Origin of the sequence: Micromonospora sp. WMMD736 (assembly GCF_049179015.1) — a bacterium.
In the GTDB taxonomy this organism is placed as follows: domain Bacteria; phylum Actinomycetota; class Actinomycetes; order Mycobacteriales; family Micromonosporaceae; genus Micromonospora.
The window spans coordinates 3344092-3456718 of record NZ_JBMHMI010000001.1 but is presented as its reverse complement, the minus strand read 5'-3'; the positions used below and the strand labels follow the sequence as shown (position 1 = coordinate 3456718).

At 72.2% G+C, this 112627-nt stretch carries 108 protein-coding genes, 2 tRNA genes and 1 pseudogene (2 of these 111 running past the window's edge); 61 read left to right on the top strand and 50 right to left on the bottom strand.

The window, feature by feature from the left end; translation table 11 throughout:
* A protein-coding gene (dapC, locus tag ACN269_RS15175) for a succinyldiaminopimelate transaminase (RefSeq protein ID WP_421476358.1) crosses the window boundary here: on the top strand, nt 1-250 show its 3' portion. Its footprint begins 860 nt before the window's first position; only the last 250 of its 1110 coding nucleotides appear in the window; its start codon lies off the left edge, out of view; it ends in the stop codon at nt 248-250.
* A 47-nt stretch (nt 251-297) separates the two neighbouring features.
* Here dapC and ACN269_RS15170 read toward each other — a convergent pair whose 3' ends face one another.
* A complete protein-coding gene (locus ACN269_RS15170; RefSeq protein WP_421473061.1) occupies nt 298-2139 on the bottom strand; it encodes a M48 family metallopeptidase in 1842 nt (613 codons plus the stop codon).
* 151 nt (nt 2140-2290) lie between these two features.
* Between ACN269_RS15170 and ACN269_RS15165 the strand changes: the two genes are divergently transcribed.
* The 4 genes from ACN269_RS15165 (at nt 2291) to ACN269_RS15150 (ending at nt 5717) form a co-directional block, all read left to right on the top strand.
* On the top strand, nt 2291-3262 hold the full coding sequence (locus tag ACN269_RS15165) for a DUF4034 domain-containing protein (RefSeq protein ID WP_421473060.1): 972 nt from the start codon (nt 2291-2293) through the stop codon (nt 3260-3262).
* 93 nt (nt 3263-3355) lie between these two features.
* Nucleotides 3356-4375 carry a prephenate dehydrogenase gene (locus ACN269_RS15160; protein ID WP_421473059.1) on the top strand — a complete coding sequence of 340 codons (1020 nt, stop codon included), beginning with the start codon at nt 3356-3358 and terminating at the stop codon, nt 4373-4375.
* 59 nt (nt 4376-4434) lie between these two features.
* Nucleotides 4435-5082 carry an SIMPL domain-containing protein gene (locus tag ACN269_RS15155; protein ID WP_421473058.1) on the top strand — a complete coding sequence of 216 codons (648 nt, stop codon included), beginning with the start codon at nt 4435-4437 and terminating at the stop codon, nt 5080-5082.
* Nucleotides 5082-5717 (top strand): nucleoside/nucleotide kinase family protein, encoded by a 636-nt coding sequence (locus ACN269_RS15150; protein WP_421473057.1) that lies wholly within the window; start codon nt 5082-5084, stop codon nt 5715-5717. The genes ACN269_RS15155 and ACN269_RS15150 overlap by 1 nt, the downstream gene beginning before the upstream one ends.
* Here ACN269_RS15150 and ACN269_RS15145 read toward each other — a convergent pair.
* Nucleotides 5714-6271, bottom strand: a complete 558-nt coding sequence (locus tag ACN269_RS15145; RefSeq protein WP_421473056.1) for a sugar O-acetyltransferase — start codon at nt 6269-6271, stop codon at nt 5714-5716. The two genes, ACN269_RS15150 and ACN269_RS15145, sit on opposite strands and share 4 nt — an antisense overlap.
* A 174-nt stretch (nt 6272-6445) precedes the next feature.
* Here ACN269_RS15145 and ACN269_RS15140 point away from each other — a divergent pair, with 174 nt between their 5' ends.
* Nucleotides 6446-9772, top strand: a complete 3327-nt coding sequence (locus ACN269_RS15140) for a S8 family serine peptidase (protein WP_421473055.1) — start codon at nt 6446-6448, stop codon at nt 9770-9772.
* Nucleotides 9773-9823: 51 nt separating this feature from the next.
* Here ACN269_RS15140 and dapD read toward each other — a convergent pair whose 3' ends face one another.
* On the bottom strand, nt 9824-10783 hold the full coding sequence (dapD, locus tag ACN269_RS15135) for a 2,3,4,5-tetrahydropyridine-2,6-dicarboxylate N-succinyltransferase (RefSeq protein ID WP_421473054.1): 960 nt from the start codon (nt 10781-10783) through the stop codon (nt 9824-9826).
* 78 nt (nt 10784-10861) lie between these two features.
* On the opposite strand from dapD, the gene dapE reads away from it, so the two are divergent.
* A complete protein-coding gene (dapE, locus tag ACN269_RS15130) occupies nt 10862-11935 on the top strand; it encodes a succinyl-diaminopimelate desuccinylase (protein WP_421473053.1) in 1074 nt (357 codons plus the stop codon).
* Between the two features lie 39 nt (nt 11936-11974).
* On the opposite strand, the gene ACN269_RS15125 is transcribed toward dapE, so the two are convergent.
* Complete coding sequence (locus tag ACN269_RS15125) at nt 11975-12145, bottom strand: hypothetical protein (protein ID WP_421473052.1); 171 nt, start codon at nt 12143-12145, stop codon at nt 11975-11977.
* A 154-nt stretch (nt 12146-12299) separates the two neighbouring features.
* On the opposite strand from ACN269_RS15125, the gene ACN269_RS15120 reads away from it, so the two are divergent.
* The 7 genes from ACN269_RS15120 to ACN269_RS15090 all read left to right on the top strand — a co-directional run bounded on the left by ACN269_RS15120 (nt 12300) and on the right by ACN269_RS15090 (nt 23154).
* The gene (locus tag ACN269_RS15120) at nt 12300-13163 is read left to right on the top strand and encodes a TIGR00730 family Rossman fold protein (RefSeq protein WP_421473051.1); all 864 of its coding nucleotides are present in this window, start codon (nt 12300-12302) and stop codon (nt 13161-13163) included.
* Nucleotides 13163-13708 carry a TIGR00730 family Rossman fold protein gene (locus ACN269_RS15115; protein WP_421473050.1) on the top strand — a complete coding sequence of 182 codons (546 nt, stop codon included), beginning with the start codon at nt 13163-13165 and terminating at the stop codon, nt 13706-13708. Before ACN269_RS15120 ends, ACN269_RS15115 begins: the two co-directional genes overlap by 1 nt.
* 126 nt (nt 13709-13834) lie before the next feature.
* Nucleotides 13835-17332 carry an ATP-dependent helicase gene (locus tag ACN269_RS15110; RefSeq protein WP_421473049.1) on the top strand — a complete coding sequence of 1166 codons (3498 nt, stop codon included), beginning with the start codon at nt 13835-13837 and terminating at the stop codon, nt 17330-17332.
* A complete protein-coding gene (locus ACN269_RS15105; protein WP_421473048.1) occupies nt 17329-20784 on the top strand; it encodes an ATP-dependent helicase in 3456 nt (1151 codons plus the stop codon). The genes ACN269_RS15110 and ACN269_RS15105 overlap by 4 nt, the downstream gene beginning before the upstream one ends.
* A 226-nt stretch (nt 20785-21010) precedes the next feature.
* On the top strand, nt 21011-21214 hold the full coding sequence (gene cspE, locus ACN269_RS15100) for a transcription antiterminator/RNA stability regulator CspE (RefSeq protein WP_007464836.1): 204 nt from the start codon (nt 21011-21013) through the stop codon (nt 21212-21214).
* Nucleotides 21215-21436: 222 nt separating this feature from the next.
* Entirely contained in the window at nt 21437-22750 is a 1314-nt protein-coding gene (locus ACN269_RS15095) for a DEAD/DEAH box helicase (protein WP_421473047.1), read from the top strand.
* Nucleotides 22751-22953: 203 nt separating this feature from the next.
* Entirely contained in the window at nt 22954-23154 is a 201-nt protein-coding gene (locus ACN269_RS15090; RefSeq protein ID WP_421473046.1) for a hypothetical protein, read from the top strand.
* Nucleotides 23155-23356: 202 nt separating this feature from the next.
* Here the strand turns inward: ACN269_RS15090 and ACN269_RS15085 are convergent, their stop codons facing one another.
* The 4 genes from ACN269_RS15085 to ACN269_RS15070 are packed head-to-tail and all read right to left on the bottom strand — an operon-like array spanning nt 23357 to nt 26516.
* Nucleotides 23357-23797, bottom strand: coding sequence for an RrF2 family transcriptional regulator (locus ACN269_RS15085; RefSeq protein ID WP_421473045.1), 441 nt, complete (start codon nt 23795-23797; stop codon nt 23357-23359).
* A 4-nt stretch (nt 23798-23801) separates the two neighbouring features.
* A complete protein-coding gene (locus ACN269_RS15080) occupies nt 23802-24686 on the bottom strand; it encodes an ABC transporter permease (protein ID WP_421473044.1) in 885 nt (294 codons plus the stop codon).
* Nucleotides 24676-25455: an ABC transporter ATP-binding protein gene (locus ACN269_RS15075; protein ID WP_421473043.1), complete on the bottom strand. Its 780-nt coding sequence runs from the start codon at nt 25453-25455 to the stop codon at nt 24676-24678. The genes ACN269_RS15080 and ACN269_RS15075 overlap by 11 nt, the downstream gene beginning before the upstream one ends.
* A complete protein-coding gene (locus ACN269_RS15070; protein WP_421473042.1) occupies nt 25452-26516 on the bottom strand; it encodes an ABC transporter substrate-binding protein in 1065 nt (354 codons plus the stop codon). Before ACN269_RS15070 ends, ACN269_RS15075 begins: the two co-directional genes overlap by 4 nt.
* 218 nt (nt 26517-26734) lie before the next feature.
* Here ACN269_RS15070 and ACN269_RS15065 point away from each other — a divergent pair, with 218 nt between their 5' ends.
* Genes ACN269_RS15065 through nudC form a run of 3 tightly spaced genes read left to right on the top strand, consistent with a single transcriptional unit; the run spans nt 26735 to nt 30353 of the window.
* The gene (locus ACN269_RS15065) at nt 26735-28045 is read left to right on the top strand and encodes a M16 family metallopeptidase (RefSeq protein WP_421473041.1); all 1311 of its coding nucleotides are present in this window, start codon (nt 26735-26737) and stop codon (nt 28043-28045) included.
* The gene (locus tag ACN269_RS15060) at nt 28042-29397 is read left to right on the top strand and encodes a M16 family metallopeptidase (protein WP_421473040.1); all 1356 of its coding nucleotides are present in this window, start codon (nt 28042-28044) and stop codon (nt 29395-29397) included. Before ACN269_RS15065 ends, ACN269_RS15060 begins: the two co-directional genes overlap by 4 nt.
* Complete coding sequence (gene nudC / locus ACN269_RS15055) at nt 29394-30353, top strand: NAD(+) diphosphatase (RefSeq protein WP_421473039.1); 960 nt, start codon at nt 29394-29396, stop codon at nt 30351-30353. Before ACN269_RS15060 ends, nudC begins: the two co-directional genes overlap by 4 nt.
* 127 nt (nt 30354-30480) lie before the next feature.
* Here nudC and ACN269_RS15050 read toward each other — a convergent pair whose 3' ends face one another.
* The 3 genes from ACN269_RS15050 to ACN269_RS15040 all read right to left on the bottom strand — a co-directional run bounded on the left by ACN269_RS15050 (nt 30481) and on the right by ACN269_RS15040 (nt 32267).
* A complete protein-coding gene (locus tag ACN269_RS15050; RefSeq protein WP_421476356.1) occupies nt 30481-30756 on the bottom strand; it encodes a hypothetical protein in 276 nt (91 codons plus the stop codon).
* A gap of 216 nt (nt 30757-30972) precedes the next feature.
* The gene (locus ACN269_RS15045; RefSeq protein ID WP_357125981.1) at nt 30973-31212 is read right to left on the bottom strand and encodes a DUF397 domain-containing protein; all 240 of its coding nucleotides are present in this window, start codon (nt 31210-31212) and stop codon (nt 30973-30975) included.
* A 74-nt stretch (nt 31213-31286) separates the two neighbouring features.
* Complete coding sequence (locus ACN269_RS15040) at nt 31287-32267, bottom strand: helix-turn-helix domain-containing protein (RefSeq protein ID WP_421473038.1); 981 nt, start codon at nt 32265-32267, stop codon at nt 31287-31289.
* A gap of 215 nt (nt 32268-32482) precedes the next feature.
* Here ACN269_RS15040 and ACN269_RS15035 point away from each other — a divergent pair, with 215 nt between their 5' ends.
* Complete coding sequence (locus ACN269_RS15035; RefSeq protein ID WP_421473037.1) at nt 32483-33772, top strand: MFS transporter; 1290 nt, start codon at nt 32483-32485, stop codon at nt 33770-33772.
* A 70-nt stretch (nt 33773-33842) separates the two neighbouring features.
* Here ACN269_RS15035 and ACN269_RS15030 read toward each other — a convergent pair whose 3' ends face one another.
* The gene (locus ACN269_RS15030) at nt 33843-34085 is read right to left on the bottom strand and encodes a mycoredoxin (protein ID WP_357125972.1); all 243 of its coding nucleotides are present in this window, start codon (nt 34083-34085) and stop codon (nt 33843-33845) included.
* Nucleotides 34086-34178: 93 nt separating this feature from the next.
* Here ACN269_RS15030 and ACN269_RS15025 point away from each other — a divergent pair, with 93 nt between their 5' ends.
* The 3 genes from ACN269_RS15025 (at nt 34179) to ACN269_RS15015 (ending at nt 37214) form a co-directional block, all read left to right on the top strand.
* The gene (locus ACN269_RS15025) at nt 34179-36344 is read left to right on the top strand and encodes an ATP-dependent DNA helicase UvrD2 (RefSeq protein ID WP_421473036.1); all 2166 of its coding nucleotides are present in this window, start codon (nt 34179-34181) and stop codon (nt 36342-36344) included.
* A 122-nt stretch (nt 36345-36466) separates the two neighbouring features.
* Entirely contained in the window at nt 36467-36718 is a 252-nt protein-coding gene (locus ACN269_RS15020; RefSeq protein WP_421473035.1) for a hypothetical protein, read from the top strand.
* 130 nt (nt 36719-36848) lie between these two features.
* Nucleotides 36849-37214: a WhiB family transcriptional regulator gene (locus ACN269_RS15015; RefSeq protein WP_139582271.1), complete on the top strand. Its 366-nt coding sequence runs from the start codon at nt 36849-36851 to the stop codon at nt 37212-37214.
* Between the two features lie 293 nt (nt 37215-37507).
* On the opposite strand, the gene ACN269_RS15010 is transcribed toward ACN269_RS15015, so the two are convergent.
* The 3 genes from ACN269_RS15010 to ACN269_RS15000 form a co-directional block, all read right to left on the bottom strand.
* Nucleotides 37508-38854 carry an ABC1 kinase family protein gene (locus ACN269_RS15010; protein WP_421473034.1) on the bottom strand — a complete coding sequence of 449 codons (1347 nt, stop codon included), beginning with the start codon at nt 38852-38854 and terminating at the stop codon, nt 37508-37510.
* The gene (locus ACN269_RS15005) at nt 38851-39963 is read right to left on the bottom strand and encodes a hypothetical protein (protein ID WP_421473033.1); all 1113 of its coding nucleotides are present in this window, start codon (nt 39961-39963) and stop codon (nt 38851-38853) included. The genes ACN269_RS15010 and ACN269_RS15005 overlap by 4 nt, the downstream gene beginning before the upstream one ends.
* A gap of 208 nt (nt 39964-40171) precedes the next feature.
* The gene (locus tag ACN269_RS15000) at nt 40172-40339 is read right to left on the bottom strand and encodes a DUF5679 domain-containing protein (protein WP_007464795.1); all 168 of its coding nucleotides are present in this window, start codon (nt 40337-40339) and stop codon (nt 40172-40174) included.
* A gap of 525 nt (nt 40340-40864) precedes the next feature.
* Here ACN269_RS15000 and ACN269_RS14995 point away from each other — a divergent pair.
* Nucleotides 40865-41395, top strand: coding sequence for a M48 family metallopeptidase (locus ACN269_RS14995; RefSeq protein ID WP_421473032.1), 531 nt, complete (start codon nt 40865-40867; stop codon nt 41393-41395).
* 466 nt (nt 41396-41861) lie between these two features.
* Entirely contained in the window at nt 41862-42470 is a 609-nt protein-coding gene (locus ACN269_RS14990; protein ID WP_421473031.1) for a hypothetical protein, read from the top strand.
* Between the two features lie 434 nt (nt 42471-42904).
* Here ACN269_RS14990 and ACN269_RS14985 read toward each other — a convergent pair whose 3' ends face one another.
* Nucleotides 42905-44233: a zinc-dependent metalloprotease gene (locus ACN269_RS14985; RefSeq protein ID WP_421473030.1), complete on the bottom strand. Its 1329-nt coding sequence runs from the start codon at nt 44231-44233 to the stop codon at nt 42905-42907.
* A gap of 115 nt (nt 44234-44348) precedes the next feature.
* On the opposite strand from ACN269_RS14985, the gene ACN269_RS14980 reads away from it, so the two are divergent.
* The 6 genes from ACN269_RS14980 (at nt 44349) to ACN269_RS14955 (ending at nt 50402) form a co-directional block, all read left to right on the top strand.
* A complete protein-coding gene (locus tag ACN269_RS14980; RefSeq protein WP_421473029.1) occupies nt 44349-45362 on the top strand; it encodes a PDZ domain-containing protein in 1014 nt (337 codons plus the stop codon).
* Between the two features lie 96 nt (nt 45363-45458).
* Complete coding sequence (locus tag ACN269_RS14975; RefSeq protein ID WP_421473028.1) at nt 45459-48446, top strand: UPF0182 family protein; 2988 nt, start codon at nt 45459-45461, stop codon at nt 48444-48446.
* Nucleotides 48447-48635: 189 nt separating this feature from the next.
* A complete protein-coding gene (locus tag ACN269_RS14970; protein ID WP_421473027.1) occupies nt 48636-49145 on the top strand; it encodes a SigE family RNA polymerase sigma factor in 510 nt (169 codons plus the stop codon).
* Complete coding sequence (locus tag ACN269_RS14965; protein ID WP_421473026.1) at nt 49135-50067, top strand: hypothetical protein; 933 nt, start codon at nt 49135-49137, stop codon at nt 50065-50067. Before ACN269_RS14970 ends, ACN269_RS14965 begins: the two co-directional genes overlap by 11 nt.
* A 59-nt stretch (nt 50068-50126) precedes the next feature.
* A tRNA-Met gene (locus ACN269_RS14960) sits at nt 50127-50200 on the top strand.
* Nucleotides 50201-50325: 125 nt separating this feature from the next.
* A tRNA-Met gene (locus ACN269_RS14955) sits at nt 50326-50402 on the top strand.
* Between the two features lie 101 nt (nt 50403-50503).
* On the opposite strand, the gene ACN269_RS14950 is transcribed toward ACN269_RS14955, so the two are convergent.
* Complete coding sequence (locus tag ACN269_RS14950) at nt 50504-54289, bottom strand: S8 family serine peptidase (RefSeq protein WP_421473025.1); 3786 nt, start codon at nt 54287-54289, stop codon at nt 50504-50506.
* A 172-nt stretch (nt 54290-54461) separates the two neighbouring features.
* On the opposite strand from ACN269_RS14950, the gene ACN269_RS14945 reads away from it, so the two are divergent.
* The gene (locus ACN269_RS14945) at nt 54462-54710 is read left to right on the top strand and encodes a hypothetical protein (RefSeq protein ID WP_421473024.1); all 249 of its coding nucleotides are present in this window, start codon (nt 54462-54464) and stop codon (nt 54708-54710) included.
* A 36-nt stretch (nt 54711-54746) separates the two neighbouring features.
* On the opposite strand, the gene ACN269_RS14940 is transcribed toward ACN269_RS14945, so the two are convergent.
* Nucleotides 54747-56078: an ABC transporter substrate-binding protein gene (locus tag ACN269_RS14940; RefSeq protein WP_421473023.1), complete on the bottom strand. Its 1332-nt coding sequence runs from the start codon at nt 56076-56078 to the stop codon at nt 54747-54749.
* 149 nt (nt 56079-56227) lie between these two features.
* On the opposite strand from ACN269_RS14940, the gene ACN269_RS14935 reads away from it, so the two are divergent.
* A complete protein-coding gene (locus tag ACN269_RS14935) occupies nt 56228-57061 on the top strand; it encodes a phosphoribosylaminoimidazolesuccinocarboxamide synthase (RefSeq protein WP_421473022.1) in 834 nt (277 codons plus the stop codon).
* 19 nt (nt 57062-57080) lie between these two features.
* Here the strand turns inward: ACN269_RS14935 and ACN269_RS14930 are convergent, their stop codons facing one another.
* Nucleotides 57081-57977, bottom strand: coding sequence for a hypothetical protein (locus tag ACN269_RS14930; RefSeq protein WP_421473021.1), 897 nt, complete (start codon nt 57975-57977; stop codon nt 57081-57083).
* A gap of 17 nt (nt 57978-57994) precedes the next feature.
* Nucleotides 57995-58288 (bottom strand): hypothetical protein, encoded by a 294-nt coding sequence (locus tag ACN269_RS14925; protein ID WP_421473020.1) that lies wholly within the window; start codon nt 58286-58288, stop codon nt 57995-57997.
* A gap of 104 nt (nt 58289-58392) precedes the next feature.
* On the opposite strand from ACN269_RS14925, the gene ACN269_RS14920 reads away from it, so the two are divergent.
* On the top strand, nt 58393-58842 hold the full coding sequence (locus ACN269_RS14920) for a hypothetical protein (protein ID WP_421473019.1): 450 nt from the start codon (nt 58393-58395) through the stop codon (nt 58840-58842).
* A gap of 22 nt (nt 58843-58864) precedes the next feature.
* On the opposite strand, the gene ACN269_RS14915 is transcribed toward ACN269_RS14920, so the two are convergent.
* The 3 genes from ACN269_RS14915 to glpK form a co-directional block, all read right to left on the bottom strand.
* The gene (locus ACN269_RS14915; RefSeq protein ID WP_421473018.1) at nt 58865-59314 is read right to left on the bottom strand and encodes a YbaB/EbfC family nucleoid-associated protein; all 450 of its coding nucleotides are present in this window, start codon (nt 59312-59314) and stop codon (nt 58865-58867) included.
* Nucleotides 59315-59402: 88 nt separating this feature from the next.
* Nucleotides 59403-59825 (bottom strand): DUF3592 domain-containing protein, encoded by a 423-nt coding sequence (locus ACN269_RS14910; RefSeq protein ID WP_421473017.1) that lies wholly within the window; start codon nt 59823-59825, stop codon nt 59403-59405.
* A gap of 3 nt (nt 59826-59828) precedes the next feature.
* The gene (gene glpK / locus ACN269_RS14905; protein ID WP_421473016.1) at nt 59829-61313 is read right to left on the bottom strand and encodes a glycerol kinase GlpK; all 1485 of its coding nucleotides are present in this window, start codon (nt 61311-61313) and stop codon (nt 59829-59831) included.
* Nucleotides 61314-61390: 77 nt separating this feature from the next.
* On the opposite strand from glpK, the gene ACN269_RS14900 reads away from it, so the two are divergent.
* Nucleotides 61391-62329 carry a ribose-phosphate diphosphokinase gene (locus tag ACN269_RS14900; protein WP_421473015.1) on the top strand — a complete coding sequence of 313 codons (939 nt, stop codon included), beginning with the start codon at nt 61391-61393 and terminating at the stop codon, nt 62327-62329.
* A gap of 404 nt (nt 62330-62733) precedes the next feature.
* Complete coding sequence (locus ACN269_RS14895; protein ID WP_421472077.1) at nt 62734-63708, top strand: IS110 family transposase; 975 nt, start codon at nt 62734-62736, stop codon at nt 63706-63708.
* Nucleotides 63709-63841: 133 nt separating this feature from the next.
* Here the strand turns inward: ACN269_RS14895 and ACN269_RS14890 are convergent, their stop codons facing one another.
* Complete coding sequence (locus ACN269_RS14890) at nt 63842-64282, bottom strand: ATP-binding protein (protein ID WP_421473014.1); 441 nt, start codon at nt 64280-64282, stop codon at nt 63842-63844.
* 119 nt (nt 64283-64401) lie between these two features.
* Here ACN269_RS14890 and macS point away from each other — a divergent pair, with 119 nt between their 5' ends.
* Both macS and ACN269_RS14880 read left to right on the top strand, forming a co-directional pair.
* A complete protein-coding gene (macS, locus tag ACN269_RS14885; protein ID WP_421473013.1) occupies nt 64402-65526 on the top strand; it encodes a MacS family sensor histidine kinase in 1125 nt (374 codons plus the stop codon).
* A gap of 14 nt (nt 65527-65540) precedes the next feature.
* Nucleotides 65541-66188: a response regulator gene (locus ACN269_RS14880; protein WP_421476354.1), complete on the top strand. Its 648-nt coding sequence runs from the start codon at nt 65541-65543 to the stop codon at nt 66186-66188.
* Between the two features lie 5 nt (nt 66189-66193).
* On the opposite strand, the gene ACN269_RS14875 is transcribed toward ACN269_RS14880, so the two are convergent.
* Nucleotides 66194-66766: a DUF5709 domain-containing protein gene (locus ACN269_RS14875; RefSeq protein WP_421473012.1), complete on the bottom strand. Its 573-nt coding sequence runs from the start codon at nt 66764-66766 to the stop codon at nt 66194-66196.
* Between the two features lie 51 nt (nt 66767-66817).
* Nucleotides 66818-67816: an SDR family oxidoreductase gene (locus ACN269_RS14870; protein ID WP_421473011.1), complete on the bottom strand. Its 999-nt coding sequence runs from the start codon at nt 67814-67816 to the stop codon at nt 66818-66820.
* Nucleotides 67817-68019: 203 nt separating this feature from the next.
* Here ACN269_RS14870 and ACN269_RS14865 point away from each other — a divergent pair, with 203 nt between their 5' ends.
* Entirely contained in the window at nt 68020-69219 is a 1200-nt protein-coding gene (locus tag ACN269_RS14865; RefSeq protein WP_421473010.1) for a glycosyltransferase, read from the top strand.
* Here the strand turns inward: ACN269_RS14865 and ACN269_RS14860 are convergent.
* From ACN269_RS14860 to aroA, 4 genes and pseudogenes are all read right to left on the bottom strand, one after another.
* Nucleotides 69177-70124: pseudogene (locus ACN269_RS14860) on the bottom strand (hypothetical protein). The gene ACN269_RS14865 and the pseudogene ACN269_RS14860 overlap by 43 nt on opposite strands.
* 59 nt (nt 70125-70183) lie before the next feature.
* A complete protein-coding gene (gene hisN / locus ACN269_RS14855; protein ID WP_421473009.1) occupies nt 70184-71002 on the bottom strand; it encodes a histidinol-phosphatase in 819 nt (272 codons plus the stop codon).
* Nucleotides 71003-71030: 28 nt separating this feature from the next.
* A complete protein-coding gene (rsgA, locus tag ACN269_RS14850; protein ID WP_421473008.1) occupies nt 71031-72041 on the bottom strand; it encodes a ribosome small subunit-dependent GTPase A in 1011 nt (336 codons plus the stop codon).
* A 149-nt stretch (nt 72042-72190) separates the two neighbouring features.
* Nucleotides 72191-73489, bottom strand: a complete 1299-nt coding sequence (aroA, locus tag ACN269_RS14845) for a 3-phosphoshikimate 1-carboxyvinyltransferase (RefSeq protein ID WP_421473007.1) — start codon at nt 73487-73489, stop codon at nt 72191-72193.
* Nucleotides 73490-73591: 102 nt separating this feature from the next.
* Between aroA and ACN269_RS14840 the strand changes: the two genes are divergently transcribed.
* The 5 genes from ACN269_RS14840 (at nt 73592) to rsrA (ending at nt 76960) form a co-directional block, all read left to right on the top strand.
* Nucleotides 73592-74302: an SOS response-associated peptidase gene (locus ACN269_RS14840; RefSeq protein ID WP_421473006.1), complete on the top strand. Its 711-nt coding sequence runs from the start codon at nt 73592-73594 to the stop codon at nt 74300-74302.
* 195 nt (nt 74303-74497) lie between these two features.
* A complete protein-coding gene (locus tag ACN269_RS14835; protein WP_421473005.1) occupies nt 74498-74890 on the top strand; it encodes a WhiB family transcriptional regulator in 393 nt (130 codons plus the stop codon).
* A 75-nt stretch (nt 74891-74965) separates the two neighbouring features.
* Nucleotides 74966-75628, top strand: coding sequence for an alpha/beta family hydrolase (locus tag ACN269_RS14830; protein ID WP_421473004.1), 663 nt, complete (start codon nt 74966-74968; stop codon nt 75626-75628).
* 215 nt (nt 75629-75843) lie between these two features.
* Nucleotides 75844-76671 (top strand): sigma-70 family RNA polymerase sigma factor, encoded by an 828-nt coding sequence (locus ACN269_RS14825; RefSeq protein ID WP_421473003.1) that lies wholly within the window; start codon nt 75844-75846, stop codon nt 76669-76671.
* Nucleotide 76672: 1 nt separating this feature from the next.
* The gene (rsrA, locus tag ACN269_RS14820) at nt 76673-76960 is read left to right on the top strand and encodes a mycothiol system anti-sigma-R factor (RefSeq protein ID WP_355050536.1); all 288 of its coding nucleotides are present in this window, start codon (nt 76673-76675) and stop codon (nt 76958-76960) included.
* 122 nt (nt 76961-77082) lie between these two features.
* On the opposite strand, the gene ACN269_RS14815 is transcribed toward rsrA, so the two are convergent.
* A complete protein-coding gene (locus ACN269_RS14815; RefSeq protein WP_369752275.1) occupies nt 77083-77157 on the bottom strand; it encodes a 50S ribosomal protein bL37 in 75 nt (24 codons plus the stop codon).
* A gap of 211 nt (nt 77158-77368) precedes the next feature.
* Here ACN269_RS14815 and ACN269_RS14810 point away from each other — a divergent pair, with 211 nt between their 5' ends.
* Entirely contained in the window at nt 77369-77590 is a 222-nt protein-coding gene (locus ACN269_RS14810; protein ID WP_421473002.1) for a biotin/lipoyl-binding carrier protein, read from the top strand.
* Nucleotides 77587-78096, top strand: a complete 510-nt coding sequence (locus ACN269_RS14805; RefSeq protein ID WP_421473001.1) for a GNAT family N-acetyltransferase — start codon at nt 77587-77589, stop codon at nt 78094-78096. The genes ACN269_RS14810 and ACN269_RS14805 overlap by 4 nt, the downstream gene beginning before the upstream one ends.
* Nucleotides 78097-78107: 11 nt before the next feature.
* Here ACN269_RS14805 and ACN269_RS14800 read toward each other — a convergent pair whose 3' ends face one another.
* On the bottom strand, nt 78108-78719 hold the full coding sequence (locus ACN269_RS14800) for a TetR/AcrR family transcriptional regulator (protein WP_421473000.1): 612 nt from the start codon (nt 78717-78719) through the stop codon (nt 78108-78110).
* Nucleotides 78720-78831: 112 nt separating this feature from the next.
* Between ACN269_RS14800 and ACN269_RS14795 the strand changes: the two genes are divergently transcribed.
* The gene (locus ACN269_RS14795) at nt 78832-80415 is read left to right on the top strand and encodes an MDR family MFS transporter (RefSeq protein ID WP_421472999.1); all 1584 of its coding nucleotides are present in this window, start codon (nt 78832-78834) and stop codon (nt 80413-80415) included.
* 63 nt (nt 80416-80478) lie between these two features.
* Here ACN269_RS14795 and ACN269_RS14790 read toward each other — a convergent pair whose 3' ends face one another.
* Nucleotides 80479-82308 carry a tetratricopeptide repeat protein gene (locus ACN269_RS14790; protein ID WP_421472998.1) on the bottom strand — a complete coding sequence of 610 codons (1830 nt, stop codon included), beginning with the start codon at nt 82306-82308 and terminating at the stop codon, nt 80479-80481.
* Between the two features lie 182 nt (nt 82309-82490).
* Between ACN269_RS14790 and ACN269_RS14785 the strand changes: the two genes are divergently transcribed.
* Both ACN269_RS14785 and ACN269_RS14780 read left to right on the top strand, forming a co-directional pair.
* Entirely contained in the window at nt 82491-83522 is a 1032-nt protein-coding gene (locus ACN269_RS14785; RefSeq protein WP_421476352.1) for an SIS domain-containing protein, read from the top strand.
* A 30-nt stretch (nt 83523-83552) separates the two neighbouring features.
* The gene (locus ACN269_RS14780) at nt 83553-85148 is read left to right on the top strand and encodes a histidine kinase N-terminal domain-containing protein (RefSeq protein ID WP_421472997.1); all 1596 of its coding nucleotides are present in this window, start codon (nt 83553-83555) and stop codon (nt 85146-85148) included.
* Between the two features lie 212 nt (nt 85149-85360).
* Here ACN269_RS14780 and ACN269_RS14775 read toward each other — a convergent pair whose 3' ends face one another.
* On the bottom strand, nt 85361-86836 hold the full coding sequence (locus ACN269_RS14775) for a glycosyltransferase family 39 protein (protein ID WP_421472996.1): 1476 nt from the start codon (nt 86834-86836) through the stop codon (nt 85361-85363).
* 353 nt (nt 86837-87189) lie between these two features.
* Here ACN269_RS14775 and ACN269_RS14770 point away from each other — a divergent pair, with 353 nt between their 5' ends.
* The 4 genes from ACN269_RS14770 to ACN269_RS14755 are packed head-to-tail and all read left to right on the top strand — an operon-like array spanning nt 87190 to nt 90576.
* Entirely contained in the window at nt 87190-88902 is a 1713-nt protein-coding gene (locus tag ACN269_RS14770; protein ID WP_421472995.1) for a nitrite/sulfite reductase, read from the top strand.
* On the top strand, nt 88899-89060 hold the full coding sequence (locus ACN269_RS14765) for a hypothetical protein (protein ID WP_167517323.1): 162 nt from the start codon (nt 88899-88901) through the stop codon (nt 89058-89060). Before ACN269_RS14770 ends, ACN269_RS14765 begins: the two co-directional genes overlap by 4 nt.
* Nucleotides 89057-89818 carry a phosphoadenylyl-sulfate reductase gene (locus ACN269_RS14760; RefSeq protein WP_421472994.1) on the top strand — a complete coding sequence of 254 codons (762 nt, stop codon included), beginning with the start codon at nt 89057-89059 and terminating at the stop codon, nt 89816-89818. The genes ACN269_RS14765 and ACN269_RS14760 overlap by 4 nt, the downstream gene beginning before the upstream one ends.
* Nucleotides 89800-90576 (top strand): sirohydrochlorin chelatase, encoded by a 777-nt coding sequence (locus tag ACN269_RS14755; protein ID WP_421472993.1) that lies wholly within the window; start codon nt 89800-89802, stop codon nt 90574-90576. The genes ACN269_RS14760 and ACN269_RS14755 overlap by 19 nt, the downstream gene beginning before the upstream one ends.
* 83 nt (nt 90577-90659) lie before the next feature.
* Here ACN269_RS14755 and ACN269_RS14750 read toward each other — a convergent pair whose 3' ends face one another.
* Nucleotides 90660-90917: a WhiB family transcriptional regulator gene (locus ACN269_RS14750; RefSeq protein ID WP_007072794.1), complete on the bottom strand. Its 258-nt coding sequence runs from the start codon at nt 90915-90917 to the stop codon at nt 90660-90662.
* 447 nt (nt 90918-91364) lie between these two features.
* Nucleotides 91365-92315 carry a diacylglycerol/lipid kinase family protein gene (locus tag ACN269_RS14745; protein ID WP_421472992.1) on the bottom strand — a complete coding sequence of 317 codons (951 nt, stop codon included), beginning with the start codon at nt 92313-92315 and terminating at the stop codon, nt 91365-91367.
* A 43-nt stretch (nt 92316-92358) separates the two neighbouring features.
* Between ACN269_RS14745 and ACN269_RS14740 the strand changes: the two genes are divergently transcribed.
* Entirely contained in the window at nt 92359-92748 is a 390-nt protein-coding gene (locus ACN269_RS14740; protein ID WP_421472991.1) for a hypothetical protein, read from the top strand.
* Between the two features lie 87 nt (nt 92749-92835).
* Here the strand turns inward: ACN269_RS14740 and ACN269_RS14735 are convergent, their stop codons facing one another.
* From ACN269_RS14735 to sodN, 3 genes are read right to left on the bottom strand one after another with little or no spacing between them, the layout of a single operon-like run.
* Nucleotides 92836-93243: an ATP-binding protein gene (locus tag ACN269_RS14735; protein WP_421472990.1), complete on the bottom strand. Its 408-nt coding sequence runs from the start codon at nt 93241-93243 to the stop codon at nt 92836-92838.
* Between the two features lie 31 nt (nt 93244-93274).
* Nucleotides 93275-93796: a GNAT family N-acetyltransferase gene (locus ACN269_RS14730; RefSeq protein ID WP_421472989.1), complete on the bottom strand. Its 522-nt coding sequence runs from the start codon at nt 93794-93796 to the stop codon at nt 93275-93277.
* Nucleotides 93793-94197, bottom strand: a complete 405-nt coding sequence (gene sodN / locus ACN269_RS14725) for a superoxide dismutase, Ni (protein WP_355050524.1) — start codon at nt 94195-94197, stop codon at nt 93793-93795. Before sodN ends, ACN269_RS14730 begins: the two co-directional genes overlap by 4 nt.
* Before the next feature lie 84 nt (nt 94198-94281).
* Between sodN and ACN269_RS14720 the strand changes: the two genes are divergently transcribed.
* From ACN269_RS14720 to ACN269_RS14710, 3 genes are all read left to right on the top strand, one after another.
* On the top strand, nt 94282-94632 hold the full coding sequence (locus ACN269_RS14720; RefSeq protein WP_421472988.1) for a S24/S26 family peptidase: 351 nt from the start codon (nt 94282-94284) through the stop codon (nt 94630-94632).
* Nucleotides 94633-94776: 144 nt separating this feature from the next.
* Entirely contained in the window at nt 94777-95955 is a 1179-nt protein-coding gene (locus ACN269_RS14715) for an NAD(P)-dependent malic enzyme (RefSeq protein ID WP_421472987.1), read from the top strand.
* Nucleotides 95956-96027: 72 nt separating this feature from the next.
* On the top strand, nt 96028-96990 hold the full coding sequence (locus ACN269_RS14710) for a zinc-binding dehydrogenase (RefSeq protein ID WP_421472986.1): 963 nt from the start codon (nt 96028-96030) through the stop codon (nt 96988-96990).
* 119 nt (nt 96991-97109) lie between these two features.
* Here ACN269_RS14710 and ACN269_RS14705 read toward each other — a convergent pair whose 3' ends face one another.
* Complete coding sequence (locus ACN269_RS14705; protein WP_421472985.1) at nt 97110-98078, bottom strand: alpha/beta hydrolase family protein; 969 nt, start codon at nt 98076-98078, stop codon at nt 97110-97112.
* 75 nt (nt 98079-98153) lie between these two features.
* Nucleotides 98154-99203, bottom strand: coding sequence for an aldo/keto reductase (locus tag ACN269_RS14700; RefSeq protein WP_421472984.1), 1050 nt, complete (start codon nt 99201-99203; stop codon nt 98154-98156).
* 89 nt (nt 99204-99292) lie between these two features.
* Here ACN269_RS14700 and ACN269_RS14695 point away from each other — a divergent pair, with 89 nt between their 5' ends.
* Nucleotides 99293-99754, top strand: coding sequence for a MerR family transcriptional regulator (locus ACN269_RS14695; RefSeq protein WP_421472983.1), 462 nt, complete (start codon nt 99293-99295; stop codon nt 99752-99754).
* Here the strand turns inward: ACN269_RS14695 and ACN269_RS14690 are convergent.
* Complete coding sequence (locus ACN269_RS14690; RefSeq protein WP_421472982.1) at nt 99636-100274, bottom strand: nucleotidyltransferase domain-containing protein; 639 nt, start codon at nt 100272-100274, stop codon at nt 99636-99638. The genes ACN269_RS14695 and ACN269_RS14690 overlap by 119 nt on opposite strands.
* Nucleotides 100275-100298: 24 nt before the next feature.
* Here ACN269_RS14690 and ACN269_RS14685 point away from each other — a divergent pair, with 24 nt between their 5' ends.
* Nucleotides 100299-100553 carry a type II toxin-antitoxin system Phd/YefM family antitoxin gene (locus ACN269_RS14685; protein WP_421472981.1) on the top strand — a complete coding sequence of 85 codons (255 nt, stop codon included), beginning with the start codon at nt 100299-100301 and terminating at the stop codon, nt 100551-100553.
* Complete coding sequence (locus ACN269_RS14680) at nt 100550-100924, top strand: type II toxin-antitoxin system VapC family toxin (RefSeq protein ID WP_421472980.1); 375 nt, start codon at nt 100550-100552, stop codon at nt 100922-100924. Before ACN269_RS14685 ends, ACN269_RS14680 begins: the two co-directional genes overlap by 4 nt.
* 28 nt (nt 100925-100952) lie before the next feature.
* Here ACN269_RS14680 and ACN269_RS14675 read toward each other — a convergent pair whose 3' ends face one another.
* Complete coding sequence (locus ACN269_RS14675; RefSeq protein ID WP_421472979.1) at nt 100953-101849, bottom strand: alpha/beta hydrolase family protein; 897 nt, start codon at nt 101847-101849, stop codon at nt 100953-100955.
* Between the two features lie 158 nt (nt 101850-102007).
* Between ACN269_RS14675 and ACN269_RS14670 the strand changes: the two genes are divergently transcribed.
* Complete coding sequence (locus ACN269_RS14670; RefSeq protein ID WP_355050513.1) at nt 102008-102175, top strand: hypothetical protein; 168 nt, start codon at nt 102008-102010, stop codon at nt 102173-102175.
* On the opposite strand, the gene ACN269_RS14665 is transcribed toward ACN269_RS14670, so the two are convergent.
* The 4 genes from ACN269_RS14665 to ACN269_RS14650 all read right to left on the bottom strand — a co-directional run bounded on the left by ACN269_RS14665 (nt 102172) and on the right by ACN269_RS14650 (nt 109562).
* Nucleotides 102172-103287: an acetate/propionate family kinase gene (locus ACN269_RS14665; protein WP_421472978.1), complete on the bottom strand. Its 1116-nt coding sequence runs from the start codon at nt 103285-103287 to the stop codon at nt 102172-102174. The genes ACN269_RS14670 and ACN269_RS14665 overlap by 4 nt on opposite strands.
* Nucleotides 103284-105353: a phosphate acetyltransferase gene (gene pta, locus ACN269_RS14660; protein WP_421472977.1), complete on the bottom strand. Its 2070-nt coding sequence runs from the start codon at nt 105351-105353 to the stop codon at nt 103284-103286. The genes ACN269_RS14665 and pta overlap by 4 nt, the downstream gene beginning before the upstream one ends.
* Before the next feature lie 167 nt (nt 105354-105520).
* Nucleotides 105521-105706 (bottom strand): DUF6104 family protein, encoded by a 186-nt coding sequence (locus ACN269_RS14655; protein WP_139582193.1) that lies wholly within the window; start codon nt 105704-105706, stop codon nt 105521-105523.
* Nucleotides 105707-105827: 121 nt separating this feature from the next.
* Nucleotides 105828-109562, bottom strand: coding sequence for a multifunctional oxoglutarate decarboxylase/oxoglutarate dehydrogenase thiamine pyrophosphate-binding subunit/dihydrolipoyllysine-residue succinyltransferase subunit (locus ACN269_RS14650; RefSeq protein ID WP_421472976.1), 3735 nt, complete (start codon nt 109560-109562; stop codon nt 105828-105830).
* Between the two features lie 403 nt (nt 109563-109965).
* Here ACN269_RS14650 and ACN269_RS14645 point away from each other — a divergent pair, with 403 nt between their 5' ends.
* Nucleotides 109966-110157 carry a hypothetical protein gene (locus ACN269_RS14645; RefSeq protein WP_421472975.1) on the top strand — a complete coding sequence of 64 codons (192 nt, stop codon included), beginning with the start codon at nt 109966-109968 and terminating at the stop codon, nt 110155-110157.
* Nucleotides 110154-110561 carry a hypothetical protein gene (locus ACN269_RS14640; RefSeq protein ID WP_421472974.1) on the top strand — a complete coding sequence of 136 codons (408 nt, stop codon included), beginning with the start codon at nt 110154-110156 and terminating at the stop codon, nt 110559-110561. Before ACN269_RS14645 ends, ACN269_RS14640 begins: the two co-directional genes overlap by 4 nt.
* 95 nt (nt 110562-110656) lie before the next feature.
* On the opposite strand, the gene ACN269_RS14635 is transcribed toward ACN269_RS14640, so the two are convergent.
* From ACN269_RS14635 to ACN269_RS14625, 3 genes are all read right to left on the bottom strand, one after another.
* A complete protein-coding gene (locus ACN269_RS14635) occupies nt 110657-111478 on the bottom strand; it encodes an ABC transporter permease (protein ID WP_421472973.1) in 822 nt (273 codons plus the stop codon).
* Nucleotides 111475-112410: an ABC transporter ATP-binding protein gene (locus tag ACN269_RS14630; protein ID WP_421472972.1), complete on the bottom strand. Its 936-nt coding sequence runs from the start codon at nt 112408-112410 to the stop codon at nt 111475-111477. Before ACN269_RS14630 ends, ACN269_RS14635 begins: the two co-directional genes overlap by 4 nt.
* A 130-nt stretch (nt 112411-112540) precedes the next feature.
* Nucleotides 112541-112627 carry the 3' end of a hypothetical protein gene (locus ACN269_RS14625; RefSeq protein WP_421472971.1) on the bottom strand. 558 nt of this gene lie beyond the right edge of the window, so the window shows 87 of its 645 coding nt (coding positions 559-645); the start codon falls outside the window, past its right edge — the gene reads right to left on this strand; the stop codon is at nt 112541-112543.

Sequence of the window (112627 nt, the reverse complement as noted above, 5' to 3'; positions counted from 1 at the left end):
CCGGCGCGAGGTGCTCAGCGCCGCGTTCACCGAGGCCGGTTTCACGATCGAGCACTCGGAGGCGGGCCTCTACCTCTGGCTCACCCGGGACGAGGACTGTTGGCAGACCGTCGACTGGCTGGCCCGGCGCGGCATCCTGGTCGCGGCCGGCGCCTTCTACGGCCCCGCCGCCCAGCGGTACGTGCGGGCGGCGCTCACCGAGTCCGACGAGCACGTCGCCGCCGTCGCGGCACGCCTCGCCGAAGCCTGACCGCGCTCCGGGCGGCCGACCCCGTGCGGTCGACCGCCCGGCGGGCGTCAGTCGCTGATCCGGTCGAAGACCCGCAGCAGGGTGTCCCGGCTCTGCTTCTCCAGCAGTTCGCTGCTCATCAGCTCCTGCATGGCGACCACCCGGCCGTCGTGCAGGGTCAGCTCCGCCTTCAGCGGCACCTTCCGCTTGACGTCCACGGAGGCGATCTCCTCGTACGGCAGGAACGTGTGCCGGGTCGCCAGCTCCGCGATCGGCACCGACTCGACCAGCGCGCGTAGCCGCGTCTCGCCCTGGCTGGCCTTGCCGGGGTCGGCGACCAGGACCAGCCCACGGTCGAGGATGAGCACATCGTGCTCGGTGCCGTCGATCTTGATGTTGGCGAGCGCGCCGATCAGGTCGGCGTCCCGCCCGGAGAGCCGCTCCTCCACCACTGTCGCGTCGGACGGGTCGACCCCCAACTCCGCCAGCCGGGCCAGCGCCACGTCCAGGGTCTGCGGCGCGACGGCCAGCTTGGCGATCTCGGCGAGGTCCCAGGGTTGCCCGTCCGGGCCGACGAGCCGCGCCGGACCGGACCAGGAGAGCTGCCAGTGGGCCCCACCGGAGCGGACGGCCGCGTTGTCCAGCAGCGTCTCCATCGGCCCGGCGAACCGGGCGGCCGCCTCCTTGCGGGTCGCGTCGCCGAAGAACTGCTCGGCGAACTCACCCAGCCGGCCGGACTTGACCAGCTCCAGCACGGTCGTGAGGCCCGGCGTGGTGACACCGGTGAACCGCCCCGCGGCCCGGTAGATGCCGTCCGCCCGCTGTTGCACCATGGCCGCCACCGACGCGGCGGTGAACTGCGTCCAGGGCAGCACCTGACGGCTGCCGTGGTCGACCACGAGACCCTGCAACTGCCGGCCGGCGTCGCCGATGTCGGCGAGCAGCAGCGCGGCCGGCCGTTCGTCCGGCGTGACCGCCCCGGCCGGCAGGTCCGCCATCGCGGCAACCCGGACGCCGATCGGCGGGTGGGTGTCCCACGGCGACGGCTTGCGGTCGGGGGCGTTCTCCCGCAACTCGGCCAGCTCATCTCGGCGGGCATCGAGCAGCTTGCCGAAGCCGCCGAAGAGGTCGTCCGGCGCGAGCCCGGCGGACCAGCCCCCCTCGACGTACCCGCGCATGAAGAAGCTCCAGGCGGCGCCCAGCGCCGGCAGCGTACGCAGTGCGGAGGCCGCGGCGTCGTGCCCGGCCAGCAGCACCGAGGAACGGTCGGCCTCCAGCTCCTGCCTCCGTGACGCGGCGTTGTCGACAATCAGGTAGAGCTTCGAGTAACCCTTGAAGACCCAGCCGATCGGGTTGCGCGGACTGATCCGGTCCAGCGTTTCCGCGATGGCCAGCCGACCCCGGTACGCGACACCGCCGAGCCGGGTGTGCTTGCCGGAGTAGTGGCCCAGCTCGTGGGCGAGCACCCCACGTAGCTGGTCCACCCGCATCGCCTGGAGCAACGGCAGGCCGACGTACAGGGTGCGCCGCCCGCCGACCAGGCCGAGCAGTCGGCTCTGCTCGGCGACCGCGGCGTTCACCTCGGGCACCAGCCGGATCTCGTCCGGAGCGCGGGTACCGACCGCGGTGGCCAGCTCCCGCACGGTGGCCCACAGGTCCGGCGCCGCATCCTCGGTGAGGACCAGACCGGGTGCCGGCTCGTTCTTCGTTCGGATCGCGCGCCACAGCCCGGCGGCGACCGCACCCAGCGCGACGACGAGGGGCAGCAGCAGCTTCCCGGTGACGAGCCCGCTGGTGTGGCCGTAGAGCCAGAACCCGAGCGCGACGACGGCGGCGAGCTGTAGGAGCGCGACGACGTAGAAGCCGATCAACATGACCACCGAGGCGAGCGCCCGGTATGTCGCGGACATTTCATTTCCTCCCGCTGTTCGCCCGCAACCAGACGGCGGGCAGCGGAGCGGACCGTACGACGATGATCAGCAGTGGACAACCCCCTTCCGGATCGGCCTTGGCAAGATCTACTATCTGCCGGGTCTTCGACGGGGTGAGAGGAAACACGGCATGTGGCCGTTCCGGCGTAGTGGCAAGCAGGCGGCGGTTCCCACGTTGATCGTGGACCCGGCGGAGGGCGACCCGACCGCGCGAGCGCTGCGGGAGGCGGGTGAACGCCGGGACTGGGGCACCATCCGTGATCTCCTCAGCCCGGTGACCGACCCGGACGAGCACGCCTTCTACGTCTCGGCGCTCGCCGACACCGACGGCCTCCAGGACTGGATCGGCGAGTGGGTCGAGGCTGAACCCCGGTCGACGCTGCCGGTGCTGGTGCGCGGGGCGCACGCGGTCTACTGGGCCTGGGAGGCCCGCAGCGGCGCCCGCGCCTCGCAGGTGAGCCAGGATCAGTTCAAGGAGTTCTGGCGGCGGCTGCGGTTGGCCGAGAACTCCCTGGACGAGGTGACGGACCGCGACCCGGACGACACCACCGCGCGCACGTTCCTGGTCACCTCGGCGCGTGGGCGGCAGGTGGAGCCGGAAGAGGCGGCCCGGCGCTTCGACGAGGTGGTGGCCCGGCACCCGGCGCACCGGATCGCGCACGAGCAGATGCTCCAATACCGCTGCCACAAGTGGTTCGGCAGTCACGAGGAGATGTTCGACTTCGCCCGGGAGGCCGTGGCGAAGTCGCCGGCCGGTTCGCCGCTGGGGCACCTGATCGTCGTCGCGCACCTGGAGAAGTGGCTGGACCTGCCCGTCGGCGAGGACGAGGAGTATCTGGACGACGACGCCGTACGCGCGGAGATGAACGCCGCCGCTGACCACTCCGTACGTCACCCCGACTACCGACGCCGGCCCGGCTGGGCGAGTGTGCACAACACCTTCGCCATGGGTTTCTCGAAGGTGGGGGACCTGCGCTCCGCGGCCGGTCAGTTCGAGGTGATCGGCGACCAGGTGACCAGTTGGCCCTGGCAGTACATCAACAGGAACCCGGTGATCCCGTTCATCGCATGGCGGAACGACGCGATGGCCGCCGAGGACTGACCGGCGTCCGGGTCGCCGAGCGATATCCTCAGCGCCGGACCTGGTCGGGGCCGTGCCGGTCCCGTACCCCAGCAGGAACGTCGAGGTGTGCGGATGGTGGACAGGCCTGGCGCACGGGTACGGGCGGCGGTGGTCGGCACCGGCCTGATCGGTGGTTCGGTGCTGCTCCGGATGCACGCCGCGGGCGTCGACGTGACCGGTTGGGATCCGGACGAGGACACCCGGCGACAGGCCCGCCGGCTGGGCGTACCCGCTCCGGACCTGCTGGCCGAGGCGGTGGCCGACCGGGACGTGGTGTTCCTGTGCGGGCCGCTGCCCACCCTGCCGGCGACGCTTGTCGAGATGGCGGCGATGACCGGCGAGAGTTGCGTGCTGACCGACGTCGGCAGCACCAAGGAGGAGGTGGCGGCGATGGCCGCCGCCTCCGGCCTGACGGACCGGTTCGTGCCGGGGCACCCGATGGCCGGCACCGACCGGTCGGGCCTGACGGCCGCCGGGCCGGATCTGCTCGCCGGCGCCGCCTGGGTGCTGTGCCCGGTGCCGGGCGCGGCGACGCTCGCCTTCCGCTGGCTCACCGGGCTGCTGGTGGAGCTGTTCGGAGCCCGGGTGGTGCCGATGTCCCCGGCGGCGCACGATTCGGTGGCCGCGCTCGCCTCACACGTTCCTCATGTGCTGGCCGGCGCACTGGCCGGGGCGACGCAGCGGTCGCCGCTGCGCGACGCGGTGTTGGCGCTGGCCGCGGGTAGTTTCTCCGACGGCACCCGGGTCGCCGGGACGCCGGCCGAGCGGACGGTCAACATGCTGCTCGGCAACCGGGCGCGGGTGCTGGACGAGTTGGCCGAGGTGCGGGTACTGCTGGACGAGCTGGCGGACGCGCTGCGGTCCGCAGACGCGACGGGGTTGACCGCCCGGTACGCGCAGGCCGGCGCGGCGCGGTCGGCGCTGCGGGACCGACGGTTCGCCCCGGCGGACCGGGAGTTCCCGGCCGACGGCGACCACACCGACGAGGTGGCCTGGCTGTGCGAGCTGGGTGCCGCCGGCGGTCACCTGACGGGCTGCCGGATCGGCGCGGACGTCGTCTCCTATCCGGCGCTGCTGCCGCTGGCTGACTAGCTGCCCGGACTTCGCCTCGGCTCGACCGTCCTTCTGCAACAGGCCCTAGGCTGGCAGGCATGGCGACGGACAGCCCGGTGGTGCAGGTGCGCGGCGAGGCGACCCGCGAGGTGCCGCCCGAGTTGGCCCGGTTCGCGGTCACCGTGACGGCTCGCGGCCGGGATCGGGAGGCGACGCTCACCCAGTTGGCCGAAGGGGCAGCGGCCGTCCGGGTGCTGCTTGACGGTTCCGAGCCGGCGGTGGCCCGGCGGGAGACCGGCGACCTGTGGGTCCGGCCGCAGACCAAGCGCTCGGGCGAACGCGTGGTGGGCTGGCTCGGCAGCGTCACCACCACGGTGACGGTCACCGACTTCACCGCCCTCGGCGAGCTGATGCTCCGACTCGCCGATCAGGACCAGGTCCAGGTGTCCGGCCCCTGGTGGGAGCTGCGCCCGGACAGCCCGGCCCACCGCGAGGCGCGACACGCCGCGATCGGCGACGCGCTGCTGCGTGCCCGGGAGTACGCCGAGGCGCTGGGCGCCCGGGTCACCGCCCTCATCGAACTGGCCGACGCCGGCCCGGCCGACGGGCCGATGTTCGCCCGCGCGGCATTCGCCGGGGGCGGTGCCGGCGGTGGCGTTCCCGAGCTGGAGTTGGACCCGCAACCGCAGACCGTGCAGGCGGCCGTGCAGGCGAGGTTCACGATCAGCGATCCGGTGCTCGGCTGATGCCGCCGGCCCGGGTGTTGGCCATCGACGAGTTGGTGGCGCGGGCGCGGTCACTGGCCGAGGCCGGCCCGCGGCAGCTGCTCGGCATCACCGGTGCGCCCGGTGCGGGGAAGTCCACCCTGGCCGAGCGGATCGTCGCCGAGGTCGGGGCGAGCGCGCGGCTGGTGCCCATGGACGGTTTCCACCTGGCCCAGGCGCAGCTGGAACGGTTGGGCCGCGCCGAGCGCAAGGGCGCGATCGACACCTTCGACGCCAACGGGTACGCCTCGCTGCTGCGCCGGTTGCGTCGGCTGGAGCCGACCTCGGTGTACGCGCCGGAGTTCCGCCGGGAGCTGGAGGAGCCGGTGGCCGGGGCCATCGAGGTGCCGCCGTCGGTTCGCCTCGTGGTGACCGAGGGCAACTACCTGCTGGTGCCGGACCCGCCTTGGGAGGAGGTCCGGACGTTGCTGCACGAGGTGTGGTTCCTCGACCTGGACGCCGAGCTGCGCCAGCGTCGGTTGACCGCCCGGCACGAGGCGTACGGGCGGTCGCCCGAGGAGGCCCGGGCCTGGGCGCTGGGTAGCGACGAGGCCAACGCGGCTCTCATCAGCCCGACGGCGGTGCATGCCGACCTGGTGGTCCGCCTGGGCGACTAGTCCAGCTCGCGGACCGGTCGGGCCGGGTTGCCGACGGCGACGACGTTGGCGGGTAGGTCCCGGGTGACCACGGCACCCGCGCCGACCACGGTGTTCGTGCCGACCGTGACCCCGGCCAGGACGATCGCGCCGCCGCCGAGCCACGCGTTGTCGCCGATGGTGATCGGCTTCGCGGCCTCCCACTTGTCGCGGCGTGGGCCGGGCTGTACGGGGTGGGTCGGGGTGAGCAGTTGCACGTTCGGTCCCACCTGGACGTCCGCGCCGAGGGTGATCGGGGCGACGTCGAGGAAGACCGCGTGGTAGTTGACGAAGGCGCGTGGTCCGATCCGGATGTTCCAGCCGTAGTCGCAGTAGAACGGCGGCCGGATCCAGCTGTCGTCGCCCAGGTCGCCGAGCAGGTCGCGCAGTGCCGCGAGCCGGGCCGCCGGGTCGGCGGCGGAGCTGGTGTTGAAGCGTTCCATCAGGCGGGCGGCCCGGTCCAGGTCGGCGACGAGTTCGGGGTCGTCGGCGAGGTAGGGCTCACCCGCCAGCATCCGGTCCTTCATGGAGGTCACCCGGTCGATGATGCCGGCGGGGGACGCCGCCCCGTGGCAGGTCCGTCGTTTTTACGACTTCTTTCTGCATACTCGGTATGTAATTCTGGGTTGTCGATGCGACTCCTATCAATCAGAACGCACGACCAGGAGGAAACGTTGCGCCAGGGCAGAAGATTGGCCGCTCTCGGCCTCGTGTCAGTGCTGGCGCTCGCCGCGCCGGCTCCCGCCTCAGCCGCGCCCGCCGCGCCCGCCCCACCTGGCGGCGCCGACCGACAGTCCACTGCGCTCGCAACCAGCCCCGAGCGCTCGACCACCGTCACGCTGATCACCGGTGACCGCGTCACCGTCACCGCTGCCGGCGCCTCGGCCCAGCCCGGCCCTGACCGTGGAGCCGTGCAGTTCCTGGTCCAGCGCGAGAGCGGACGCCTCTCGGTGCTGCCGACGGACGCGCTGCCGTTGCTGCGCTCGGGCCGGGTGGACCGGCGACTCTTCGACGTCACCGGGCTGATCGAGGCGGGTTACGACGACGCCCACCGCAAGACGCTGCCGCTGCTGGTGTCGTACGGCTCGACGGACGCCGCCCGGCGGGCCCCGGCCGCGCTGCCCGGCACCCGGGTTATCCGTGACCTGCCGGCGATCGATGGTGCCGCCCTCAGCAGCGACAAGTCCTCCCTCGGCGCGGTCTGGGCGGCGGTCACCACCGGCTCCAGCGCGGCCCGGCTCGGCGCGGCGGGGGGCGTCGAGCGACTCTGGTTGGACGGCCGCCGACGGGTGACCCTCGACCACAGCGTGCCGCAGATCGGCGCCCCGGCGGCGTGGGCGGCCGGGTTCACCGGCAAGGGCGTGTCAGTGGCCGTGCTGGACACCGGTGTCGACGCCACCCACCCGGACCTGGCCGGCAAGGTGGCCGAGGCACGCAACTTCACCGAGGTCGACGACGCCCGGGACATGGTCGGCCACGGCACGCACGTCGCCTCGACCATCGCCGGTTCCGGCGCTGCCTCCGACGGTCGCTACCGGGGTGTGGCGCCGGACGCGACACTGCTGGACGGCAAGGTCTGTGAGGACCAGGGCTGCACCGACTCGGCGATCCTCGCCGGCATGCAGTGGGCCGCGGTGGACAAGAAGGCCGCCGTGGTCAACATGAGCCTCAGCGGCTGGGACACGCCGGAGGTCGACCCGCTGGAGGAGGCGGTGCAGACCTTGACCGCGCAGACCGGCACGCTCTTCGTCCTCGCCGCGGGCAACGACGGCTCGGACGGCTCGGTCGGCTCCCCGGCCAGCGCCGACGCCGGGCTCGCCGTGGGCGCGGTGGATCGCGACGACGAGTTGGCCGACTTCTCCAGCCGGGGTCCCCGGACCGGTGACGACGCGCTGAAGCCGGACATCACCGCGCCCGGCGTCGACATCGTCGCCGCGAAGTCCGCGAACGGCGTCATCGGTGACCCGGTGGGGGACCGCTACGTCACGATCTCCGGCACCTCGATGGCCACCCCGCACGTCGCCGGGTCGGCCGCGTTGCTGGCCCAGCAGCACCCGGGATGGCGGGCCGACCGGCTCAAGGCCACCCTGATGGCCGCCGCCAAGCCGCACCCGGAGCAGACCGCCTACCAGCAGGGCGCCGGGCGCGTCGACGTCGCCCACGCGATCACCCAGCAGCTCACCACCGACCCGGTGAGCGTCTCGTTCGGGCGGGCGCTCTGGCCGCACAACGACGACACCCCGGTCACCCGCACGGTGACCTGGCACAACGATGGTCCGGCCCCGGTCACCGTGGACCTGAGCGTCGAGGGCGCCGGCCCCGGCGGTCGAGCGTTGCCGGCCGGTTTCTTCCAGTTGGGCGCCAGCCAACTCACCGTACCGGCGGGTGGCACGGCCGCCACGACCGTCACCACGGACACCCGGCTCGGTGACGCCGACGGCTACTGGACCGGGCGGGTCGTGGCCCGGGCGGGATCGGCCGTCTCCGTCACGCCGCTGGCCGTGAACCGGGAGGTGGAGAGCTACACGCTGACCGTGGAACACCTGAACCGCGCGGGCGCGCGCACCGCAGACCACTGGACCGCGCTGGTCGGGATGGACTCCTACGCCGCCTGGGACCTCTTCAGTTCCGATGGGGTGGCCACGGTGCGGGTGCCCAAGGGGCACTACGGCCTCAGCGGTCTGGTCTTCGAGCCCGGGCCGGAGGACGAGCAGCGCGGGATGTCGCTGTTGATGCAGCCCGTCGTGACGGTCGAGCGGGACACCCGGATCGTCGTGGATGCCCGCCGGGCCAAACCGGTACGGACGACCGTTCCGGACCGGAACGCGGCCCCGGAACTGATCGACGTCAGCGGCAACTTCTCGGCCGCGGACGGCAGCGGGTACGGCATCGGTCTCTGGGCCGACACCTTCACCGGACTGACAAGCGGTCAGCTCGGCAAGACCGTCTCCGCCGACCAGTTCGTCTCCACCGTCAGCAGTCAGTGGATCAAACCGGGGACGCCCGACAGCCCGTACCTGTACGCGCTGGCCGAAGCGATCCCCGGCCGCATGCCCACGGGCTTCGTCCGCAACTACGCCCGAAGCGACCTGGCCACCGTCGTGCACCGGTTCCTCGGCGCCTACGCGGGCATGGAGGCCGAGCGCACCCTGTACCCCGTGTTGGAGTACAACGTCGGCGGCTCCACGCTGGTCCTGCCCACGAGCGTGCCCGGCCAGCGGGTCGAGTACTACAACACCCGGGGCGTGCGGTGGGAGTCGGAGATCTACTTCGGCACCCGGGACGACGACGAGGGCTGGCTGAACCCGCAGGCCGTGCTCCTCTCCGTCCCGACCGCGTACCGGAACGGGCGGACGGTCCAGGAGATCTGGAACCAGGCGCCGATGGGACCGTCCTTCCCGGAGCCGCGCTGGCCGTACCAGAGCGTCACCCGGGCCGGCGACACCATCCTGGTCAACGTGCCGATCTTCAGCGACGCGGCCGGGCACCCGGGCGGCTCGCTGAGCGACAGCGAGCACACCGGGCTCTGGCGCAACGGCAAGCTGGTGGGCGAGAGCGAGTACGCAGGTTACGGGGAGTTCACCGTGCCACCGGCCGCGGCGGACTACCGGCTCGTCACGTCGTCGAAGCGGAGCTTCACCGACCTCAGCACCGAGGTGGAATCGAGCTGGACCTTCCGGTCCCGGCACGTCGCGGGTGACACGCCGGCCCGCCTGCCGCTGATGGCGGTGCGCTTCGCGCCGCCGCTGCGCGTCGACGGCAGCGCACCGGCCGGGCGGAGCTTCCTCGTACCGGTGCAGGTGCAGCGGCAGCCCGGGGCTCCGGCCGCCGGGGTCCAGGGGCTCACCGTCGACGTCTCGTACGACGGTGGGAAGACCTGGGACAGGGCGAAGCTGATCCGCACCTCGGCCGATGGTTGGTCGGCACTGTTGCGCCATCCGGCCGGCAAGGGCTACGTGTCGCTGCGGGCCACCGCCCACGACACCGCCGGCAACACGGTGACGCAGCGGATCATCCAGGCGTACCGGTTGCGCTGAGGCGTACCCCCGTCGGGTCCGCGGCCTACCGCCGCGGACCCGGCGGGGACGTCAGTCGTTGGCGTGCAGCGCGGCGTTCAGTTCGATGCCACGACCGGTACGCGGGCGGGCCTCCAGCGCGCCCGTCACCGAGTTGCGCCAGAACATCAGGCCGTCGACGCCGGACAGTTCCCGGCCCTTGACCACCCGGCCGTCCGGCAGCGTGATCTTGGAGGCGGCGGTGATGTAACAACCGGCCTCGACCACGCAGTCGTCGCCGAGGGAGATGCCGACGCCGGCGTTCGCGCCGATCAGGCTCCGCTCGCCGATGCTGACCTTCTCGGTGCCGCCGCCGGAGAGGGTGCCCATGATCGAGGCGCCGCCGCCGATGTCGGAGCCGTCGCCGACCAGCACGCCCTGCACGATCCGCCCCTCGACCATCGAGGTGCCCACCGTGCCGGCGTTGAAGTTGACGAAGCCCTCGTGCATCACCGTCGTGCCGGCGGCCAGGTGCGCGCCGAGGCGGACCCGGTCCGCGTCGGCGATCCGCACACCCGAGGGCACCACGTAGTCGGTCATCCGGGGGAACTTGTCCACGCCGTACACCGACAGGTGCCGGCCCGCCGCCCGCTCGATCACCCGCAGCTCGTCCACCCGCTCCGGGGGGCACGGCCCGGCGGACGTCCAGGCCACGTTGGCCAGCTTGCCGAAGATGCCGTCGAGGTTGAGCTGGTTCGGCCGCACCAGGCGGTGGGAGAGCAGGTGCAACCGGAGGTACGCGTCGGAGGCGTCCTTGATGGGGTCGTCCAGCGAGCCGATCACGGTGACCACCTGCATGGTACGCAGACCGGGCAGCGGCCGGTCGCCCAGCGCGCCCGGCGGCAGGTCCAGCACGTCCGACTTGTCCTCGCCGGCGACCAGCGGCAGCTCACCCAGGCCCAGCTTGCCGGTCGGGTACCAGGTGTCGAGCACCTGCCCGTCGGCGATGACGGTGGCCAGGCCGATGCCCCAAGCGGAATCTGCGGACGTCACTGTTAACCCTCTCGGTCGCGGCCACGCCGGCCTCGGCTCGCTCCTCGCGCTGACAGACCTGAAGGTACCGTGCGAACCATGGAGAACCCGCTGACCCCCGAGGTCCTCGCCGATCCGGTGCAGCTGACCCGCGTACTGGTTGACATAGAGTCCGTGTCCCTCAACGAGAAGGCGATCGCCGACTGCGTCGAGGAGGTGCTGCGGGGCGTACCGCACCTGTCCACGCACCGGCACGGCAACACGGTGATGGCGCGTACCGACCTGGGCCGCTCGCAGCGCGTGGTGCTGGCCGGTCACCTCGACACGGTGCCGCTGAACAACAACTTCCCGTCGACCATGCGCGGCGACCTGATGTACGGCTGCGGAACCTCCGACATGAAGTCCGGCGTCGCGTACGCGTTGCACCTGGCGGTGACGCTGCCCGACCCGCGCTACGACATCACGTACTTCTTCTACGAGGCCGAGGAGATCGAGTCCCGGTACAACGGGCTGAACCTGGTCGCCCAGGCGTTCCCGGAGTGGCTGGAGGCGGACTTCGCGGTGCTGCTGGAGCCGACGTACGGCATCGTCGAGGCGGGCTGTCAGGGCACGATGCGCTCGGTGGTCACCACCACCGGCGTACGCGCCCACTCGGCGCGGTCCTGGCACGGGGTCAACGCCATCCACGGCGCCGGGGAGGTGCTGCGCCGCCTCCAGACGTACGAGGCACGCCGCGTCACCATCGACGGCTGCGACTACCGCGAGGGCATGAACGCGGTACGCATCAACGGTGGGGTGGCCGGCAACGTCATCCCGGACCTGTGCGAGGTCGAGGTCAACTACCGGTTCGCCCCCGACCGGACCCCGGCCGAGGCGGAGGCGCACCTGCGTGAGGTGTTCGCCGGTTTCGACGTACGGGTGACCGACTCGATCGCGGGCGCCCCGCCCGGACTCAGCGCCGCTCCGGCGAAGGAGTTCCTGGCGGCGGTCGGGGCCGCCCCGATCGGCAAGCTCGGTTGGACGGACGTGGCCCGGTTCGCGGCCATGGGCATTCCTGCGCTGAACTTCGGCCCGGGCGATCCGAACCTCGCCCACCACCCGGACGAGCACGTCGAGATCAGCAAGATCCGGGACGGCGCGGCGACGCTGCACCGCTGGCTCGCGCCCGCCTGATCCCGGTCACCCCCGTTGCCGGTGACCAAGAGGTTCGCGTCAGCCTGGCCCGTTGTCGGCGGCGCGAACCTCTTGGTCGGCTCCGGACCCGGCGGCGGCGGGGGAGAAGGCGGGATCGAGGGCGCGGGTGCGGCGGCGCTCGGCCACCACGTCTCGGATCCGTCGCTGCATCTGTCGACGGATCCGGATCATCTCGCTGTTGCTGATCACGCTGTCTCCTCCCCCGAAGGCGCGCGCCGGGGCATACCCGGTATGTGAATAGTAAGACGTACGGGACCGCCGAATAGTTGCCCTTGATCGCGAACTATTTCTCCGGCTCCCCGCCCCGGACCCCGACGGTGTGCCGCTCCACTACGGTTGCTGCATGAGCCAGAACAACGGTCGGGAGGCCGGCCGCGGTCCCGGACAGGAGCGGCACCGGGGCGCCGTCACGCTGCGTCGGGGCGCCATTCCGAACAGCACCGCCGACCAGCGGCTGCTGGATTCGCGTGGACGCGGCGACTGGAAGACCAGGGACGCCTGGCGCGCGCTGCGCATCCTCTCCGAGTTCGTCGAGGGCTTCGACACCCTCGCCGACCTGCCGCCGGCCGTCAGCGTCTTCGGTTCGGCGCGCAGTGGTCCGGACACCGCCGAGTGTCGGCTGGCCGAGGAGTTGGGCGGCGCCCTGGCCCGCGCCGGCTACGCGGTGATCACCGGCGGCGGGCCGGGCGTGATGGAGGCCGCCAACCGGGGCGCCACCGAAGCCGGCGGGCTCTCCGTCGGGCTCGGCATCGAGCTTCCGTTCGAGCAGGGCATCAACGACTGGGTCGACCTGGCCATCGACTTCCGGTACTTCTTCGCCCGCAAGACCATGTTCGTCAAGTACGCCCAGGCGTTCGTGGTGCTGCCCGGTGGGTTCGGCACCATGGACGAACTCTTCGAGGCGCTGACCCTGGTGCAGACCGGCAAGGTCACCCGGTTCCCGGTCGTGCTGATGGGGGTGGCGTACTGGCAGGGGCTGCTCGACTGGCTGCGCGACACGATGGCCGCCAGCGGCAAGATCGGCCCGGTGGACCTGGACCTGATCTGCCTCACCGACGACGTCAACGCCGCCGTCCGCCACATCGTCGAGGCCGAGGCGGCGCTCTCGGCCGAGCAGGAGGCGGTCCGCGACGAGGCCGTGGCGCGTACCGGCGCCGACCAGCAGGCCGCCGCCGAGCAGGCCGCCGACCGGCCCCGGGAGGACTGATGGCCGCCGTCTGCGTCTTCTGCGCCTCCTCCCGTACCCTCGACCAACGCTGGCTCGACCTCGCCACCGAGACCGGTGCGGAGCTGGCCCGGCGCGGGCACACGCTGGTCAGCGGCGGTGGCTGCGTCGGCATGATGGGCGCGGTGGTCGACGGCGCCCGGGCCGCCGGTGGGCGCACGGTGGGCGTCATCCCGCAGGCGCTCGTCGACCTGGAGGTCGCCGACCTGGCCTCGGACGAGCTGCTGGTGACCGACTCGATGGCCGACCGCAAGACCCTGATGATCGACAGGTCGGACGCGTTCCTCGCCCTGCCCGGCGGGCTCGGCACGCTGGACGAGCTGTTCGAGGTCTGGACCACCGCCACCCTCGCGCTGCACCGCAAGCCGATGGTGCTGATCGACGCCGACGGCTTCTACCGCCCCCTGCTGGACTGGCTGCACACCATCACCGACCAGCACTTCCTCAAACCGGCCGGCCTCGACCTGCTGACCGTGGTCAGCACGGTCCCCGAGGCCCTGAAGGCGCTGGAGTCCCACCTACCCTGACTCCGGGCCACCCCGTCGATCGTGAGGGTGGCGGCAGGGCCGTCGGCGTGTCGTGCCACCACCCTCACGATCGGCGTGGCGGCGTCGGGTGGGGTTGCTGTCGTAGGGGGGTGATGGGATTTGGTGATGCAGTCGTACCGGTTGGTGCGGCGGCCCGGTGGGCCGGCGCTGGGGGACGGGGACGCGCCGGGTGACGGTGCCGTCGTCGGCACCGGCCAGAGCGGGTCGGCGGGCCCGCGCTGGCACGCCGATCCCGTCCAGGCCGAGATCGTCGGGCACACCGATGGGCCGATGCTTGTCGTCGGCGGCCCCGGCACCGGCAAGACCAGCACCCTCGTCGAGGCGGTCGCCGCCCGGATCGCCGAAGGGGTCGACCCGGAACGGATCCTCGTGCTGACCTTCGGCCGCCGCGGCGCCACCGCACTGCGCCAGCGCATCGAGGCCCGCGTCGCGCAGGACGGCTACCGGGTGCTGCGTGAGCCGCTGGTGCGGACCTTCCCGGCGTACGCCTTCGGGCTGCTGCGCCGCGCCGCCGCCGAACGCGGCGAGCCGTCACCGCGCCTGCTGACCGGCCCCGAGCAGGATCTGATCATCCGCGAGCTGCTCGACGTGGTGGGCGAGGCGCCCGAGGACGACCCGGTCGGCTGGCCCACCGACCTACGCCCGGCCCTGCGGACCCGGGCCTTCGCCGGCCAACTGCGTGACCTGCTCATGCGCGCCGCCGAACGCGGTGTCGGGCCGGGCGACCTGGCCCGGCTGGGCGAGAAGCTCGGCCGCGCCGACTGGCCGGCCGCCGCGCGCTTCCTGCGGGAGTACGTCGAGGTGCTCGCGCTGCGCGACGTCAGCAACCGGGGTTCGATCGCGTACGACCCCGCCGAACTGGTCCGGGCCGCCACCGGTCTGCTGCGCGACGACGAGGAGTTGCTGGCCGCCGAGCGCCACCGCCTCGCCCACGTGTACGTCGACGAGCTGGCCGACACCGACCCCGCCCAACTCGAACTGCTCTCGGTCATCGCCGGCGGTGGCAAGCCGCTCGTCGCGTTCGCCGACCCCGACTCGTCCACGTACGCCTTCCGGGGTGCCGACCCGGCCGGGGTGTCCACCTTCCGGCACCGTTTCCGGACGGCCTCCGGAGCGCCGGCCGCGCACGTGCTGCTGAGCACGTCGTACCGGGCCGGACCGGTCCTGCTCGACGCGATGGCCCGGCTGGGCCGTCGGCTCCGTGGTCCGACGGCACACCGCCGGCTGCACCCGCTGCCGGACGCTCCGAACGGCGTGGTCGAGGTGCACACCTTCCGGTCGGCGACCAGCGAGGCCGCCTGGTTGGCCCACATGCTGCGCTCGGCCCACCTGCTGGACGGCGTGCCATGGTCGCGGATGGCGGTACTGGTGCGGTCCACCGCCCTGCAACTGCCGACCCTGCGACGCGCGCTGCACGCCGCCGGCGTCCCGACCGTGGTGCACGGCGAGGACCTTCCGCTGCACCTGCAACCCGCGGTGGCGCCGCTGCTGCTCCTGCTGCGCTGCGCCCTCGAACCGGACCGGCTCGACGAGGAGGCCGCGGTCGCGCTGCTGCACTCGCCGCTGGGCGGTGCCGACCCGCTGGCCGAACGACGGCTGCGGCAGGGGCTGCGCGCCCTCGCGCTGGCCGGGGGCGACCGCCGCCCGTCCGGCGAGCTGATCGTCGAGGCGTTGCGTGACCCGACGGAGCTGGCCAGCATCGACCGGCGCTGGGCGGAGCCGGCGCAGGCGGTCGCCGGGCTGCTGGCCACCGCCCGGGACGCCGCCGCCCAACCCGGTGCCACCGCCGAGACCGTCCTCTGGGAGGTCTGGGACGCCAGTGGCCTGGCCGAGCGCTGGGCCGGCGCGATCGCCCAGGGGCGGCCGGTGGCCGGCGAGGGTGACCTGGCCCGGCGTCGGCGGGCCGAGGCAGCCGACCGTGACCTGGACGCCGTGCTCGTGCTCTTCGACGCGGCGGCCCGCTTCACCGACCGGCTACCCGGCGCGCGCACCGAGGTCTTCCTCGACCACGTGCTCGCCCAGGACCTGCCGGCGGACACCATCGCGCCGACCGCGGACCGGGGCGCGGCGGTACGACTGCTCACCGCACACGCCGCGAAGGGCCTGGAGTGGGACCTGGTGGCGATCGCCGGCGTGCAGGAGGGCATCTGGCCGGACCTGCGCCTGCGCGGCAGCCTGCTCGGGTCGGAACGGCTGGTCGACGTCCTGGCCGGCCGGTCCGTCGGCGGCGCCCGCGCCGCCAACGTCGTGGGCCAGACCTCGGCGCTGCTCGACGAGGAGCGTCGGCTGTTCCACGTCGCCATCAGCCGGGCCCGGCACCGCCTGCTGGTCAGCGCGGTGGCGTCGGCGGCCGTCGGTGGCGACGATCACGAGGAGCAGCCCAGCCGGTTCCTGCACGAGCTGGGCCCGATCGCTCCGCCGAGTCCGCCCGTCCCGCCCACCGCCCCGCCGGGCCCGCCCGGTCCGCGTACTGGCCCGTCCGGTGGAGGACCCACCACCGACGCCGCCGCCTCCACCGGTAGCGCGGCCGTCGGTGGCGGCGACGATCTGGCCGAAGAGGATGACGGGCCGGTCGAGGCCGGTGCGTTGCCGGTCACCCGGCCGCCACGGGCGCTCACCCTGCCGGCGCTGGTCGCCGAGCTGCGTACCGCCATCATCGACCCGGCCGCGCCGGCGGCCCGGCGGCGCGCGGCGGCGGCCGAGCTGGCGCGGCTCGCCGCCGCCGGAGTGCCCGGCGCACACCCCGACGACTGGTGGGGGCTGCGTGCGCTCTCCGACGACCGGCCGTTGGTCGACGACGGGGAGCCGGTGCGGGTCACGCCGTCGGCGATGGAGAGCGCGCTGCGGTGCAGCCTGCGCTGGCTGCTGGAACGGCACGGCGGCAGCGGCCCGACCAGCACCGCGCAGGGCGTCGGCAACCTGGTGCACGCCGCCGCGATGCTCGCCGAGGACGCCAGCGCCGACCGGGGCGCTCTGCTCGAGTACGTATCCGCCCGGTTCGACGCGATCGAGCTTGCCGCCCGGTGGATGGCCGGCCCGGAGCGGGAACGCGCCGAGGCGATGGTCGACAAGCTGCTGCGTTGGTTGGCCACCAACCCGCGGCGGCTGCTCGCCATCGAACACGAGTTCGCGGTCCGGCTGGACGATCCGCAGCGCCCGGTCGATCTGACCGGGCGGGTCGACCGGCTGGAGGTCGACGAGGCCGGCCGGCTGGTGGTGATCGACCTCAAGACCGGCAAGTCGACCGCGGTCACCGGCAGTGAGTTGGCCGAGCACCCGCAGCTCGGCGCGTACCAGGCAGCGGTGGAGGCGGGGGCCTTCGCCGAGTTCGGCGACGAGTCCGGTGGCGCGGCGCTGGTGCAGCTCGGCACCTCCGCCAAGGACGCCCGGGAGCAGAACCAGCCGGCACCGGGTGAGGGCCCGGCGGCCGGCTGGGCGACGGCGTTGGTACGGCGGACCGCCGATACGATGGCAGCCGCCACGTTCGCCGCGGTGGCCAACTCGAAGTGCCGGGTCTGCCCGGTGCGGACCAGCTGTCCGGTCTCCGGGCAGGGACGCCAGGTGGTCGAGCCGCCGACCGTCCGTCCCCCGGAGAATCCATGACCCAGCCCACCCTGTTCGGCGCGGGTCCCGCGCCGACGCCCCGGCTCGCGGACTCCGGTCCCCGGTACACGCCGGTGGAGCTGGCCAAGCTGCTGCGGCTGCCGGCACCCACCCGGGAACAGGCCGCGATCATCGCCGCCCCGGTGGAGCCGCTGCTCGTCGTCGCGGGGGCCGGTTCCGGCAAGACGGAGACGATGGCCGCGCGGGTGGTCTGGCTGGTGGCCAACTCGTACGTGCGGCCGGAGCAGATCCTGGGGCTGACCTTCACCCGCAAGGCGGCCGGTGAGCTGGCCCACCGGGTCCGGACCCGGCTCGACCAACTGATCCGCCGGGTCGGCCGGCACGGCCGCGACCCGCTCGACGACCCGCTGGCCGGTGAGCCCACCGTCTCCACCTACCACTCGTACGCCGGGCGGATCGTCACCGAGCACGGTCTGCGGGCCGGCTACGAGCCGTCGACCCGGCTGCTCACCGAGGCGTCCCGCTGGCAGTTGGTCGACCTGTTGGTGCGCAACTACGACGGCGACATGTCCGAGGTGGACCGGATGCCGAGCACCATCACCGACGCGGTGCTGGCACTCGCCGGGGAGTTGGACGAGCACCTGGTCGGCCCGGACGAGTTGGCGGCCTGGACGGGTCGGTTCTTCGCCGAGGTGCAGTCGCGACCGGGCCGGGTCTACGCCGACGTGCGCAAGGCGCTCACCCTGCAACAGACCCGGCTGCGCCTGCTGCCGCTGGTGCGGGCGTACGCCCGACGCAAGCTGGACTTCGAGGCCATGGACTTCGCCGACCAGCTCGCCCGGGCGGCCCGGGTGGCCCGGGACCACCCGGCGGTCGGCGAGATCGAGCGGGACCGCTTCCGGGTGGTGCTGCTGGACGAGTACCAGGACACCAGCCACGCGCAGGTGGTGCTGCTCAACGCGCTGTTCGGCGGCGGTCATCCGGTGACCGCGGTGGGCGATCCGTGCCAGTCCATCTACGGCTGGCGGGGAGCCAGCGCCGGCACCCTCGATCGGTTCCCCACCGAGTTCGCGCGGTCCGACGGCGAGCCGGCGCGGGCACTGGGGTTGACCACCAGTTGGCGTAACCGCCCGGAGATCCTGCGGGTGGCGAACGCGCTGTCCACGCCGTTGCGCGCGGCCGGCGCGCGGGTTCCGGAGCTGCGGTCCGCGCTGACCGTCCGGGACCCGATTCCGCACCGCAGCCCCGGTGGGGCGGCCGGGGGCACGGTGCATTGCGCGCTGCTGCACAAGTACGCCGACGAGGCCGCGTGGATCGCCGACAGCGTGCTCGCCGCGTGGCGTGGCGCGGCCCGGATGCCCGGCGCGGCGCCCGAGCACATTCCGGTGGCGCAGCGCCCGACGACGGCCGTGCTGGTCCGCGTCCGCAGCCAGATCCCGGCGATCGAGTCGGCCCTGCGTGAGCGCGGCCTGCCGGTGGAGGTCGTCGGGCTGGGTGGCCTGCTGGACACCCCCGAGGTCCGCGACGTGGTGTGCACCCTGCGGGTGCTGGCCGACCCGACCGACGGGGCCGCCCTGCTGCGGTTGCTCACCGGCGCCCGGTGGCGGATCGGGCCGCGTGACCTGGTGGCGCTGCACCGACGGGCGCGGGGCATCGCGAAGGCCCGCCAACAGGTGGCCGCCGACGAGGACTCGGACATCAGCCCCGACCTGCTGGACGAGGCGACCCTGGTCGAGGCGTTGGCCGATCTCGGGCCGGCGCAGGCGTACTCGGCGGAGGGGTTCGCGCGGCTGCGGGCGTACGGCACCGAGCTGGCGCTGCTGCGCTACCGCCTGGACCAGGCGCTGCCGGATCTGATCGCGGACATCGAACGGACCATCGGGCTGGACGTGGAGGTCGCGGTGCGCGCCGGCCGCGACGGCGCGGGCGACGCCGGCCTGGCGCGGGGTCACCTGGACGCGCTGGCCGACGTGGCGGCCCGCTTCAGCGGTGAGACGCCCGGCGCGACCCTCTCCGGCTTCCTCTCCTACCTGGCCGCCGCCGAGGACGAGGAGCGCGGCCTCGCCCCGGGCGAGGTCGAGGTCGTGGAGGGCGCGGTGCAGGTGGTCACCGCGCACGCCGCCAAGGGCCTGGAGTGGGACGTGGTGGCGGTGGCGGGCCTGTGCCGTGGCTCGTGGCCCGGTCCGGTCCGCAACTCCGACCACTGGCTGGGCGGTCTGGGCGTGCTGCCGTTCCCGTTGCGGGGAGACGCCGACGGGCTGCCCGAGCTAGCGCTCGACGAGGCGGCCGACCAGCGCGCCGTGGCCCGGGCGGTGGCCGACTTCACCGACGCCTGGCGGTCCCACGACGAGCGGGAGGAGCGCCGGCTGACGTACGTCGCGGTCACCCGGCCGCGCCGGCTGCTGTTGTGCTCCGGGTACTGGTGGGGCGAGGGCACCAAGCGACCGCGGGGTCCGTCGGTCTTCCTGCGCGAGGTGTACGACGCCTGTCTGGACGGCGGCCCCGGGCACCTGGTCGACGCGTGGACGCCGGAGCCCACCCCGGACGCCACGAACCCGACGGCCGAGGTGGTGCTCCGCGCGGAGTGGCCGGCCGACCCGTTGGGCGGTCGCCGGCCGGCGTTGGCCGAGGCGGCCGGTCTGGTCCGCCGGCTGATGTCCGACGGTCCGGCGTCGACGCTGTCCGGGCCGGTCGGACCGGCGCTCGCCGGTGCGCTGCCGTCGACCGGGCCGGACGCCGACGCGGCCGGGACGGCAGACGGGTCGGACGTCGAGGCGGCCGAGACGGCAGACCCGGAGGTGGCGCGCTGGCGGCAGGAGGCGGACCTGCTGTTGGCCGAGCGGGCCGAGCTGACCCGTCTCTCCGGCGCGGTGGAGGTGGCCCTGCCGGGGCAGCTCAGCGTCACCCAGTTGGTGGCGTTGCGGCGTGACCCGGCGGCGCTGGCCCGTACGCTGCGTCGCCCGGTGCCCACCGCGCCGAATCCGTACGCCCGCCGGGGCACCGCCTTCCACGCGTGGCTGGAGCAGCGTTTCGGCGCCGACCGGCTGCTCGACGTGGACGAGCTGCCCGGCGCGGCGGACGCGGACGCCGCACCGGACGAGGCTCTGGTCGAGCTTCAGGAGCGCTTCCTGGCCAGCGAGTGGGCCGACCGGGTGCCGGTCGAGGTGGAGGTGCCGTTCGCCACGGTGATCGCGGGTGTGGTGGTCCGGGGGCGGATGGACGCGGTCTTCGCCCGGCCGGGCGGCCGGTTCGACGTGGTCGACTGGAAGACCGGCGCGCGTCCCACCGGTCCGGCGGCCCAGGTGGCGGCGGTCCAGTTGGCCGTGTACCGGCTGGCCTGGGCCGAGCTGGCCGGTGTCGACGTCGAGCGGGTGGGCGCGGCGTTCCACTATGTGCGGGACGGGGCGACCGTCCGTCCGGCCGATCTGTTGGACGTGACCGGGCTCACCGCCATGATCGCTCACCTGCCGATGGATTCCAGCCAGGTTTGACCACCACGGGGAAATCCGTGGTACGTTGACCAGGTTGCAGTTTTGGTTACCAGAGACTCTGTGTGCGCCTGGCGGGATTGTGGCCCCAGGCGCTCTTTGTTGTGTCCGGAGTTCTCCGGGCGGGGCGACCAGAAGCGACAGGCGATTCGCGCATCCCCGCGCGGAGCGCTCCTCTTCGGGCACGCAACACGTGCGTGTCCGACGTTCCGTCAAGGAGACGAAACACATGGCTATTGGCACCGTGAAGTGGTTCAACGCTGACAAGGGCTTCGGCTTCATCACCCCGGACGGCGGCGGCGCTGACGTCTTCGCCCACTTCTCGGCGATCCAGTCCTCCGGCTACCGGAGCCTGGACGAGAACCAGCGGGTCGAGTTCGAGGTGACCCAGGGCCAGAAGGGCCCGCAGGCGGAGAACATCCGCCCGCTCTGATCTTCGGATCGGTCAGCATTACCTGTCGCGCCCTCCGGGTGTGACGGTGACGGGACCGGCCCGCCTCGCCGTCGCCTGCCTACGCAGGCGGCGGCCCGGTGGCGGGCCGGCCCGTACTCCAATCGGTTCGTGCTTGTGAGTCCTGGCGGCCTTCTTCCGCCGGTGACAGCGCCGCCCTCGGCGCCCTCCCTCGACACGTGCCGCGTCGAGGAAGGCTTCCGCATGACCACAGTTGTGCCCTCTTTCGCTCAGACCGGTCTGGCGCCGGCGCTGCTCAGCGCCCTGACCGCGCAGGGCATCACCGAGCCGTTCCCGATCCAGTCGGCCACGCTGCCCGACTCGCTCGCCGGTCGCGACGTGCTCGGTCGGGGTCGTACCGGCTCCGGTAAGACACTCGCCTTCGGGCTTCCTCTGCTTTCGCGTACCGCCGGCCGTAAGGCCCGGCCGGGCCGCCCGCTGGCCCTGGTGCTGGTGCCGACCCGTGAGCTGGCCCAGCAGGTCACCGTCGCGCTGGCCCCGTACGCCCGCGCCGTCGGGCTGCGGTGCGCCACCGTCGTCGGCGGACTGTCGTTGCAGCGCCAGGCGGACACGCTGCGCGCCGGCGCCGAGGTGGTCGTGGCGACCCCCGGTCGTCTGCACGACCTGATCAACCGCGGTGACGTCCGGCTCGACCAGGTGGAGATCACCGTCCTGGACGAGGCCGACCAGATGGCCGACATGGGCTTCCTGCCGCAGGTGACCAAGCTGCTGGAGCAGGTCGCCCCGCGGGGGCAGCGGATGCTCTTCTCCGCCACCCTGGACGGTGGAGTCGACCGGCTCGTCCGGCGGTTCCTCAGCAACCCGGTGACCCACTCGGTCGATCCGGGCACCGCCACGGTCACCGCGATGACGCACCACGTGCTGCACGTCGACGCGCTCGACAAGCCCGACGCGCTGGCCCGGATCGCGGCCCGGGAGGGCCGCACCATCCTGTTCATGGGCACCAAGCACCGCGCCGACCGGCTCGCCCGCCAGTTGCTCTCCAAGGGTGTACGCGCCGCCGCGCTGCACGGCGGCAAGTCCCAGCCGCAGCGCACCCGCATCCTCGAGCAGTTCCGCAACGGTCAGGTGACCGCCCTGGTCGCCACGGACGTGGCGGCGCGGGGCATCCACGTGGACGGCCTCGACATGGTCGTCAACGTGGACCCGCCGACCGAGGCGAAGGACTACCTGCACCGGGGCGGCCGGACGGCCCGCGCCGGCGAGTCCGGCTCGGTGGTGACGCTGGTCCTGCCCGAGCAGCGCCGCGACGTGTCCCGGCTGATGGCCACCGCCGGCATCCGGCCGCAGTCGGTTCAGGTGCGTCCGGGCGACGAGGCGTTGGCCCGGGTCACCGGGGCCCGTGAGCCCTCCGGTGTGCCGGTCACCATCGCCGCCCCGCAGGTAGCGGCCACCCGGGGTCGGGCCGCAGGTGGCTCGGCCACGGACGGGGCGCCCCGCTCCGCGCACCGCGCGTCGGGCCGGTCCCGCCGCCCGCGCCGCCCGCGTACGGTCTGATCCTCTCCGCACGGCACCGACCCGTCCCGCTTCGGCGGGACGGGTCGCTTCGTTCCGTGCGGCTTCCCGCCGGTTGACCGTTCGGTTGAATCGGTAATCAGCCTCCCTTGGGTCGGCTGGCCGACTGTGTCCTGCTTCCGGTTGGTCGAAGCTGACCAGCGGGGGAGAGCCGGGCGGGGGTCCGGCGCGGGGGAGGAGCGGCAATGGTGGGCGAAGCCGGCTCGGGGGCGCTGCGGGAGCTGATCCTGGTGGTTGCGGTCGGGCTCGCCGGGTTGCTCCTCGCCATGCTCGCGGCCTTCGGCCCCTGGCACGCCACCACGGCGGGCAACGCTCCCGCCGGTCTGGTGGAGCTGCGCAGTCCCGGCGACCCGGGCTCCGGCCCGACGGTCGGGCACCGGGGCTGAGCAGCGACCGGCCGACCGGCGCCGGCGGAGGGGCAGGCCCGGTCAGGATCGGTACGAGGTGTGGTCGGGCCGGCGGGGCACCGGCCCGACCACACCGCCACCGTGTCCGCGGGTGCACCCAGCTCGTCGATCTTGCAGTTTCAGTCGTCGATGTGCCGTGGTACACCCCCTTTGCCGCCGCAGCGAGTGCAAGATCGCGGGTCTAGGAGGGGGCGGCTCGGGTCTGGTTGCTGGTCAGCAGGTCGGCCAGGGTGGTGCTGTCGACGACGGTGGCGATCGCGCCGTGCACCGCCAGCCAGACGTCGGTGAGCCCCGCGGCAACCCCGTGATAGCCGGCCCGCTCGGCCGGTAGGCCGCGCACGGTGGTCAGCGACCCACCGACCGCGCGCAGCACGTCCCCGATCGTGATCTCGGTGGCCGGCCTGGTCAGCGCGTACCCACCATCGGCGCCGCGATGGCTGTGCAGCAGGCCGGCGCGACGCAAATCGAGCAGGATGCCCTGGAGGAAGCTCAGCGGGATCTCCTGCACCTCGGCCAGGCTGCCCGCCTTCACCAGCTCGCCGACGCCGTCGCCGCCCGGTGCGGCGGCGGCGACGGCGAGCATCGCCCGGAGCGCGTAGTCGCTGCGCGCGGAGACGTACACCGCTTTAGTTGCCCGCCTGGTCGAGCACACCCCAGCGACGTCGGATCGCCTTGTCCGCCGCGCCGAACGCGGCGTCCACCACCAGGCCGAGCACCAGGATGACGATCATCGTGGAGAGCAGCCACGGCGCGTCGGACAGCTCCCGGGAGTAGGTGAGCTGCGCGCCGAGTGAGGTCTGCGAGATGCCGACCACGATCAGCTCGCCGGCCATCAGACTCCGCCAGGAGAATGCCCAACCCTGCTTGAGGCCCGCGACGATCGCCGGCAGCGCGGCCGGCGCGATCACGTACCGGTAGAGGTTCAGCCCGCGGGCGCCCAGGTTGCGGCCGGCGCGCAGGAGCAGCGGTGGCACGTAGTCCACTCCCGAGATCACGCCGTTGGCGATGGAGGGCGCCGCACCGAGCACCACCACGAAGAAGATCGCCTTCTCGCTCAACTCGAACAGCAGGATGGCCAGCGGGAACCAGGCGATCGACGGCATGGTCTGTAACGCGGTGATCATCGAGCCGATGGCGGCGCGCAGCACCGTGGACCGGGCCACCGCGAGGCCCAGCAGCAGGCCGACCGCGACCGAGAAGACGTACCCGACGGCCGCTCGGCGCAGCGTCGTGAGCAGGCCCTCCCAGAGCTGCGGGCCCTGGGCCTGGGTGATCAGCTCACGGCCGACGACCAGCGGCCCGGGCAGGGAGTACGGCGGCTTCCAGCCCGAGAGGACCACCAGCTGCCAGGCCAGGATGGCGATGGCCAGCGCGGCGAGCTTGGGCCAGGTGGCCGCCCAGAGCCGGGCACCCCGGGAGACCTCCTTCTCCCGGCCGGCGATCTCCAGCGCGTCCAGTCCGGTGATCTCCGCGTCGCTGCGTGCCGTGCTGGTGAGGGTGTCACTGGCCATGGCGGCCCACCTCCGTACGGAGTCGTTCGGTGACCTCGGCGGCGATGGCGGCGACCTCGGGGGAGTCGATCCGTCGTGGCCGTGGGATGTCCACCTCGGTGGAGTAGATGATCCGGCCGGGGCGGCTGGAGAGCAGGATGATGCGGTCGGCGAGCCGGGCAGCCTCGCGGACGTTGTGCGTGACGAACAGGACCGAGAGTCGGCGCTCGGACCAGATGCGTTCCAACTCGTCGTGCAGGATGTCGCGGGTCATGGCGTCCAGCGCGCCGAACGGCTCGTCCATCAGCAGCACCGGCGTGTCCAGGGCCAGGGTGCGGGCCAGCGCGACCCGCTGGCGCATCCCGCCGGACAGTTCGTGCGGACGCTTGCGGCCGAACTCGGCCAGGTGCACCGTGCGCAGCAGCTCGGCGACCCGGTCGCGGCGCTCGGCGCGGGAGAGGCCCCGCAGCTTCAGTGGCACCTCCACGTTGGCCTCGACGGTCAGCCAGGGGAACAGCGCCGGCTCCTGGAACATCAGCCCCGGGTTCGCGTCTCCGGCGATGCCGATCGTGCCGCCGCTCGGCCGGTCCAGACCGGCGACCAGGTTGAGCAGGGTGCTCTTACCGCAGCCGGACGCGCCGACCAGACAGACGAACTCGCCCGGCGCGACGTCGAGGGAGACCCCGTCCAGGGCCAGTACCGCGTTCGCCCCGCGCCCGTACACCTTGGTCACGCCGGAGAGCGCGACCGCGGTGGTCGCGCTCTGCGGCGTCGTCGTGGTCGACGTCATGGCTGGGTGACCTCGGGCTTGCCGGCCGCCTTGAGCGCCTTGTTGAGGTACGTGAGGTCGTACAGGCCCTTGAGGTCGACGGGCTCGGTGAGCTTGACGTCGACGGCGTGGTCGAGTCCGGCCTTGAGCGAGGCGGCGATCGGGTCGTTGGTGAACTCCAACGTCGGCCACGCCTGCTTGATCAGCTTGAGGTCCAGCGGCTTGCCGGTGATCTTGCCGATCGCGTCGGAGATGGCCTGTTGGGCCTCGTCCGGCTTGCTGTTGACGAACTCGTTCGCGGCGACCTGGCCGTCGACCAGCTTCTGCACGACGTCCGGGTGCGCCTTGAGGAACTTGGTGCTGACCAGCAGGTTGGTGATGACGAACTTCTTGTCGGGCCACAGGTCCCGCTCGTCGACGAGCACCTTGCCGCCGGCGTTGATGAGCTGGGAGACGAACGGCTCGGGCACCCAGGCGGCGTCGATCGCGCCGCTTCGGAAGGTTTCCAGGGTCTGGGCGTTCTGCTGCGGGACGATTTTGACGTCGCCGCCACCCTCCTTGGTGGTGGTGAGGCCCTGCTGCTTGAGCCAGTACCGGACGGCCACGTCCTGGGTGTTGCCGAGCTGCGGGGTGGCGACCTTCTTGCCCTTGAGGTCCTGCGGGCCGTTGATGCCGGGCTTGACGACCAGCGCCACGCCGCCGGACGCCGCGCCCGAGACGACCCGGACCGCCTCGCCCTTGGACTTGGAGAACGCGTTGACGGTGGGGTTCGGGCCGATGTAGGTCGCGTCCAGCGCGCCGGAGAAGACCGCCTCGATGGCCTCCGGGCCGGCGTTGAAGGTCTTCGGGTCCAGCTTGACGTCGGCGCCGAGCTTCTCGGCGAAGATGCCCTTCTCCACGCCGACGACGGCCGGCGCGTGGGTGATGTTGGGGAAGTAGCCGAGCCGCAGGGTCACCGGGCCGGAGCCGCCCTGCGCGCCATCGCTGTCGTCGCCGCACGCGGCGGTGCTGCCCAGGGTCGCCGCGCCGAGGGCGGTGAGGGTGGCCAGGGTGACCAGCCGGCGCAGGGGGAGGCGTCTCATCGTCCATCCAATCCGCAGTATTCCTACTTAGTTGGTAGGAAGACTGGGCCAGCCTGCGAGCAGCGTCAAGGGGCATCCACATGTCGGGAAGGGGCGTCTCAGTTATGTCGGCATTTCCTACTGTCTTGCTGTGGTAGGCGAGCGGCCTCGCAAGCCGGTGGCAGCGGCTGCACGAAGGTCGCCGGTGGCCGGGGTGCCGACGCGCTAGGGTCGATCCCGTGGCGGCGCGGAGATCCAGAATTCCAGCGACGAAGTATCCGGTCGAGCGGTTCACCCTCGACAACGGCCTGCGGGTGGTCCTCACCCCCGATCGCAGCGCCCCGGTGATCGGGGTGGCGGTGGTCTACGACGTCGGCATCCGCTCCGAACCCCAGGGGCGTACGGGCTTCGCCCACCTCTTCGAGCACCTGATGTTCCAGGGCTCGGAGAACCTGGAGAAGCTGGCCCACTTCCGGCACGTGCAGGGCGCCGGTGGCACGTTCAACGGCTCCACCCACCTGGACTACACCGACTACTTCGAGACGCTGCCCAGCAACGCACTGGAACGCGCCCTGTTCCTCGAAGCGGACCGGATGCGGGCGCCCCGACTGACCGAGGAGAACCTGCGCAACCAGGTCGACGTCGTGAAAGAGGAGATCCGGGTCAACGTGCTCAGCCGGCCGTACGGTGGTTTCCCCTGGCTGACCCTGCCGCCGGTCATGTTCGACACCTTTGCGAACGCGCACGACGGCTACGGCTCCTTCGACGACCTGGAGTCGGCCACCGTGGCCGACGCCGCCGACTTCTTCCGCCACTACTACGCCAGTGGCAACGCGGTCCTGGCCGTCAGTGGGGACATCGACGTGGCCGAGGCGACCGTGCTGGTCACCCGGCACTTCGGCGACGTTCCGGCCCGCCCCGCGCCACGACGACCCGACTTCAGCGAGCCCGACCTCACCGCCGAACGGCGCAACTCGTACACCGACGCCCTGGCGCCGTTGCCGGCCGTGGCCGGCGCGTGGCGGGTGCCCGACCCGATCGGCGACTTCGCCGGCTACCTGCCGTACGTGGTGCTGGCCGAGGTGCTCACCGACGGCGACGCGTCCCGCCTGGTCGAACGCCTCGTGCAGCGCGACCGCACGGTGACCAGCCTGGGTGGCTACCTCGGCTTCATGGGCGACCCGTTCGACGTCCGCGACCCCACCGCGTTGCTGTTGCAGGCGCATCTGCCGCCCGGCGGGGACGTGGACAAGGTGCTGCGCACCATCGACGAGGAGCTGGACCGGCTGGCCACTGACGGGCTGACCGACGGCGAACTGGCCCGCACCCAGGCACGGATGGCCACCCACCTGCTCCGCGACACCGACGCCGTCCTCGGCCGGGCGCTGCGGATGGCCGTCCTCGAGCAGCAACGCGGCGAGCCGGGCCTGCTCAACGACCTGCCCCGACTGGTCGGCGACGTCACCGAGGAGCAGGTCCGGGCCGCCGCGGCCACCCTGCGCCCGGAGCGCCGCGCGTCGGTCGAGGTCATCCCCGGAGGCACCCGATGAGCACCACCACCACGACCGCCGCCACCGTCGGGCCGCGTACGCTGCCCCCGCTCGGCCCGACCCGCAAGCTGAAGGTTCCCAAGGAGGCCGAGCGCACGCTGGGCAACGGGCTCACCGTCATCGCGGTACGCCGGCCCGCGGTGCCCCTGGTCGAGCTGCGGCTCTGGGTGCCGTTCGGTCGCGCCCACCTCGCGCGCGGCGCGATGCTGTCCCAGACCATGCTCTCCGGCACCGAGTCGATGACCAGCGTGCAACTCGCCGCCGAGCTGCAGAAGGTCGGCGGTGGGCTTTCCGCAGGCGTCGACCCGGACCGGCTGATGATCTCCGGTGCCGGGCTGGTCACCGGCCTGGACCGGATGCTGGAGTTGCTGGCCGAGGTGCTGACCGGCGCCAGCTACCCGAACGACGAGGTGGCCGCCGAGCGGGACCGGCTCATCGACCGGATCCAGGTCGCGCAGAGCCAGCCGTCGCACCTGGCCCGCGAAGCGCTCCTGAAAAGGATCTACGGGCGGCACCCGTACGCCACGCAGACCCCGGAGCCGGCCCAGCTCCGTGCCGTCCGACCGGCGGCACTGCGCAGCCTGCACGCCGAGCGGGTGCACCCCGCCGGGGCGCAGTTGGTGGTGGTCGGCGACGTGCAGCCGGAGAAGGCCCTGGACGCCGTCGAGCGGGCGCTGGCCGGGTGGACCGGGGCCGGGCGTACGGCCACCCTGCCGGCCACCCCGCCGCTGACGCCGGGTCCGCTGCTGCTGGTCGACCGGCCCGGCTCGGTGCAGTCCTCGCTGCGCGTGGCGTTGCCCGCCGTGCCGCGTACCGACCCCGACCACGCCCCGCTGCAACTGGCCAATCTGATCTTCGGGGGCTACTTCTCGTCCCGCTGGGTGGAGAACATCCGCGAGGACAAGGGCTACACGTACGGCCCGCACTCGGTGATCGAGCACTCGGTGGCCGGGTCGGTGCTGGTCGCCGGTGCCGAGGTGGCCACCGAGGTCACCGGTCCGGCGCTGCTGGAGACCACCTACGAGTTGGGTCGGCTGGCCGCACTGCCGCCGAAGCCCGAGGAGCTGGAGCAGGCCCGCCAGTACGCCCTGGGCACCCTCCAGCTCGGAATGTCCACGCAGGCTGGTCTGGCGGCGCTGACCAGCGCGTACGCCGGTAATGGCCTGCGCCTGGACTTCCTGGCCGAGTACGCGTCCCGCCTCGCGAAGGCGACCGTCGACGACGTCGCCAGGGCCGCCGCCCACTACCTCGCGCCCGCCAGGGCGGTGGTCGTCGTGCTCGGCGACGCCGAGCGGATCACCCCGGGGCTGACCGCGCTGACGTCCGTGCACACCGAGCCGGTGCAGCCGTGAGCGGGGAGGCCGCGCCACCGCTGGCGCGCTCGACGCTGGATCGGGCCGCGCACCGCCGGGGTGACGCGCAGTGGTTGACCGAGGCGTGGCTACGCGGCCGGGTGCTGCTGCTCGACTCGACGGACAACGGGCGGACGCTCGCGCGTACCGACGTGTCGCCTCCTACGCTGGTGCTGTTCGGCGCGGCCGACGCGCCGGCCGGCGCGGAGTCGACGGCGATGTTCCTCGGTGTCGAGCCGGACGGGGTGCCGGTGTTCGCGGTCGACGCCCCGTTGCCGGCGCTGCCGGGCACCCACGCGGTCAACCTGCGGGAGGTGGGCCACCTGCTGAGCGACCGGGAGGCTGGCATCTTCACCACCGCGCTCGCGCTGCTGAACTGGCACATCCGGCACGGCCACTCGTCGGCGACCGGCGCGCCCACCGTCATGGACGAGGCCGGCTGGTCGCGGGTGGATCGCAACGGCGAGCGGATCTGGCCGCGTACCGACCCGGCGATGATCGTGCTGGTGCACGACGGCGTCGACGGCCCGGAAGGCCGCTGCCTGCTCGGCAACAACGCGGGCTGGCCGGGCACCCCGGGTGGCCGGCGCTACTCCTGTCTGGCCGGTTACGTCGAGCCGGGGGAGTCGGCGGAGGCCGCCGTACTGCGCGAGGTCCACGAGGAGGTGGGCATCGCGGTCGAACGGATCGGGTACGTCGGCAGCCAGGCCTGGCCGTTCCCGGGCTCGCTGATGCTGGGGTTCCTGGCCACCGCCGACCCGTCCGATCCGGTGCGGGTCGACCCGTCCGAGATCGCGTACGCCCGGTGGTTCACCCGGGAGGAGATCGGGGCCGCGTGCGCGGGGCGGGCGGTGGACGTGGGGGACGGGGCTCAGCTGATCCTGCCGCCGCCGTCGTCGATCGCGTTGTTCCTCATCCACCGCTGGTTGGACGGGTGGGTGGACGCCGCGCGGTGAGCACGGTCCCGGCCCGCGGCCGTCGTTGCCGCGACGGTCACGGGCCGGGAACACGGGCCGCCGTGGTCGGTGGGAGCGGTATGACGCGGCGGGGGAGCCGAGCCGACCACGGCGGACGTCTGGTGGGTCAGGTGCCGGTGCGGCCGGGTCTGCGCCGGAAGGCGGGCTGCGGTTCGGCGAGCGGCAGCACCTTGACCCGTTGCTTGCCGGCCCGCACCGCACCGACGGTGGACAGGGCCCGGGCCAGCACCAGCGCGGCGTCGCGGTCCTCGGCGTGCACGGTCTGCCGGCGCGGCTCGGGCGTGGTGGTCTCGTCGCGGAGGCGGTGGCCGTCCGCCCAGGCGGCGGCGATGTCACCGTCGGCGACGGCGCGGATGTCGGTGCGAACGATCAGGAACCGCATGAGGGTCTCCGGATGAACCGCGACGGATGAGCCGCTGTGTGGAAGTTCCACGTTCTCGTCGGTCATGTTACGCCCCGTGGTCATCCCAGCAAGTGAAACGCGCCTATTGGTTTCGAGGCTCGTCCGATCGGCGGATGCCTGGTCAGCGGGGTCGCGGGCGGATACGACGACGGGGCCGCCGGCACTGTGCCGACGGCCCCGCCTCACGGTGGAGGATCAGTTCAGATCGAACTGGCCCGTCTTCGCCCCGGCGATGAAGCCGAGCCAGCCGGCGCGGTTGAACAGCAGCACCGGGCCGCCCCGGTCCTTGCTGTCGCGCAGCGCGACCGCCGACGGGCCGGTGCCCAGCGGCGCGACCTCCACGCAGTTGGAGGTCTGGCTACGGGTGCTGGTACGCCACGGGGCGTCCGCCAGGGAACTGGCGGAGACGGACGGCGTGTGGTGGATGTCGTTCATGGTTCTGCTCCTGATGTGAACCGATCCGATGGGACGAGTGGTGCCGCACGCCCCGACGGAAGGTCCCCCGTGGATCACCGGTCCGTCAGTCGTCCCGAATCACGGCGGCGCTGGGTCGGCGCCGTTGCCGGCCCGAACGCCACTGTGGATGCGGGTGCCGCCCCGGTCAGCCGTCCCGTCGCCTCGATCAGCCAGGAGAGGGTGTCCGAAGCGTCTAGTGCCGCCGTGCATAGCCACTCGAACACCACTTTATAGCGATTTAGCGTGATTGACTCGGTCGACATGACGTCGACGAACCCCCCTTCGATGGCCAATGTCTCCGGATCGAGCGGATCGGCGAACCGATAGAGGGAGAAGGCGGTCGGCGGAAGGTACCAATCGCCCACCTGAACGTCCCGCGGAAGCACATGCAGCGTCACGTTCGGCAGCAGAGCCAGCTCGCAGAGTTGGTGCAACTGCTCGTGCAGCACCTCGGGCGGTCCGGACCGACGGCCGAGGGTGGCCTCCTCCAGCACGGCCGTGTAGGTCGGCGCGTGCGGCTCGCGCGTCAGCAGCGTCTGACGGGCCAGCCGCGCCTGGACCTCGGTCTCCAACTCGTCGGCCGGCTTCTGCTCGCCGGCCCGCTCGCTCACCCGACGGGCCGACTGGAGTCGGACCCGCGCGTATCCGGCGGTCTGCAGCAGGCCCGGCACCAGCACCGGGTTGTACTCGGAGATCTCCGCGCAGCCCGCCTCCAACTCGGCCCAGCTTCGCTGCTGCTGCGTCATCACCGGAAAGTTCTTCAACCAGCCGCGCATGTCGCCGGCCTCACCGGCGATCCCGAGCAACTCCTCGCGCGCGGCGGCGTCGGCGCCGTACAGGTCCAGCAGGACGCTGACGTCCTGCGGGTCCGGTCTACTGCGCCCGTTCTCGAGGCGGGACAGTTTGGACGCGGACGCCCAGCCGATCCGCTCGATGACCTGATCGCCCGTGAGGCCTGCGATTTCACGCAGGCTGCGCAGTTCGATGCCCAACCGTCGGCGACGCATGATTGGGCTGGGTGCGGCAGGAGGCACAGTGTCCTCTTTCCCGTCGTCCGCCGCAGACGCGACGGTAACTGTATGAAATTCGCCCCCCACGGTCAGTATGGACGGCGCGACCGGTGTCGGAGGTTCCGGCGGGGGCGTGTCTTGCCAAAAATGGACCACGGGTACGCCGGACGATGACGGACCCGCGGTCCCAGCCTCGTCGACCGCGCCCAGCCGGGCACGCCATCCTGCCGGAGGGACCCATGCGTACCGTCCTGCGCCGACCCGACTTCCGTCTCCTCTTCGGCGGCCTGCTGGCCAGCATGACCGCCGAGTCGATCCTGCTACTCGCGCTCGCCATCTGGGTCAAGGACCTGACCGGCTCCGACGGGCTGGCCGGCGGCATCATCTTCGCCGTTGTCGCTCCGATGACGATGGCGCCGCTGGTCGGATGGTTCGTCGACAGGTACCCCCGCCGGCCCTTCTTCGTGGCCGCGAACGTGGTCACCGCGGTGCTGCTCGTACCGCTGTTCACCGTCCGCGACGCGGGTGACGTCTGGGTGGTCTACCTGGTCGCCACCCTGTACGGGCTGTCGTCCATCACGCTCGGCGCGGCGCTCAGCGGGCTGATCCGGCAACTGGTGCCCGTAGAGCTGTTGGCCGATGCGAACGGCGTGCTGCAGACCGTACGCCAGGGATTGCGGTTGGTCGGTCCCCTGGTCGGCGCGGCGCTCTACGCGGCGCTCGGCGGGTGGGCGCTGGCCGGCATCGGCATGCTCGGCTTCGCGGCGGCCGCCGTGGTGGTGACCGCGGTGCCGAGCCCGGCACAGCCGCCGCCCACCGCACGGTTGCGGTGGCCCGCCGAGCTGGGCGCCGGCCTGCGACACCTGACCGGTGAGCCGGCGCTGCGCCGGGCCCTCGTCGGCTACGGGCTCGGGTCGCTGGTGATGGGCTTCAGCGAGTCGCTAATCTTCGCGTACGTCGACCAGGGGTTGGACCGGGACGCCGCGTTCGTGGGCGTGCTGGTGATGGTGCAGGGCATCGGCGGACTGTGCGGCGGGATCTGCTCGCCGGCCCTGGTGCGGCGGCTCGGCGAGGTCGGCACCCTGGCCGCCGGGGTGGCGTTCTTCTCCCCGGCGGCGCTCGCGCTCGCATACCCCGACCTGCGGCTCGGGTTCGGAGCGGTGCTGCTGGCCGGCGTCTCACTACCGCTGACGATGGTGGGTCTGCACACGCTGATCCAGCGGCGCACGCCGCACGCCCTGGTCGGACGGGTGACGGCGGCCACCCAGGCGCTGGTCAGCGGGCCGCAGGCGTTCTCCATCGGCGCGGGCGCGCTGTTGGTCGGCGTCCTGGACTACCGTGCCCTGTTCGTGCTGGTCGGGGTGGCCACGCTGGCTGCCGGCAGCTACCTGTGGCGGGGCCGACACCTCAGCGCGCCGTCAGGTGGCGCGACGCCCACACCACCGACCCTGCCGGGGCCACGCCGCCCGCTCGACGCCGGCATCGACAGCTCGGTGACCGTGGCCACCCGGCGGCCGTTCCGGCGATGACGGGAGGCCGGACACGACGAACGGCCACCCATGGGGGTGACCGTTCGTCGAGGGTCGGTACGCGTGCCAGTCAGGCGCCCAGCGTCGCCAGGTGCTGCTTGACCTGCGCGATCGACGGGTTGGTCAGGGCGCTGCCGTCGTCGAAACGCAGCGTCGGCACCGTCTGGTTGCCGCCGTTGACGCTCATCACGAAGTCCGCGGCCTTCGGGTCCTGCTCGATGTCGACCACCTCATACCCGATGCCTTCCCGGTCGAGCTGCGACTTCAGCCGGTGGCAGTAGCCGCACCAGGGAGTGGAATACATCGTCAGCATGATCGGATCCTCCAACTGCTCCGGCCGCCGGCTTGCCGATCAAGCCGAGGCTGTCCGCTACAACACCCGGGGGAGCTGAGATGATTCCTGGTTGTGGGGGTTCACTCAGCGTCGGAAGGCGTACTCGCCGGGCTGGACCCGGAGCAGCGCTCCGCGGTGACCGCGCCGGCCGGCCCGGTCTGCATCCTGGCGGGGGCCGGCACCGGCAAGACCCGCGCGATCACCTCCCGGATCGCCCACCGCGCGCTCTCCGGTGAGATCTCCCCCCGGCACGTGCTCGCCGTCACGTTCACCGCCCGCGCCGCCGCCGAGATGCGCCACCGTCTCACGCTGCTCGGGGCGCAGGGCGTCCAGGCGCGGACGTTCCATGCTGCCGCGCTGCGCCAGGTGCGCTACTTCGCGCCCCGCCTGCTGGCCGGTCGCGCCATGCCCGAGCTGCTGGACAGCAAGGTGCGGCTGGTCACCCTCGCCGCCGCGCGGGTCGGTATGCGTGCCGACCGGGCGGCCGCGCGGGACCTGGCCGGCGAGATCGAGTGGGCCAAGTCGTCGCTGGTCGAGCCGGGGGACTACGTCGTGGCCGCGGCCCGCGCGCTGCGGGACACGCCGCACGAGCCGGCGAAGGTCGCCGAGGTGTTCACCGCCTACGAGCAGCTCAAGCGCTCCAACGGGGTGATCGACTTCGAGGACATGCTGCGGGCCGCGGTGTGGGGCATCGAGGAGCACCCGGACGTCGCCGAACAGGTCCGTGGCCAGTACCGGCACTTCGTGGTCGACGAGTACCAGGACGTCAACCCGCTCCAGCAGCGGTTGCTGGACGCCTGGCTGGGCGGCCGTACCGACCTGACCGTGGTCGGCGACGCCAGCCAGACCATCTACTCGTTCACCGGGGCGACCTCGGCCTACCTGGTGGACTTCCCGCGTCGGCACCGTGACGCCACAGTCGTGCGACTGGTCCGGGACTACCGCTCCACCCCACAGGTCGTCGGGCTCGCCAACGCCGTGATCTCGCAGGCGCGCGGCACCGAGGCCCGGCTGCGACTGGAGTTGAGCGGACAGCGGCCCCCGGGGCCGGAACCCGACCTGCGGATCTTCACCGACGAGCCCGCCGAGGCGAACGCGGTGGCCGCGCGCTGCCGGTCGCTGATCGACGCCGGCACCCCGGCGAAGGAGATCGCCGTCCTGTTCCGGACCAACGCCCAGTCCGAGGCGTACGAGAAGGCGCTGACCGAGGCCGCCGTGCCGTACGTGGTGCAGGGCGCCGAGCGCTTCTTCGAGCGCGCCGAGGTCCGCCAGGCCATGGTCGCCCTGCGCTCCGCCACCCGGTCCATCCCCGGGGAGACGCCGCTGCCGGCCGCCGTCGTCGAGGCGCTCACCGCCGTGGGCTGGGCGCCGGACGCGCCCCCGGCCGGCGGGGCCGCCCGCGAGCGCTGGGAGGCGCTGGCCGCGCTGGTCCAGCTCGCCGAGGAGTACGCGGCCACCCCCGAACTGGTGCCGATCGGCGAGGCCGCGTCGGTGGAGCGTCCGGTCACCCTCACCGACTTCACCGAGGAACTGGCCCGTCGGGCCGCGCAGCAGCACGTGCCGACGGTGGACGGCGTCACGCTGGCGTCCCTGCACTCGGCCAAGGGGCTGGAGTGGGACGCCGTGTTCCTGGTCGGCCTCGCCGAGGGCACCCTGCCCACCACGTACGCCAAGACCGTCGAGCAGGTGGAGGAGGAGCGCCGCCTGCTGTACGTCGGGATCACCCGGGCCCGGCAGTGGCTCTGGCTGTCGTACGCCGCCGCGCGCTCGCCGGGCGGACGGGCCCGGCGGCCCTCGCGGTTCCTGCCCCAGCTGGACCGCTCCGGCGGTACCGAGCGGGCCGGCGCCGCCACGGGCGGAGCCCGGCGACCCGAGCGGCGTCGGACGCAGATCGTGTCCTGCCGGATCTGCGGCGCGACCCTGCTCGCCGGCCCGGACCGGAAGCTGGGCCGCTGTCCCACCTGCCCGTCCGACATCGACGACGAGCTGCACGAACGCCTGCGCGAGTGGCGGCAGCGGGTGGCCGGCGCGCAGAAGGTCCCGGCGTACGTGGTGTTCACCGACGCCACGTTGACCGCGTTGGCCGAGCGGCGACCCCGCCGGCCGGAGGAGTTGATCGCGATCGCCGGCATCGGCCCCCGCAAACTGGGCCTCTACGGCGACTCGGTACTGGCGCTCGTGGGGGGCGCGGGGGTGGACGACGTCTGCCCGGAGAAAACTTTCGAAATCTCGTCGTAAATTCGTTTGCCCTCGCGCCCAGGCGAGGAATAGCCTCAGGACACACCACGCGAGCGGCGCCATTCCGGCTGCTCACGGGGGTTGGTCCAGTCGATCCGAGGAACGTGAGGGAGGTGGCACCCGTGAAGATCTTCACCTATGAGCGTCTGACGGCGATGCCGTCTGTCCACGCTCCGCTGTCGGCTGTCCGGGTGGCCCTCGCGGCCGCACGACCGTCGGTTCCGCAGGTGCACCAGGTTCAGACCGAGCTGACCCTGACCGTTGCGCCGAATGCCGGAGTCGAGGGGACCAGTGGCTTCACGGGCATGGGCATCGATGGCGCCAAGAAGCGCACGGATGTCCGCGGCGTTCCACCTCGAGGTAGACCGGTCTGAATCTCAGACACCGGCTCACCTCGAGGCCGCGGAACCCGCTACCGGGATCCGCGGCCTCAGTTTTTTGCCCCGCCGTAAGTACGTCGGAATGCGATCCACGAGATCGAAGTGAGAGAGAGGTGACCGGGAGATGAGTCTGGCGTTGGCCCCCCTCGATGTGAGCGTCGAGCTGGAGGCGAACCTGCCCTGCCGGAAGTTCGACCCCGACCTGTGGTTCTCCGACTCGCCTGCCGAGCTCGAGCTGGCCAAGTCGCTCTGCGGGGACTGCCCGCTGCGCGTCGAGTGCCTGGCCGGAGCGGTGGAGCGAGCGGAGCCGTGGGGTGTCTGGGGCGGCGAGATCTTCGAGCGTGGCGCGGTCGTTCCGCGCAAGCGGCCCCGTGGCCGTCCGCGCAAGGAGGACGTCGCTCGTGACGCCGCGCTCCGGGTCGAGGCCGAGGCGCGCCTGGCGGCCAGTGGGCTGTCCGAGGTGCGAGGCGCGGTCCGGCTGGCAGCCTGACATGTTCCCGACCCGTTCCAACGACGCCGGTGTCACACCGGCAGTGAGTGAGAAGACGATGTTGAACATTCCGAGTGGTGCCTTCGAGATGCAACTACTCCACGAAGCGTTGACGAGGGCTCGAATGCGCCGGCCTCAGGCCGGTCGTACCACCACGAGCACTGAGGCAACCCGATCCGCCCGTACCGTCGCCATGAACAGCCGCCTCCAGTCGGCGCGCGACCTGGGCGTTCTCTAGTACCACCCCACGCAGAAGGGCGGGTGCCGACCGGCACCCGCCCTTCCTGGCGTCCTCAGGCGACCGGCGCGAAGCCGGGCAGCCAGCGTTCCAGGATGCTCCGGTACGGGGCCTTCGCCTCCAACTGGCAGAGCACCCCGATCGACCCGAGCGTCACCCGGTGGATGAGCAGGTACGACGGTGGCAGGTTGAGCTTCCGGCTCAACTGGTACGTGGGGGATCGAGGGCTGGCCAGCCGGGCCGCCTCGGCGCGTAGCCAGGCCCGGGTGAACCGGAACCCGTCGGCGGCGATGGGCTCCAGCATGGGGCGGAGGAAGTCGAGGACCCCCTCGGCGTCGATCTCGTCGGTGGCGCCGATGAACCCCTCGTCCCGCAGCCCCGCCACCACGCCGTCCGCGTCCCCGCGCAACGCCCGACCGGCGATGAGGCCGATCGGCTCCGGCGTGCCCTCCGGCATCCGGGCTACCGCACCGAAGTCGATCACCCCGAGCCGACCGTCGGGCAGGAGCCGGAAGTTGCCGGGGTGCGGGTCGGCGTGCAGCAGACCCGCCCGCTGGGGGGCGGACAGGTGCAGCGTGGCCATCAGCCGGCCGGCCTCGTCCCGCTGCTCCTCGCTGCCGTCGCGGATGACGTCGGCCAGCGGCGTGCCCGTCACCCACTCGGTGACCAGCACCCGGGGCGACGCGGAGACGACCTCCGGGATGTAGATCTCGTCGTCGTCGGCGTACGCGGCGGCGAAGGTGCGCTGCGACTCGGCCTCCAGCTCGTAGTCCAGCTCCTCGGTGATCCGCTCGCGCAGTTCGACGAGGAGTGGCTTGACGTCGAGGCCCGGTTGGATGGCCCGGAACATCCCGCCGAGGCGGGAGAGCTGCTTGAGGTCGGCGAGGAGCGCGTCACCGGCCCCCGGGTACTGGATCTTGACCGCCACGTCGCGGCTGTTCGGCTCGCCGGACGGGCCGTACCCCGGCTCCCGCCACCGCGCCCGGTGCACCTGCCCGATGCTCGCCGCGGCGGCCGGGGTGTCGTCGAACTCGACGAACCGGTCGCGCCAGTCCGGGCCGAGCTGCTCGGCCAGCACCTTGTGCACGCTCGCGGCCGGCAGCGGCGGCGCGGCCTCCTGGAGTTTGGTCAACGCCTGCCGGTAGGGCGCGGCGATCTCCTCCGGCAGGGCTGCCTCGAAGACCGACAACGCCTGGCCGAACTTCATCGCCCCGCCCTTGAGCTGCCCCAACACGCTGAACAACTGCTCGGCCGTACGCTGCTGGATCTCCGCCGAGATGACGTCGGAGGCGAGCCCGGTGACGCGCTTACCCATGCCGAGGACGGTCCGACCGGCGAAGCCGAGCGGCAGAGCGGCGAGCTTGGCGGTCCGGGACACGGCCCGGCGCGGGATGTCGGTCACTTCGCCATTGTTACCGACCGGAGGGCCCCGCTGCTGCCGTGCGGCCGGGCTGGTGCGTACGCCCGACTCCGCGAGCACTCGCACGCCGGGTGCGGCGGCCAGCCCCGGCGACGGAACCGGCCGGCGCCGGAGATCTCCACCGCGGCCCCCAGCGTCTCGGGCTGGCCGCCGTCGAGGTGCGCCAGCACCTCGGCAACCGCGTACCCGATCGCCGCGAACAGCGTGCCGGTCGCGCCGGCGGTCACCGGCCGCGCCGCGGCCAGTTGGGCGGCGAGCCCCGGCCAGGCCGGATCACGGTCGGCCCGGTGCAGCTCGACGCAGCGCAGACACGGCCCGGCGGGCGGGCGGACCAGCGGCCCGATCACCGGTACGCCCTCGCGGACGGTCACCATGAGATGCGGTTGGCGGCGCTGGGCGAGACCGGCGGCGAGCAGCGCGGGCGGACGGTCCGCGCCGAACTGGATCACCAGATCCACCCGGGCGGCCCGGACCGGGTGGGTGCCGGTGCCGGGCGCGACACGGTCGACCGCCGCCCGGATCGCCGGAGCCAACGGTCGGCCCAACTCCGTCGCGGGAATGCCCGTCCCGATCAGGTCGATCGGTCGTACCGGGCCGCTGAGGTGCGGGATCACCTGGCCGACCCCGGCCTGCGCCAGCGCCAGCGCCAGCGGCCCGCCGAGGGCACCGCCGCCGGTGAGCAGCACCCGGGCCGCCCGTCGGCGACGCAGGACCTGCGCCGGGGTGCCGGGCAGCCGGGCTGCCGCCAGCGCCAACGCTCCGGCCTCGGCGGCGAGCCGGGCCCGGACCGGACCGGCCAGGTCGCGGGGGAGCAGGGTGTGCGCCGGCACCAGCAGGCCCGCCGCGCGCAGGGCGTCCAGCAGCGTACGCGCGTCGGCGGCGGCGACCTGGGCGGCGCCGGCCTCGGCCAGTACGTCCCGCTCGCTGCGGGTGCCGTCCAGCAGATCGAGCAGGTGAGCGGTGCGCGGGTTGGTCAGCTCCACCAGCACGGCGGGCCCGGGGCCGAGGCCGATCTGCAGGGTGTGCCGATCCCGCCAGAGCCGGCTGAGGCCGGGGAGCAGGGTGGGGCGAGGCAGCGGCGTACGACTCATGGTGACGAATCGTGACCGCATCCCTGCGCTCGGTCGATCGTTGTCCACAGGCGGCCGGGGCCGTATCCAGCCTTGTCCACAGGATCTGCCGGGTTATCCACAGGTCGCTGCGCGTGCTGTCGGTCACCCGACAGGCTGGCCTACGTCCGGCACGGCAACGGGGGCGGGACGGCCACACGGCCGTCCCGCCCCCGCAGATCTGTACGGGTCAGACCTTCGCCTTGCCGAGAATCCGGTTCACTGTTGTACCGCATACCGGACACTTGCCCTTGGCCATGTTCATGCCGGTCTTCGAGACCTCCACGTGCCCCTCGAAGTCCCGCTTCTCCTTGCACTTCACGCAGTAACCGTTGTAGGTCTGGGCCTGGTCGGCCACGGTGCCCTCCTCGTCTCGTCCGCCGGTCAATACGGTCCCGGCGGAATGCCCGGCGGCGGGCCACACGGGGCGCCGGCGCTGGGTCTTACTCCACGGCCACCTTCGTGACCGCTGGTCCGCGGACCCTACCCAGGTCTGGGCAGTTCCATGTCAGCTGTGCATCGACACTGTGAGCAAGTCGACGTCGAGAGTGTGCATGGCGAATTAGGTCGGATAAGTCAGTTTGGCGGGGACACGCCGACCAAACCCTCACAGCCACCCCTGCGGGTGCCCCGTGGCAGCGTCGAGCGCGGTGATCACCTACGGTGGAGGGGCGAACCGCGCGGTGCCGCCATCGCCGTACACGGTGGGTGACGAGACGGTGTGATGGCGCTTCGGCGATGGTCCGGTCAAGAAATTTTCGGGACGCCGGACGACCAATCACCATTTTTTGGGCGCGTGTCGCGCGGTTGACTCTTGCGGACCCCTGGTCAGTGGGCATTAGCTTTCCCTCGTGACACGTAGCCGAGGCTGCGCGGCCCAGTGATGGCGGGGACGCGTAAGCCGGTCGTCGAGGTACGGCGCAGCCAGCGTCGGCGACGGACGGTGTCTGCGTACCGTGACGGTGAACGGGTGGTCGTCCTCATCCCGGACCAGTTCTCCCGGGCCGAGGAGAGCGAGTGGGTCGACCGCATGTTGGCGCGGCTCGCCGCCCGCGAAGGTCGACTGGCCCGCTCCGACGACGAACTCATCGCCCGGGCCAACCGGCTGATCGAGCTATACCTGGGCAGTTACGGCGAGAAGGCCGTGCCGGCCAGCGTCCGATGGGTGACCAACCAGAACGGCCGCTGGGGCTCGTGCACCCCTGCCGACCGCAGCATCCGCATCTCACATCGCGTCCAGGACATGCCCGACTGGGTGATCGACTACGTGCTGCTGCACGAGTTGACCCACCTCATCGTGCCTAGCCACAACGCCCGTTTCTGGGCGCTCGTCGGCCGGTACCCCAAGTCGGAGCGTGCGCGCGGCTACCTGGAGGGCGTCGCCGCCGCCTCCTGCGCCCCCGTCCCCACCTGACCCGCCCCTCGGCCCGGCCCAGCTCGGGCCTGTCCGGCTCGCTCTGGCCTGTCTGGCGTTCGCCCGGCCTTGCGCGGGGCTGTCTGGCGTTCGCCCGGCTTTGCGCGGGGTTGTCTGGCGTTCGCCCGGCTTTGCGCGCCCTTGCGCGGGCCTGTCTGGCCGGCCCGGCCTTGCGCGGGCCTGTCTGGCCTTCGTCCGGCCTTGCGTGGGCCTGTCTGGCCCTCCCGAGCTTTACTCGGTCTTGATCGACTCCAGGTCACCGATGTGGGGGTGTCCTGGCGTCGGGATGCCCCGACATCGCCGATGTGGAGTCGATCACCGGGCCCGCCGGCTGATCGACCGGTCTGGGCTGTCGGGTGCGGCGGGTCACGGGTTGGGGGTGCGGCGGGTCTGGCGCGTTGGGGCTCGGCGCGTTGGGGCTCGGCGGGGTGGGTGGGGCTGTGGGTCGGGGCGTTAGGGTCGGGTCATGGCGCGGCGGGTGGTGGTGGTCATGTTCGGGCCGGTGCGGTGGTCGCCACCGGGCATCGACCTGGCGCAGTGGCGGGCGGCGCTCGCCGAGGATGTCATCGACCTGGTCGCGACCCTGAACGAGGTGGACGTCGCCGTCGCCGTGACCCCGGCAGACCGTCCGCTGGCGGACGCGCTGGTCTGGCCCGGTACCGCCGTCCACGAGGTGCCCGAGCCGACGCCGAACGCGGTGTTCGCCACGCTGGACGGCTACGACCAGGCGGCAGTGCTCGTGGGTGACGTGCCCGACCTGCCCGCGCTGACCGTCGGCAAGCTGCTGCGTCCGCTCACCACCCGGTCGGTCGCCGTCGCGCCGGCCGAGGGCGGCGGTCCGGGCCTGCTCGGCGTGGCCGTACGGCTGCCCGTGCCGCAGTGGTTGCCCCCGCTCGACTTTGATACGGCATTGCCGGCGGACGCCCGGGTCGGCGCCCCCCAGCCAGGGGACGTCGCCGTCACGGCCGGCTGGCGACGCCAGCGTGGCCCGGCCGATCTCGCCGCGTTGGACCCGGCCTTCGAAGGCTGGGAGGCCACCCGTTCGTTGCTGTCGGGCTCAGGCCGCCCCGCCTGATCGCCGCGCCGTCGGGCTTCCGCCTGTCCGGCCCGATCGCCGCGCCTGGCCGTGCCGGCTCGATCGCCGCGCCTGGCCGTGCCGGCTCGATCGCCGCGCCTGGCCGTGCCGGCTCGATCGCCGCGCCTGGCCAGCGCGTGTGATCTCTGCGCGTCGGGTGGCCTGGCCGCCGGCCTGGTCGCCACGCCGTCGACGCGTCCGCCGCCCCTCGGGGCTGTCGTGGGTGTGATCCACTCGGGTTCCCGGAAAGCGCGGCGTCCAGGCCGCGCGGACCGGCCGCCTTTCAGGAAGCCGAGTGGATCACCGAGCCGGGCGTGAGCCGGACGCCCGAGCCGGGCCGGACGCCCGAGCCGGGCCGGGCGTGTGCCGGACGCACGAGCCGAGCCGGGCGTGTGCCGGACGCCCGGTCCGCGCGTGCGTCCGGCCTGGCCACGTCAGCTCTTGGTGCCACCGCCCGTTTCGCCGTCCGTGCCGCTGTCGTCGTTGTTGCCCTCGTCGTCGTTGCCGTCGGACTCGCCCGGCGACTTCTCGTGCGTGCCGCCGGGGGCGGTGAAGTCGAAGCTGTCGAGCTCGCTCATGTCCCAGTCGTTCATCGCGAACGCGACCGGGTCGGCGAAGTCGTCGTCCGATGGGAGCAGGTCCGGGTGGCCCCAGACGGCGTCCCGGCCCTCGATGCCGCGGTGCTGGGTGAGCGCCGCCCACAGCGCGGCCGCCTCGCGCAGCCGGCGCGGGCGCAACTCCAGGCCGACGAGGGCCGCGAAGGTCTGCTCGGCCGGGCCGCCCGCGGCCCGGCGGCGGCGGAACGCCTCGCCCAGTCGTACGACGTTGGGCAGCCGATCGCTGGCGGCGCTGTCCACCACGTGGCACACCCAGCCCTCCACCAGGGCCAACGCGGTCTCCAGGCGGGCCAGCGAGGCCTTCTGCGCCGGGCTGTCCTCGGGGGTGAAGATGCCTTCGAGGGCGATCGCCTGCATCGACTCCGGGTCGGTCGGGTCGACGCGGCCCATCGCCTCCTCGATCGCCTCCCGGTTGACCCGGATGCCCGAGGCGTACATCTCCACGGCACTGAGCACGTGCCCGCGCAGCCACGGAACGTGCTGGAACAGCCGCTGGTGGGCGGCCTCACGCAGCGCCACGTAGAGGCGTACCTCGTCCTCGGGAAGTTCCAGGCCCTCGCCGTACGCGCGGATGTTGGCCGGAATCAGCGCGGCCGTGCCGGCCGGGCCGAGCGGCAGCCCGATGTCGCCGGCGGAGAGCACCTCCGCGGCGAGCGAGCCGAGGGCCTGCCCGAGCTGGCCGCCGAAGAGCGCGCCACCGAGGGTGGCCACCATCGACTGCATCGGGCCGAGCTGGGCGCGCGCCTCCGGCGGCACCAGGTCGCCCATCGCGCCGACCATCCGGCTGGCCACCGGGTCGCAGAGCTTGCGCCACACGTCGAGCGTCTTGAAGATCCACTCGTTGCGGTTCCAGGCGACCGGGGACTGGATGCCGGACGGCCACGACGTGGCCGGCTCCAGCCACAGGTCGGCCAGGCGCAACGCCTCCTCGACGGCGTTGCGCTCGTACGGCGACACAGCCGGATCGCCGGCGGCGGCGAGCTGGCTGGCCGCTACCTGCCGGGCCAGGTCCCAGTTGACCGGCCCGCTGCCCGGCGCCGAGAGCAGGTGCTGCAACTGCGACATGAACTGCTGCATCTGCGCGGGATCGTTGGGGTCTGGTGGTTGCCCACCCGGGAGCGCGAAACCGAACGGAATATCAGGCACGACGTCTACGGTACGCGGGCCGCGCCCCAGGTAGTCGCCGCTGGCGTTGCGCTGAGGGCGAAGTCGCGTGGCGCATCCGTCGGACCGGCCGCGAGCGATCGGTACGCTCTGGCGCATGAGACGTCGTGGCCTGACGGTCCTGCTCGGTGCCCTGTTCACCGCCCTGCTGAGCATCGGGGTGCTCCGGGTGCCGATTCCGTACGTGGTGCTCGGCCCGGGCCCGACCGTCAACACCCTCGGCACGGCCGACGGTAAGGAGGTCATCCAGGTCACCGGCCGGGAGACCTCCACCTCGGCGGGGCAGCTCCGGCTGACCACGGTGGGGGTGCAGCCGACGGTGCGGCTCCGCTCGGCGATCGCCGGCTGGTTCTCCGACGACGAGGCGGTGGTGCCGCGTGAGCTGGTCTACCCGCCGGGGGAGTCGACGGAGCAGGTCGAGCAGCGCAACGCCGAGGACTTCAAGGTGTCGCAGACCAGTGCCGAGACCGCCGCGCTGCGGAAACTGGGCTTCCCGGTACAGGTGGTGATCAAGACGGTGACCGCGGACGGCCCGTCCGCCGGGGCGCTCAAGGTCGGCGACGTGATCACCTCGGTCGACGGTCAGCCGGTGCCGGTGGCCGCCAAGGTCACCGAACTGATCAAGGCCAAGCCGGCGGGTACGGCGCTGACCATCGGCTACACCCGCGACGGCTCACCGGCCACCGCGACGGTGACCAGTCGGGAGCAGGACGGTCGCCCACGGATCGGCGTCGAGATCGACCAGCAGCAGCCGCACCCCTTCACTCTCGGCATCGACCTGGAGGACATCGGCGGGCCGAGCGCCGGTCTGATGTTCGCCCTGGGCATCGTGGACAAGCTGACCCCGGCCGACCTCACCGGCGGAAAGGTCATCGCGGGCACCGGCACCATCGACGACGAGGGCACCGTCGGCCCGATCGGCGGGATCGCCCAGAAGCTGGTCGGCGCGAAGCGGGCGGGGGCCAAGGTCTTCCTGGTGCCGGCAGACAACTGCGCCGAGGCGGTCCGTAACCCGCAGCCCGACCTGCCGTTGCTGAAGGTGGGTTCGCTGGACGAGGCGCTGACCGCGTTGGAGACGCTGCGCGCGGGTGGTCAGCCGACCCGCTGCTGACCCGTGTGACCGTGCCCCGACACGCTCAGGAACACCCCGTACTCTGGGTGCCTGATCGGAGCCGATCACATCGAGCGTGCGGAGCCAACAGTGGTAATGCGTAGCAGCAGCCCTCTGCCGAGGATGAGCCGGCGCGGCCGGGTCACCATCGCCGTCCTGGTCGGGGTGTTCGTGCTCTTCACCCTGCTCGGTTGGGGTGTTCAGGCCTGGACGGACTGGCTCTGGTTCGACGAGGTGCGCTACACCGAGGTCTTCACCGGTGTGCTGCTCACCCGACTGCTGCTCTTCGGAGTCATCGGCCTCGGCATGGCCGTGGTCGTCGGCGGCAACCTGTGGCTGGCGTACCGGCTGCGGCCGCGGCTGCGACCGCACTCGGCGGAGCAGGCCACGCTGGAGCGCTACCGGATGGCGCTCAGCCCGCGTCTCGGCACGTGGATCGCGTTGGTAGCCGCCGTGGTCGGCCTCTTCGCCGGGCTGTCCGCCCAGAGTCGGTGGGACCAGTGGCTGCTGTTCCGCAACGGCGGTGACTTCGGTGCCGTGGACCCGGAGTTCGGGGTGGACATCGGCTTCTACGTCTTCCAGCTCCCGTTCTGGCGCTACCTGCTCGGTGTCGGCTTCACCGCCGTGGTGCTGGCGCTGCTCGGCGCGCTGGCGGTGCACTACCTCTTCGGCGGGGTCCGTCTCCAGGGCGTCGGGGACCGGATGAGCAACGCGGCGCGCGCGCACCTGAGCAGTCTCGTCGCGGTGTTCGTCCTGCTCAAGGCCCTCGCGTACGTGCTGGACCGGCGGGCGATGCTGCTCGAGTACAACGAGGGCGCCAAGCTGTACGGCGCCGGCTACGCGGACGTCAACGCGTTGCTGACGGCGAAGGAGATCCTGGCGTACATCTCGGTCGTCGTGGCCATCGCGATCGTCGTGTTCTCCAACGCCTGGATGCGGAACCTGGTGTGGCCGGGCATCTCGCTCGCGCTGCTGGGCGTCTCCGCGGTGGCGATCGGCGGCATCTACCCCTGGGCGGTGCAGACCTTCGAGGTGAAGCCGAGCGCCAAGGACAAGGAGGCGCCGTACATCCAGCGCAGCATCGACGCGACGCGGGCGGCGTTCGGGTTGGGCAGCACCGAGACCACCCCGTACGCGGCGAGCAACCTCACCCCACCGGCGAACCTGGCCACCGACACGTCGGTGGTGTCGAACGTGCGCCTGCTCGACCCGCAGTTGGTCAGCGAGACGTACACCCAGCTTCAGCAGGTCCGGGGCTTCTACGACTTCGGTCCCAAGCTGGACATCGACCGGTACGGGGTGAACGGCAAGACCTCGGACTACGTCGTCGGCGTCCGCGAGATCAACTACGGCGAGCTGACCGACCAGCAGAACACCTGGATCAACCGGCACACCGTCTACACCCACGGGTACGGACTGGTGGCCGCCCCGGCCAACCAGGTGGTGTGCGGCGGGCAGCCGTTCTTCGTCTCCGGCTTCCTCGGCGAGCGGACCCAGGAGGCGTGCTCCTCGCAGACCGAGCAGATCCCCGCCAAGCAGCCGCGCATCTACTACGGCGAGCGGATGGCCGCCGACGACTACGCGATCGTCGGGCAGTCCGACCCGAACAAGAAGGCCGAGTTCGACAGGCCGGTCGGTGAGGGTGGCGGAGAGTCCTACACCTACACCGGGGAGGGCGGCGTCAAGATCGGTTCCTTCGCGCGACGGCTGCTCTACGCCATCAAGGAGCAGGAGTCGAACTTCCTGCTCTCCGAGGCGGTCAACAAGGACTCCAAGCTGCTGTACGTGCGCAACCCGCGGGACCGGGTGGAGAAGGTCGCGCCCTTCCTCACGCTGGACGGTGACCCGTACCCGGCGGTGGTCGACGGTCGGGTGCAGTGGATCGTCGACGGCTACACGACGGCCGCCACCTACCCGTACGCCGAGCGCGTCAACCTCCAGGTCGAGACGACCGACGAGTTGACCAACCGGGGCACCTTCCAACTGGCCCGGGAGAACGTCAACTACATGCGCAACTCGGTGAAGGCCACCGTCGACGCGTACGACGGCACCGTGACGCTCTACCAGTACGACGACACCGACCCGGTGCTCAAGGCGTGGAACAAGGCGTTCGGCGGTGACCTGATCAAGCCAAAGGCGGACATCCCGGTCGAGTTGAACGAGCACTTCCGCTACCCGGCGGACATGTTCAAGGTGCAGCGCAACCTGCTCACCAAGTTCCACGTGACCAACCCGGGCGACTTCTACTCCGCGCAGGACTTCTGGCAGGTGCCGAACGTGCCGGACGCGCCGGACAGCGGGCAGAAGCAGCCGCCGTACTACCTGTTCACCCAGTTCCCCGGGCAGGAGAGCCCTCGATTCCAGCTCACCTCGGCGGTCACCCCGAACGGCCGGCAGAACCTGGCCGCGCTGATCTCCGGGTCGTACGTCGACGGGAAGCCCCGACTCGAGGTGCTGGAGTTGCCGGACCAGACCCGGATCTCCGGGCCGGTGCAGGTGCACCAGCAGATGACCAACAACGCGAACATCCGCCAGCAGCTCAACCTGCTCTCCAGCAACCAGGCGCAGGTGCAGTACGGCAACCTGCTGTCGCTGCCCTTCGCCGACGGGATGCTCTACGTCGAGCCGGTCTACGTGAAGAGCAACCAGCAGGACGCGTACCCGCTGTTGCAGAAGGTGCTGCTCTCGTACGGTGACGGCGGCTCGTTCGTGGCGCTCGCCGACAACATCAACGACGGCATCAAGCAGCTGGTCGATCAGGGTAAGAAGGCCGGGCAGGGCACCTCGCCGCCGCCCACCACGGGTGGCAACCCGACCAGCCCGTCGCCGAGCGCGACCCCGAGCGCGCCTCCGACGCCGGGCAGCACCACCCCGCCGGCCGGCGAGCTGGCGGCCGCCGCGGACCGGGTGCAGTCGGCCATCACGGAGGTCCGCGCCGCGCAGACCTCGGGGGACTTCGAGCGGTACGGCCGGGCGCTGAAGGCGTTGGATGAGGCGCTGACCGCGTTCCAGCAGGCGCAGCAGGCGGGCGGCGGCGCGCCCCCGTCGCCGTCCGGCACCCCGAGCGCCGCGACGGGCGGCTGACCAGCCGCTCGGGAGGCACACCGGAGCCCTCGACGTCGGACCCGCCCGGGTCCGGACGCCGAGGGCTCCGTCGCATCCGTGCGGTATGCCGGCCTGTCGCCTCTCCGACACGCTTTGTCCAGCCGACCCGCAACCCCGGCCGGCCCCCTGCCGTCAGTGATGCATCGGGGCGCGGACAAGGGGGCAGTCGTGAGGGACGCACAGAGCTTCGACGATTTCTACCGTGGCACCGTCCGACGGATGATCCGGTACGGCTACGCGGTGACCGGTGACCACACCGAGGCGCAGGACGTCGTGCAGGAGGCGTTCGCCCGGGCCTGGCGGCAGTGGGGGCGGCTCGCCGAACACCCGGCACCCGAGGCGTGGCTGCGACTGGTGGTCTCCCGGTTGGCGCACGACCGTTGGCGGCACCTGCATCGTCGGCGGGTCCTACTGAGCCGCAGCGGTCCGCCGCCGACCGCGCCGCCTCCGGGTGAGGACGGGGTGCTGCTCGTGGACGCGCTCCGCCAACTGCCCGCCGCGCAGCGACAGGCGCTGGCCCTGCACTACCTCTTCGACATGTCCGTCGAGGAGATCGCCCGCGAGGCCGACGCGCCGGTCGGCACCGTCAAGTCCTGGTTGTCCCGCGGTCGGTGCCGGCTGGCCGTACTGCTGCCCGACGTCCACATCGACGAGCTGGAGGCGAACGATGTCCGCTGAACTCTCCGACCTGTACCGCTCGCTCACCAGCGCCGCGGACGACGTGGCGGTGGCAGCTCCCGAGGCGGTCCGGCGGCACGCCGACCGGCGGGCCCACGTCCGAGCGGCCGGTAGCGCGCTGGCGGTGGTGGTGCTGCTCGGTGGGGTCGCCGTCGGCGGACGGCTGGCGTTTCCCGTGGACGGGTCCGCGCCGCTGCCGCCGCCGGCCGACACGCCGGCCCCGCCGTCGGCCGGAGCAAGTCCGCCCACCCCGTCGGCGTCCGCGTCCCCCGCGCCGTCCACGGCGGCGCGATCGTCTTCCCCACCGCCGCGCGCCACATCCGGGGGTACGCCCCCGAGGACGCCGACGGTCGCCCCGCCGACCTCGATCCCGGATCGCGCCTTCTTCGTCCTGGCGACCGCCAACCGGACCGGTCTGGAATCGACCGCTGCGGGGCCGGTCCTGCCGACACTGTGCGGCGCTCGGTACGCCAGCGAGTCGGCGGTGGTGCAGCGCCGCGCCCGGTCGATCGCCTACAAGCGGCCGGAGAGCCGGGCGGGAAACGTGCCGGCCGGCAGTTACCGGCACAGCATCACCATCTACCGTCCCGGCCGGGCCGACGACGCGCTGCGCGAGCTGCGGCAGGCCGTCCGCGCGTGCCCGGAGCAGAAGATGCCCGACGACGGCAGGGTCTGGCGGCAGCGACTCCTGGACCCGGGGGCGTACGGCGACGAGTCGGTGCTGGTCGAGCTGCGTGCCCCGTACCCGGCGGGCATCGGTGAACCCGGCGCGTTCGAGGTGCGGCTGGTCCGGGCGGTTCGGGTCGACGACGTGGTGACGGTGCTCTGGGAGCAGGGTTGGGAGTACACCGCTGCCGAGCGTGCGCAGGTGGACGCCGACAGTCGGCGTGCGGTGGCGGCGATCGAGAACTGGCTCGGTTGACGCGGTATCGGAGTCGCTTTGCGGTGCCCCGGGTCGGTGCGCTACGGTTAGCGAGCCGACGCGGGGTGGAGCAGCTCGGTAGCTCGCTGGGCTCATAACCCAGAGGTCGCAGGTTCAAATCCTGTCCCCGCTACGAGAGAAAGCCCGTCTCCGGATTTCCGGAGGCGGGCTTCGTCGTTGGCGCGTCCGCTCGCGCGCGGTTGCCCGGCGACCCCGCTGATCATCGCCGGGACGGGTGGGTTAAGCTTGAACAGCCGACGCGGGGTGGAGCAGCTCGGTAGCTCGCTGGGCTCATAACCCAGAGGTCGCAGGTTCAAATCCTGTCCCCGCTACCACGAAGTACGACGGAACCCGGTCCCCTGATGGGGACCGGGTTCCGTCGTATCCGGTCGCCGTCGCGGGCGGGGGCCGGCGCGAACCGGCCCCCGCGCGCTTGTCACCGCAGGCCGAAGGCCCGCATGACGGTCTGTGTGACGCCACCGCCGTTGCGCTGTTTGGCGGTGACCCGGATCGACACGTATCCGGCCCGACCCGGCGCGTTCAGGGCCGCTGTCCAGACGCCCTTGTGCTCCTTGAGGCTCTGCCGTCGCCAGGTACGACCGTCGTCGTACGACACCTCGAGGTCGAGCGACGAGACGGCATCCTTCGCGGCCGTGCTGCCCATCACCACCGGGGTGATGGTGAGGTCGTTCCGGCGCGGCGCGCGACCGGCGAGGTCCACCTCGGTGCCGTAGTCCAACTGGACCAGCGGCATCGCCTGCACGTCGGTGCCGGCGACAGCGCCGGAGAAGAAGCTCCAGTCGGTGCGCGTGCTCGACGAGTACGGGCTGTACTCCGGAATGCTCTCCGTCTCGACGAGCAGCCGGTACGGCAACGTCTCCGTCGGGAGGTCGCCGACGAACAGCTCCGCGGCGTTCTCCATCTGCGTCAGTTTCCTGTCGCCCTGGTAGAGCGAGATCCGCTGCCGCATCTCACCGCTGCCGCTGCCGCTGTGCACGGAACCACCGTCGCCGAACCCCTGGATGTAGGCGCTCATCCCGAACTCGCCACGGAACGGAATGTCGTACATCAGCAGGCGCGGTCGGGTGACGGGCCCGAACCACCGGTCCTGCTGGACGCTGCCCGGGCGGTAGGCGATCTCCTCCGTGTACGAGCGCCCCCACCCGACGACGTCGGCGGTCTGCTTCCAGCGGACGCCGTCTCCGGCGGACACCCAGTCGGTACGCGGTCCCGGAGCCGCCGGCCGCATCGGGAACGCCGGAGCGGCCACGTACGAGTACGGCGGGAAGTCGGTCCGCGACTCGGCGGCCGGCTTCCCGGTCGGCGGGGCGAACACGAGGTCGATCCGGGCGAGGTGCTTGGGGTCCGTCCGGGGCGACGGGTCGTCGGGTACGCCGCCCGGGTGGTAGTCGACCAGGTCGTACAGGTACCTCGGCGAGGGGTGCGCGGTGACGGTCAGCCGTACCCCCTTGCGGCCGGCGGCGGTGATCGCGGCGATCAGGCTCTCGCCCTCACCACCGACCAGCGCCGCGACCGGGAGCGGCCCGGTCGTCCTACCGTCGGAGTTCCCGTACCACTCGCTGGCCCGGCCCTTGCCGTCGTTGACGACCAAGAGCAACGCCGCGCCGGCGGCGGTCGCCGCCCGCACGCGTTCCGACGGGGGTACGGAGTCGTCACGCCGGACGACGACCGCCTTGCCACGGGCCGACACGCGGGCGTAGTCCGCCGCCGCGCCGGTGCCGGCGAAGACGGCGTCCAGGCGCGAGGTGCCGTCGGCGAGCGGGCGGGAACCGGGCTGCGCGAGCGGGTCACCGGTGCGCCGGCCGTTGCGGGTGATCTCCAGGGGCGTCTGCTCGGCCCGGATCCGGGTGGTGAAGACGAAGCTGCCCTGTCGTACCGGAGCGCGGGTCGGGAGCGCCCACAGGCTGTCGTAGGTGGCCCCGGGGAAGAACACCTCGCGCAGTGCCCCGTAGTCGCTGGGCGTCGGCTCGCGGGACGTGAACGAGCGGAAGATGTCGATGCGACTGTTGGTGATGGTGGTCGGCTGCGGTGTCGCCACCTTCACCTGGCGGGCCTTCGAGGCGTCGAGTTCGACGACCCGGTCGGCCGTCAGCTCGACCTCCGGCGCGGTCAGCATCGCGAAGCCGAGCGATGCGTCGCCGTGCAGCCCCTGGACGTCGATGGCGCCGATCAGGGCGTAGGTGCCGGGGGCCCAGCGGCTCACGAGTTTTCCGTCCCGTACCCACATGAAGGTGGAGACGCCCTCGGCGCTGACGACCTCGACCTCACCGCTCGCCGGCCGGCCGGTGCGATCCTTCAGGTTGATAGTGAGGTCGTACCTCTTGGAGTCCACGCTGACCCCGACGGCCGTGTGGACGACACCGCCCGCGTGGCGGGCGGTGATCCGGGCCGAGTAGCGGCCCGGTGCGAGCCCCTTCGGGTCGACCACGACGTCGACCGTCGAGCTGCCCCGCGCCGGCACCGTCACCTGGCCGGCACCGGTCGTGAACGTCGTGGCGGGGGCATCGGCGCCGTTGACGGAGAGCGCCAACGTGACCGCGCTGTCGGTGGTGTTGGTGTAGGTGATCTTCCGGGTGATCCGTTGCGGCTGCGTGCCGGGCGACGACGGGACGAGACCGGCGTCGACCGAGCCGGTCGCGATGATCTGGTCCTGGTGGTAGGCGGCGGCCACGTTCAACCGCCCGCTACCGGCCCGGTAGGCGCTGTAGTCGGGCGTGGGCACGCTGGTGCCCATGAGGGCGTCCTTGATCTGCCGGGCGCTCCAGGTCGGGTGCTTCTGCGCCAGCAGGGCGGCGGCCCCGGCGACGTGCGGCGCCGCCATCGAGGTGCCGCTGTCCAGCCGGTAGAAGCCCTCGCCGAACTCCATGTACTGCGAGCGCGCCGCCAGCACGTCCACGCCGGGCGCGGTCAGGTCGGGCTTCAGGCCCTCGTCGACCATCCGGGGCCCGGCGCTCGAGAAGTCGGCCAGGTGGTCGGCGCCGTCCACCGCGCCGATCGTCAGCGCGGCGTCCGCCGTTCCGGGCGCTCCCAGGGTGTACGCGTCCGGGCCGCTGTTGCCGGCGGAGACGACGAAGAGCGCGCCCGTCTCGGCGGTCAGCTGGGTGAGCGACTGGCTCAGCGGATCGTCCTGGCTGTGCCAGGCGCTGACGCCCAGGCTCATGTTGATCACCTTGGCGTGTTCGGTCCGTGCCGCCCACTCCATGCCGGCGATGATCCCCGAGATGGATCCGCCCCCGAAGTCGTCGAGGACCTTGCCAATCACCAGGTCGGCCCCGGGCGCCACGCCCTTCTCCCGGCCACCGGAGGCGGCGCCCGTCCCGGCGATGGTGGAGGCGGTGTGGGTGCCGTGCCCGCCGCGGTCGATGACGTCCTGACCGGGGATGAAGCTCCGGGATGCCACGATCCGGTCCGCGAGGTCCGGGTGGGTCGTGTCCACTCCGGTGTCCAGCACGGCCACCCGTACGCCGGCGCCCGTTCCTCCGGCGGCCCAGGCGGCCGGCGCGCCTACCTGCGCCGTGGTGTCGGCGAGGGCCGCCTTCGCCCGGCCGTCGAGCCAGACCTTGTCGACGCCCGCGGTGAAGGAGGGTGCTGCGGTGTCGGCGGAGCGGGCCGTCGACGCCGCTGCGCCGGGCCGGCTGCCACCGGTGAGGGCTGACCAGAAGTCGGCGGCCTGCGGGCGGCGGGCGCGGATCGCCTCGCCACGGACCGACGGCAGGTCCAGGATGGTCTCCGCGCCGGGCAGGTCGGTACGGGTGCGGAGCGCCGCCGAGCCCACGGTGCGGGTGACGATCAGGGGGAGCGCGCCGGCCCTCGCGTCGTCGAAGCCCTGCGCGATCAGTTGGGTGATGTCGAATAGCTGCTTGTCGAGGCGACCGGTGGCCAGGTACGGCAGCGCCTCGTCCGGATACACGTAGGTGTCGCCGCGCTCGGTGGCGACGCGGACGGAGCCGGTGGCACCCGACGGGCGGGCGACGTCCACGGTGGGCGGCGCGTCGGCGCGTCCGGGGGTGACGGTCACCCGGTCGCCGGTGATGAGCGTGACCGTCACGGGTGCGCCGTGGGCGTCCGCGGCCCGGCCCGTCGGTGCCGTCGGCGGTGGGGACGCCGGAGCGCCGTGGGCTGTCGACGGGGTGACGAGAGCGGTGACGAGGGTGACGCCCACCGCTGCTGCCGCAGATCTTCGGGTGAGAGAGAGCCGCACAGTGCCTCCAGAGATGACCAGTTGCCGAATCCGATCATCCGAAGGCATTCATGTAAAGATCATCATGTTTACCGTCAGGTTGCGGGGGCATTGCGCGGCCGGCCGCGCCCGGTCCCGCGAATTCGGTGTCGACTGGCGTGCCGAGGTTGCGTCCTTCGGCGAGGATGGGCGCATGTCTTCATTCGGCAAGTGGTGGGGCCGGCTCAGCGCGGTCCTCGGTGCGGTGGTCCTGGCGGTCTTCGTGCCGGTCGCGGCGTGGGCGTCCACGGGGACCGGCGAGTTGGTGGTGGAGGCGGCGCGGCGACGTCGTGGCGGCGGCTTCGGTTTCCTCGGTCTGCTCTGCTGCCTCGTGGTGGTGGCGATCATCGTGTTCCTGGTGCTGCGCCTCACGCGTAACCGTCGCGGCGGCCCGCCGCGCTGACCCGTCGCGCTCGCGGTCGAGGCGCGGCCCGCCGGCTCAGCTCGCCAGGGCGCCGATGGCCTGGGACAGGAAGCGGGCGGTGGCCTCACGGGTGCCGTCCCGCCTGACCCGGACCCGCTCGGCGGCGGTGACCAGCAGGGTGCGTACCTTGGCGTGGCCCTTCGGCGGCGGCGAGGGCGCCGGCCCGAGCTGGTCGGCCAGGCTGTCGCCGAGGGCGGCGGCACGCTGCTGGGCCGGGTCGCTGATGCTGCCCTGGGTGTACCGGCGGACGGCGAGACTGGGGTTGAAGCCCCGCTCGTGGCCGAGGACCGTGCCGGCCTCACCGTTGGTGGTCAAGAAGTTGATCACGTCGGCCACGGTGTCCGGGTGGCGGGTCCCCCGGAAGCCGGCCCAGTACATCGAGGCGCGTGCCCACTGCGCGCCCGGTGGGCCGGGGAAGCCCACCACGCCGAGCTCGGAGTCGGTGAGTCGTTGCAGCTCCGGCAGTTGGTGGGACCAGGCGAAGGACGCGGCCGTCAACCCGGTGACCACCGGCTGCCGGGACGGCTCCCCGCTGTCGGCCTGCTCGACGAGGGCCGCGCCGGGTGTAGCCCGGCCGGCGCGGGCCCGCTGCCACAGCTCGAACCAGGCGATCAGCTCATCGGCGCCGAAGCCCAGCTCCCGACCCCGGTAGAACTCGCCGCCCTGGGACCGGAGCCAGAGCCAGAGGGCGCGGTAGTCGCCGGACGCGTCCATCGTGCCGGCCACCTGCCCGTCGCTGGCCTCGGTGACCAGCTGCGCCCACGCGATGTAGTCCGCCCAGGACATCCCGCCGCGCGGTTCGGGCACCTGCAGCTCGCGCAACAGGTCCCGGTTGAAGACCACGGCCGCGAGTGTCTGCCCGGCGGCGACCCCCGTCGTCCGCCCGTCCACCGTGCCGTACCGGACCAGACCCTCGGGCAGGCCACGCAGGTCCAGTCGGTGATCGGCGATCGGCCCGCTCAGGTCGAGCGTGATCTGGCGTTGGGTGTACTCGGACAGCATCGAGTCGTCGAGCTGGATCAGATCCGGGACGTTCCCGCCGGCCGCCTGGGTGGCCAGCCGCTCGTAGTAGCCGTCGGCGCCCTGCCAGGTCACCCGGAAGGTGACTCCCGGGTTGCGCTCGGAGTACAGCCGGAGGACCTTCTCCGTCAGCTCGGCCCGCTTCGCCCCGCCCCACCAGAAGACCGACAGCTCGACCGGACCGCTCCCGGTCGACGTGTCGGCGTCGTCGCTGCACCCGGCCAGTCCACCGGTGACCAGCAGGGGAGCGCCGAACAGCGCGGTGAGCACCCGGCGTCGGCCCGGGTCGGCGCCAAATCGGTCGATCGGGGGACGAACAGCGGGCACGGGGTCTCCTGGCACCGACGGACGGGGGCCGGACCATTCACGCAGGCGGCGCAGGAGGGTGTCAACGTCCGTCCGGTCACCCCGGTCGGCCCCCGGGCCCAGGGGTGGCCGGAACGGACCCGGCGGCGTCACGTGGTGTACTAGGGCACGTGGAACTTCTGCACTCGGGCAAGGTCCGGGACGTGTACGCCGACGGCGACGACCTGATCCTGGTCGCGTCGGACCGCATCTCGATCTACGACGTGCCGTTGCCGACACCGATCCCGGACAAGGGTCGACTGCTCACCGCGCTCTCGCTGTGGTGGTTCGAGCAGCTCGCCGACCTGGTGCCGAACCACGTCATCTCGGCCACCGACGTACCGGCCGAGTTCGCCGGCCGGGCGATCCGCTGCCAGCGGCTCGACATGGTTCCCGTCGAGTGTGTCGCCCGCGGCTACCTCACCGGCGGCGGCCTGCGTGAGTACGAGCGCACTGGCACGGTCTCCGGCGTACCGCTGCCCCGAGGGCTCGGCGAGGCGTCGATCCTGCCCGAGCCGATCTTCACCCCGTCGAGCAAGGCGCCGGCCGGTGAGCACGACGAGCCGATCACGTACGACGACGTGGTGGCCAAGGTCGGTCGGGAGACCGCCGAGCGGTTGCGGCAGATCACCCTCGACATCTACCGGCGCGGGGCCGAACTGGCCGCCGACCGGGGCATCCTGATCGCCGACACCAAGATCGAACTGGGCTGGGCGCCGGACGGCACCCTGGTGCTCGCCGACGAGCTGCTGACCTCCGACTCGTCGCGGTTCTGGCCCGCCGAGTCGTACCAGCCGGGTCGGGTGCAGTTCTCCTACGACAAGCAGTACGTGCGGGACTGGGCCACCGGTAGCGGCTGGAACAAGCTGCCGCCCGCGCCGGACGTACCCGCCGAGGTCGTCGAGGCGACCCGCGCCCGCTACGTCGAGGTGTACGAGAAGCTCACCGGCAACCGCTGGGAGTGACCGCGCGGCCCCGGGACCCTCAGTGGTTCCAGGCGTCGTTACCGAACAACCGTGACCACAGGTTGTCGACCACGCCCGAGGTGCCGTAGACGGTGTCCCCGTCGCCGTCCGTGCCGGCCGGCGCGACCTGGGTGCCGGCTCCGTAGACCAGGTAGCCCGGCCCGGTCGGGGAACCGACCGCGTGTCGGGCGCCGCTGTGGATGCCGTACCCCACGAAGTCGCGCTCCCACTTGGACAGGAAGCCGGCGGCCACGTTGTCGAGCCCGTCGACGGTGGCCTGGACCAGGTCCTTCAGCACCCCGACGTCGCCGCTGCCCAGGTGGGCGCCGACGTCGAACGCGGCCGCGCCCGCGATGGCCGCCGCCCCGCCGGTGGCGACCGCCTCGGCCATCGTCTCGATCCCCTTCAGGAAGCTGAGCGCCAAGGCGGCGAAGGAGGCTGCCGTGGCCTCGGCCGACGCCGCGGCGGGCGCTCCGACGACGGTCGCCGAGGCCGCCACGATGAAGGTGGCGAAGGCCAGCAGGATGGTGGACACCACCGCGTACGCCACGACGAGGCAGAGCAGGGCGGCGCCGACGCAGAGCATGGTGACGCCTACGGTGACCGTGAGGACCTGGGTGCCGACGACCTGCGCCCCGTACGCGTTGATGTGCACCCCGAACGCTTCGCGGTCCTTGCCGCTCCACTGGGCCGCGGTCAGGGTCGCGATGGCGTCGTCGAGGTTGCCGTGGGCGGTGCCGAGCTTGTCGTACATGGCCAACCAGTCGCCGCCCTTGCGCATGATCGTCTCGGGGTCGCACTGGTTGAAGTAGACGATCTGGGCGATCGGCCAGGCGGCGGGGATGACCGCGGCGGCCAGGCTGATCTCCGTCATCGCGACTTTCGCGGCGGCTGCGGGGTAGGTGGGGTCTGCCATGTCGGTCTCCGGCGTCCTCAGCGGGGAGCGATGGTGCTGGCGGTCTCGGCGGCCTCCCAGTTGTCCGCCGTACGGCCCAACCGTGACCGCACCTCCGCGAGGTGCTCGCGCTTGGTGCGCAACTGCTCCTCGACGAACTCGACGGCGCCCACGTAGGCGACCGCGAGCTGCGGCACCACCGAGGTGAAGTTGCTGTGTTCGATGGCGCGGGCGGACTCCAGCAGCTCGGCGCAGGCGTCGAGGGGCGGGCCGACCTCGCGCTCGATCGTCTCGCCGAGCGCACGGATCGCCGGCGGGTCAACCTCGATCATCGACTCTCCCCGTGTACGTGATCGATGTCCATGGTGCCGGAGCGCGGACAGCCTAACAGGATCATGGATGGGCGTGAGTGCCCGTCGCTGGTAGCCTGCGACCCATGGCAGCCGGATGGTCCGCGTCGACGCCCCCCGAGGACTACGTGACCCGGATGGCCCGCCGGCCGCGCTGGCAGCGGGTTCTGGTGCCGATCCTCATGCTCCTGGTCCTCCTGGTGCTGCCCATCAGCCTCGGCCGCAACCTGATCGGTGCCGAGCGGGTGAGCATCCAGGTCGAGTCCTGCGACAACGGCGGTCCCAAGGGGACCCAGCGGTGCCGGGGCACCTGGAACATGTCCGACGGGAGGGTGGTCAGCGGCCCGGTGGGCGGCGGCTCGCTGCACACCGGCGACCGGGTCGACGGCTGGGCCAACGGCGACCGGGCCACCGCCAGCCTGATGGCCTGGGCCATCGCCCCGTTGCTGGTGGGCTTGGCCCTGCTGGCCGCCATGGTGGCGCTCGCCGTCGTCTTCCTGCGGGCGGCCGTGCAGCGGGTGCGGCGCGACCGCTGACCCGCTCCCGGGCCGACGCCCGTCAGACCCCCAACTGACGCCGCAGCCGTTCCAGCATCTCCGTGCTTTCCCGGAGCGGCCCGCTGACCATGTCGTTGAGCTGCGCCAGCTTCGCCTGCGCCGCCGCCGGATCGTGCACGAGCGTCGCCGGACCGGCCGGACCGCCCAACTCACGCATCACCTCGGTGGTAGCCCGCGCCAGGTCGGCCCGCGCCTCGCGCAGGAGGCCGGCGACCAGTTCCGACAACTCGGCGGCGGGCAGGCGCAGGGCCCGTGGGTCGATGTGGAGTTCCCGGGCCGGGTCGTCGGCGGTGCAGGTGACCCGGACGAACCCGTTCTCGCTCTCCGCGTGACCGGTCAACCCGGTCAACCGGCCGCGCAGTTCCTCGCCGCGACCCAACTGCTCCCGCATCCGCGCGGCCACCTGCGCCATCACGTCCGGGTTCGGCGTTGCGCCGATCGACCCGCTCATCGTGCCCCTCCCGCTGTCGTCGGTCTGACCGGCCGACGGTACCGACCCCGGCCCAACACCCGGGGGTTGGACCACTGTGGAGCGTGGATCAACTCCGGCTCACGTAGATCCCGATGCCGACCACCAGCACGACCACGCTGACGGTGAGCAGCGAGACGAACGGGACCAGCACCGAGGACCGTCCCGCGATGCTCGGCGACTCGACGAGGATCCGGTTCGGACGCTCCGGTTCGTACACCACGGTGACCGGCCCGGGCGCGGCCGACAGCGGGGTCTGCCGGAAGCGCCCCGGCGTCGCGGTCACCTCGGCGCCGTCGGCCGTGCGGTACCGCACCACCGGGTAGTAGGTGCGGGGACCGTTCCCCCGGGTGACCGGACGAAGTTCCACCACCTCACCCGGCGTCCGTACGCCCCGGCGCAGCAGGCCGAGGTCGCGCCGGAACCGGACGAGGGCGTACGCCATCCCGGCCAGGCCAAGGCCCGCCAGGACGATCAGGACCACCAGCGGCATGACTCACTCCTCCCAGTCGAGCGTGCGCTGCACGGCCTTGCGCCACTGACGCAACTCCCGCTCGCGCAGCTCGGGGGCCAACGTCGATTCCCACTGCGCATCCGAGCGCCACTGCGCCCGCAGGGTGGCCAGGTCGGGCCAGAAGCCCACCGCCAGACCGGCGGCGTACGCGGCGCCCAGGCAGGTGGTCTCGGTGATCCGGGAGCGGACCACCGGGACGTCGAGCACGTCGGCGAGGAACTGCATGAGCAGCGCGTTGGCGGTCATCCCGCCGTCCACCCGGAGCCGGCGCAGCGCCACGTCCGAGTCGGCGTCCATCGCGTCGACCACCTCGCGGGTCTGCCACGCCGACGCCTCGAGCACCGCCCGGGCCAGGTGCCCCTTGGTGATGTAGCCGGTCAGGCCGGTGATCACTCCGCGCGCGTCGCTGCGCCAGTGCGGTGCGAACAGGCCGGAGAACGCCGGCACGACGTAGCAGCCGCCGTTGTCGTCGACGGTGCGGGCCAGCTCCTCCACCTCGGCCGCTGAGGAGATCAACCCGAGGTTGTCCCGCAGCCACTGCACCAGCGATCCGGTGACGGCGATCGCGCCCTCCAGGGCGTACGCCGGTGGTTGGTCCTTGATCCGGTAGGCGACCGTGGTGAGCAGGCCGTGCGTGGACGGCACCGGGCTGGCGCCCGTGTTGAGCAACAGGAAGCTGCCGGTGCCGTAGGTGCACTTGGCCTCACCGGGCTGGAAGCAGGTCTGCCCGAACAGGGCGGCCTGCTGGTCGCCGAGCGCGCTGGCCACCGGCACCCCGGCGAGCACCCCGCCGGCCGTCCCGTACACCTCGGCCGAGCAGCGGATCTCGGGCAGCATCGCGGCGGGCACGCCCAGCGCGTCGAGTAGTTCCGGAGCCCAGTCGAGGGTGGTGAGATCCATCAGCAGGGTCCGACTGGCGTTTGTCACGTCGGTGACGTGCTCACCGGTGAGCTTCCAGATCAGCCAACTGTCCATCGTGCCGAACAGGACCTCGCCGCGTTCCGCGCGCTCGCGGAGGCCGTCGACCTCGTCGAGCAGCCACCGCAGCTTCGGGCCGGCGAAGTAGGTGGCCAGCGGAAGACCCGTGCGGGCCCGGAACCAGTCCTCGCCGTACGCCGAGGCGAGCTCGCGGAGCAGCGGCCCGGTGCGGGTGTCCTGCCAGACCACGGCGTTGGCTATCGGCCGGCCGGTGGTCCGGTCCCAGACGACGGTGGTCTCCCGCTGGTTGGTGATGCCCACGGCGGCGAGCCCCGGCGGTTCGACGCCGGCCGACCGCAGCGCCTCGCCGACCACCCGCTGGACGTTGTCCCAGATCTCCTCGGCGTCGTGCTCCACCCAGCCCGGACGGGGGAAGATCTGGCGGTGCTCGCGCTGGGCGGCGGCCACGATCTCCCCGGCGGAGTCGAACACGATGCACCGCGAGGAGGTGGTGCCCTGGTCGATGGCGGCGACGTACTGGGGGGTCACGGCAGCACCGTACCCGCAGTGGCGGCGTGGTGCGACACGCGTCACGTCGGCCCGTACGTCGCCTACTATGTGCGAACGTGCGCGACATCGCCGTTTTCAGTGGAACTGCCCATCCCGACCTCGCCGCCGAGATCTGCGCCCACCTGGGGGTGCCGCTGCATCCGGTACGGGTCTCCCGGTTCGCCAACGACTGTCTCGAAGTGCAGTTGCAGGCCAACTGCCGGGAGCGAGACGTCTTCCTGATCCAGCCGCTGGTGCCACCGGTGCAGGAGAATCTGGTCGAGCTGCTGCTGATGATCGACGCGGCGCGGGGTGCGTCCGCCGGCCGGATCACGGTGGTGCTGCCGCACTACGCCTATGCCCGCTCGGACAAGAAGGACGCGCCGCGAATCTCGATCGGCGCCCGGCTCGTCGCCGACCTGTTGACGTCGGCGGGGGCGGATCGGGTGCTGGCGCTGACCCTGCACTCGCCGCAGGTGCACGGCTTCTTCAGCGTCCCCGTCGACCACCTGCACGCGCTGCGGGAGCTGGCCACCCACTTCCGCCGCTACGACCTGAGCAACACGGTGGTGGTCTCGCCCGACCTGGGCAACGCCAAGGAGGCCGCCGCCTTCGCACGGCTGCTCGGCACGCCCGTCGCGGCCGGCGCCAAGCAGCGGTTCAGCGACGACCTGGTCAAGATCAGCGCGGTGATCGGTGAGGTCGCCGACCGGGACGTCATCGTGCTGGACGACGAGATCGCCAAGGGCAGCACCGTGATCGAGCTGATGGAGCACCTGCGCGACCTGAAGGTCCGCTCGATCCGGCTGGCCTGTACGCACGGCCTGTTCTCCGGTGACGCGCTGCGGCGGCTCAGCGAGCAGGAGGGCGTGTTGGAGATCGTCTGCACCAACACCGTTCCCATCCCGGCCGAGAAGCGGGTGGCGAAGCTTCAGGTCCTCTCGGTCGCCCCGGCCCTGGCCGAGGCGATGCGACGGATTCACAACGGCGAGTCGGTCTCCGCCCTCTTCGGCTGAACACCCCGCCCCTCGCCGCCCCTCGCCCGCGCCGCGCCGACGCTTCTATAGGTGGGCCGGTTCCGGGAGGCTGGCATCGGTAGGGTTCGACGTCGGTGATCGACGAGTGACTCATGCAAGATCTGGCCGCCGTCAGAGGGTGTGCCGTGGAGTGCGACTTGTCCTCGTGGGTTACCGGCGTCGGCCCGGCCCACCTTGCTGGCCTGATCAGAAGCCTGTCCGCGACTGGTATCGCGTGACTCATCACAGATATGCCGCCGGGTGATCGTCTCCCGGGCCGACGCCGTCCGAACGTCGTCCCGTGCAAGGGAGAAGCGTCCGTGTCTTGCATCCTGACAGATCGCCTGGCCGACCGTGTCGACGCGGTTATCGGTGTGGATACCCATACCGATACGCACACCGCTGTGGTCAGCACCCCGGTCGGGACCGTGTTGGCCGAGATCACCGTGCCGGCCACCGCCGACGGTGCCGCTGTTCTGCTGGCCTGGGCCCGGCAGCAGACGAGCGTGCTGGGAACGGGCCGGCGGGCCTGGGCCCTGGACGGTGCCCGCTGTCACGGTGTCGGCCTGCTACGGGTCCTGCGTGCCGCGGGTGAAGATGTCCTGGAAGCACCCAAACCCGCGACCGGCCGCCGCCGGCGAGGCGGCAAGTCCGACGCGCTGGACGCCGTGCACGCCGCTCGTGCCGTGCTGGCCGCCGATCACGTCGCCGTGCCCCGCATCGACGGCGACCGGGAATCCCTGCGCCTGCTGCACGTCTGCCGCCGCCACTACAGCGACACCCGTACCGCCACCATCAACCTGTTCAAATCGGTGATCCTCACCGCCGACGACGACCTACGCACCCAACTACGTGGCCTGAGCACCCTGCGGCAGGTCCAGCACGCCACCACCCTCACCAACGACAACAGCGGCGACCACCTACGCCGCAGTCAACTAGCAGCCCTCGCCGAGCAGATCCTGACCCTCGACCGGCTCCTGAAAGCCAACCTCACCGAGATCCGCACCCTGGTCGACAAACTCTGCCCGACCCTGCTCGACCAACCCGGCATCGGCCCCGTCACCGCCGCGATCACCCTGACCGCCTGGTCACACCCCGGCCGGTTCCGCAGCGAAGCCGCATTCGCCTCACTCGCCGGCGTCAGCCCCGTCCCCGCCAGCTCCGGCCGCACCGTCCGCCACCGCCTCAACCGAGGCGGCGACCGCACCCTCAACGCCGCCCTGCACACCATCGCCAAAGCCCGACAACGCTGCCACCAACCCACCAAGGACTACGTCAACCGCCGCACCACCCAAGGCCACACCCCAGCCGAGATCACCCGCAGCCTCAAACGCTACATAGCCCGCCAAATCTGGCGCATCCTCGAAGCCACCGCTTGACAGCAACCCTCACAGATCTTGCACTTTGTGTTGCCGAAATGTCACCTCGCGCGGCTTCGTCACCACCGAAAGTGCAAGATCGGCGGGGGCGGCGCGGCGGGCGGCCGGGGCGGGGCGGGGACGGGGCGGGGGGTTAGGCGGGGGGGAGGGTGGCGGTGATGCGGACGGTGGTGCCGGAGGCGCTGGTGGCGATCTCCATCGCGTCGGTCAGTTCGCGGGCCAGCCAGAGGCCCCATCCGCCGGCGGTGTCCGGGGCGGGACGGCTCCGGTCACCCAGCCGCTGCGGGGCGATGCCGTGCCCGTGGTCCGCCACCTCGCAGAGCAGCTCGCCGGGCTCCTGCCAGAGCCGTAGCCACCCGCGCCCCCCGCCGTGCCGCACCGCGTTGGTGATCAGCTCGTTGACGGCGAGTACGAAGTCGTCCAGCCGTTGGCCGTCGAGGCCGCAGGCGCGCGCGCAGGAGGTGACCGAGTGTCGAATCTCGGTCACCTGGGCCTGGTCGAAGGCCTCGGCGATCAGGAGGGAGGGTTCGATGGGCACAACCGTACGCGGTGCGTGCGGATCTGCGTTCGTCATGGCCCTGTCCTGGCGGCGGATCTCGGAATAATTCGCGGCTTTTTAACCGTACGTCAGGGTTTCTCGGACCGCACCACGTGGCCCCGCGTCTTCGACCCGGCTGTGGCATCCTGACCGCCATGCCGTCGCCGCCGGGTGGTTTCGAGGTGCCGCTCTGGCGGGCGCTCACCGTGTTCCGGCTGGCCTCCCTCGGGTACGTCGGCGTGCTCGCCGTACGCGATGCCGACCGGTACGCCCACCCGATCGCCGTCGGCGTCCTGGTGCTGGTCATGGTCATCTGGACCGGGGTGACCGCCGTCGCGTACGCCCGACCGGCCTGGCGTCGCTGGCCGCTGCTGCTGGTCGACCTCGGCGTGGTGACCGCCATCGTGCTGTCCAGTCCGTGGGTGGTGGGACGGCAGGCGCTCGGGCACGGCGTACCCACCCTCGGGGTGGCCTGGATGGCCGGTCCCGTGCTGGCCTGGGCCGTCTCCGGCGGCCGGCGGCGCGGCACGGTGGCCGCGCTGCTGGTGGCCGGCGCGGACCTGGCCACCCGGGAGCGGATCGGCCAGTCCTCGTTCACCGGGGTGATCCTGCTGCTGCTGGCCGGGGTGGTGGTCGGACACGTCGCCCGGCTCGCCGTACGCGCCGAGGAACGCCTGCAACACGCGGTGGAGTTGGAGGCGGCCACCCGGGAGCGGGAGCGGCTGGCCCGCGGCATCCACGACTCGGTCCTGCAGGTGCTGGCGTTGGTGCAGCGGCGCGGCGCGGACCTGCCCGGCGAAGCCGGTGAGCTGGCCCGGCTGGCCGGTGAGCAGGAGACCGCGCTGCGCGCTCTGATCGCCGGCACCACGCCCGCCGGAGTCACCGGGACGGACGCGGTGGACCTGCGGGACCTGCTCGGCCGGTACGCCTCGACGGCGGTGTCGCTTTCGGCGCCCGCCACCCCGGTGACCCTGCCCCGGCAGGTGGCCGGCGAGGTGGCGGCCGCCACCGGCGCGGCCCTGGACAATGTCGGCCGGCACGCCGGGGGACGGGCCTGGGTGCTCATCGAGGACGAGGGGGAGACGGTGACCGTGTCGATCCGGGACGAGGGGCCGGGCATCGAAGAGGGCAGACTCGCCGAGGCCGCCGCGCAGGGGCGGCTCGGTGTCGCCCAGTCGATCCGCGGCCGGGTGACCGACCTGGGCGGGACGGTCCGGATCATGTCGAGCCCCGACGCCGGCACCGAGATCGAGCTGACCGTGCCGAGGCCGCGGCCGTGACCGCCGTGCGGGTGATGGTGGTCGACGACCATCCGATGTGGCGTGAGGGCGTGGCCCGGGACCTGGCGGAGGCTGGCTTCCTGGTCGTGGCCACCAGCGGCGAGGGGCGGCAGGCGATCCGGATCGCCGCCGCCGCCCGGCCCGACGTGGTCGTGCTCGACCTGCAACTACCGGACATCTCCGGGGTGGAGGTCGTCGTCGGGCTGCGCACCGCGCTGCCTGACGTGCGGGTGCTCATGCTCAGTGCCAGCGGCGAGGAGCAGAGCGTGCTCGACGCGGTCAAGGCGGGCGCCACCGGCTACCTGGTGAAGTCGACGGCACCCGGCGAATTTCTCGACGCGGTACGTCGCACCGCCAACGGCGACCCGGTCTTCACGCCCGGCCTGGCCGGGCTGGTGCTGGGGGAGTACCGCCGGCTGGCCGCCGGACCGGACGCCGGCACGGCCGACGACGGTGAGCCGGGGACGCCCCGACTCACCGCCCGGGAGACGGAGGTGCTGCGTCTGGTGGCGAAGGGGATGTCGTACAAGCAGATCGCCGAGCGGCTCGGCCTGTCCCACCGTACGGTGCAGAACCACGTGCAGAACACGCTGGGCAAGCTGCACCTGCACAACCGTGTCGAGTTGACCCGTTACGCCATCGAGCGTGGCCTGGACACCTGACCGGCTCAGACCGAGCGCGGCGGCTCGGTCTCGTGGATGGCCAACTCCTCCGCGGTAGCCCCGCCGCCGGCCGAACCCGCGTCGTACGCCACGGAGTCGGTCTCCTGGTCGGTGTGCGCCCCCTCGTCCGGTTCCACCAGCCGGCCCACGGTGGCGTCGGCGACCGTGCCGAGTTGACCGTGGTCGTAGAGGGAGACCGGCGAGTTCGGGTCGGAGGTGGGACCCGGGTCCATCACGTCGGCGTCGAGTTGGGCCTCCGCCGCGGCGGCCTCGTTCTCCGCCTCGAAGGCGATCTTCGGGTCGACCGGGCCGGCGAGCGGATCGTCCACCGGGCGTTCGTAGACCTCCCGACCGAGCTTGTAGTCCAACGACTCCCCGTCCAGTTGCTCCTCGGCGGTCGTCCCGAAGCGGTCCACCGCCACCGGCGTGCGGTCGCCGGGGATCTGGGCCGGCTCCGGGCCGTCCGCCTCACGCCCGGTCAGGACGTCGTCGTAGGCGGTCGAGTCGTCGTCGGCGGTGTCGGGCAGGCCCTCCGCCTCGGTGTCGGACACGGGGGTCGGGTACTCGTTGTCGCGCATGTCTGATCACTACCCGCTGCCCTCCCGCCGTAACCGGGGCAGGGCCCGTCATCAGCGGACCGAGCGGGAGCGGCGGTTGATCGCCGCCATCGTGCCGACGGCGGTGCCGGCCGCGGCGAGACCGAACGCCGCCGTCATCCGTACCAGCTGACGCCGTCGGCCGTGCCAACCGCCGTCGCGGGTGGCCTGCCCGTCGGCGTGGAACACGTTGCCCGTGCTGTCCAGCCGGGCCCCCGGGCCGAACTGGGTGCGGTGGGTGTACCAGCCGAGGGTCCGCTCCACCAGCGCCGGCGCGAGCCGCCACTGGAGGCCGAGCAGCCGGGCGGCCCCACCGGCGTACGCCTCCCGGCGGGGCCGGCGCAGCAACCGCACGATCGTCTGGGCAACCACCTCCGGCGGGTAGACCGGCGGGGGCGGCACCAGTTCCCGACCGCTGTGGTTGGCCGCGTGCCGGAAGAACGGGGTGTCGATGGTGGCCGGCAGCACGGTGCAGACGGAGATCTGCCCGCGACCGGTGACCCGCAGCTCCTGTCGGACGGTGTCGGCGAGGCCGCGGATGCCGTGTTTGGCGGCGTTGTACGCCGACTGGTACGGCATCGCCACCTCCGCGAGCACCGAGGCGTTGTTGACCAGAACGCCGCCGCCGGCCGCTTCCAGGTGCGGCAGCGCGGCCTTGATGCCGTGCACCGTGCCCAGCAGGTTGACCTCCAGCACGCGTCGGAACTCGGCGACCGGGATCTCGTCGAACAGGCCCACCGCGCTCACCGCGGCGTTGTTCACCCAGGCGTCGACGCGGCCGAATTCGATTACCGCCCGCTCGGCCAGTTGTCGTACGGAGTCGAGGTCGGTCACGTCGGTGGGTACGGCCAGCGCGCGGCCGCCCAGTTGCCGACAGCGCTGCGCGACCTGCTCCAGCGCCTGCTCGCTGCGGGCGGCGAGGACCACGGCGGCACCGCGTCGTGCCAGCGCGTACGCGGTGGCTGTGCCGATCCCGCTGGACGCGCCGGTGATCACCACGGTCGAGTCGTCGAGGCTCCGGGTCAGCGGCATCTTCCAGCGGTACCCCGGGTGGGGGCCGGTCATACCACCGGCCGGCGAGGTTCCGATTCGGGGCCGCTGTGATTGTCGTGGCGCAAGTGTCGGTGGCACTCGCGGTGACTGTTCCCGATCTGCCAGGTTTCGACTCGGCGCCCGCAGGTTAATGGGACGCTCTGACCGGGACCGCCGAGGAAAAGATCGCAGGGAGGTGACCCATGCGCGTCGGCCTCGTCTGCGCGCACAGCAGTTCGTACCGGCACGCCGACGGCCCGCCGGTCGGCACCCGACAACACATCGCGCGGGTCGCCGCCGAGTTGGCTGGCAGAGGCCATGATGTCCGCATCTACGAACGCCGGGACGATCCGGAGCTGCCGGCGACGATGGACGTCGACGGCTACCGGGTGCACCGGGTGCCCGTCGGCCCGCCGACCGCCCTGCCCACTGCCGGACTCGTCCCGCACGTCACCGAGTTCGGACGCTGGCTGACCGACGAGTGGGGCGGCGCCTGGCGTCCCGAGGTGGTGCACGGGCACTACTGGATCGGTGGGCTGGCCGCCGCGCACGCCGTCCGGGAGACCGACATCCCGGTCGTACAGACCTTCCACTCGCTCGGTGTGGAGCAGCTGCGCCACCTCGGCGGCGGGTACGACGGCCCGGGGGAGCGCATTCCGCTGGAACGGGCGCTGACCCGGGCGGTCGACATCGCCGTGGCCCAGTCCAACGACGAGGTGGACGAGCTGACCCGGATGGGGCTGCAACGGACATCCGTGGCGATGGTGCCGGCCGGGGTGGACACCGCGCAGTTCCATCCGGACGGCGAGGCGGCTCCGCGCGAACAGCGGTCCCGGATCCTCTCCGTCGGCGGGCTGTCCCCGGGGCACGGCCAGGACGACCTGATCCGGGCGATGCGGCTGGTCGGCGACGCCGAGTTGGTGATCGCCGGTGGCCCACCCGCCGACCAGCTGTCGCACCACACCGAGGCCCGCCGCCTGCGCGAACTGGCCGAGCGCGCCGGGGTCGCCGAGCAGGTACGCCTCGTCGGTGCGGTACCGCACGACCAGATGGCGACCTGGTACCGCTCGGCCGACGTGGTGGCCTGCACCCCGCACTACTCCTCGGCCGGACGCGTCTCCCTGGAGGCGATGGCGTGCGGAGTACCGGTTGTCGGTTACGCCATGGGCGGCCTGGCGGACGCGGTCGTCGACGAGGTCACCGGCCGCCTCGTGCCACCCGGTGACGTCCGGACGCTGGGGCTGTCCCTGCGCCGGCTGCTCGCCGACAACGCCGGCCGGTTCGCGTACGGCCACGCCGCCGTGGACCGGGTCCGCAGCAGCTACACCTGGGAACGGACCGCCGCCGCGCTGGAACGCCTCTACGAGCGGGTGGCGAGCCGCCGCAAGCCCGTCGAGGCCTGAAAGACGGCAGAGCCCATGCCGCGTCCGGGTGACGCGGCGTGGGCTCTCTCTCAGGCGGGTCGGCCGGCGCCGACCATGTCCCGGTCACGGCGGCGTGCCACCGCGCGGTGCGGCTGCGGCTGGGCGTACCGGGTCAACCCGATGACGGCGGCCAGGGTGACCAGGAAGCCGGCGGCGGCCAGCCACTCGCGCCCCGGCCAGATCTTGTCGTTGAGCAGCAGCAGGCCGACGATCGCCGCGGGCACCGCTCCGGCGGCGTCCATGGCGGCGACGGCGGCCGTCGTCGAACCGCGCTGCATGGCCAGGCCGAGCAGTAGTTGGCCGACGATCGAGTGCCCGATCAGCAGGTAGAACAGCGGGTCGGCGAGGAACGCCTCGGCCGACGGCGCGGAGGCCAGGGGCCGGGCCGCGACCGCGGCCGAGGAGAACGCCAGACCGGCCAGCGAGCCCAACGCCACCGAACCGGGGGCGCCGTGCAGTCGGACGGCGAAGATGCCGAGCACCGCGATGACCCCGAGCGCCACCAGCAGGGCTATCGAGCCGGCGGTGCCGAGCTGCTTCGACGGTGCCGGCCGTGCGGCCAGCACCAGCGCGGTGATCCCGGCGAAGAGCAGCGCGAGCAGGGCCACCTCCGCCATCGGTAACCGCCACTTCAACACCAGCACACCGATGATCGCGGTCACCCCGAGCCCGGCCGCCACGCTCGCCTGCACCAGGAACAGGGGCAGGTCGCGCCGGGCCAGGAAGGCGAGCACGAAACCGCCGATCTGGCAGGTCAGTCCGATCAGGTACGTCCGGTGCCCGGCCAGTTTCAGCAGCAGGCCCGGATCGAAGGTGTGGTGCACGGTGGTGCGTGCCGCGGCCACCGACTGGAGAAGGTTGGCGAAGCCGTACGCGACGATCATCGCCGCGAGGAAGCACCAGCCGGAGGAGACCACCTGGCGAGGATAGAGGTTGTCGGGAGTCAGCGCTCGGCTGGTCGATCCAGACGGGCGAGGATGTCGGCGTGCAGCACACCGTTGGTGGCCACCACGCTGCTCTCGGTGCCGGGCGCGCCCGTCGGCGCGGGTCGACCGGTCAGATCGGTGATCGTGCCACCCGCCTCGGTGACGATCGGTACCAGCGCCGCCACGTCCCACAGGGACAGTTCCGGCTCGACCATCACCTCCAACGCGCCCTCGGCCAACAGCATGTAGCCGTAGAAGTCGCCGTACGCCCGGCTGCGCCAGCCGGCGCGCAGCAGGTCGAGCAGCGCGTCGAGCCGCCCGGCGTCCTCCCAGCCGGTCAGCGACGAGTAGCAGAGGCTCGCGTCGGCGACGCTGCGGACCGCGGAGACGCCGATCCGTTCGCCCGCGGCGGGACCGGGACCGGCGTACGCGCCCGCACCCGCGCTCGCCCACCAGCGCCGTCCCAACGCGGGGGCGGACACCACGCCGACCGCCGGCCGGTCACCGTCGTACAGCGCGATGAGGCTGGCCCACACCGGCACCCCACGAACGAAGTTCTTGGTGCCGTCGATCGGGTCGACGATCCACTGGCGGCCACCCGGCCCGGTGGCCGGCTGCGCGCCGTACTCCTCACCGAGCAGCCCGTCGGCGGGCCGGTGCTCGGCCAGCAGCGCCCGGATCTCCCGCTCCACGGCGGTGTCCGCGTCGGAGACCGGTGTCAGGTCCGGCTTCGTGTCCACCCGCAGGTCGAGCGCCCGGAACCGGGCCATGGCGATGGCGTCGGCGCGGTCCGCGAGCAGGTGGGCGAGGGCGAGGTCGTCGGCGTACCCGGTCATGCCGGCAACCTAGCCGACGCCCACGGCGTCACTCGTCGGGCCCGCGCCGGTCGCCCTCGCCAGGGCCGCGCTGGTCGCCCTCACCGCGCGCGTCGCCGTCGCCGGCCCGGGAGGCCAGCAACCGGCGGTACGACGCCAGCCGGCGCGGGTCGGCCTTTCCGGCGGCCACCCAGGCGTCCAGCCCGCAGTCGGCCTCGTCGGCCGTGTGCGGGCAGTTGGGCGGGCAGTCGACGGTGCCCTCCACCAGGTCGGGGAACCCGTGCAGCAGGCTGTCGGCGGAGACGTGCGCCAGCCCGAAACTACGGATGCCCGGGGTGTCGATGATCCAGCCGGGGTCGGTGTCGACGCCGGGCACCGGTGGTAGCCGCAGCGCCACCGCGCTGGTGGAGGTGTGTCGACCGCGACCGATGGCGCTGACCACCCCGACCGCGCGCGCGGCGTCCGGGACGAGGCGGTTCACCAACGTCGACTTGCCCACCCCGGAGTGCCCGACCAGCACCGACACCCGGCCGCTGAGCAACGCGCGCAGCGCGCCCAGGTCGCCGTCGGGACGGTTGAGCACGTACGGCAGCTCCAGCTCGGTGTAGTAGCCCAGCACTTCCTCCGGGCCGGCCAGGTCGGCCTTGGTGAGGCAGAGCAGCGGGTCGACGTCCGCGTCGTACGCGGCCACCAGGCAGCGGTCGATGAACCCGGTGCGCGGCGGCGGGTCGGCCAACGCGCTGACGATCACCAGCTGGTCCGCGTTGGCCACGACGACACGTTCCAACCGGCCCTCGGCGGTGGTTTCGTCGTCGTCGGCCGTGCGGCGCAGCACCGAGCGACGCTCGGCGATCCGGACGATCCGGGCGAGAGCGCCCTGCGCACCGGACGTGTCGCCGACGAGGCTGACCCGGTCACCCACGACCACCGACTTGCGGCCCAGTTCTCGGGCCCGCATCGCGGTCACCGTCGGCAGCTCGGCACCGACCACGCCGCGTTCGGCGCCGGACAGCACGCACTGGTAACGCCCCCGGTCGACGGCGATGACGAAGCCGTCCACCGCGTCGTCGTGCCGGGGCCGGGTGCGCGTACGCGGACGTGAGGACTTACCGGGCCGTACCCGTACGTCGTCCTCGTCGTACTCCCGCCGCTTGGTCGCCAGGACCCGTCCCCTTCTCCGCGTCAGCTCTCAGTGAGCGTCCGGGACGCTCACTTGCCGGTCACCAACGCTGACCATAGTGCCGGGAACTCGGGCATGGTCTTGGAGGTACAGCCGACGTCGTCCACCTCGATGCCGGGCACGGCGAGCCCGGCCACCGCGGCGGCGTGCGCCATGCGGTGGTCGTGGTAGGTGTGGAAGACCCCGCCGCGCAGCGGCCGGGGCCGGATCTGAAGGCCGTCGGGCATCTCGGTGACGTCGGCCCCGAGCGCGGCGAACTCCTGCGCCAGGGCGGCGAGCCGGTCGGTCTCGTGGCCGCGGATGTGCTCGACGCCGGTGAAGACCGAGGGCGAGTCGGCGAGCATGGCCAGCGCGGTCAGCACCGGGGTCAGCTCGCTGACGTCGGAGAGGTCGGCGGTCAGGCCGTGCACCACCCCGGTGCCCCGGACGGTCAGCCCGTCGGTGGAGACGGTGACCTCGCCGCCCATCCGCTGCAGCAGCGAGCGGAGTTGCTCGATCGGCTGCGCGCTGCGGTGCGGCCAGCCCTGGAGCGTCACCTCACCGCCGGTGACCAGGGCGGCAGCGAAGAACGGCACCGCCCCGGAGAGGTCCGGCTCGATGTCCCAGCCGCGCCCGGTGAGCGGGCCGGGTTCGACGGTCCACACGTCGGGGGTGCTGTCGTCGACGGCGGCGCCGGCGGCCCGCAGCATCTGCACGGTCATCCGCAGGTGCGGCGCGGAGGGCACCGGTGGCCCGACGTGGCGCACCACCACGCCCCGGTCGAAGCGCGGGGCGGCCAGCAACAGCGCGGAAACGAACTGGCTGGACACGGACGCGTCGATCGTCACCTCGCCGCCGGTGACCCGACCGGCGCCGAGCACGGTCAGCGGCAGGCTGCCGGTGCCGGTGACGTCGATCCGGACGCCCAGCGAGCGCAGCGCGTCGACCAGCCGGCCGAGCGGCCGGGTGCGGACGTACGGGTCACCGTCGAAGGTGACCTGCCCGTCGGCGAGGCCGGCCACCGGCGGCAGGAACCGCATCACGGTGCCGGCCAGCCCCACGTCGACGTGGGCGGGGCCGACCAGCGGGTGCGGCCGGACCAGCCAGCGCTCGTCGTCACTGATCGACACGTGCGCGCCCATCGCGCGCAGCCCGGCGGACATCAGCTCGGTGTCCCGGGCGCGCAGCGGCTCGGCCAGGGTCGACGGCCCGGCGGCCAGGGCGCTGAGCACCAGGGCACGCGCGGTCATCGACTTGGAGCCGGGTAGGCGCAGCGTCGCCGCCACCGGGTCGGACGCGGTCGGTGCGGCCCACGGTTGTGGCGGCCGGGTCGCGGTCAGATTCCCCACGGTCACATTCTGCCCTGTCGGCGGGTGGGTGACGTCGACCGGCTTGCGTACTCCCGGTTGGCGGGACAGCAGGCGGGGCCCTCGGCGGGTTAGCGTGAGCGCATGTGCGGCAGGTACGCGACGACCCGGGGCGCCGGTGAGCTGAGCGCCCTGTTCGAGTCGTCCGACGACACCGACGGGGTGCTCCGGCCGGATCACAACGTCGCGCCCACCGATCCCGTCCCGCTGGTCCGGCTCAGCCCCGAGGGGCACCGCAGCCTCTGCGTCGCCCGTTGGGGTCTGCTGCCGCACTGGTCGCGGTCCGCCGCGGGTGCCGCCCGCATGATCAACGCACGGGCCGAGACGGTGGCGACCAGCCGGGCGTACGCCGGCGCGTTCGCCCGCCGCCGGTGCCTTGTCCCGGCGGACGGCTGGTACGAGTGGGTCCGCCGGCCCGATGGCGGTCGGCAGGCGTACTTCATGACCCCGGCCGACGGCTCGGTGCTCGCCCTGGCCGGGATCTGGTCGTTCTGGGAGTCCGGGGCGGAGAGCAGGCTCACCTTCAGCGTGCTGACCACCGCGGCGGTCGGCGAGCTGGCCGAGGTGCACGACCGGATGCCGGTGCTGCTGGCCCCGCAGCGGTGGTCGTCGTGGCTGACGCCGTGCGACGAGCCGGAGCGTCTGCTCGCGCCGGAGTCGTCCGACCTTCTCGCCGGGTTGGAGATCCGCCCGGTCGGGCCGGCGGTCGGCGACGTCCGCAACGACGGTCCGGAGTTGACCGCCCGGGTGTCCGTTCCGTCAATGTCGTCCCCACCGGAGTTGACTCTGTTCTGAGAATGAGAGGCATCGTCGAGCGCCGATTTGCCAGGTTCTGATCGATTCGTCGCCTGGCCGTTCAGTCATGTTCTCGGAAGCCTCTTGTCCCGGTGTCCGAAAGTGCGATACAACACAGCGCCGGTAGTGGCTGTCGATTCGCACGGGGCGGACGACTTCACCGATCCTGCCGGTCCCACGGGGGAGGTGGGTGAAATGACACGGGCGCGTATGCCCCGCCCGCACGAGGTGGCTGCGGCACGCAGAGATCCGCGGCTCTTGCGGGCGCTGCGAGACCGTCGACAGGACGAAGCGTGGCGCACCAGAGGAACGTGCCAGAGCGTCGATCCGGAGACGTTCTTTCCGGCACCCAACGAACCGGCGGACGCCGCTGTGGCACTCTGCCGCAGTTGCGACGTGCAGGGCTCCTGCCTCGCGTGGGCGTTGGAGGTCGGCGACTGTCACGGCGTCTGGGGGGCGACCACCCCCCGCGAGCGGCGGGCGATGCTCGTCGCCTGGCGCGGTGAGGTCGAACCCGACCCGGACGCGGTCGACGACGCCGGGCCTCCGGTCCGCGACCGCCTGCTCACGCTGGTGCCGCTGAGCTGACCAGCACGTGCCGCTGCGCCGACCAGCGGCGGCGAAGCATCCCGGCGACCGGCCCGGTCGGCGCAGAATGGGCCGGTGCTGCCCAGCGAAGAGATCGACACCCCGCGCGGTCCGGCGCGGATCGACACCGACCCACCGGTCGGGCCGACCGGTGCGCCGGGCCGGACGGCCGGTGTCGCGACTGCTCGCGCGCCGGCCGCCCTGCTGGTGCTCGGGCACGGGGCGGGTGGCAGCGTGGACGCCCCCGACCTGCTCGCGGTTCGGGACGCGGCGGTCACGGCCGGTCTGACGGTGATCCGGGTGACGCAGCCCTACCGCGTCGCCGGCCGTCGCGCGCCGGCCCCCGCCGGGCACCTCGACGAGGCGTGGACGGCCGTGCTGGCCGTGCTGCGCGAGCGGCACGGCGACGTACCCACGATCCTGGTCGGTGGTCGGTCCAGTGGCGCGCGGGTCGCCTGCCGGACAGCCGGCGCGGTCGGCGCGGCCGGCGTCCTCGCGCTGGCCTTTCCGCTGCACCCGCCCGGAAAGCCGGAGCGGTCCCGGGCCGCCGAACTCGCCACCGGCCTGCCGACGCTCGTGGTCAACGGGGACCGCGATCCGTTCGGCGTGCCCGAGTCCGGGCCGGGCGTGCAGGTCGTGACCCGGCCGGGGGAGGCGCACGACCTGCGACGCGACCCGGCCGGCACGGGTGCGGTCGTCCGGGACTGGTTGCGCTCCCACGGGTGGACGGCCGACTGATCGGCGGACCGTTTCCGGTGCCGGGCGCGGGTCGTTGCATCCGATGGTGCCGCCCGCCCGAACCGGACAGGTGGTACCAGTCCTCCCAGGCCCTTCCTGGTCCCAGCGCCGGCGTCACCGGGGCCGGGACCAGGAACGGGAGAGCCGGACGGAATGCCCCAGTGGTCATCTCGCGTTACTAACCCCGGACGACTTTTCTGCGAGGGGGGTGACCGGTGCCGACCGAGACACGAAGCCTGGAACGGGACGAGCGGGACGCCCGGCAGCTACGGCGGCTGCTGGATGGTCCGGACTGGCCCGTGACAGCGGGACCGGGCGGGGCGGGTGCGGTGAGCACGAGCACACCGGCCGGAAGTGAATCTGTGGGCAGGTCCGTGCGCGTATCCTCGGCGGGAAAGCATCCGACGCGAGGGGATGTGCGGTTGACCACCGAGAAGACGGACGAGCGCAGGGCCCGGTTCGAGCGGGACGCGATGCCATTCGTCGATCAGCTCTACGCTGCTGGGCTGCGCATGACGCGTAACCCGGCGGATGCCGAGGACCTGGTCCAGGAGACGTACCTGAAGGCGTACGCCGCCTTCCACCAGTTCGAGCAGGGCACGAATCTGAAGGCCTGGCTCTACCGGATCCTGACCAACACCTACATCAACTCCTACCGCAAGCGGCAGCGCCAGCCGATCCAGGCGCCGACCGAGGAGATCACCGACTGGCAGCTCGCCGAGGCCGAGTCGCACACCTCCAGCGGTCTGCGTTCGGCCGAGACCGAGGCTCTGGACCGGCTGCCGGACAGCGACGTGAAGGAGGCCCTCCAGCAGTTGCCGGAGGAGTTCCGCCTGGCCGTCTACCTGACCGACGTCGAGGGCTTCTCCTACAAGGAGGTCGCCGACATCATGGGCACGCCGATCGGCACCGTGATGTCGCGTCTGCACCGCGGCCGTCGTAATCTGCGCAAGCTGCTCGAGCAGTACGCCGCGGAGCGAGGCTTCAGTCCGGCCCGGTCCGCGAAGGGCTCGACCGCTGCCGCTGCCGGCCGGGAGGTGTGACGTGAGCTGTGGAGAGCCGCACGAGACGGACTGCCGCGAGGTGCTCGCGGAGGTCTACCTCTACCTGGATCTCGAGTGCGCCGACGAGCGGCGCGCGCTGATCCGGCACCACCTCGACGAGTGCGGGCCGTGCCTGCGCGAGTACGGGCTCGAGCAGGAGGTGCGGGCGTTGGTCGCGCGTTGCTGCGGCAACGAGACCGCGCCGGATCAGCTGCGTGAGCGGCTGCGGGTGAAGCTCACCGAGCTGGTGGTCTTCGAGACCAGCGATTCGCGCGAGTTGGCCGACTGAGCGTCGTCACATCAGAGCACACACACCGGTGGCCCGGGTCGATACCGACCCGGGCCACCGGTGTACCCGGCCTCGGCCGGGGTGAGCTGATCGTCGACGGGCGCGTCGGCCCGTCGGCACGTTCAGGAGTTGGGGCGCTTACCGTGGTTCGCGCTGCTCTTCTTCCGGGCCTTCTTCTTGCGGGCCTTCTTCGCCATGCTGACCTCCTCGTGATGGGTCGGATCCGTCTCGCGCGCGGCCTCGCGCCGGTTGCACCCACCGGCCGCCCGGCGTCGGGTCCGACCCGCTGATGGTAGTGCGACCGGCACCTCGTCCCTGCCGCCGGGGCCGACCCGCGCCGCTGCGCACCCACGCCCCAGCCTCCCGTGATTGGATACGTCGGCAGGCACATCGCGAAAAGGGAGGGCCGTGGACATGGCCGAGGAGATCCGCGCCGAGATGGTGGCGAACGTCTGGAAGGTCGTCGCGTCGGCGGGCGACAGCGTGTCCGAGGGCGACACCCTGGTGATCCTCGAGTCGATGAAGATGGAGATCCCGGTCGTCGCGGAGGCCGACGGCGTGGTCCAGCAGCTCGCCGTCCACGAGGGCGACGTCGTGCAGGACGGCGACCTGATCGCGGTGATCGGTTGACCGGCCTGCTGGTCCGGCTCGCCGACCCGGCCGACTTCCCGGCGGTCGCCCGACTGACCGTCGCCGCGTACGAGGCGGATGGTCAGCTCAAGGGCGAACACGGGTACGGGGCGGTGCTGGCCGACGTGTCGACCCGGGCCGCCGCTGGCGAGGTGCTGGTGGCGGTGGACGAGGCGTCCGGATCGGTGCTCGGCTCGGTGACCTTCGTGCTGCCGGGTACCCCGTTCGCCGAGCTGTCCGGGCCGGGCGAGGCGGAGTTCCGCATGCTTGCCGTGGACCCGGCAGCCCAGGGGCGGGGTGTCGGCCTGGCACTGGCCCGGGCGTGTGTCGACCGGGCGGCCGAGCTGGGCTGCACCGCGGTCGTGATCTGCGTCCGCGCGGGGATGGCCGTACCGGCCCATCGGCTCTACGAGCGTCTCGGTTTCGTCCGGACGCCGGAGAAGGACTGGTCGCCGGTGCCGGGCGTGGACCTGCTGGGCCTGCGGCGGAAGCTGTCCCGCGGCTGAGTGCCGGCCCGTCAGCCGTGCGCGGTTGCCGGGCTGCTCGGGGTCGCGTCCTCGTCTCGCGGCGTGCCGATGGCGGCCAGCAACTCGTCGGCGACCTCCAGCGCGAGCCGGCGGCGCTCGGAGTCGGTGATGCCGGGCGCCCGTACGGCGAACCAGCTCGTGTGCACGGCGAAGAGGGACAGCGCGGCGCGGAGCTGGGCGGCCGGTGAGTCGTCGCCGCGGCAGAGCGCGTTGGCGAGCTGCATCATCCGGCCGCGCATCTGTTGGCCGGAGGAGAGGCTCTTGAGCACGGTCTGGTTCTGCTCGAAGAAGCGCATCACCGAGGGCATGTCCCCGCCGAACATCGTGTCGGCGTACCGGGAGATCAGCGCGCGGCGGGTCGCCAGGGTCGCCGGCTGGGACTCGCCCCAGGCGGTCAGCGCGTCCATCTGGTCGAGCCGGTCCTCCACGAAGCTGGCGACGATGTCGTCCTTGCTCTTGAAGTGGTAGTAGAGCGCGGCCTTGGTGACGTTGAGGCGTTCGGCGATCTCCCGCAGCGAGGTCTTCTCGTACCCCTGCTCGGTGAAGAGCTCCAACGCGACGGCCTTGATCCGCTCTCGGGTGCCGCCTGTGCTCTCCCTCACCCACGCCCTCCAATTCGTTTGACCGCGTGTTGGTATCCAACTTACCGTGCGGCTAGTAAGGTGACTAGCCGGGCGGCAAGTAAGTACGACAAACCTCGGGGGGAGCTTACCCATGACACAGGCAACCCAGGCCGACGTGCGACCCAATGTACGGGTCGTGCTGTTCGGACTGATGATCGCGATGATGCTCGCGATGCTCGACAACATGATCGTCAGCACCGCGCTGCCGCGGATCGTCGGCGAGTTCGGCGGCCTCAACCACTTCACCTGGGTGGTCACCGCCTACGTCCTGGGTACCACCGTCTCCACCCCGATCTGGGGCAAGCTCGGTGACCTCTACGGCCGCAAGTCGGTCTTCCTGACCTCGGTCGGCATCTTCCTCGTCGGCTCGGCGCTCTGCGGCATGGCCGGCTCCGGGATGTTCGGTGGCCCCGAGGACGGCATGGTGCAGCTCATCGCCTTCCGGGCCGTGCAGGGCCTGGGCGCGGGCGGCCTGATGGTCGGCGTGATGGCGATCATCGGCGACCTGGTCCCGCCGCGCGAGCGTGGGCGCTACCAGGGCATGATCGCCGGCATCATGGCCATCGCCATGGTGGCCGGCCCGCTGGTCGGTGGCTTCATCACCGACAACCTCTCCTGGCGGTGGGCGTTCTACGTCAACCTGCCGCTGGGTGGCCTCGCGCTGCTCGTGCTCATCACCACCATGCACCTGCCGAAGTACCGGACCGAGCACCGGATCGACTGGCTCGGCGCCGGGCTGCTCTCGGTGGGCATCACCGCGATCGTCCTGATCACCACGTGGGGCGGTAACGAGTACGACTGGACCTCGCCGCAGATCTTCGGGCTCGCGGCGTTGGCGGTGGTCGCACTGGTGGCGTTCGGCCTGGTGGAGCGTCGGGTCCCGGAGCCGATCCTGCCGTTGACGCTCTTCGCCAACCGCAACTTCGCGCTGATCTCGGTGATCGGCTTCCTGCTCGGCTTCGCGATGTTCGGCGCGATGAACTTCCTGCCGCTCTACCAGCAGACCGTCCAGGGGGCCTCGGCCACCAACAGCGGTCTGCTGCTGCTGCCGCTGATGTTCGGCATGCTCGTCGTCTCGCTCGCCATCGGTCGGGCGATCACCAAGAACGGCAGGTACCGCGCGTACCCGATCATCGGTGGTGTGGTGATGGCCGGCGGCATGGCGCTGCTGTCGATGCTCGACACCAACACCAGCAAGCTGACGTCCTCGCTCTACATGGTCGTGCTCGGCGTGGGCATGGGCTTCCTCATGCAGACCTCGATGCTGATCGCGCAGAACAGCGTCGAGCAGAAGGACCTGGGCGCGGCGAGTGGCGCGGCCACCTTCTTCCGGTCGATCGGCGGGTCGTTCGGCATCTCGCTGTTCGGCGCGATCTTCGCCAATCGGCTGGCCGACTCCGCCGCCGGCGCGGCCTTCGGCGGCGAGTCCAGTGGTGGTGCGATGGACCTGGAGAAGCTCAAGCAGTTGCCCACCCAGGCGCGTGAGCTGGTTCTCGGCGGCCTGGCCGACGCGATCTCGCACGTGTTCCTCTGGGCCGTGCTGTTCACCGTGGTGATCCCGGTGCTCGCCTGGTTCATCAAGGAGATCCCGCTGCGTACGGCCAACGAGGCGCCGCCGCAGGCGACTCCGGAGGAGGAGGCCGAGGTCGCCCTCGGCAAGGCCCCGGTGGCCTGACCCTCCCGCGAAGAAGCGCCCCGCCGAGGATCGGCGGGGCGCTTCTTCGCGTGGGCGCGCCGCTCAGCGGCGGCGGGTCAGGCGCTGCCAGAGACGGCGTAGCGGGTTTCGGGGGCGGGGAAGGCGGGAGGCTCGCGCGCCGGTCATCCGGATGGCCAGGGCCGTGGTGGCCGGATCGACGGCGGGGGCGGCCAGCGCGAGGTGGGCCAGCGAGGTCGCGATCGGCACCGTCCGTGTCTGGGCGACCGTCGCCACATCGGCCAACCGCTCCGCCACCACCCGGGCCACGTCCGACCGCGCAGCCGGGTCCACCCAGGCGGCGGCGACCAGGGCGAACAGCGCCGCTTCGGTGACCCAGTCCTCCACGCCCCAGACCAGGTCGAGCAACACCTGCCGTCTCGTCGACGAGTCCCAGGGTTCGTCGGTGCGCTGGTGCAGCAGCCCCAGGCAGGCCCACACCTGAACGGCGCGTACCCAGATCGACGGGTCCTGGACGGCCAGCAGCCGGCCCAGCGCGTTGGCCGGCGCGGCGGGCGGGTGCACCAGCAGCCCGAGCAGGTCGTCCACGTCGAGACCGGCCAGACCGACCGCCGCGTCGTAGGCGGCCGGCGGGTGCGGCCACGCCGGTTGGGCCACCTGACCGATCCGTTCGACCGCCACCGCCGAAGGCGCGGGAAGCGTCGGCGTCGGTAGGTGCTCCGTGAAGGTCCACAGCCGCCGCGCGGACGCGCGCCGGGGCTCGCGCGGGTCCGGCTCGACCACGCCCTCCACCTCGACGCGCAGCCCGGGCGCCACGGACGTCGCCGTCCGCTGGGCGCTCGGTGGGGCTGCCGCCGGGAGGTGTACGACGCCACCGACGCCGTTGTCGTCGTCGACGACCGCCTGGCGCAGTGCGTCCAGCAGGGGGCCGACGGCTGGCGTCAGCTGCCCGAGCCAGGGCCGTCCACGGCAGCACTGGGCCAGGTCGCCGTGCTCGTGACTGTCGTCCGGGTGGTCACGGATGAAGTCGGCGAGCGCGACCAGGTGGGACACGTCGCCGTCGCGCTGGTGCCGCAGGCGGTGTGCCGTGTGCACGGCACAGTCGAACGTCGGGTCGCGGGCCAGCGCCCGCTCGGTCCACTCCAGCGCGTCGTCGAGCCGGCCGATGTCCGCCAGGGTGCCGGCGATGTCGGCGTAGACGGCCAGGTCGTCGGGGTCCAGGTCGACCGCCCGGTACAGGGCCGCGAGGGCGTCGCGGGTCCGGCCCGCGCTGCGGTACGCGTACCCGAGCCAGACCTCGCCCATCTTCGACGGCTGGCTCCGTACCCCTCGGGTGGCCCAGCGGATCGCCAGCGCGACCTCGCCGAGACGCCGGGCCAGCGCGGACGCCGCGCCCAACAGCGTCCCGTTCTCCGGGTGGACGGTGACGGCGTTGCGGGCCAGCGTGAGGTACGGCGTGAGAGCGGTCCGACCGGCGCGCGGCACCGGGTCGCCCAGCGCCGCGCAGATCTGCATGAGGACGCGGGCCAGGCGGTCCGGGTCCAGCCGTTCGGCCAGTTCGGGAGCGGTCACCCACGGCACGCCCGCCCACTCGGCGCCGGGTGCGTGGCCGGTCGCGGCGGCGAGCAGTTCCAGCCCTTCGGCGGGGCGGCCGGCGGCGGCCAGTAGGTGGGCGCGGGCGACGACCGCGCCCACGAAGGTGTGGTGGTTGATCGGAAAGAGGTCGAGGCCCCCTCCGTCGGCCGCGGCGAGGTGGGCAAGCGTCTCGTGCACCTCGGGCAGGGTGGGCGCTCGTGCCAACGCGCCCGCGAGGTGGCGGGCGGCGTGGTGGAGGTCACCCTCGCCCAGTGCCAGCCGGGCCAGGGCCAGCTCCTCCGTCGCGGAGAGCGCGGGGTTGTCCCTTCCCTCGGGCACGGTGTCCTCTCGTCGCAGTTTCTCGGCGGGGGCCAGCGTAGTTGATGTTGAGATGATCAAGTGATCAACTGCGCACTACTGCTCGAATAATTGCTCCAGCCGGCAGAAGGGTGCAAGACTGAGCAGGAAACGCGCGGCAATCGCGCAGGAGGGGAGTGTCCGTGTCACGTGCAGGGTCCGGAATGGCCGCCGACATCGAGGAGCAGCCGGCCGGTTACGCGCGACTGCTCGACACCGCCAACGCGGCGGCGATCGCCCGGGTGGCCGCCGTCGTCGCGGAGCGTCGACCCCGGCACGTCGTCTTCACCGCCCGGGGCACCTCCGACCACGCCGCCCTCTACGGGGCGTACCTGACCGAGATTCGGCTCGGCCTGCCCGCCGGGCTCGCCTCGCCGAGCGTGGTCACCCTCTTCGGCGCGCGCCCCGACCTGTCCGACGCCCTCGTGGTCGGGGTCAGCCAGAGCGGTGGCTCCCCCGACCTGGCCGAGGTGCTGCGCGCCGCGCGGGCCTCCGGCGCGCTCACCCTCGCGGTGACCAACGCCCCCGATTCCCCGCTTGTCGAGACGGCCGAGTTGAGCATCGACATCGCCGCCGGGCACGAGCGCGCGGTGGCCGCGACGAAGACGTACACTGCCGAACTGCTCGCCCTGCTGATGCTGGTGGAGGGCATCCGGGCCGGCGACGGCGTACTCCCCGCGGCCGAGCGCGAGGCGCTCGCCGCGCTGCCCGACCTGGCCGCCCGCACCCTCGCCGACGACACCCCGGCCCAGCTCGCGCCGCGTTACCGCTTTGCCCGCCAACTCGTCACCACCGGCCGGGGGTACGCCTACCCGACCGCCCGCGAGGCGGCCCTGAAGCTGATGGAGACCTCGTACCTGCCGGCGCTCGCCTTCTCCGGCGCCGACCTGCTGCACGGCCCGCTCGCGATGACCGATCCGGAGGTCCCGGTGCTGGCCGTGGTCGGCTCCGGCCCCGGCGGACGGTCGATGGGCGAGGTGCTGCCCCGCCTCGGTGAGCGCCGCGCCGACGTGGTGGTGGTCGGCTCCGCCGACGTGCCGGGCACCGCGCGGCTCGCCGTCCCCGAGGTCGACGAGCGGTACGCCCCGCTGCTGGACATCCTGCCGTTGCAGCGGCTGGCGCTGGCGTTGGCGCTCACCCGCGGCGAGGACCCGGACGCGCCGCGTGGCCTGAAGAAGGTCACCGCGACGATGTGAGGCGGGGCGCGGCGTGGCACCCTGGTCACCGTGTCCACGCTGCGCGACCTCGCCGAGGAGCACACCCACCTCCGTCCGGCCGACATCGACCACCTGCACCGGATCGCCGGTGACTGGCAGTTGCTCTCCGACCTGTCCTTCGCCGACCTGCTGCTCTGGGTGCCGGTAGACGCCGAGGGCACGTTTCTCTGCGTCGCCCAGGTGCGTCCCACCACCGCGCCGACCGCGTACCAGGACGACCAGGTGGGCCGGATCATCGGCGGCTCGGAGGTGGCCCACCTGGCGGTCGCCTACTCCCAGGGGCGGATCTGGCGCGAGGGCGACCCGGTCTGGTACGGCGACGTGCCCGCCCGGCACGAGGCGATCCCGGTCCGGCTGCGCACCGCCGACGGTGAGGCCGGCGAGGTGATCGCCGTGGTCGGCCGGGACACCAACCTCTCCACCGCACGGACGCCCAGCCAGCTCGAACTCAACTACCTGACCACCGCCGACGACCTCGCCCAGATGATCGCGGACGGCACCTTCCCGCCGCCCCGGCACCCGGGCGAGACGACGTCCGCGCCCCGCGTCGGCGACGGCCTGGTACGCCTCGACGCCGGGGGCAAGGTCACCTATGCGAGCCCGAACGCCCAGTCGGCGTACCGGCGGTTGGGTTACGCCGCGCACCTGGTGGGCGAGGACCTGGCGGCGTTGCACCGCCGACTGGCCGGCGACCCGCTGGACGGCACCGAGGCGGCGACCGGGATCCTGGCCGCGCTGCGGGGCGAGGCCCCGCCCCGCCGGGAGATCGACGCGCGTGGGGCCACGATGCTCACCCGGGCGCTGCCGTTGATGCCCGCCGGCGTACCGATCGGCGCCCTCGTGCTGGTGCGGGACATCACCGAGGTCCGCCGCCGGGATCGGGCGCTGATCACCAAGGACGCCACCATCCGGGAGATCCACCACCGGGTGAAGAACAACCTCCAGACGGTGGCCGCGTTGCTGCGGTTGCAGGCCCGGCGGGTGGCCATGCCGGAGGCCCGGGTGGCGCTGGAGGAGTCCGTGCGCCGGGTCGCCTCGATCGCCCTCGTGCACGAGACGCTGTCGATGTCCAGCGACGAGGCGGTCGAGTTCGACGGCATCGTCGACCGGGTCGCCAGCGCGGCGACCGAGGTCGCGGCGACCGAGGTGAGCGTCGGGATGCGCCGCCAGGGCAGCTTCGGGGTGCTGCCGGCCGAGATCGCCACGTCGCTGGTGATGGTGCTCAACGAACTGCTGCTCAACGCCGTCGAGCACGGCTTCCCACCGGCCGACGAGGCGGAGGAGCCAGCCGCGGCCGATGCCGCCTCGGGCATGGTGCCGGTCGCCGCACCCGAGGTCGATCCGTCGCTGCGACCCGAGGTGGTCGTCTCGGCGCACCGGTTCCGCAAGATGCTGCACGTCTCGGTGACCGACAACGGACGCGGGCTGCCGCCCGAGTTCGACGCCGAACGCGGCAGCCGACTCGGCCTCCAGATCGTCCGGGCACTGGTCACCGGGGAGTTGCGCGGCACCATCGAGCTGCGCGCGGGCGTCGACGGCGGCACCGAGGCGTTGCTTGTCGTCCCACTGGCACGCGCCGCCTCGGACGGCCGCTCGCAGGGCTGACCCGCCCGCTGTCGACGAACCCTTCCGGGGGCGGACACCAGAATCAACGTGATGCCGCTGAGTCATCTAGATGACTCAGCGCATCATCCTCGACAGGGTGGGCCGGCCCGCGCGGCGGTGCGGCCCAGCGGACACCGCATGGACCGGACGGCTCCCGACGCGCAGCGGTCGCGCCGACAGCCAGCCGGGTGGCTAAGCCGGTGGTCGGTCGGTCAGCGACTGGTCAGCAGCGCGACCGTCAGGCCCGGGCGCTGCCAGACCTGGGCGACGGTGAACTGCGCGCGCAGCGTGTCGCCCTTGGCCCCCGGCACGGCGGCCAGCGGCTCGGCGTGCCGGCCGGCGACCACGAGCCAGACGCGTGCCGTGCCGGCCAGGCACTGCGCCGGTCGCGGGCACTCGGCGGCCCACAGGTCGCCCCGGGCGACCTCGTCCTCGGTCGCGAGCACGTCCCGTGGTGGGTCGTCGAGGTGGTACTCGATGCCGAGATCGAGGAAGAGCCAACTGTGCCGGGGGGAGTAGACGACGGCGTCCCCGGGGCGCTGGCCGTCCGCGATGACCCGGGCCACGCCCGCGTAGTCCACCGGCGCGCTGCGCGGCCACTCGTGGGTCCGTCGCAGCGCGGCCTGGTCGGGCAGGCCGAGGAGCCCGGCCAGGACCACCACGGTCAGCGCGGCCGGTGCGGGCACCGACGCCAGCGCCGCGCCGGCCAGCAGGCAGGCGAACGGCACCACGAACACCAGGTAGCGGGGCACCCACAGCGGTACGACCGCGCCGGCCACGAAGAGCAGCAGGACCGGCAGCAGCACCGCGCTCAGCGGTAGCAGGGCGCGCCGCCCGAGGCGGGCCGCGCCGAGCGCGGCGACCCCGACCAGCAGCCCGCCCACCACGCTGCTCTGGGCCACGCCGCCCGGCAGCGCGCTCAGGTCGTCCGGCCGGGCCAGGGCGACCCAGTTCAACTGCTCGGAGCGCTGCGCGCGGGCACGGAGCAGCAGCGGTGTCACCACCAGCACGGCCGGCACCAGCGCGATCGCCCAGCGCCAAACGCGGCGGTCCCGGCCGCCGGGCGCGGCGATGCCGGCCACCCAGGGGCCTCTCCACCAGCAGACCAGCACGATCAGCGCGTGTGCGGCCAGCAGGGTGAGCGCGACCAGGTGGGTGAGCCCGAGCGCGGCCACTGCGACGGCGTACCCGGCCCAGCGAGTCCGATCCGGCCGGCGCAGCGCGGCCACCAGCGCCAGCGTGGCGAGCACCGCGAGCGCGGTGGCCAGGGCGTACGGGCGGGCCTCCTGCCCGTACCGGGAGGTGCTGGGCAGCACCGCGAACAGCAGCCCGGCGAGGAGCCCGGCGCGCCGGTCGACGAGGTGCGCCCCGAGCACGGCCAGCAGCCCCGCGGCGACGGTCATGGCCACCGCGGCAGGCACCCGCAGGGCGATCGTGGAGTCGCCGACGACCAGGACCCAGACGTGCATGAACAGGTAGTACGGGCCGGTGGCGGCATCGATGGTCCCGGCCAGCCGGGCGAGGTCGTCGGGAGACCGGGTGGCCGCGCTCCAGGTGGCGAGCTCGTCCCGCCAGAGCTGCGCCGAACCGATCCCGGTCAGCGTGACCGCCAGGGTCAGCAGCGCCGGAAGAAGCCAGACCGGCAGGCCCCGCGCCACCCCGATCGACTTCCCGGACAATCCGTCCACAGTCCCGAGCCTGCCACGCCGCCAAGGCCTCCGGGCTCACCCCGCGAAGTGCCGCGAGTCGGCCGGCCCGTGATGTGGGATGCCGCACGCGGACATTGGCCGGGCCTTACGCGGTGTGGCAGCATGGGCGCATGACCGCCGCTGTCGTACGTCGCTTCGTGGCTCGTCGCCACGTCGACTACGGCCGCGTGCGTAGCGCGATCTGTCCGGCTCACTGACGACGCCCGACCAATCTGTCTCGGGCGCGCTCCGCGCCGGCTGTCTGAAGACACCGTTGTCCCGCCCGCTTCGTCGGGCCGGCCGCCGCGTCCCGCGCGTGCCCCGAGGCACAGCAGACAACGGAGGACGCCGCGATGGCGGTCAGCAGCATCCCGGCCCGGCCCGAGGACCCGACGGCCCGGCCCGCCCGGCCGCCGCGCCGGCCGCGAGGCGAGGGTCAGTGGGCGCTCGGCCACCGTGAGCCGCTCAACCCCAACGAGCGGATCAAGAAGGACGACGACCCGCTCAACGTCCGGGCCCGCATCGAGAACATCTACGCGCACCGTGGCTTCGCCTCCATCGACCCGCAGGACCTGCGCGGCCGGTTCCGCTGGTGGGGCCTCTACACCCAGCGCAAGGCCGGCATCGACGGCGGGCGCACCGCCGTGCTGGAGCCGCACGAGCTGGAGGACGAGTTCTTCATGCTCCGGGTCCGCATCGACGGCGGTCAGCTCAGTCTGGCCCAGCTGCGGGTCATCGCGGACATCTCCCGGGAGTTCGCCCGGGACACCGCCGACATCACCGACCGGCAGAACATCCAGTACCACTGGATCCGGGTCGAGGACATGCCGGAGATCTGGCGTCGGCTGGAGTCGGTCGGCCTGCAGACCACCGAGGCGTGCGGCGACTGCCCGCGCATCGTGCTGGGCAGCCCGGTCGCCGGGGTGGCCCGCGACGAGCTGGTCGACCCGACCCCGGCGATCGACGAGATCGTCGCCCGGTACGTGGGCGACAAGCAGTTCTCCAACCTGCCCCGCAAGTTCAAGACGTCGATCTCCTGGCTGGTGGACACCCCGTACGAGTCGAACGACATCGCACTGCTCGGTGTCGAGCACCCGGAGCACGGCCCCGGCTTCGACGTCTGGGTCGGCGGTGGCCTCTCCACCAACCCGATGCTCGCCCAGCGGCTCGGGGTCTGGGTGCCGCTGGCCGAGGTGCCGGACGTGTGGGCCGGAGTGGTCGGCATCTTCCGTGACTACGGCTACCGGCGGCTCCGCAACCGGGCCCGGCTGAAGTTCCTGGTCGCGGACTGGGGCATCGAGCGCTTCCGCGAGGTGCTGGAGAAGGAATACCTGGGTCGTACGCTGCTCGACGGCCCCGCGCCGACCCTGCCGTCAAAGCCGATCGACCACGTGGGCGTGCACGAGCAGGCCGACGGGCGGCACTACGTGGGCGCCGCGCCGGTGGTCGGGCGGGTCTCCGGCACCCAGCTTGCCCAACTGGCCGACGTGGTCGAGGCGCACGGCAGCGACCGGGTGCGGCTCACCCCGTACCAGAAGCTGCTGGTGCTCGACGTGCCGTCGGAGCGGACGGAGTCGCTGGTCGACGCGCTGCGCGGGATCGGTCTGGAGGCCCGGCCGTCGGCGTGGCGGCGGGGCACCATGGCGTGCACCGGCATCGAGTACTGCAAGCTCGCGATCGTCGAGACCAAGGCTCGCGGTGAGGAGTTGGTGGCCCGGCTGGAGCAGCGGCTGCGCGACTTCGACGCGGACATCTCCATCCACATCAACGGCTGCCCGAACGCCTGCGCCCGCACCCAGGTGGCCGACATCGGTCTCAAGGGTCAGCTGGTGGTCGGCCCGGACGGCCGGCAGGTGGAGGGTTTCCAGGTGCACCTGGGTGGCGGCCTGGGCATGGCGCAGGGGCAGACCGCCGGTTTCGGGCGCAAGCTGCGCGGCCTGAAGACCACCGCCGAGGAGCTTCCGGAGTACGTGGAACGGCTGGCCCGCCGCTACCTGGCCGGGCGGGGCGAGGGCGAGACGTTCGCCAACTGGGTGATCAGAGTCGACGAGGAGGAACTGCGGTGAGCAGCGAGAACCGAGCGGCACCCCTGTACTGCCCGTACTGCGGCGAGGAGGACCTGCGGCCGCACGAGGCGGGGCACGGCGCCTGGGAGTGCCACGCCTGCGCCCGGGTCTTCTCGGTGAAGTTCACCGGGCTGCTCTCGCGGGCGGTGACCCGATGACCCTCGTCTCCGCGGCAAGCCTGCGCCTGGTCGGCCCGGGTGGTCCGAAGCCCACTGACCCGTCCCTGCGCACCCCGGACGAGCTGCGCGTGCTGGCCGAGGACGCCGGCCGGGAGCTGGAGGGCGCCCCCGCGCTGGAGATCGCCCGTTGGGCGGCGCAGACCTTCGGCGACCGGTTCTGCGTCACCAGTTCGATGGCCGACGCCGTCCTGGCCCACCTGGTGTCCCGGGTCGCACCGGGCGTGGACGTGGTCTTCCTCGACACCGGTCTGCACTTCCCCGAGACGCTCCGCGTCCGCGACGAGGTCGCCCGTACGCTGCCGGTGAACGTCCGGTCGATCCGACCCCGGCTCACCGTGGGGCAGCAGGACGGCCAGTACGGTCCGCGGCTGTTCAACAAGTCGCCGGACGACTGCTGCCAGTTGCGCAAGGTGGAGCCGTTGGAGCGGGCGCTGTCCGGGTACGACGCCTGGGCCGCCGGTCTACGCCGGGACGAGTCGCCGACCCGGGCCAACACGCCGGTGGTGACGTTCGACGCGCGGCGCGGCAAGGTCAAGGTCAACCCGATCGCGGCCTGGTCGCAGCAGGACGTGGACGCCTACATCGCCCGCTGGAACGTGCCGGTCAACGAGCTGTTCAAGCAGGGTTACGGCTCGATCGGCTGCTGGCCGTGCACCCGCCGGACGAAGGCCGGCGAGGATCCGCGCGCCGGCCGCTGGGCCATGTTCGAGAAGACCGAGTGCGGGCTGCACGTCTGACCTCGTCGTCGACCACCCCGACCGGCCCCGGTGCGGCCGGCGGGGTGGCCCCGGTGGTGCTGGTGGCGCACGGCAGCCGGGATCCGCGAGCGGCCGAGGCCACCCGGGCGCTGGCCCGGGCGGTGTCGTCGGCCCGACCCGGCCTGTCCGTGTCGGCGAGTTGGCTGGACCACACCGAGCCGGGACCGACCGAGGTACTGCGCGCGTTGGCCGAGGCCGGGCACCGGCGAGCGGTGGTGGTGCCGTTGCTGTTGACGGCCGCGTACCACCGTCGGGTGGACATCCCGGCGGCGGTGGCCGCCGCTGGACCGGCGCTGGCGGTACGGGTGACCGACGTGCTCGGCCCGGCGGACGGGACGGTGGCGCCGTCCCTGCTGGCGGGGCTGCGCCGTCGGCTCGGGGAGGTCGCTCCCGGCCGCTTCGACGCCCTGGTGCTGGCCGCTGCGGGCACCCGGGACGCGCGTGCGCGGGGTTCGGTGGGCCGCGTAGCCGATGCGCTCGGTGTCGAGTTCGGAGTGCCCTGCCGGGTGTCGTACGCCTCGGCGGCCCCACCGCCGACTGGTGTGGCGGTGACGCGGCTGCGGGCGGCGGGTGCGCGCCGGGTCGCGGTGTCCGCGTACTTCCTCGCGCCGGGCCTGTTCCACGACGCGGTGGCCGCGTCGGCGCGGGCGGCCGGCGCGGTGGCGGTGGCCGCACCGTTGACGGATGCGCCCGAGCTGGCCGAGCTGGTGCTACGCCGGGTCGACGAGCCGGCCTGACCGCTGGTCGACCCGCACGGTCCCGGACAGCGGTACGCCCCGGCAGGCGGACCCGCCGGGGCGTACTGCTGTGTCGTTGGGGATCAGGCGGAGTGAGCGCGCAGCACCCGGAGGCCGCCGCGCCGCTTGACAGCGCGCCGCTCCTCCTCGCTCATCCCGCCCCAGACGCCGGCGTCCTGACCCGACTCGAGTGCCCACTGCAGGCACTGGTCGGTGACGGAGCAGCGCCGGCAGACGGCCTTGGCCTGCTCGACCTGCAGGAGAGCCGGTCCGGACGTCCCGATCGGGAAGAACAGCTCCGGGTCCTCGTCGCGGCAGACAGCATGGTGACGCCAGTCCATGGCGGCAACACTCCTCATTCTGGATGGGTGGCAATTTATTGCGGGTCGTGCTTTTCCTATATGCATCCGCAGTGCCTATGGTGACCGTTCGCGTCTGACCATTCGGCAGTGCGTGAGCAGGCAGTCAGCCCCGGGGACCTGCTGGAACAGCTCAACCTGTCGAGCATATCCAGGCAATGTCCCGGTAACTCAAGTTCGCTTGTGAATACTTTCACGAACGCTCGCGATGTCAAGGGTGACGCTCGGAAAAACTCCGCGCGGTGAGCAAGCCCACAACCCATTTGTCCGGGTTCCAGTGCCTTCCTGGTTACCCGCCGTGCCACAGTCGAGGATCAATATAGTACAGTCCGCGTGACATTGCTGACATTTCCGGCACCTGCCTCTCGGTGTGGCGGTGCCAGCCGAAGCGGTTGCGGTGCCGCGTCGACCAAGGGCAGTACCCGAGACCTAGCAGATTACTCTCAGTGCGGCCGGAATGGAGGTGAATCTGACCTTCTCCCGCTCGCCAAGATAGTCGCCGTCGAGCTGGAACGCCTGCGGGCGGCTGGAGACCAGCGTGAACTCCGCAGTGTCATGGAGGCGTAACACCTGACGTCCGTTCGGATCCGGCCGGCGACCCATGAATTGGGTGACTGTCCGTGTTGTGCTAGCCACCCGGAGCTGACGCAGTGCCAGCACGTCGAGGCCGAGGTCGAACGACGCCTCCGGATTCGGGTTGACCTCGCGATCACCCAGGTACGTCCACGGGGCGGTGTTCTGGATGATGACGGTGGCCAGCTCGCCCTCTGACTCCTCACCCGGTCGCTCCAGACTGATCGCGGGATGCCGCCGGTCCGAGGCGAAGAAGTACTGGCTCATGATCGAGCGGAAGTAGAGCCCGGGCGTCGAGACCCGCCCCTTGCGCCGGGCCTGCTCCACCCGGTGGATCACGGCGGCGTCCAGCCCGAACCCGGCGCAGAAGGTGAAGTAGCGGTCGTCCGCGCGGCCCAGCCCGACCGTGCGCTGCCGGCCCAGGCGCAGCCCTTCCAGGATCATGCTGGTGGCGTCCGGCCACTCCCGGGGCAGACCCACGGCGCGGGCGAACACGTTCGTGGAGCCGCCCGGGACGGTGGCCAGCGCGGGTAACCGCTGCGCCATCGACGCGCCGTCGGCGCCGGTCGGCGGTTCGGCCGTCATCAGGCCGTTCACCACCTCGTTCACGGTGCCGTCGCCACCCAGGGTGACGACGAGATCGACGCCCTCGGCGGCGGCCTCCCGGGCCAGCGCCATGGCGTGCCCCCGGCGGCGGGTGTAGCGCACGCTGAGGTCGACTTCGCTGCGCAGCGCCCGGACAAGCACGTCTCGGCTGCGTTCGCTGGTGGTGGTGGCCTTCGGATTGACCACCAGGACGGCCCGCATGGGCGGCACTGTACCTCTCGGTAGCACGGGTATCGTGGCGCGCGTGACCATCGACTCGGCCCTGATTCCCGGCACGCTCCGCTGGGCGGTGCGGCTGCTGTGGGCGGAGGCGGTCGCCGTCGGGCTGATCGCGGTCTGGTTGGTCTGGGCCGACCTGACCGCCGCCACCACCGATCTCGCGTCGGCGTTGCTGGTGACCGCGTTCGCCGTCGGGGCGGCCGTCGCGCTGTGGGCCCTCGGTCGCGCGCTGCTGCGTCGCCGGGCCGGCGCACGGGCCCCCGCGATCGTCCTTCAGCTGATGCTGCTGCCGATCGGCTGGTTCATGATCCAGGGTGGGATGGGCTGGCTCGGCATTCCGCTGATGGCGCTCGGCCTGGGCGTCGGCTGGCTGCTCGTCAGCCCGCCCACGACGAAGGCCCTCGGCTTCGAGTGACGTCGGCCGGCGGGCGCGATTCAGCCCGTCGCGGCACGCTGGCCCCTGCCCGCGACGCCGCGCCGCGAGGCGCAGCGTCGCCGTCGGTCAGTAACCGCCGGAGCGACGGGTCAGCAACGAGATGGTCGCCCGGCCGTCGGTGGCCGTTGCGGACGCCGACGTGGTCAGCGCGGTGAGCACCTTCCAGGCGAAGGACGACTCGGCGGGCAGCGTGGCACCGCGGACGGTCGGCACGGTCACCTCGACGGTCAGCGCGTCGTTGGTGACAGCGAAGCGACACTCCAACTCGGCGTCCCGGGTGGCGATGGCGAGCAGCATGGCGCACGCCTCGTCGACGGCGATCCGCAGATCCTCGATCTCGTCGAGCGCGAACTGCAACCGGGCCGCGAGGCCTGCGGTGGCGGTACGGAGCACGCCGAGGTAACCGCCGTCGGCGGGCACCGTGAGGTGCACCACGTCGTCGTCGGTCGCTGGCTGGCCGGTCAGTTGAGTCACGCTCATCCCCCCGGTCGGGGACTCTACCCGGTCAGTCGCCCGGACGCGTGTCGGCGGCCTCCGCCTGAGCCGCCAGATCCCGTAGGGCGGCACCGCTGAGGCGGTACGGGACCCACTCGTTCATCTGCTCGGCACCGATCGAGGCGTAGAAGCCGGCGGCCGGATTCCACTCGATCATCCACCACTCCAGCCGACGGTAACCCCGTCGTACGCAGATGTCGGCCAGCGTGGCGAGCAGCAGTCGACCCGCGCCGGTGCCCCGGGCCGCCGGGGAGACGTAGAGGTCCTCCAGGTAGATGCCGTGCACACCGGCCCAGGTGGAGAAGTTGAGGAACCACAGGGCGAAGCCGACCGGCGCGTCGTGTTCGTCGACCGCGACGTGCCCGAAGAGCGCCGGAGCGGTGGTGAACAGCGCCGAGGTGAGCTGCTCCTCGGTGAGGTGGCACTGGTCGGGGGCGCGTTCGTACGCCGCCAGTTCGTGCACCATGGCGACGACGGCCGGTACGTCCGCGGGACGTACCGGCCGGATCGTCGGGGTGACCGGGTTGGTCACGCCTTCTTGGTCTCCCAGAAGATCTTCGCGATCTCGTCGATCTTCGCGAGGAGCTGGTCGGCCGTGGCCGGGTCGAGGCTGCCCTTGACGCCGCTGGCGCCGGCCAGCTTGGTGGCCTCGTTGAACAGGGTGTGCAGGTTCGGGTACTTCTCGAAGTGCGGCGCCTTGAAGTAGTCGGTCCAGAGCACCCACAGGTGGTGCTTGACCAGCTCGGCGCGCTGCTCCTTGATGATGACCGCCCGGGTGCGGAACTCCGGGTCGGTGTTCGCCTGGTACTTCTCGCAGATCATTTTGACCGACTCGGCCTCGATCCGGGCCTGGGCCGGGTCGTAGACGCCGCACGGCAGGTCGCAGTGAGCGCTCGCGGTGACGCGGGGCGCAAGGATGCGTGGAAGTCGCATCGGGATCCTCCATGGGAAGTTTGCGATGATCAAAGGCGACATTACTCCTGGGAATGCTCCCCGAACCGGGTGGAGGTGAAACCGGTGCGCGCCGATCACCCGGGTGGGCCGCCTCGCCTGCGCGGCCCACTGACGGCGGTCGCGGTCGCCGGCCCGTCCATGGCGCCGACGCTGCGGCACGGAGACGCGGTGCTGGTCCGCTCGGGCGGGCGTCCGATCCGACCCGGGGACGTGGTGGTCGCGGTCTTCCGGACCCGGCCGGAACTGCTGGTCGTCAAGCGGGCGGTCCGCCCGCAGGATGGCGGCTGGTGGCTGCGCGGTGACAACGAGTTGATCACTGACGACTCCCGGGCGTACGGCGTCGCCGACGTGCGCGGCCGGGTGGTGGCGCGCTACTGGCCGCGCCCCGGACGGGTGCCTCGTCGGCTGATATGACCCTGCTCACATCCGAGGGGCAGGGTCGACACTATGCTCGGAAAGTGCCGGGTGACCCCCCGCGCCGCGTGCCATCGCTCGCCGCCCACCTCGCGGCCGGGCCCGCCGCCTCACATCTGCTCGACAGATCCTGGAGTCACCGCCATGTCTTCATCCACCGTGGACCCTGCTGATCCCGTGTTCCAACTGCACGTCGGCGGCAAGATGGCCGTCGCCTCGACGGTGCCGCTCACCAGCCGCGAGGACCTCTCCCTCGCGTACACCCCGGGGGTGGCCCGGGTGTGCGAGGCGATCGCCGCCGACCCCGCCCTGGCCGACGAGTACACCTGGGCCGCGCACGCTGTCGCGGTGGTGACCGACGGATCGGCCGTGCTGGGCCTGGGCAACATCGGACCACGTGCCGCCCTGCCGGTGATGGAGGGCAAGGCGGTGCTGTTCAAGCAGTTCGCGGGGGTGGACGCGGTGCCGGTCTGCCTGGACACCCAGGACGTGGACGAGATCGTCGCGGTGGTGCGGGCGCTGGCCCCCTCGTTCGGCGGGATCAACCTGGAGGACATCAGCGCGCCGCGCTGCTTCGAGATCGAGCGCCGGCTCGACGAGGCGTTGGACATCCCGGTCTTCCACGACGACCAGCACGGGACCGCCATCGTGGTGCTCGCGGCGCTGCGCAACGCCGCCACCCTGCTCAACCGCAAGCTCGGCGACCTGCGGGTGGCGGTGAGCGGCGCGGGCGCGGCCGGGGTGGCCGTGACGAAGATGCTCATCGCCGGTGGCGTCAACCCCGACCAGGTGGTGGTCTGCGACTCGAAGGGGATCATAGGCGTGCACCGCACCGGGCTGACCGGTGGCAAGGCCGAGTTGGCCGCGAGCACCAACGCGGACGGCCGCCACGGCGACATCACCGAGGCGCTGCGCGACGCGGACGTGCTGATCGGCGTCTCCGGAGGCGAGATCCCGGAGGCCGCCATCGCCGGCATGGCCCCCGGTGGCATCGTGTTCGCGCTGGCCAACCCCACGCCGGAGGTGCACCCGGAGGTGGCCGCCCGGCACGTCGCGGTGGTCGCCACGGGCCGCAGCGACTACCCCAACCAGATCAACAACGTGCTGGCCTTCCCCGGGGTGTTCCGGGGCGCGCTGGACGCCGGTGCCACCCGGATCACCGAGGCGATGAAGGTCGCCGCGGCGGACGCCATCGCGCAGGTGGTGGCCGAGTCGCTGACGCCCGAGGCGATCGTCCCGTCGCCACTGGACCCGCGGGTCGCCCCGGCCGTCGCGGAGGCAGTGGCCGAGGCCGCCCGCCGCGACGGCGTGGCCCGACGGTGACCGCGACGGCATGACCGGCGTGCGGCGTGGCCCGACGGCGGGCCCTTCTTAACGACCGCTCAGCTTGTTACGGTGCCGATCATGCGTGCTGCCTTCGTCTCCCGTTTCGACGACGCCGATCCGCTCACCGCCCTCACCGTCGGTGAGCAACCTGAGCCGACCCACCCGGAGGACGACTGGGTGACCGTGCAGGTGCGCGCCACCTCGCTCAACCACCACGACCTGTGGTCGCTGCGCGGGGTGGGGCTCACCGAGGCCCAGCTGCCGATGATCCTCGGCTGCGACGCGGTGGGCGTGGACCCCGAGGGCAACGACGTGGTCGTCTATCCGGTCGTCGTCACTCCCGGTGACCCGCGCGGCGTCACCATCCTGTCCGAGCGCTTCGCCGGGACCCTCGCCGAGCGGGTCGCCGTACCCCGGTCGAATCTGGTTCCGCTGCCCGACGGCCTGGCGGCTACCGACGCCGCGTGCCTACCCACGGCCTGGCTGACCGCGTGGCGGATGCTGACCACCAAGGGCCGCATCGAGGACGCCGACAGCGTGCTGGTGCAGGGCGCGGGCGGCGGCGTCGCGACGGCGGCCGTCGCGCTCGCCGTCGCGATGGGCAAACGGGTGTACGCGACCAGCCGCGACGCCGACAAGCGCGAGCGGATCTCCGCTCTCGGGGCCACTGCTCTGGAGCCCGGTGCCCGGCTGCCGGAGCGGGTCGACGTGGTGATCGAGACGGTCGGCGAGGCGACCTTCGAGCACTCGATGAAGTCGGCCGCCCCGATGGCCCGGATCGTGGTCTGCGGCGCTACCTCCGGCTACCAGCCGTCGGTCAACCTGCGCCGGGTCTTCGCCATGCAGTTGGAGATCCTGGGCACGTCGATGGGCACCCCGGGGGAGCTGTACGAGCTGCTGGCGTTCTGCGCCGACAACGAGGTCCGCCCGGTGGTGGACAGCGTGGTCCCGTTCAGCCGGGTCGAGGACGCCTTCGCCCGCCTGCACTCCGGCGAGGCCTTCGGCAAGATCGTCATCAACCACGAAGCCTGACCCGACGCCCCCGCCCCCGCAATCTTGCACTTTCTGTTGTCGTTTCGCGAAGTAAGTCCCGCTGTGTCGCCACCGAAAGTGCAAGATCGCGGGGAGAGGGTTAGGCGAGGGGGTGACGGTCAGAGGTGATCGTCGAAGGTGGCGATGTCGTTGCGGGTCGCGTCGGTGGCGATGCGCTTCTTCGCTTCCGGGTCGCCGTAGAGCGACCAGCGCAGGAACTCCACGGCGGTGTCCGAGACGACCCGCAGGGACGCGGCGTCGCCGAGCAGTGAGCGGCCGTGGTCGCCCTTGGGTAGGCTGAGCATCGCCTTCGGCCACGGCACCTTGTCGTACGCCGCCTTGCCCGCCGCGTAGTCGACCACCTCGTCCAACTCGCCGTGCACGAACAACTGGGGCGCGGACGCGCCCGCGAACGCCGTACCCACGCCGACGGCTGTACCGGCAAACACCACCCCGGCGTCCAGCCGTTCGTCCCGGCTCGCGGTGAAGAGACCGATGGTGGTCACCCCGCCGGCCGAGTGCCCCGCCGCGGCCACCCGGTCGGTCGCCAACCGGCCGCGCAGCCCGTCGCCGGCCTTGCCGTCCAGCGCCAGCACCTGGGTCAGCGCGTACGACACGTCGGCCGGTTGGTTCAGCACGTCGAGGACGTTGCCGTCGCCGCCCTCGGAGGTGTGCGGGAAGGTCGGCGCGGCCACTACGAAGCCCGCCGCCGCCCAGCGGGTCAGTAGCGTGGCGTAGTCCTCCGGCCGCCCGCCGAGACCGTGGCTGAACATCACCACGGGGAACCGGCCGTCCGCCGCCGCCGCGGACCGCTTGGCCGCGCCGCCGGCCTTCCCGACCGCCGGATACCAGAGGGTCACCGGCAGCGCACGGCCGTCCCGGTTCAGCTTGAGTTGGCGTACGCCGACGCCGAAGGCGCTCTTGGGCGCGGAGCCGGCGGGTACCCGCGGTGTCGGAGTGGCGGCCGGTGGCGGCTCGACCGCGACCGTCGGGTTCTCCCTCTTGGGTGCGTCGTCCGTGGAACAACCGACCAGGCCGGCCACGAGCAGGGCGCTGGCCAGCAGCGTGGGGGTGACACGACGCGACATGAAGGTAATTGTGCCCTGCCGGGACGGTGGCTCGGCGCGGTCCGGAGCGCCACGGCCACGCTGTTGCCGGTCGTCTCAGGCTGCGGCACGTTCGGGAAGCGGACGCCGCCGCCGCGCCGGGTCGGTCAGGGAGCGCGGGGGGAAGGCGGCGTTGGGATCGTACCGGTTGGTGCCGGGTGGCACGATCTCGTCGATCCGGTCGAGGGTCGCGTCGTCCAGGGCGAGGGTCGCGCCCTTGAGCAGGTCATCCAGGTGCTGCATGGTCCGTGGCCCGATGATCGCCGAGGTGACCGCCGGATGGGCCACGGTGAAGGCGATGGCGAGTTGCGGAAGCGTGCACCCGATGTCCGCCGCGAGGTCGACGAGCCGCTCGACGATGTCGAGCTTGGCCGCGTTGTCGGCAATCGTGGGATCGAACTGCGCCGGCCGGAGAGCCGCCCGCCCGGTCGACAGGTCGACGGCCTGGTCCTTGCGGTACCTGCCGCTGAGGAAGCCGAAGGCGAGCGGGCTCCAGACCAGCACCCCCATGCCGTAGCGCTGACAGACCGGGAGGATCGAAGCCTCCACCCCGCGGGCGAGGATCGAGTACGGCTGCTGCTCGGTGCGCAGCCGGCCGAGGCCGCGACGCTCGGACACCTGGTGTGCCTCGACGATCTCCTCGGCGGGAAACGTCGAACACCCGAAGGCGCGGATCTTGCCCTGGCTCACCAGGTCGGTGAGCACCGAAAGCGTCTCCTCGATGTCGGTCGAGGGGTCGGGGCGGTGGACCTGGTAGAGGTCGATCCAGTCGGTTCCCAGACGCCGGAGGCTCCCCTCGACCGCCTTGAGGATCCACCGCCGCGAGTTGCCGCCCTGATTGGGCCCCTCACCCATCGGAAAGTGGACCTTGGTGGCGAGGACGACGTCGTCGCGACGCCCGCGCAGCGCCTTCCCCACGATCTGCTCGGACTCACCCCGGCCGTACATGTCGGCGGTGTCGACGGCGTTGATGCCGCTGTCGATCGCGGCGTGGATGATGCGGACGCACTCGTCGTGGTCCGGGTTTCCGACGGCACCGAACATCATGGTTCCGAGGCAGTGGGTGCTCACCTCGATGCCGGTGCCGCCGAGCGTGCGGTAGCGCATGCCGATGCTCCCTTGGCGATGTCGTAACGATCAGCAGGACCCTAGGAGCTCGAGTCGGCTCTAGGTCAAGCCTCGCTACCCTGCTCGACATGGCCGAGGACATCGCGAGTCTGAGCATCGGACAGGTCGCCGAACGCACCGGGCTGAGCGTGCACGCCCTCCGCTTCTACGAGCAGGAGGGTGTCTTCGTCGATCCTGTACGCCGAGGGCCCGGTGGGCGTCGCGTCTACAGCGAGAACGACGTGGACTGGCTGACCGTCTGCATCATCCTCCGGGCCTCCGGCATGCCGTTGCCCGCGCTCCGCCGGTACGCCGACCTCGTCCGGGCGGGCACCGGCAACGAGGAGGAACGGCTCGCGCTGCTGCGCGAACACCGCGAACACGTCACCAGCCAGATCGGCAGACTCACGCAGTGCCTGGATCTGATCGGTTTCAAGGTCGGGTTGTACGAGGATCTGCTCGACGAGGCCCAGCGCGCAGTCGAGCCAGGTCGGCCGCGTCCTTCGGGCGGCGCGAACGTTCCGGCATCCACACCGGGTACATCTGCTTGAACTCGATCTGGGCCGCCACCGAGATCGTCGGCACGGCCAACGAGCCGATCCGACCCGGCGGCGCGTGGAGCATCCCGGCCGGCAGCGGGGTGCCCGCCCAGGGGCCCGCGCCCACGGTCGGCCGACCGCTGTCGTCCCGGCCCAGGTACGCGACGCTGACCTCCACGTCACCCGCGAACAGGTCGAGCTGCCGCTCCGCCGGCATCCTCGGGTCGGGACGCCAGCCCCGGGCCAGCAGCAGGGCGGCCAGCCGCTGCGCGTCCTCGCGCCAGCAGTACCAGTCGACGTCGACGTGCGGGCGGGTCACCACGCCGAGGTGGAAGTCCATCGCCCAGCCGCCGCGCAGCCACACCGCGATACCAACCGAGGCGGACACCTCGACCAGCTCGGCGATGCTCGCCAACTGACGCTGCGCGAGGTCGTCCACCCGGCCACGGTACCGGCGGAGGGTGTGCACGGCTGCCCCCGCCGAGCCGGCGAGGCCGCTGACGTAGGCGGTCGAGCGGAGTAGACTAATCACTTAGCTAAGCGAGGAGGCTGCGCCATGTCGGCTGAGGCCGTGCACTACAACATGCATGACGCCAAGACCCATCTGTCGCGCATCATCGAACGGGTCGAACGCGGCGAGGAGATCATCATCGACCGGGCCGGCACCCCGGTGGCGAAGGTCGTACCGCTGGTCCGACGGGCCGACCGCACCGCGATCGGCTCCCTCGCCGGTCAACTGGACCTCTCAGGTGACTGGGACTCACCGCAGACCAACGCCGAGATCGCCGAGGACTTCGGCATCGGCGCATGAACCTACTGCTGGACACCCACGTCGCGCTCTGGGCAATCACCGGCGATCCGGCCCTCGGCCCCGAGTTACTCGACCAACTACGCCACGAGCCAGACATCTTCCTCTCCCCGGTCACCCTGTGGGAGATCACCATCAAACGGAGCACCGGCAAACTCGCCGGACCTCCTGACCTCGCAGAGCGGGTACGAGACATCGGCTTCCGGGAACTCCCGGTGACCCATGCCCACGCCGTCGCCGCCGGCCGCCTGCCACCACATCACCGCGATCCCTTCGACCGCATGCTGGTGGCACAGGCAATCACCGAAGGGTTGACCCTCGCTTCCCGCGACGCGTCGATAGCGCTGTACGACGTGGACGTCCGCAAAGTGTGACCGGACGGCTCGGCCGGGTGAGGGGACGCTATTGGGCCGGGCGCGACTCGTAGCGGGTCAGCGACGTACGGGCGTCGTGGGGGAGGCGTGCGCCGGCCGCGCCGTCGCCGTACAGGGTCCACCGCAGGAAGTCGGTCGTCGTGGCCAGCACCGGCGCGAACCCGGGGCGGTCCGGCGTGAGGTACTCGCCGTGCCCCTGACCGACGACGCTGAGGAAGGCCGCCGGACCCCGGGTGCGCGCGTACGCCGCCCGGCCGACCGTCACCGGCACCACCGGGTCGGCCGTGCCGTGCACGAACAGCACCGGGGCGCTCGGCCCGGCGAAGCTGCCGGGCAGGCCGCCGCCAGCGATCACGATGCCGGCGCGCAGTCGGCTCGGGTGGCCCTCGGTGAACATGCCGGAGGTGGTGAAGCCGCCCGCCGAGTGACCGGCGGCGGCGACCGAGGTGAGATCCAGGTGACCGGCGAGCGGATCACCCGGGTCGCGGTCGAGGCGCCCCAGGTGCCGGATCAGCCGCCAACCGTCGGCGGGCTGGTTGCGCACGTCGGCCCGGGTGAAGTGCGCGGCGTCCGCGCGGGTGTGCGGGTACGCCGGCGCGGCCACCACGAAACCGGCCGCCGCCCACCGGGTGGTCAACCCGGCGTGCAGTTCGGGCCGGCTGCGCAGCCCGTGGCTGTAGACGACCACCGGGAACCGCCCGGCGGCCACACCGTCGGTGCCGGCCGGATACCAGACGGTCACCGGCAGGGGGCGCGCCGAGCGCGGATCGAGAGTGAGCGTACGCACGCCGACGGTGTACGACCCCTCGGGCGCTCGGCGCGCGACCGGCGGCACGGTGGACCCACCGACGGCCACGGCGGAGGCCGGCGCGCACCCCGCCAGCAGCGCTGTCACCAGTACGGCGACCAGCCGTCCCGCCCCCATCGTCTCACCGTAGGCGTCGGGACCTGCGCGACGAGCCCGCCGTCCGGCCTGCCTCTACCCGCCACCCGGTCGGGTCGCCTCCGCCGCCCGGCCCGACCCGACACGACCACGGGAGGTGGGGGCGGTGCATCGGCCAGCGCTTCGCTAGGGTCACCGGCATGGCTGAGAACTACACCGACCCCAGCGGCAACACCGAGGCGTTCCGTGCCTTCACCCAGACGCCGGAGGCCACCGGACCGGCCGACGCGCCGTCCCGGCTGCCTCTCATCGTCGGTGCGGCGGTGGTCGTGGTGCTGCTGGTGGCCCTGGTCGTCTGGCTCGCCTAGAGCTTGCCCACCACGTCCCGGGCCTGCCGGGCGATCTCCCGCTCCTCGTCGGTGCGGATGACGCAGACGCTCACCTCGGCGCCGTCGGGTGAGATCACCCGGTCACCCTCGCCGTCGTTGCGGCTGTCGTCCACGCCGATGCCGAGCCGGTCCAGGCCGGCCAGCGCGGCGGCCCGCACCGGCGCGGCGTGCTCGCCCACCCCGGCGGTGAACGCGATCGCGTCGACGCGACCGAGCAGCGCGTAGTACGCCCCGACGTACTCGGTGATCCGCCGGCAGTAGACGTCGAACGCCAGCGCGGCGGATGGGTCGCCGTCGGCACGGCGTCGCAGCACCTCGCGCATGTCGTTGGCACCGGTCAGGCCGAGCAGGCCGCTGCGGTGGTTGAGCAGGTCGTCGATCTCGTCGACCGACAGCCCACCCTCGCGCCGCAGGTGGAAGATGACGGTCGGGTCGAGGTCGCCGCTGCGGGTGCCCATCACCAGCCCCTGCAGGGGCGACATCCCCATCGAGGTGGCGACGCTGCGGCCACCGGCCACCGCGCAGGCGCTGGCCCCGTTGCCCAGGTGCAGGGTGATCGTGTTGAGCTGCTCGTACGGGCGGTCCAGCAGCTCGGCGGTACGCCGGGAGACGTACGCGTGCGAGGTGCCGTGGAAGCCGTACCGGCGGATGTCGTACCGCTCGGCGGCGTCCCGGTCGATCGCGTAGGTGGCGGCGGCCTCGGGCAGGGTGTGGTGGAACGCCGTGTCGAAGACGGCGACCTGCGGTACGTCCGGCAGGGCCGCCCGGGCCATCTCGATGCCGGCCAGGTTGGCCGGGTTGTGCAGCGGGGCGAGTGGGACCAGGTCGCGGATCGCGGCAAGCACCGCGTCGTCCACGAGCGTCGGGGCGGTGAACGTCCGGCCGCCGTGCACGACGCGGTGCCCGACGGCCGTCAGCCCGGTCAGGTCCAGTCCCGCCAGGATCTGGCGGACCGCGCTGGCGTGGTCCGCCGGGCCGCCACCGGGTTCGCCGACCCGTTCGACGGTGCCCTGGTCGAGCGTGCGGTCCCCGTCGTAGAGCCGCCACTTCACCGACGACGACCCGCAGTTGAGCACCAGGACCCGACTCACGACGCCTCCTCGGCGGCCGCCTGGATGGCGGTGATCGCCACCGTGTTCACGATGTCGGGCACCAACGCGCCCCGGGACAGGTCGTTCACCGGCCGGCGCAGGCCCTGCATCACCGGCCCGACGGCGACCGCCCCGGCCGAGCGCTGCACCGCCTTGTACGTGTTGTTGCCCGTGTTGAGGTCCGGGAAGATGAAGACCGTGGCGTGCCCGGCGACCTTGCTCTCCGGCAGTTTGGTCGCCGCCACCGCCGGGTCGATCGCCGCGTCGTACTGGATCGGTCCCTCGACCAGCAGGTCGGGCCGGCGTTCCCGGACGAGCGCGGTGGCCTCGGCGACCTTCTCCACGTCGGCGCCCGCGCCGGAGCTGCCGGTGGAGTACGACAGCATGGCCACCCGGGGCTCGATGCCGAACCGGGCGGCGGTGTCGGCCGACGAGATCGCGATGTCGGCGAGTTGGGCGGCGTCCGGGTCGCGGTTCACCGCGCAGTCGCCGTAGACCAGCACCCGATCGCGCAGCAGCATGAAGAAGACGCTGGAGGCCACCGAGACGTCCGGGACGGTACGGATGATCTCGAAGGCGGGTCGGATGGTGGCGGCGGTCGTATGCGTGGCGCCGGAGACCATGCCGTCGGCGTACCCGGCGGCCACCATGAGCGTGCCGAAGTAGTTGGGTTGGGCCACGATGTCGTACGCCAGCTCGGCCGTCACTCCCCGGTGGGCGCGCAGGCGCGCGTACTCGGCGGCGAACTCGTCGTGCCACCCGCTGCTCGTCGGGTCGACGAGTCGCGCGTCACCGAGGTCGATGCCCAGCTCGCGGGTGCGCCGGGCGATGTCGTCGGGACGGCCGAGCAGCGTCAGGTCGGCCACGCCCCGGCGCAGCAGGATCTCCGCCGCCCGCAGGATCCGGTCGTCGGTGCCCTCGGGAAGCACGAGGTGGCGGCGCCGCGAGCGGGCCCGGTCGATCAGTTCGTTCTCGAACATCAACGGGGTGACCCGGGTGGACCGGCTGACCCGGAGCCGACGGGCCAGGTCGTCGGTGTCCACGCAGCGCTCGAACGCGCCCAGCGCGGCCTCCACCTTGCGCGGGTTGGCCACGCTGGGCCGCCCCTCGATCCGGCTGGACGCCTCGACCGTGTCGTAGCTGTCGCTGCCCACGGAGAGCACCGCCAGGCCGGTGTTCAACCCCTCCACCAGCCGCATGACCCGGGGATCGGGCTGCTCGCCCAGGGTGAGCACCAACCCGGCCACCGACACCTGCCCGGCCACGTGGGCCGCGCTGGCGGCGACGAGCAGGTCGGCCCGGTCGCCGGGGGTGATCACCAGCGCCCCCTCGGTGAGGTGGCCCAACAGGGTAGGCACGTGCGCCGCGCCGACCACGAAGTCCAGCACGTCCCGCCCGAGCGCGGCGTCGTCCCCGGCCAGCAGGGTCGCGCCGAGCGCCGCCGCCACCTCGGCCACCGTCGGCGCCGACACGCTCGGCACCTCCGGGATGGCGTACGCGGGCACCGGCAGCTCCGGCAGCGTCATCGGCCCGGGCACCCGGTTGGCGATCACCGCGAGCACGGTCGCGCCCAGGTCGGCCAGATCGTGGTACGCCCCGCGCATCGCCGCCGTCACAGCCGCCGGCTCCTGCTCGTAACCGTCCACGACCGGCACCACCACGCTGCCGAACTCGGTGGCCAGCCGGGCGTTGAAGGCCAGCTCGCGGGGGTGCGCCGGGTCACCCGGCTCGTCGAAGTCACTGCCCACCACGACCACCGCCGGGCACTGCCGCTCGACCGCCCGGTAGCGCTCCACGATCGCGGAGATCAGCTCCTCGCGTCGGCCGTCGGCCACCAGCGCGGCCGCCTCGGCGTACGTGGCCCCGGCCAGCTCGGCGACCGGCAGCTCGACCCGGTACCGCTCGCGGAGCAGGGTGAGGATCGAATCGGGGCCGGTGTCGGCGACCAGCGGCCGGAACACGCCGATCCGCCCCACCTGCCGCGACAGCAGTTCAGCCAGCCCGAGAGCGATGGTCGACTTACCCCCGCCCGAACCCACGCTGGTCAGATAAACGCTGCGAGCCACGCCCTCACCCTAGAAGATCGCGAACCCGACCCCCACCCCTCCGACCCCCACCCCGGCGACCCACCCCGGTGATCATGAAGTTATCGGCCGACACGCCGACGACACGCGCGGCTAACTTCATGATCAACGGGAGTCAGGGCCGGGGGTGGGGGGCCGGGGGTGGGGGGTCAGGCGTCTTCGTCGTCGGGGTCGTCTAGGCGGGCCAGGTAGGTGGCCAGGCGCTCGATGGGGGTTTCGAACTCGGGGTTGAGGTCGACGAAGTCGCGCAGGCGCTCGCCCAGCCACTCCAGGGTCACCTGCTCGTCGCCCCGGCGTTCGACCAGCTCCTCGATGCCACGGTCGGTGAAGTACACGGCGTACGTCCTCGTGCTCGGCCCGGCGCGGGCCGGGCGGATCGGTGATCGGATGGACCGACGCGAGCCGGGGCAGGACCGTGGTGGACGGCCCTGCCCCGGCTCGCGTGGCGCGGTCAGGTCACGGGCGGGGGAGTGCCGCCTCGATGAGCGCGGTCTGCTCGACCTCGTGGGTCTTGGCCGAGCCGACCGCCGGGGCCGCCGCAGCCGGGCGGGAGATCCGCCGCAGCCGCACGTCGGTGAGGTGCTCCAGCAGGTTGAGCGCCACGAACGACCAGGCACCCTGGTTGGCCGGCTCCTCCTGCACCCAGGCGAAGTCGTCCGCGTTCGGGTACTGCGCCAGCGCCTCGCGGATCTCCTCCACCGGCAGCGGGTAGAGCTGCTCGATGCGGATGATCGCGGTGTCGGTGATGCCGCGCTCCTGCCGGGCCTGGAACAGGTCGTAGTAGACCTTGCCGGAGCAGAGCAGCACCCGCTTCACCGCCTCCGGCGCCGGGGCGGCCGTGTCGCGCAGCACCGGCTGGAAGGTGCCGGTGGTGAAGTCCTCCACGGGGGAGACGCAGAGCTTGTGCCGCAACAGCGACTTGGGCGTGAACACCACGAGCGGCTTGCGCTTCGGCGAGAGGGCCTGGCGGCGCAGCAGGTGGAAGTAGTTCGCCGGGGTCGTCGGGATGGCCACCCGCATGTTGTCCTCGGCGCACATCTGCAGGAACCGCTCCGGCCGGCCGGAGGTGTGGTCCGGGCCCTGGCCCTCGTGGCCGTGCGGCAACAGCAAGGTGACCGCGGAGCGCTGGCCCCACTTCACCTCGCCGGACGAGATGAACTCGTCGATCACCGACTGGGCGCCGTTGACGAAGTCACCGAACTGGGCCTCCCAGGCGACCAGCGCGTTGACGTTCTCCACCGAGTAGCCGTACTCGAAGCCCATCGCCGCGTACTCGCTGAGCAGCGAGTCGTGCACGAAGAACCGCGAGCGCTCGCCGTCGGCGGTGAGCGACTTCAGCGGCAGGTAGTCGTCGCCGGTGCGGGAGTCGACCACCGACGCGTGCCGCTGGACGAAGGTGCCCCGACGCGAGTCCTGACCGGCGAGCCGGACGGTGACCCCGTCGTGCAGCAGCGCGCCGAACGCGATGATCTCGCCGAAGCCCCAGTCGATGTTGCCCTCGACGGACATCTTGGCCCGCCGGTCGAGCAGTTGCTGGATGCGCTTGTGCGGGGTGAAGCCCTCCGGCAGGTTGACGTGCGCCGCACCGATCGCCTTGACGACGGCGGCGTCGGTGGCGGTGTCGACAGCCGGCTCCGGCTCCTCCTCGCGGCGCGGCCGGTTGAGCTGGCGCGGCGCGGCGGCGGCGTCCCGGGTGGCCTTGAAGACCTTCTCCAGTTGCGCCTGGTAGTCGCGCAGCAGCTCCTCCGCGTCCTCCACGGTGATGTCGCCGCGACCGATCAGCTCCTCGGTGTAGAGCTTGCGCACCGAACGCTTCGAGTCGATGATCTTGTACATCTGAGGGTTGGACATCGACGGGTCGTCGCCCTCGTTGTGGCCGCGGCGGCGGTAGCAGACCATGTCGATCACGACGTCCTTGTTGAACGTCTGCCGGTACTCGAAGGCCAGCCGGGCCACCCGGACCACGGCCTCCGGGTCGTCGCCGTTGACGTGGAAGATCGGCGCCTGGATCATCCGGGCCACGTCGGTGCTGTAGAGGCTGGACCGGCTGTACTCCGGGGCGGTGGTGAAGCCGACCTGGTTGTTGACCACCACGTGCACGGTGCCGCCGGTGCGGTAGCCGCGCAGCTGCGACAGGTTGAGCGTCTCGGCGACCACGCCCTGCCCGGCGAACGCGGCGTCACCGTGCACCGCCAGCGGCAGCACGGTGTAGCCCTCCAGCTTGAGGTCGATCCGGTCCTGCTTGGCCCGGACGATGCCCTCCAGCACCGGGTCGACGGCCTCCAGGTGCGACGGGTTCGCCACCACCGACACCTTGACCGCGTGCTCGCCGTCCGGGGTGGTGAACTTGCCGTTCTGGCCCAGGTGGTACTTCACGTCGCCGGAGCCCTGGGTAGAGCGCGGGTCCAGGTGGCCCTCGAACTCCGAGAAGATCTTCTCGTACGGCTTGCCGACGATGTTGGCCAGCACGTTGAGCCGGCCCCGGTGGGCCATGCCGATGACGACCTCGTCCAGACCGTTCTCGGCGGAGGACTCCAGCACCTCGCCGAGCAGCGGAATCAGCGACTCGCCACCCTCCAGCGAGAAGCGCTTCTGGCCCACGTACTTGGTCTGCAGGAAGGTCTCGAACGCCTCGGCCGCGTTGAGCCGGTTGAGCACGTGCTTCTGCTCGTCGGCGGACGGCTTCTCGTACTTGCGCTCGATCCGCTCCTGGATCCAGCGCCGCTCCTCCGGGTCCTGGATGTGCATGTACTCGATGCCGACCCGGCGGCAGTACGAGTCGCGCAGCACGCCGAGGATCTCGCGCAGCTTCATCCGCTGCCGGCCGGCGAAGCCGTTGACCGGGAACTCGCGGTCCAGGTCCCACAGGGTCAGCCCGTGCTGGAGGACGTCCAGGTCGGGGTGCTTGCGGATCTTGAACTCGAGCGGGTCGGTGTCGGCCATCAGGTGACCGCGCACCCGGTACGCGTGGATCAGCTCGTGCACCCGGGCGGTCTTGTTGATCTGGCCCTCGGAGTTGACGGCGACGTCCCGCATCCAGCGCACCGGCTCGTACGGGATGCGCAGCGAGGTGAAGATCTGGTCGTAGAAGCCGCGCTCGCCCAGGATCAGCTCGTGCATCACCTTGAGGAACTCGCCGGACTGCGCGCCCTGGATGATCCGGTGGTCGTACGTGCTGGTCAGCGTGATGATCTTGCTGACCGCCAACTCGGCGAGGGTGGCCTCGGACATGCCCTGGTAGGGGGCCGGGTACTCCATCGCGCCGACGCCGATGATCGCGCTCTGCCCCTGCATGAGCCGCGGCATCGAGTGCACGGTGCCGATGCCGCCCGGGTTGGTCAGCGAGATCGTGGTGCCGGAGTAGTCCTCCATGGTCAGCTCGTTGCGCCGCGCCCGCCGGACCACGTCCTCGTACGCCTGCCAGAACTGCCGGAAGTCCATCTGCTCGCAGCCCTTGATGGAGGGGACCACCAGGTTGCGGCTGCCGTCCGGCTTGGCCAGGTCGATGGCGATGCCGAGGTTGACGTGCGCCGGGCGGACCATGGCCGGCTTGCCGTTGGCCTCGGCGAACGAGTTGTTCATCTCGGGGTGCTCGACCAGCGCGCGGACCATCGCGTAGCCGACCAGATGGGTGAAGCTGACCTTGCCGCCCCGCCCACGGGCGAGGTGGTTGTTGATCACGATGCGGTTGTCGACCAGCAGCTTCGCCGGGACCGCGCGCACGCTGGTCGCGGTCGGCACGCTGAGCGAGGCGTCCATGTTCTGGACGATCTTCGCGGCGACACCCCGTAGCGGCGTGGTCTGCGGGCCGTCGGCGGTCGGCGCGGGCGCCTTCGCGGCCGGCTTGGCCGGCGCTTGGATGGCCGGCGCCGGGGCGCTCTTGGCCGGGGCGGGCGCGGCGGCGGCCGGCTTGGCCGGCGCGGCGGTCGGCTTCGTGGCGGGCTGGGTCACCTTGGCCGCCGCCTCCGGCTGGCCGTCCGGCTCGGGCGCGGCGGCCGGCTTACCGGCGCTCTCCGCCGGGCGCGGTGTGGCGGCGCCGGGCGCTGGTCGGTAGTCGGCGAAGAAGTCGTGCCAGGCTGAATCGACGCTCGTGGGGTCGGCGAGGTACCGCTGGTACATCTCCTCGACGATCCACTCGTTCGGGCCGAAACCCGCCAGTGGGTTCTCCTGCGAAGTCTGCTGGGTCGACACGGCCGGTAATCGCCTCTTTCACGCGGGTTTGTGTGTCACGCGGTGTCCGTCACGCCGATCAAGGAGAACGGACAGACGAGTCCCAGGCTACGCCGTACGGATCGCCCCGGCATTTCCGCCTCGGTCGGGTGGCCGGATTCACAGAAGATGCCAGAAGTTCAGCAACCCCTGCGGTGACCGCCGCCGACTGGTACGGCCGATCTGAGTATCCCTACGGATGTCCCGCGGTCCCTGCTTGACGAGGATCAGGCGCATGGATGGACACGGGGCATGGGGGCGCTACGGCAGGAGCATGGCGGTGGCGCTCGGTTGGTACGTCATCGCCATCGCGGCCGTGGCGGTGGGCACCACGAGCGTGCCGAGCAGGCCGCCGGACGACGACTGCGCAGTCATGTTCGGTTGCATGTCGCCGGGGGAGTCGCTGGCGTTCGTCGCGCTGGTGTGGGGCGCGCCGATATTCGTCGGGCTGCTGTTCGTGACGGCGCTGGTGGCCGCTCTGGCCGCCCGGCTCGTCCCGTCGGCCGTGGTCGCCGGGACACTGTCCGCGGCGGTCAGCCTCACGCTCGGCGGCGCGGTCCTCGCGGGGCTGGCATGAAGCGGCTCGGCCTCGGAGGGCTCTTCTTCGCCTGGCTCTACGGGGTGCCGTTCCTGCTGTTGGTGGGGCTGATCCGGCGCGTCTCCGACCCCTACACGCCGACGTACGCGCAGGCCGAGGCCTTCGGCGCGACCACCGACGCCCTGCTGACGACCGGGCTCCTGCTCAACGCGGCGCTTCCGGTGGTCGGTCTGCTGCTGGCCGGGCTGGCCGGGGAAGAGCTGTGGCGTCGCCACTTCGCCGGGGCGTTCGTCGGGGTGGCGCTGATCTACGTGGCGGTCGCGCTGATGGGGAGCATGGCGGCCACCACGCTGATCGGGCATGTCCCCGCCGACCAGGAGCCGGCCCCGCGGATCACCCAGTGCATACCCATCAGCGGCGGCCGGGGCTGCCCCGGCGGCTGACGGGCGGACCGGGCCCGGGGTGCCGGCCGTGCCGCCGCCACCCCAAAGCGGTCCGGGGGGACGGCCGTGCCGCCGCCACCCCGGACTCCGGTCGGTCAGGAGATGTCGCGCCGACGGATCAGCAGGGCACCGGCCACGCCGGTGACCAGCGCGTACCCGATCAGCACGGCCGCTCCGGCCCAGCGCGGCGGGTTGCCGGGGATGTATGCCCCGGTGACCATCAGCGCCGAGGCCAGCGACGGCACCAGCAGTTGCAGGTTGTTGATCCAGTCGCCCCAGCGGTTGGCCAGCACGGCGATCACCACTGCCGCACCGATCGAGCCGCCCAGGTAGAGCAGGATGCCGGTCACGGTCGCGCCGATCTGGCTGCGGATCAGCACGCCGATGCCGACGCCGAACACCGCCCACAGCAGGTACGCGAGCAGGTTCAGCCCGATGGCCCGCCAGGCCGCGTCGTTGCCCAGTTGCGAGTCCAGACCGACCGCGCTCAGCACCGCCGACCCGGCGATCAGATTGAGTACGGTGGTGACCAGCCAGAACAGCAGCGCCAGCACACCCGCCGCGACCAGCTTGGCGACCATCACCGCGGTGCGGTGCGGGCTCGTGAGGAACGTGGTGGTGACCGTCTGGTGGAAGAACTCGCTGGTCACCACGATGATGCCGAGCAGCATGATGATCAGCAGGCCGAAGAACTGCCCGCTGGTGAACAGGTTCGACGAGATCGCGTCCGGGCTGGCCGCCGCCTCGAACTGGGCGGACTGGTCACCCACGTCGGCGGGATTGGTGCTGGTCAGTGCGTCGGACTGCAACCAGTTGAACAACAGCGTGAGCGCCCACAGCGGCAGGCTGATCAGCGCGAAGATCCACCAGGTGTTGGTGGTACGGATCTTGAGCAGCTCGGATCGGACCAGGTTCATCGGATGCCCGCCTTTCCGGCCGTCAGCTCCAGGAAGACCCGTTCCAGGTCGGGCCGTTCGGTGGTCAGTTCGTGCAGTTCCACGCCGGCGGCCAGGGCGGCCCGGCCGATCGTTGGGGCGTCCACCCCGGAGACCAGCAGGACGCCGTGCTCGTCGGTGGTGACCGTGGCCGACTGCGCCTTCAGCGCGGTGGTCAGCGCCTCGGCCTGCGGGGTGCGGACCCGGACCTGGGCGCCCTGGGCCATCGACCCGAGCACCTGCTCGACCGGACCCTGCCGGACGAGCTGCCCGGCCGCGATGATCACCACGTCGTCGGCGAGGAGCTGCATCTCGGACAGCAGGTGGCTGGAGACCAGCACCGTACGGCCCTCGTGGGCGAGGTTCTTGAGGAACCCGCGCATCCATCGGATGCCCTCCGGGTCGAGCCCGTTGGCCGGCTCGTCGAGGATCAGCACCCGGGGGTTGCCGAGCATCGCGGCGGCGATACCGAGCCGCTGCTTCATGCCCAGCGAGTAGCCCTTGAACTTGCGCTTCGCGGCCGGGGTCAACCCGACCAGCTCCAGCACCTCGTCCGCCCGGTTGCGGGGCAGGCCGGCCGCCGCGCAGATCACCCGCAGGTGGTTGATGCCGGTGCGGCCCTTGTGCGCGCTGGACGCCTCCAGGATCGCGCCGACGTGCCGCAGCGGGTCGCTCAGGTCGGCGTAGCGGTGGCCGCTGATGGTGGCCGTGCCCCCGGTCGGCGTGACCAGGTTCAGCAGCATGCGCAGCGTGGTGGTCTTGCCGGCGCCGTTCGGGCCGAGGAAGCCGGTCACCCGCCCCGGTGCCACGGTGAAGGACAGGTTGTTCACCGCCCGCACGTTCTTGTACTGCTTCGTCAGACCGGACACCACGATCTGACCGTCGCTGGTGGGGCTTCGCTGCCCGTCAGTCATCGTTCTCCTCCCGTGTGGCGTCGAGGTACGCCGTGGCACAGCGTGACGGTACCGAGCAACAAGGTCAATCAGTCCGAGTACCTACGGCGTGGTCCTCCTTGGGAATGACACCCGGCACGACGACGGGCCGTCAGCGGGCGATCCAGGTGGCCCGGGCCGCGCCGAGCAACGTGCCGTCCGGTCCGTACAGAGTGGTGTGCACCAGCGCCTTGCGGCC

Excerpts from the sequence above, each read along its gene's own strand:
- ACN269_RS15170 (WP_421473061.1), bottom strand. The coding sequence starts at position 2,139 with ATGTCCGCGACATACCGGGCGCTCGCCTCGGTGGTCATGTTGATCGGC.
- ACN269_RS15165 (WP_421473060.1), top strand. The coding sequence starts at position 2,291 with ATGTGGCCGTTCCGGCGTAGTGGCAAGCAGGCGGCGGTTCCCACGTTG.
- ACN269_RS15160 (WP_421473059.1), top strand. The coding sequence starts at position 3,356 with ATGGTGGACAGGCCTGGCGCACGGGTACGGGCGGCGGTGGTCGGCACC.
- ACN269_RS15155 (WP_421473058.1), top strand. The coding sequence starts at position 4,435 with ATGGCGACGGACAGCCCGGTGGTGCAGGTGCGCGGCGAGGCGACCCGC.
- ACN269_RS15150 (WP_421473057.1), top strand. The coding sequence starts at position 5,082 with ATGCCGCCGGCCCGGGTGTTGGCCATCGACGAGTTGGTGGCGCGGGCG.
- dapE (WP_421473053.1), top strand. The coding sequence starts at position 10,862 with ATGGAGAACCCGCTGACCCCCGAGGTCCTCGCCGATCCGGTGCAGCTG.
- ACN269_RS15120 (WP_421473051.1), top strand. The coding sequence starts at position 12,300 with ATGAGCCAGAACAACGGTCGGGAGGCCGGCCGCGGTCCCGGACAGGAG.
- ACN269_RS15115 (WP_421473050.1), top strand. The coding sequence starts at position 13,163 with ATGGCCGCCGTCTGCGTCTTCTGCGCCTCCTCCCGTACCCTCGACCAA.
- ACN269_RS15110 (WP_421473049.1), top strand. The coding sequence starts at position 13,835 with ATGCAGTCGTACCGGTTGGTGCGGCGGCCCGGTGGGCCGGCGCTGGGG.
- ACN269_RS15105 (WP_421473048.1), top strand. The coding sequence starts at position 17,329 with ATGACCCAGCCCACCCTGTTCGGCGCGGGTCCCGCGCCGACGCCCCGG.
- cspE (WP_007464836.1), top strand. The coding sequence starts at position 21,011 with ATGGCTATTGGCACCGTGAAGTGGTTCAACGCTGACAAGGGCTTCGGC.
- ACN269_RS15095 (WP_421473047.1), top strand. The coding sequence starts at position 21,437 with ATGACCACAGTTGTGCCCTCTTTCGCTCAGACCGGTCTGGCGCCGGCG.
- ACN269_RS15090 (WP_421473046.1), top strand. The coding sequence starts at position 22,954 with ATGGTGGGCGAAGCCGGCTCGGGGGCGCTGCGGGAGCTGATCCTGGTG.
- ACN269_RS15080 (WP_421473044.1), bottom strand. The coding sequence starts at position 24,686 with ATGGCCAGTGACACCCTCACCAGCACGGCACGCAGCGACGCGGAGATC.
- ACN269_RS15075 (WP_421473043.1), bottom strand. The coding sequence starts at position 25,455 with ATGACGTCGACCACGACGACGCCGCAGAGCGCGACCACCGCGGTCGCG.
- ACN269_RS15070 (WP_421473042.1), bottom strand. The coding sequence starts at position 26,516 with ATGAGACGCCTCCCCCTGCGCCGGCTGGTCACCCTGGCCACCCTCACC.
- ACN269_RS15060 (WP_421473040.1), top strand. The coding sequence starts at position 28,042 with ATGAGCACCACCACCACGACCGCCGCCACCGTCGGGCCGCGTACGCTG.
- ACN269_RS15050 (WP_421476356.1), bottom strand. The coding sequence starts at position 30,756 with ATGCGGTTCCTGATCGTTCGCACCGACATCCGCGCCGTCGCCGACGGT.
- ACN269_RS15045 (WP_357125981.1), bottom strand. The coding sequence starts at position 31,212 with ATGAACGACATCCACCACACGCCGTCCGTCTCCGCCAGTTCCCTGGCG.
- ACN269_RS15035 (WP_421473037.1), top strand. The coding sequence starts at position 32,483 with ATGCGTACCGTCCTGCGCCGACCCGACTTCCGTCTCCTCTTCGGCGGC.
- ACN269_RS15030 (WP_357125972.1), bottom strand. The coding sequence starts at position 34,085 with ATGCTGACGATGTATTCCACTCCCTGGTGCGGCTACTGCCACCGGCTG.
- ACN269_RS15015 (WP_139582271.1), top strand. The coding sequence starts at position 36,849 with ATGAGTCTGGCGTTGGCCCCCCTCGATGTGAGCGTCGAGCTGGAGGCG.
- ACN269_RS15005 (WP_421473033.1), bottom strand. The coding sequence starts at position 39,963 with ATGAGTCGTACGCCGCTGCCTCGCCCCACCCTGCTCCCCGGCCTCAGC.
- ACN269_RS14995 (WP_421473032.1), top strand. The coding sequence starts at position 40,865 with ATGGCGGGGACGCGTAAGCCGGTCGTCGAGGTACGGCGCAGCCAGCGT.
- ACN269_RS14990 (WP_421473031.1), top strand. The coding sequence starts at position 41,862 with ATGGCGCGGCGGGTGGTGGTGGTCATGTTCGGGCCGGTGCGGTGGTCG.
- ACN269_RS14980 (WP_421473029.1), top strand. The coding sequence starts at position 44,349 with ATGAGACGTCGTGGCCTGACGGTCCTGCTCGGTGCCCTGTTCACCGCC.
- ACN269_RS14975 (WP_421473028.1), top strand. The coding sequence starts at position 45,459 with ATGCGTAGCAGCAGCCCTCTGCCGAGGATGAGCCGGCGCGGCCGGGTC.
- ACN269_RS14965 (WP_421473026.1), top strand. The coding sequence starts at position 49,135 with ATGTCCGCTGAACTCTCCGACCTGTACCGCTCGCTCACCAGCGCCGCG.
- ACN269_RS14945 (WP_421473024.1), top strand. The coding sequence starts at position 54,462 with ATGTCTTCATTCGGCAAGTGGTGGGGCCGGCTCAGCGCGGTCCTCGGT.
- ACN269_RS14930 (WP_421473021.1), bottom strand. The coding sequence starts at position 57,977 with ATGGCAGACCCCACCTACCCCGCAGCCGCCGCGAAAGTCGCGATGACG.
- ACN269_RS14925 (WP_421473020.1), bottom strand. The coding sequence starts at position 58,288 with ATGATCGAGGTTGACCCGCCGGCGATCCGTGCGCTCGGCGAGACGATC.
- ACN269_RS14920 (WP_421473019.1), top strand. The coding sequence starts at position 58,393 with ATGGCAGCCGGATGGTCCGCGTCGACGCCCCCCGAGGACTACGTGACC.
- ACN269_RS14915 (WP_421473018.1), bottom strand. The coding sequence starts at position 59,314 with ATGAGCGGGTCGATCGGCGCAACGCCGAACCCGGACGTGATGGCGCAG.
- ACN269_RS14910 (WP_421473017.1), bottom strand. The coding sequence starts at position 59,825 with ATGCCGCTGGTGGTCCTGATCGTCCTGGCGGGCCTTGGCCTGGCCGGG.
- ACN269_RS14890 (WP_421473014.1), bottom strand. The coding sequence starts at position 64,282 with ATGACGAACGCAGATCCGCACGCACCGCGTACGGTTGTGCCCATCGAA.
- macS (WP_421473013.1), top strand. The coding sequence starts at position 64,402 with ATGCCGTCGCCGCCGGGTGGTTTCGAGGTGCCGCTCTGGCGGGCGCTC.
- ACN269_RS14880 (WP_421476354.1), top strand. The coding sequence starts at position 65,541 with ATGGTGGTCGACGACCATCCGATGTGGCGTGAGGGCGTGGCCCGGGAC.
- ACN269_RS14875 (WP_421473012.1), bottom strand. The coding sequence starts at position 66,766 with ATGCGCGACAACGAGTACCCGACCCCCGTGTCCGACACCGAGGCGGAG.
- ACN269_RS14870 (WP_421473011.1), bottom strand. The coding sequence starts at position 67,816 with ATGCCGCTGACCCGGAGCCTCGACGACTCGACCGTGGTGATCACCGGC.
- ACN269_RS14865 (WP_421473010.1), top strand. The coding sequence starts at position 68,020 with ATGCGCGTCGGCCTCGTCTGCGCGCACAGCAGTTCGTACCGGCACGCC.
- hisN (WP_421473009.1), bottom strand. The coding sequence starts at position 71,002 with ATGACCGGGTACGCCGACGACCTCGCCCTCGCCCACCTGCTCGCGGAC.
- ACN269_RS14840 (WP_421473006.1), top strand. The coding sequence starts at position 73,592 with ATGTGCGGCAGGTACGCGACGACCCGGGGCGCCGGTGAGCTGAGCGCC.
- ACN269_RS14835 (WP_421473005.1), top strand. The coding sequence starts at position 74,498 with ATGACACGGGCGCGTATGCCCCGCCCGCACGAGGTGGCTGCGGCACGC.
- ACN269_RS14795 (WP_421472999.1), top strand. The coding sequence starts at position 78,832 with ATGACACAGGCAACCCAGGCCGACGTGCGACCCAATGTACGGGTCGTG.
- ACN269_RS14785 (WP_421476352.1), top strand. The coding sequence starts at position 82,491 with ATGGCCGCCGACATCGAGGAGCAGCCGGCCGGTTACGCGCGACTGCTC.
- ACN269_RS14770 (WP_421472995.1), top strand. The coding sequence starts at position 87,190 with ATGGCGGTCAGCAGCATCCCGGCCCGGCCCGAGGACCCGACGGCCCGG.
- ACN269_RS14760 (WP_421472994.1), top strand. The coding sequence starts at position 89,057 with ATGACCCTCGTCTCCGCGGCAAGCCTGCGCCTGGTCGGCCCGGGTGGT.
- ACN269_RS14750 (WP_007072794.1), bottom strand. The coding sequence starts at position 90,917 with ATGGACTGGCGTCACCATGCTGTCTGCCGCGACGAGGACCCGGAGCTG.
- ACN269_RS14745 (WP_421472992.1), bottom strand. The coding sequence starts at position 92,315 with ATGCGGGCCGTCCTGGTGGTCAATCCGAAGGCCACCACCACCAGCGAA.
- sodN (WP_355050524.1), bottom strand. The coding sequence starts at position 94,197 with ATGCGACTTCCACGCATCCTTGCGCCCCGCGTCACCGCGAGCGCTCAC.
- ACN269_RS14715 (WP_421472987.1), top strand. The coding sequence starts at position 94,777 with ATGTCTTCATCCACCGTGGACCCTGCTGATCCCGTGTTCCAACTGCAC.
- ACN269_RS14705 (WP_421472985.1), bottom strand. The coding sequence starts at position 98,078 with ATGTCGCGTCGTGTCACCCCCACGCTGCTGGCCAGCGCCCTGCTCGTG.
- ACN269_RS14700 (WP_421472984.1), bottom strand. The coding sequence starts at position 99,203 with ATGCGCTACCGCACGCTCGGCGGCACCGGCATCGAGGTGAGCACCCAC.
- ACN269_RS14695 (WP_421472983.1), top strand. The coding sequence starts at position 99,293 with ATGGCCGAGGACATCGCGAGTCTGAGCATCGGACAGGTCGCCGAACGC.
- ACN269_RS14685 (WP_421472981.1), top strand. The coding sequence starts at position 100,299 with ATGTCGGCTGAGGCCGTGCACTACAACATGCATGACGCCAAGACCCAT.
- ACN269_RS14680 (WP_421472980.1), top strand. The coding sequence starts at position 100,550 with ATGAACCTACTGCTGGACACCCACGTCGCGCTCTGGGCAATCACCGGC.
- ACN269_RS14675 (WP_421472979.1), bottom strand. The coding sequence starts at position 101,849 with ATGGGGGCGGGACGGCTGGTCGCCGTACTGGTGACAGCGCTGCTGGCG.
- ACN269_RS14670 (WP_355050513.1), top strand. The coding sequence starts at position 102,008 with ATGGCTGAGAACTACACCGACCCCAGCGGCAACACCGAGGCGTTCCGT.
- ACN269_RS14645 (WP_421472975.1), top strand. The coding sequence starts at position 109,966 with ATGTCGCCGGGGGAGTCGCTGGCGTTCGTCGCGCTGGTGTGGGGCGCG.
- ACN269_RS14640 (WP_421472974.1), top strand. The coding sequence starts at position 110,154 with ATGAAGCGGCTCGGCCTCGGAGGGCTCTTCTTCGCCTGGCTCTACGGG.
- ACN269_RS14635 (WP_421472973.1), bottom strand. The coding sequence starts at position 111,478 with ATGAACCTGGTCCGATCCGAGCTGCTCAAGATCCGTACCACCAACACC.
- ACN269_RS14630 (WP_421472972.1), bottom strand. The coding sequence starts at position 112,410 with ATGACTGACGGGCAGCGAAGCCCCACCAGCGACGGTCAGATCGTGGTG.